104 protein-coding genes, 2 tRNA genes and 1 other RNA gene (2 of these 107 cut by a window edge) are annotated in these 113,985 nt (G+C 63.4%); 53 read left to right on the forward strand and 54 right to left on the reverse strand.

The window, feature by feature from the left end; all coding sequences use genetic code 11:
* The 6 genes from P3T43_RS14965 to P3T43_RS14990 form a co-directional block, all read left to right on the forward strand.
* On the forward strand, window positions 1-967 hold the 3' end of the coding sequence (locus tag P3T43_RS14965; protein WP_429281811.1) for an Rne/Rng family ribonuclease. 2,363 nt of this gene lie to the left of the window's left edge; only the last 967 of its 3,330 coding nucleotides appear in the window; its start codon lies off the left edge, out of view; its stop codon occupies window positions 965-967.
* A gap of 155 nt (window positions 968-1,122) precedes the next feature.
* Entirely contained in the window at window positions 1,123-2,232 is a 1,110-nt protein-coding gene (gene moaA / locus P3T43_RS14970; protein ID WP_429281812.1) for a GTP 3',8-cyclase MoaA, read from the forward strand.
* A gap of 18 nt (window positions 2,233-2,250) precedes the next feature.
* Window positions 2,251-2,865, forward strand: coding sequence for a molybdenum cofactor guanylyltransferase MobA (gene mobA / locus P3T43_RS14975; protein WP_429281813.1), 615 nt, complete (start codon window positions 2,251-2,253; stop codon window positions 2,863-2,865).
* 85 nt (window positions 2,866-2,950) lie between these two features.
* Window positions 2,951-4,246: a molybdopterin molybdotransferase MoeA gene (moeA, locus tag P3T43_RS14980; protein WP_429281814.1), complete on the forward strand. Its 1,296-nt coding sequence runs from the start codon at window positions 2,951-2,953 to the stop codon at window positions 4,244-4,246.
* A 69-nt stretch (window positions 4,247-4,315) separates the two neighbouring features.
* Window positions 4,316-4,591, forward strand: coding sequence for a hypothetical protein (locus tag P3T43_RS14985; RefSeq protein ID WP_429281815.1), 276 nt, complete (start codon window positions 4,316-4,318; stop codon window positions 4,589-4,591).
* Window positions 4,591-5,091, forward strand: coding sequence for an N-acetyltransferase family protein (locus P3T43_RS14990; RefSeq protein ID WP_429281816.1), 501 nt, complete (start codon window positions 4,591-4,593; stop codon window positions 5,089-5,091). The genes P3T43_RS14985 and P3T43_RS14990 overlap by 1 nt, the downstream gene beginning before the upstream one ends.
* Window positions 5,092-5,159: 68 nt before the next feature.
* Here P3T43_RS14990 and P3T43_RS14995 read toward each other — a convergent pair whose 3' ends face one another.
* The 5 genes from P3T43_RS14995 to pncB form a co-directional block, all read right to left on the reverse strand.
* Window positions 5,160-6,638, reverse strand: coding sequence for a DNA recombination protein RmuC (locus P3T43_RS14995; RefSeq protein ID WP_429281817.1), 1,479 nt, complete (start codon window positions 6,636-6,638; stop codon window positions 5,160-5,162).
* A complete protein-coding gene (locus P3T43_RS15000) occupies window positions 6,635-7,624 on the reverse strand; it encodes a 2-hydroxyacid dehydrogenase (protein WP_429281818.1) in 990 nt (329 codons plus the stop codon). Before P3T43_RS15000 ends, P3T43_RS14995 begins: the two co-directional genes overlap by 4 nt.
* Before the next feature lie 55 nt (window positions 7,625-7,679).
* Window positions 7,680-9,104, reverse strand: coding sequence for a sodium:proton antiporter (locus tag P3T43_RS15005; protein ID WP_429281819.1), 1,425 nt, complete (start codon window positions 9,102-9,104; stop codon window positions 7,680-7,682).
* Window positions 9,105-9,194: 90 nt separating this feature from the next.
* Entirely contained in the window at window positions 9,195-9,857 is a 663-nt protein-coding gene (locus P3T43_RS15010; protein ID WP_429281820.1) for a LutC/YkgG family protein, read from the reverse strand.
* Between the two features lie 129 nt (window positions 9,858-9,986).
* Complete coding sequence (pncB, locus tag P3T43_RS15015; RefSeq protein WP_429281821.1) at window positions 9,987-11,183, reverse strand: nicotinate phosphoribosyltransferase; 1,197 nt, start codon at window positions 11,181-11,183, stop codon at window positions 9,987-9,989.
* Window positions 11,184-11,449: 266 nt separating this feature from the next.
* On the opposite strand from pncB, the gene fdxA reads away from it, so the two are divergent.
* The 8 genes from fdxA (at window position 11,450) to P3T43_RS15055 (ending at window position 15,933) form a co-directional block, all read left to right on the forward strand.
* Window positions 11,450-11,773 carry a ferredoxin FdxA gene (gene fdxA / locus P3T43_RS15020; RefSeq protein ID WP_429281822.1) on the forward strand — a complete coding sequence of 108 codons (324 nt, stop codon included), beginning with the start codon at window positions 11,450-11,452 and terminating at the stop codon, window positions 11,771-11,773.
* Between the two features lie 189 nt (window positions 11,774-11,962).
* A tRNA-Asn gene (locus P3T43_RS15025) sits at window positions 11,963-12,038 on the forward strand.
* A 59-nt stretch (window positions 12,039-12,097) separates the two neighbouring features.
* A tRNA-Asn gene (locus P3T43_RS15030) sits at window positions 12,098-12,173 on the forward strand.
* A gap of 216 nt (window positions 12,174-12,389) precedes the next feature.
* Window positions 12,390-12,863: a CreA family protein gene (locus P3T43_RS15035; RefSeq protein WP_429281823.1), complete on the forward strand. Its 474-nt coding sequence runs from the start codon at window positions 12,390-12,392 to the stop codon at window positions 12,861-12,863.
* A gap of 62 nt (window positions 12,864-12,925) precedes the next feature.
* Window positions 12,926-13,753, forward strand: coding sequence for an AraC family transcriptional regulator (locus P3T43_RS15040; protein WP_429281824.1), 828 nt, complete (start codon window positions 12,926-12,928; stop codon window positions 13,751-13,753).
* Window positions 13,754-13,896: 143 nt separating this feature from the next.
* A complete protein-coding gene (locus tag P3T43_RS15045; protein ID WP_429281932.1) occupies window positions 13,897-14,565 on the forward strand; it encodes an AzlC family ABC transporter permease in 669 nt (222 codons plus the stop codon).
* Window positions 14,565-14,888 carry an AzlD domain-containing protein gene (locus P3T43_RS15050; protein WP_429281933.1) on the forward strand — a complete coding sequence of 108 codons (324 nt, stop codon included), beginning with the start codon at window positions 14,565-14,567 and terminating at the stop codon, window positions 14,886-14,888. The genes P3T43_RS15045 and P3T43_RS15050 overlap by 1 nt, the downstream gene beginning before the upstream one ends.
* A 274-nt stretch (window positions 14,889-15,162) precedes the next feature.
* Complete coding sequence (locus P3T43_RS15055) at window positions 15,163-15,933, forward strand: DUF4088 family protein (protein ID WP_429281825.1); 771 nt, start codon at window positions 15,163-15,165, stop codon at window positions 15,931-15,933.
* A 77-nt stretch (window positions 15,934-16,010) separates the two neighbouring features.
* Here P3T43_RS15055 and P3T43_RS15060 read toward each other — a convergent pair whose 3' ends face one another.
* On the reverse strand, window positions 16,011-18,233 hold the full coding sequence (locus P3T43_RS15060) for an ATP-dependent helicase (RefSeq protein ID WP_429281826.1): 2,223 nt from the start codon (window positions 18,231-18,233) through the stop codon (window positions 16,011-16,013).
* A gap of 83 nt (window positions 18,234-18,316) precedes the next feature.
* Window positions 18,317-18,766: a hypothetical protein gene (locus P3T43_RS15065; RefSeq protein ID WP_429281827.1), complete on the reverse strand. Its 450-nt coding sequence runs from the start codon at window positions 18,764-18,766 to the stop codon at window positions 18,317-18,319.
* 263 nt (window positions 18,767-19,029) lie between these two features.
* Between P3T43_RS15065 and P3T43_RS15070 the strand changes: the two genes are divergently transcribed.
* From P3T43_RS15070 to fumC, 5 genes are all read left to right on the forward strand, one after another.
* A complete protein-coding gene (locus P3T43_RS15070; protein WP_429281828.1) occupies window positions 19,030-19,248 on the forward strand; it encodes an RNA-binding S4 domain-containing protein in 219 nt (72 codons plus the stop codon).
* 150 nt (window positions 19,249-19,398) lie between these two features.
* Complete coding sequence (locus tag P3T43_RS15075) at window positions 19,399-20,799, forward strand: MATE family efflux transporter (protein WP_429281829.1); 1,401 nt, start codon at window positions 19,399-19,401, stop codon at window positions 20,797-20,799.
* Between the two features lie 57 nt (window positions 20,800-20,856).
* Window positions 20,857-21,816: a ketopantoate/pantoate/pantothenate transporter PanS gene (gene panS, locus P3T43_RS15080; protein WP_429281830.1), complete on the forward strand. Its 960-nt coding sequence runs from the start codon at window positions 20,857-20,859 to the stop codon at window positions 21,814-21,816.
* 470 nt (window positions 21,817-22,286) lie between these two features.
* Window positions 22,287-23,864 (forward strand): phospholipase D family protein, encoded by a 1,578-nt coding sequence (locus tag P3T43_RS15085; RefSeq protein ID WP_429281934.1) that lies wholly within the window; start codon window positions 22,287-22,289, stop codon window positions 23,862-23,864.
* Between the two features lie 70 nt (window positions 23,865-23,934).
* Complete coding sequence (gene fumC, locus P3T43_RS15090; RefSeq protein ID WP_429281831.1) at window positions 23,935-25,335, forward strand: class II fumarate hydratase; 1,401 nt, start codon at window positions 23,935-23,937, stop codon at window positions 25,333-25,335.
* A 168-nt stretch (window positions 25,336-25,503) separates the two neighbouring features.
* Here fumC and P3T43_RS15095 read toward each other — a convergent pair whose 3' ends face one another.
* Window positions 25,504-26,010, reverse strand: a complete 507-nt coding sequence (locus P3T43_RS15095) for an acyl-CoA thioesterase (protein WP_429281832.1) — start codon at window positions 26,008-26,010, stop codon at window positions 25,504-25,506.
* 142 nt (window positions 26,011-26,152) lie between these two features.
* Window positions 26,153-26,296: a hypothetical protein gene (locus P3T43_RS15100; protein ID WP_429281833.1), complete on the reverse strand. Its 144-nt coding sequence runs from the start codon at window positions 26,294-26,296 to the stop codon at window positions 26,153-26,155.
* Between the two features lie 181 nt (window positions 26,297-26,477).
* Here P3T43_RS15100 and P3T43_RS15105 point away from each other — a divergent pair, with 181 nt between their 5' ends.
* Both P3T43_RS15105 and P3T43_RS15110 read left to right on the forward strand, forming a co-directional pair.
* Entirely contained in the window at window positions 26,478-27,191 is a 714-nt protein-coding gene (locus P3T43_RS15105; RefSeq protein ID WP_429281834.1) for an ArsR/SmtB family transcription factor, read from the forward strand.
* Window positions 27,192-27,362: 171 nt separating this feature from the next.
* Complete coding sequence (locus P3T43_RS15110) at window positions 27,363-30,134, forward strand: DUF6600 domain-containing protein (protein WP_429281835.1); 2,772 nt, start codon at window positions 27,363-27,365, stop codon at window positions 30,132-30,134.
* A gap of 143 nt (window positions 30,135-30,277) precedes the next feature.
* Here P3T43_RS15110 and P3T43_RS15115 read toward each other — a convergent pair whose 3' ends face one another.
* Window positions 30,278-31,249, reverse strand: coding sequence for a thymidylate synthase (locus P3T43_RS15115; RefSeq protein WP_429281836.1), 972 nt, complete (start codon window positions 31,247-31,249; stop codon window positions 30,278-30,280).
* A 92-nt stretch (window positions 31,250-31,341) separates the two neighbouring features.
* Window positions 31,342-32,733 (reverse strand): sigma 54-interacting transcriptional regulator, encoded by a 1,392-nt coding sequence (locus tag P3T43_RS15120; protein WP_429281837.1) that lies wholly within the window; start codon window positions 32,731-32,733, stop codon window positions 31,342-31,344.
* Window positions 32,734-33,270: 537 nt separating this feature from the next.
* Here P3T43_RS15120 and P3T43_RS15125 point away from each other — a divergent pair.
* From P3T43_RS15125 to P3T43_RS15165, 9 genes are all read left to right on the forward strand, one after another.
* Window positions 33,271-33,771, forward strand: a complete 501-nt coding sequence (locus tag P3T43_RS15125; protein WP_429281838.1) for a hypothetical protein — start codon at window positions 33,271-33,273, stop codon at window positions 33,769-33,771.
* A gap of 62 nt (window positions 33,772-33,833) precedes the next feature.
* Complete coding sequence (locus tag P3T43_RS15130) at window positions 33,834-34,331, forward strand: hypothetical protein (protein WP_429281839.1); 498 nt, start codon at window positions 33,834-33,836, stop codon at window positions 34,329-34,331.
* A 20-nt stretch (window positions 34,332-34,351) separates the two neighbouring features.
* Window positions 34,352-34,978, forward strand: coding sequence for a hypothetical protein (locus P3T43_RS15135; protein ID WP_429281935.1), 627 nt, complete (start codon window positions 34,352-34,354; stop codon window positions 34,976-34,978).
* 33 nt (window positions 34,979-35,011) lie between these two features.
* Window positions 35,012-36,397, forward strand: a complete 1,386-nt coding sequence (locus P3T43_RS15140) for a hypothetical protein (RefSeq protein WP_429281840.1) — start codon at window positions 35,012-35,014, stop codon at window positions 36,395-36,397.
* A gap of 167 nt (window positions 36,398-36,564) precedes the next feature.
* Window positions 36,565-37,179: a C39 family peptidase gene (locus P3T43_RS15145; RefSeq protein ID WP_429281936.1), complete on the forward strand. Its 615-nt coding sequence runs from the start codon at window positions 36,565-36,567 to the stop codon at window positions 37,177-37,179.
* Between the two features lie 6 nt (window positions 37,180-37,185).
* Entirely contained in the window at window positions 37,186-38,001 is an 816-nt protein-coding gene (locus tag P3T43_RS15150) for a peptidase C39 (RefSeq protein WP_429281841.1), read from the forward strand.
* Window positions 38,002-38,145: 144 nt separating this feature from the next.
* Complete coding sequence (locus P3T43_RS15155) at window positions 38,146-39,555, forward strand: hypothetical protein (RefSeq protein ID WP_429281842.1); 1,410 nt, start codon at window positions 38,146-38,148, stop codon at window positions 39,553-39,555.
* A gap of 24 nt (window positions 39,556-39,579) precedes the next feature.
* Window positions 39,580-41,151: a sigma 54-interacting transcriptional regulator gene (locus P3T43_RS15160; RefSeq protein ID WP_429281843.1), complete on the forward strand. Its 1,572-nt coding sequence runs from the start codon at window positions 39,580-39,582 to the stop codon at window positions 41,149-41,151.
* Window positions 41,152-41,250: 99 nt separating this feature from the next.
* On the forward strand, window positions 41,251-41,778 hold the full coding sequence (locus tag P3T43_RS15165; protein WP_429281844.1) for a dihydrofolate reductase: 528 nt from the start codon (window positions 41,251-41,253) through the stop codon (window positions 41,776-41,778).
* A 166-nt stretch (window positions 41,779-41,944) separates the two neighbouring features.
* On the opposite strand, the gene pmbA is transcribed toward P3T43_RS15165, so the two are convergent.
* Window positions 41,945-43,315 (reverse strand): metalloprotease PmbA, encoded by a 1,371-nt coding sequence (gene pmbA / locus P3T43_RS15170; RefSeq protein ID WP_429281845.1) that lies wholly within the window; start codon window positions 43,313-43,315, stop codon window positions 41,945-41,947.
* Between the two features lie 204 nt (window positions 43,316-43,519).
* On the opposite strand from pmbA, the gene yjgA reads away from it, so the two are divergent.
* Window positions 43,520-44,131: a ribosome biogenesis factor YjgA gene (gene yjgA / locus P3T43_RS15175; RefSeq protein WP_429281846.1), complete on the forward strand. Its 612-nt coding sequence runs from the start codon at window positions 43,520-43,522 to the stop codon at window positions 44,129-44,131.
* The gene (gene mog / locus P3T43_RS15180) at window positions 44,112-44,738 is read left to right on the forward strand and encodes a molybdopterin adenylyltransferase (RefSeq protein ID WP_429281847.1); all 627 of its coding nucleotides are present in this window, start codon (window positions 44,112-44,114) and stop codon (window positions 44,736-44,738) included. Before yjgA ends, mog begins: the two co-directional genes overlap by 20 nt.
* 68 nt (window positions 44,739-44,806) lie before the next feature.
* Here the strand turns inward: mog and orn are convergent, their stop codons facing one another.
* Window positions 44,807-45,415: an oligoribonuclease gene (gene orn, locus P3T43_RS15185; protein ID WP_429281848.1), complete on the reverse strand. Its 609-nt coding sequence runs from the start codon at window positions 45,413-45,415 to the stop codon at window positions 44,807-44,809.
* Window positions 45,416-45,555: 140 nt separating this feature from the next.
* Between orn and P3T43_RS15190 the strand changes: the two genes are divergently transcribed.
* The 3 genes from P3T43_RS15190 (at window position 45,556) to P3T43_RS15200 (ending at window position 48,186) form a co-directional block, all read left to right on the forward strand.
* The gene (locus tag P3T43_RS15190) at window positions 45,556-46,815 is read left to right on the forward strand and encodes a M48 family metallopeptidase (RefSeq protein ID WP_429281849.1); all 1,260 of its coding nucleotides are present in this window, start codon (window positions 45,556-45,558) and stop codon (window positions 46,813-46,815) included.
* A complete protein-coding gene (gene rsgA / locus P3T43_RS15195; protein WP_429281850.1) occupies window positions 46,812-47,747 on the forward strand; it encodes a ribosome small subunit-dependent GTPase A in 936 nt (311 codons plus the stop codon). The genes P3T43_RS15190 and rsgA overlap by 4 nt, the downstream gene beginning before the upstream one ends.
* A 118-nt stretch (window positions 47,748-47,865) precedes the next feature.
* A complete protein-coding gene (locus P3T43_RS15200; RefSeq protein ID WP_429281937.1) occupies window positions 47,866-48,186 on the forward strand; it encodes a putative signal transducing protein in 321 nt (106 codons plus the stop codon).
* 20 nt (window positions 48,187-48,206) lie between these two features.
* Here the strand turns inward: P3T43_RS15200 and P3T43_RS15205 are convergent, their stop codons facing one another.
* The 6 genes from P3T43_RS15205 to rpsP form a co-directional block, all read right to left on the reverse strand.
* A complete protein-coding gene (locus tag P3T43_RS15205) occupies window positions 48,207-49,145 on the reverse strand; it encodes a CobD/CbiB family protein (protein WP_429281851.1) in 939 nt (312 codons plus the stop codon).
* Window positions 49,146-49,272: 127 nt separating this feature from the next.
* Window positions 49,273-49,953 (reverse strand): CoA pyrophosphatase, encoded by a 681-nt coding sequence (locus P3T43_RS15210; RefSeq protein ID WP_429281852.1) that lies wholly within the window; start codon window positions 49,951-49,953, stop codon window positions 49,273-49,275.
* Between the two features lie 101 nt (window positions 49,954-50,054).
* Window positions 50,055-50,441, reverse strand: coding sequence for a 50S ribosomal protein L19 (rplS, locus tag P3T43_RS15215; RefSeq protein ID WP_429281853.1), 387 nt, complete (start codon window positions 50,439-50,441; stop codon window positions 50,055-50,057).
* A 143-nt stretch (window positions 50,442-50,584) separates the two neighbouring features.
* Entirely contained in the window at window positions 50,585-51,352 is a 768-nt protein-coding gene (gene trmD / locus P3T43_RS15220) for a tRNA (guanosine(37)-N1)-methyltransferase TrmD (RefSeq protein WP_429281854.1), read from the reverse strand.
* A gap of 25 nt (window positions 51,353-51,377) precedes the next feature.
* Window positions 51,378-52,100: a ribosome maturation factor RimM gene (gene rimM / locus P3T43_RS15225; protein ID WP_429281855.1), complete on the reverse strand. Its 723-nt coding sequence runs from the start codon at window positions 52,098-52,100 to the stop codon at window positions 51,378-51,380.
* A 132-nt stretch (window positions 52,101-52,232) separates the two neighbouring features.
* Entirely contained in the window at window positions 52,233-52,487 is a 255-nt protein-coding gene (gene rpsP / locus P3T43_RS15230) for a 30S ribosomal protein S16 (RefSeq protein WP_006050280.1), read from the reverse strand.
* 264 nt (window positions 52,488-52,751) lie between these two features.
* Here rpsP and P3T43_RS15235 point away from each other — a divergent pair, with 264 nt between their 5' ends.
* Window positions 52,752-53,219 (forward strand): NINE protein, encoded by a 468-nt coding sequence (locus P3T43_RS15235; RefSeq protein WP_429281856.1) that lies wholly within the window; start codon window positions 52,752-52,754, stop codon window positions 53,217-53,219.
* 33 nt (window positions 53,220-53,252) lie between these two features.
* On the opposite strand, the gene P3T43_RS15240 is transcribed toward P3T43_RS15235, so the two are convergent.
* Window positions 53,253-54,377, reverse strand: coding sequence for a PA0069 family radical SAM protein (locus P3T43_RS15240; RefSeq protein ID WP_429281857.1), 1,125 nt, complete (start codon window positions 54,375-54,377; stop codon window positions 53,253-53,255).
* Window positions 54,378-54,500: 123 nt separating this feature from the next.
* Window positions 54,501-54,989, reverse strand: a complete 489-nt coding sequence (locus tag P3T43_RS15245) for an Lrp/AsnC ligand binding domain-containing protein (RefSeq protein WP_429281858.1) — start codon at window positions 54,987-54,989, stop codon at window positions 54,501-54,503.
* 169 nt (window positions 54,990-55,158) lie between these two features.
* On the opposite strand from P3T43_RS15245, the gene P3T43_RS15250 reads away from it, so the two are divergent.
* Entirely contained in the window at window positions 55,159-56,445 is a 1,287-nt protein-coding gene (locus tag P3T43_RS15250; protein WP_429281859.1) for a D-amino acid dehydrogenase, read from the forward strand.
* A 139-nt stretch (window positions 56,446-56,584) separates the two neighbouring features.
* Here the strand turns inward: P3T43_RS15250 and P3T43_RS15255 are convergent, their stop codons facing one another.
* From P3T43_RS15255 to P3T43_RS15280, 6 genes are all read right to left on the reverse strand, one after another.
* Window positions 56,585-58,375: an acyl-CoA dehydrogenase gene (locus P3T43_RS15255; protein WP_429281860.1), complete on the reverse strand. Its 1,791-nt coding sequence runs from the start codon at window positions 58,373-58,375 to the stop codon at window positions 56,585-56,587.
* Window positions 58,376-58,475: 100 nt separating this feature from the next.
* Window positions 58,476-59,411: an electron transfer flavoprotein subunit alpha/FixB family protein gene (locus tag P3T43_RS15260; RefSeq protein ID WP_429281861.1), complete on the reverse strand. Its 936-nt coding sequence runs from the start codon at window positions 59,409-59,411 to the stop codon at window positions 58,476-58,478.
* Between the two features lie 13 nt (window positions 59,412-59,424).
* Window positions 59,425-60,174, reverse strand: a complete 750-nt coding sequence (locus P3T43_RS15265; RefSeq protein WP_429281862.1) for an electron transfer flavoprotein subunit beta/FixA family protein — start codon at window positions 60,172-60,174, stop codon at window positions 59,425-59,427.
* Window positions 60,175-60,462: 288 nt separating this feature from the next.
* Window positions 60,463-61,263 carry a MetQ/NlpA family ABC transporter substrate-binding protein gene (locus P3T43_RS15270; RefSeq protein ID WP_429281863.1) on the reverse strand — a complete coding sequence of 267 codons (801 nt, stop codon included), beginning with the start codon at window positions 61,261-61,263 and terminating at the stop codon, window positions 60,463-60,465.
* An 89-nt stretch (window positions 61,264-61,352) separates the two neighbouring features.
* Window positions 61,353-62,006: a methionine ABC transporter permease gene (locus P3T43_RS15275; protein WP_429281864.1), complete on the reverse strand. Its 654-nt coding sequence runs from the start codon at window positions 62,004-62,006 to the stop codon at window positions 61,353-61,355.
* A complete protein-coding gene (locus P3T43_RS15280) occupies window positions 61,996-63,030 on the reverse strand; it encodes a methionine ABC transporter ATP-binding protein (RefSeq protein WP_429281865.1) in 1,035 nt (344 codons plus the stop codon). Before P3T43_RS15280 ends, P3T43_RS15275 begins: the two co-directional genes overlap by 11 nt.
* A gap of 238 nt (window positions 63,031-63,268) precedes the next feature.
* Between P3T43_RS15280 and P3T43_RS15285 the strand changes: the two genes are divergently transcribed.
* Window positions 63,269-64,180 carry a lysophospholipase gene (locus P3T43_RS15285; RefSeq protein WP_429281866.1) on the forward strand — a complete coding sequence of 304 codons (912 nt, stop codon included), beginning with the start codon at window positions 63,269-63,271 and terminating at the stop codon, window positions 64,178-64,180.
* 41 nt (window positions 64,181-64,221) lie between these two features.
* Here the strand turns inward: P3T43_RS15285 and P3T43_RS15290 are convergent, their stop codons facing one another.
* Window positions 64,222-65,145 carry a histone deacetylase family protein gene (locus P3T43_RS15290; RefSeq protein WP_429281867.1) on the reverse strand — a complete coding sequence of 308 codons (924 nt, stop codon included), beginning with the start codon at window positions 65,143-65,145 and terminating at the stop codon, window positions 64,222-64,224.
* 213 nt (window positions 65,146-65,358) lie between these two features.
* On the opposite strand from P3T43_RS15290, the gene mltB reads away from it, so the two are divergent.
* Window positions 65,359-66,639 carry a lytic murein transglycosylase B gene (gene mltB, locus P3T43_RS15295; protein WP_429281868.1) on the forward strand — a complete coding sequence of 427 codons (1,281 nt, stop codon included), beginning with the start codon at window positions 65,359-65,361 and terminating at the stop codon, window positions 66,637-66,639.
* Window positions 66,640-66,767: 128 nt separating this feature from the next.
* Here mltB and cysM read toward each other — a convergent pair whose 3' ends face one another.
* The 17 genes from cysM to gyrA form a co-directional block, all read right to left on the reverse strand.
* A complete protein-coding gene (gene cysM / locus P3T43_RS15300; protein WP_429281869.1) occupies window positions 66,768-67,670 on the reverse strand; it encodes a cysteine synthase CysM in 903 nt (300 codons plus the stop codon).
* Window positions 67,671-67,956: 286 nt separating this feature from the next.
* Window positions 67,957-68,340 carry a ComEA family DNA-binding protein gene (locus tag P3T43_RS15305; RefSeq protein WP_429281870.1) on the reverse strand — a complete coding sequence of 128 codons (384 nt, stop codon included), beginning with the start codon at window positions 68,338-68,340 and terminating at the stop codon, window positions 67,957-67,959.
* A gap of 78 nt (window positions 68,341-68,418) precedes the next feature.
* Window positions 68,419-69,411 (reverse strand): ADP-glyceromanno-heptose 6-epimerase, encoded by a 993-nt coding sequence (gene rfaD / locus P3T43_RS15310; RefSeq protein WP_429281871.1) that lies wholly within the window; start codon window positions 69,409-69,411, stop codon window positions 68,419-68,421.
* A gap of 123 nt (window positions 69,412-69,534) precedes the next feature.
* Window positions 69,535-70,536 carry a D-glycero-beta-D-manno-heptose-7-phosphate kinase gene (gene rfaE1, locus P3T43_RS15315; protein ID WP_429281872.1) on the reverse strand — a complete coding sequence of 334 codons (1,002 nt, stop codon included), beginning with the start codon at window positions 70,534-70,536 and terminating at the stop codon, window positions 69,535-69,537.
* Complete coding sequence (locus P3T43_RS15320) at window positions 70,502-71,905, reverse strand: UDP-glucose dehydrogenase family protein (protein ID WP_429281873.1); 1,404 nt, start codon at window positions 71,903-71,905, stop codon at window positions 70,502-70,504. The genes rfaE1 and P3T43_RS15320 overlap by 35 nt, the downstream gene beginning before the upstream one ends.
* Window positions 71,906-72,049: 144 nt before the next feature.
* Window positions 72,050-73,225: a lipopolysaccharide assembly protein LapB gene (gene lapB / locus P3T43_RS15325; RefSeq protein WP_429281874.1), complete on the reverse strand. Its 1,176-nt coding sequence runs from the start codon at window positions 73,223-73,225 to the stop codon at window positions 72,050-72,052.
* Between the two features lie 61 nt (window positions 73,226-73,286).
* The gene (locus P3T43_RS15330; protein WP_429270310.1) at window positions 73,287-73,580 is read right to left on the reverse strand and encodes a LapA family protein; all 294 of its coding nucleotides are present in this window, start codon (window positions 73,578-73,580) and stop codon (window positions 73,287-73,289) included.
* Window positions 73,581-73,956: 376 nt separating this feature from the next.
* On the reverse strand, window positions 73,957-74,283 hold the full coding sequence (locus P3T43_RS15335) for an integration host factor subunit beta (RefSeq protein ID WP_074300394.1): 327 nt from the start codon (window positions 74,281-74,283) through the stop codon (window positions 73,957-73,959).
* A gap of 22 nt (window positions 74,284-74,305) precedes the next feature.
* The gene (rpsA, locus tag P3T43_RS15340) at window positions 74,306-76,039 is read right to left on the reverse strand and encodes a 30S ribosomal protein S1 (RefSeq protein WP_429281875.1); all 1,734 of its coding nucleotides are present in this window, start codon (window positions 76,037-76,039) and stop codon (window positions 74,306-74,308) included.
* A 182-nt stretch (window positions 76,040-76,221) separates the two neighbouring features.
* Window positions 76,222-76,908: a (d)CMP kinase gene (cmk, locus tag P3T43_RS15345; RefSeq protein WP_429281876.1), complete on the reverse strand. Its 687-nt coding sequence runs from the start codon at window positions 76,906-76,908 to the stop codon at window positions 76,222-76,224.
* A gap of 35 nt (window positions 76,909-76,943) precedes the next feature.
* Window positions 76,944-78,248 (reverse strand): 3-phosphoshikimate 1-carboxyvinyltransferase, encoded by a 1,305-nt coding sequence (gene aroA / locus P3T43_RS15350; protein ID WP_429281877.1) that lies wholly within the window; start codon window positions 78,246-78,248, stop codon window positions 76,944-76,946.
* 19 nt (window positions 78,249-78,267) lie between these two features.
* Window positions 78,268-79,209: a prephenate dehydrogenase gene (locus tag P3T43_RS15355; RefSeq protein WP_429281878.1), complete on the reverse strand. Its 942-nt coding sequence runs from the start codon at window positions 79,207-79,209 to the stop codon at window positions 78,268-78,270.
* A gap of 81 nt (window positions 79,210-79,290) precedes the next feature.
* The gene (gene hisC, locus P3T43_RS15360; protein WP_429281879.1) at window positions 79,291-80,403 is read right to left on the reverse strand and encodes a histidinol-phosphate transaminase; all 1,113 of its coding nucleotides are present in this window, start codon (window positions 80,401-80,403) and stop codon (window positions 79,291-79,293) included.
* 76 nt (window positions 80,404-80,479) lie between these two features.
* On the reverse strand, window positions 80,480-81,562 hold the full coding sequence (gene pheA, locus P3T43_RS15365; protein ID WP_429281880.1) for a prephenate dehydratase: 1,083 nt from the start codon (window positions 81,560-81,562) through the stop codon (window positions 80,480-80,482).
* A 53-nt stretch (window positions 81,563-81,615) separates the two neighbouring features.
* A complete protein-coding gene (gene serC / locus P3T43_RS15370; RefSeq protein ID WP_429281881.1) occupies window positions 81,616-82,698 on the reverse strand; it encodes a 3-phosphoserine/phosphohydroxythreonine transaminase in 1,083 nt (360 codons plus the stop codon).
* 191 nt (window positions 82,699-82,889) lie between these two features.
* Complete coding sequence (locus P3T43_RS15375; RefSeq protein ID WP_429281882.1) at window positions 82,890-83,507, reverse strand: DUF2059 domain-containing protein; 618 nt, start codon at window positions 83,505-83,507, stop codon at window positions 82,890-82,892.
* Window positions 83,508-83,621: 114 nt separating this feature from the next.
* On the reverse strand, window positions 83,622-86,252 hold the full coding sequence (gene gyrA / locus P3T43_RS15380; RefSeq protein WP_429281883.1) for a DNA gyrase subunit A: 2,631 nt from the start codon (window positions 86,250-86,252) through the stop codon (window positions 83,622-83,624).
* Window positions 86,253-86,737: 485 nt separating this feature from the next.
* Between gyrA and ompA the strand changes: the two genes are divergently transcribed.
* The 4 genes from ompA to ssrA all read left to right on the forward strand — a co-directional run bounded on the left by ompA (window position 86,738) and on the right by ssrA (window position 89,554).
* Window positions 86,738-87,388 carry an outer membrane protein OmpA gene (gene ompA / locus P3T43_RS15385; RefSeq protein ID WP_429281884.1) on the forward strand — a complete coding sequence of 217 codons (651 nt, stop codon included), beginning with the start codon at window positions 86,738-86,740 and terminating at the stop codon, window positions 87,386-87,388.
* Window positions 87,389-87,612: 224 nt separating this feature from the next.
* Window positions 87,613-88,311, forward strand: coding sequence for a bifunctional 2-polyprenyl-6-hydroxyphenol methylase/3-demethylubiquinol 3-O-methyltransferase UbiG (ubiG, locus tag P3T43_RS15390; RefSeq protein ID WP_429281885.1), 699 nt, complete (start codon window positions 87,613-87,615; stop codon window positions 88,309-88,311).
* A 25-nt stretch (window positions 88,312-88,336) separates the two neighbouring features.
* Complete coding sequence (locus P3T43_RS15395) at window positions 88,337-89,050, forward strand: HAD family hydrolase (RefSeq protein WP_429281886.1); 714 nt, start codon at window positions 88,337-88,339, stop codon at window positions 89,048-89,050.
* 134 nt (window positions 89,051-89,184) lie between these two features.
* Window positions 89,185-89,554: a transfer-messenger RNA gene (gene ssrA / locus P3T43_RS15400) on the forward strand.
* A 240-nt stretch (window positions 89,555-89,794) separates the two neighbouring features.
* Here ssrA and P3T43_RS15405 read toward each other — a convergent pair.
* Together P3T43_RS15405 and P3T43_RS15410 are read right to left on the reverse strand one after the other, a co-directional pair.
* Complete coding sequence (locus P3T43_RS15405) at window positions 89,795-90,058, reverse strand: hypothetical protein (RefSeq protein WP_429281887.1); 264 nt, start codon at window positions 90,056-90,058, stop codon at window positions 89,795-89,797.
* Window positions 90,059-90,170: 112 nt separating this feature from the next.
* A complete protein-coding gene (locus P3T43_RS15410) occupies window positions 90,171-91,250 on the reverse strand; it encodes a substrate-binding domain-containing protein (protein ID WP_429281888.1) in 1,080 nt (359 codons plus the stop codon).
* Between the two features lie 134 nt (window positions 91,251-91,384).
* Between P3T43_RS15410 and P3T43_RS15415 the strand changes: the two genes are divergently transcribed.
* From P3T43_RS15415 to P3T43_RS15430, 4 genes are read left to right on the forward strand one after another with little or no spacing between them, the layout of a single operon-like run.
* Entirely contained in the window at window positions 91,385-91,876 is a 492-nt protein-coding gene (locus P3T43_RS15415) for an NAD(P)H-dependent oxidoreductase subunit E (protein ID WP_429281889.1), read from the forward strand.
* Window positions 91,873-93,432, forward strand: coding sequence for a formate dehydrogenase beta subunit (locus P3T43_RS15420; RefSeq protein WP_429281890.1), 1,560 nt, complete (start codon window positions 91,873-91,875; stop codon window positions 93,430-93,432). The genes P3T43_RS15415 and P3T43_RS15420 overlap by 4 nt, the downstream gene beginning before the upstream one ends.
* A 14-nt stretch (window positions 93,433-93,446) precedes the next feature.
* Window positions 93,447-96,401 carry a formate dehydrogenase subunit alpha gene (gene fdhF, locus P3T43_RS15425; RefSeq protein WP_429281891.1) on the forward strand — a complete coding sequence of 985 codons (2,955 nt, stop codon included), beginning with the start codon at window positions 93,447-93,449 and terminating at the stop codon, window positions 96,399-96,401.
* A 9-nt stretch (window positions 96,402-96,410) separates the two neighbouring features.
* Entirely contained in the window at window positions 96,411-96,662 is a 252-nt protein-coding gene (locus P3T43_RS15430) for a formate dehydrogenase subunit delta (protein ID WP_429281892.1), read from the forward strand.
* A 31-nt stretch (window positions 96,663-96,693) separates the two neighbouring features.
* On the opposite strand, the gene P3T43_RS15435 is transcribed toward P3T43_RS15430, so the two are convergent.
* From P3T43_RS15435 to P3T43_RS15445, 3 genes are all read right to left on the reverse strand, one after another.
* On the reverse strand, window positions 96,694-98,466 hold the full coding sequence (locus P3T43_RS15435) for an FAD-dependent monooxygenase (protein ID WP_429281893.1): 1,773 nt from the start codon (window positions 98,464-98,466) through the stop codon (window positions 96,694-96,696).
* A gap of 79 nt (window positions 98,467-98,545) precedes the next feature.
* Window positions 98,546-99,631, reverse strand: a complete 1,086-nt coding sequence (locus P3T43_RS15440) for a cation diffusion facilitator family transporter (RefSeq protein ID WP_429281894.1) — start codon at window positions 99,629-99,631, stop codon at window positions 98,546-98,548.
* A complete protein-coding gene (locus P3T43_RS15445) occupies window positions 99,628-99,951 on the reverse strand; it encodes an ArsR/SmtB family transcription factor (protein WP_429281895.1) in 324 nt (107 codons plus the stop codon). The genes P3T43_RS15440 and P3T43_RS15445 overlap by 4 nt, the downstream gene beginning before the upstream one ends.
* Window positions 99,952-100,077: 126 nt before the next feature.
* Here P3T43_RS15445 and P3T43_RS15450 point away from each other — a divergent pair, with 126 nt between their 5' ends.
* Window positions 100,078-101,925, forward strand: a complete 1,848-nt coding sequence (locus P3T43_RS15450; RefSeq protein ID WP_429281896.1) for a tetratricopeptide repeat protein — start codon at window positions 100,078-100,080, stop codon at window positions 101,923-101,925.
* A 98-nt stretch (window positions 101,926-102,023) separates the two neighbouring features.
* On the opposite strand, the gene P3T43_RS15455 is transcribed toward P3T43_RS15450, so the two are convergent.
* Window positions 102,024-103,319 carry an MFS transporter gene (locus P3T43_RS15455; RefSeq protein WP_429281897.1) on the reverse strand — a complete coding sequence of 432 codons (1,296 nt, stop codon included), beginning with the start codon at window positions 103,317-103,319 and terminating at the stop codon, window positions 102,024-102,026.
* Window positions 103,320-103,641: 322 nt separating this feature from the next.
* On the opposite strand from P3T43_RS15455, the gene P3T43_RS15460 reads away from it, so the two are divergent.
* Window positions 103,642-104,181, forward strand: coding sequence for an N-acetyltransferase family protein (locus tag P3T43_RS15460; RefSeq protein WP_429281898.1), 540 nt, complete (start codon window positions 103,642-103,644; stop codon window positions 104,179-104,181).
* Between the two features lie 138 nt (window positions 104,182-104,319).
* Window positions 104,320-105,474 carry a hypothetical protein gene (locus P3T43_RS15465; RefSeq protein WP_429281899.1) on the forward strand — a complete coding sequence of 385 codons (1,155 nt, stop codon included), beginning with the start codon at window positions 104,320-104,322 and terminating at the stop codon, window positions 105,472-105,474.
* 105 nt (window positions 105,475-105,579) lie between these two features.
* On the opposite strand, the gene P3T43_RS15470 is transcribed toward P3T43_RS15465, so the two are convergent.
* The 3 genes from P3T43_RS15470 to P3T43_RS15480 form a co-directional block, all read right to left on the reverse strand.
* Window positions 105,580-106,329 (reverse strand): DUF2968 domain-containing protein, encoded by a 750-nt coding sequence (locus P3T43_RS15470; protein WP_429281900.1) that lies wholly within the window; start codon window positions 106,327-106,329, stop codon window positions 105,580-105,582.
* A gap of 466 nt (window positions 106,330-106,795) precedes the next feature.
* On the reverse strand, window positions 106,796-108,271 hold the full coding sequence (locus tag P3T43_RS15475; RefSeq protein WP_429281901.1) for a gamma-glutamyl-gamma-aminobutyrate hydrolase family protein: 1,476 nt from the start codon (window positions 108,269-108,271) through the stop codon (window positions 106,796-106,798).
* A gap of 139 nt (window positions 108,272-108,410) precedes the next feature.
* Window positions 108,411-110,168 carry a cation:proton antiporter gene (locus tag P3T43_RS15480; RefSeq protein WP_429281902.1) on the reverse strand — a complete coding sequence of 586 codons (1,758 nt, stop codon included), beginning with the start codon at window positions 110,166-110,168 and terminating at the stop codon, window positions 108,411-108,413.
* Between the two features lie 210 nt (window positions 110,169-110,378).
* On the opposite strand from P3T43_RS15480, the gene P3T43_RS15485 reads away from it, so the two are divergent.
* The 3 genes from P3T43_RS15485 to xdhA form a co-directional block, all read left to right on the forward strand.
* Complete coding sequence (locus tag P3T43_RS15485; RefSeq protein WP_429281903.1) at window positions 110,379-111,755, forward strand: amidase; 1,377 nt, start codon at window positions 110,379-110,381, stop codon at window positions 111,753-111,755.
* Between the two features lie 95 nt (window positions 111,756-111,850).
* Entirely contained in the window at window positions 111,851-112,360 is a 510-nt protein-coding gene (locus tag P3T43_RS15490) for a disulfide bond formation protein B (RefSeq protein ID WP_429281904.1), read from the forward strand.
* Between the two features lie 453 nt (window positions 112,361-112,813).
* On the forward strand, window positions 112,814-113,985 hold the 5' portion of the coding sequence (xdhA, locus tag P3T43_RS15495) for a xanthine dehydrogenase small subunit (protein ID WP_429281905.1). Its footprint extends 382 nt past the window's final position; the window shows 1,172 of its 1,554 coding nt (coding positions 1-1,172); its start codon is at window positions 112,814-112,816; its stop codon lies off the right edge, out of view.

The raw sequence follows: 113,985 nt of genomic DNA on the forward strand, positions 1-113,985 counted from the left end.
GGCTCGTGAAGGTGAAGAACGGCGCCGCCGCCGTCGCGGTCGCCGTGGCGGTCGTCGCGAGCGTGAAGAAGAAGGCGTGAACGGTAATGCTGGCGCCGAAGGTGCCGACGAAGGCGCCGAAGCGGAAACCGAAACGGTAAGCGAGGCTTCGGCCCAGCAGCCGCGTCACGAAACACCGGCTGTTGCACCGGTCGAAGTGGTCGTCGCCGCAGTCGCCACAGAAACCGCAGTCGTCGCCGAACTGCACGCCACCGCCGAAACACCGGTTCTGGCGGCAGAACAGGCCGCGAAGGCGGAAGCCTTTGTGCCGACGCCGGCCGCCGAACCTGCTGCTTTTGAAGCGCCGGTGGTTGCACAAGCTGAACCGACACCGGTTCCGGCTGCACCGGTTGCCGAAGTTGCTCCTGCAGCGCCGGTCGTGACCGAAGCCGCGCCCGTCCAGCCCGTTGAAACGGCGCACGTCGCCGTTGCAGCACCGGCGGTCGAAGCGCCTGTGCAGGTGCCGGCAGCGTTTGAACCGGCGGTTGCAACGGAGCCGGTCGTCGCACAGGCGCCCGCCAGCGATATCGCATCGGTGGCGCCGGCCGTCCAGGTCGCCGCGCCGGTCGAAGCCCAACCTGTGGTCGAAGCAGCGCCTCAGGTCCACGCCGAAGCCGCCGCTCCGGTCACAACGCAACCGGCGTTCGTTGCCGAGCAGGCACCTATGCAAGCCGCCGCGCCGGTACCGGCGCCAGTCGTCGCCGCGCAACCGGCAGCCCGCACCGGTCTGTCGCCGGAAGCCCTGAAGCCAGTGCTGGAAAGCGCCGGCCTCGTGTGGGTCAATACCGACACGACCAAGCTGCACGCCGCGCAGGAGGCTGCTGCACAGGCGGTCAAGCCGGCCCGCGTGCCGCGCGAGCGCAAGCCGCTGGCGCCGCTGGACAGCGCGCCGATGCAACAGGTCGAAACGGGCAAGCACCCGCAGTAAACCATCACCGCGGAGCTTTAGCCGCGGTTCAGAAAGCCCGCCCTCACCGGCGGGCTTTTTTGTTATGGCGGGGCGCGCGTTCGCCCCACTATGCCCGGGCGCGCCATCCGCTAGAATGAAAGTCTGCGCCCCTTAAAAGCACCATTCAGCTCTCCATGTCCCGACGCATCATCCCTCTTGCCGATGTCAGCGCGGTGCCGGTCATCTCCGGTCCCCTGCAGACACCCAGCGGCGTGCTGCGCGATACCCTGTCGCGCCCGCTGCGGGATTTGCGCATTTCGGTGACGGATCGCTGCAACTTCCGCTGCGTGTACTGCATGCCGCGCGCGGTGTTCGACAAGGACTACGGCTTCCTGCCGCACAGCGCGCTGCTGAGCTTTGAAGAGATCGAACGGCTGGCGCGGCTGTTCGTCGCGCATGGCGTGGAGAAAATCCGCCTGACCGGCGGCGAACCGCTGCTGCGTAAAAATCTGGAATTCCTGATCGAGCGGCTCGCGCGGCTCACCACGCCGGACGGCCGGCCGCTCGATCTCACGCTCACCACCAATGGCTCGCTACTGGCCCGTAAGGCGCGCAGCCTCAAGGACGCCGGACTCACCCGCGTGACGGTGAGCCTCGACGCCATCGACGACACGCTGTTTCGCCAGATGAACGACGCCGACTTCGCGGTCGGCGACGTCCTTGAAGGCATTGCCGAGGCCCATGCGGTTGGCCTCACGCCGGTCAAGGTCAACATGGTCGTCAAGCGCGGCACCAACGACACCGAAATCGTGCCGATGGCGCGCCACTTCAAAGGCTCGGGCAGCATCCTGCGCTTTATTGAATACATGGATGTCGGCATGTCGAACGGCTGGAACATGGCCGAAGTGCTGCCTTCGGCCGAAGTCGTGGCACGGATCGCCGAGCACTTCCCGCTCGCGCCGCTCGAAGCCCACAGCGCCGCCGAGACCGCGCAGCGTTGGGGCTATTCGGACGGCAGCGGTGAAATCGGGGTGATTTCGAGCGTCACGCGGGCCTTCTGCGGAACCTGCACGCGCGCCCGGCTTTCGACAGAAGGCAAGCTCTACCTTTGCCTGTTCGCCTCTGCAGGGCACGACCTGCGCGCGCTCCTGCGCAGCGGCGCGAGCGACACCGCGATTGCCTCGACCGTCGCGCACATCTGGCAGGTCCGCAACGACCGCTACTCGGAGTTGCGCGGCAGCGCCGCGGCCGAATTCCATACACCGGAAGAGCGCCGGATCGAAATGTCGTACATCGGCGGTTGAGCTGTCCGGCCCATGCCCATGACTGTTCCGACCGCGAACCTCACCGGCCTCGTCCTCGCCGGCGGGCGCGGCATGCGCATGGGCGGCGTCGACAAAGGACTGCAATTGCTGCAAGGCGAGCCGCTCGCAGGACATGTCCTGAAGCGGCTGGCCCCGCAAACCGGCTCGCTCCTCATCAGCGCCAACCGTAACGCCGATATCTACGCCGCGCTTGGCGCGCCGTTCGGCGCAGTTGTCGTGGCCGACACGCTGGCGGGTTTTCCAGGCCCGCTGGCGGGCCTGCTCGCGGGTTTGCGCGCCGCCGGCACGGAGTTCGTGCTGAGCGCACCGTGCGACTCGCCCGGGTTGCCAGCCGATCTGGCCATCCGGCTCGCGCAGGCACTCGACACGCACGAGACCGACATCGCCACCGTCACCACCCTCGACGCGCAGGGACAACCTTCGATTCACCCCGTTTTCGCGTTGTTGCGCACGAGTCTGGCCGACGACCTCGCGGCCTTTCTGGACGCGGGTGAGCGCAAGGTACGCGCGTGGTACGCGCGCCACAGGACGGTGGAAGTCGCCTTTGCCGATGAGCGCGCGTTTTACAATATCAATTCTTTGCAAGAACTCGCCGACCTCGAGCGTCATTGAGACGTCCCGGAGGTCATAGCAGTTGTCCTGCTCGGGCCGCACGGCGGCCACCGGCACCCGCTCCGGTCGCGACGCGCCTCCATTCATGACCACGCTTAACAATATTTCCAGTTGCGTCGCCCAGTATGATCCCCGTGCGTTGCCGGTAACGGCTGCGCAGGCGATCGTGCGGCAGTGGGCCACGCCGGTCACCGCCATTGAACGCGTGCCGCTGCACGATGCGCTCGACCGGGTGCTGGCCGAAGACATCGTCTCGCCGAGCGACGTGCCGGCGCACGACAATTCCGCCATGGACGGTTACGCCTTCCACAGCGCCGCTCTCGCGAATCCGTCCGCCACCGTCGAACTTGCAGTCGCCGGCCGCGCGTTGGCCGGTCATCCGTTCGGCGGCGCCGTCGCGGTGACGCAGTGCGTCCGGGTCATGACGGGCGCCTCGATGCCGGCCGGCTGCGATACGGTCGTGTTGCAGGAGCGCGTTACACGCACAGGCGACACGATCCAGTTCGCCGCCTCCACCGTGATTGCCGGCGCCAACCGGCGCCTCGCCGGTGAAGATCTGGTGCGCGGCAGTGCAGCGTTGCGCGCCGGCCGGACCCTGCGCGCCTCGGACCTCGGTCTGATCGCTTCGCTCGGCATCGCGGAGGTGCCGGTGCGGCGGCGTCTGCGGGTGGCGTTCTTTTCGACCGGCGACGAACTGCGTTCGCTCGGCGAGCCGCTCGAACCCGGCTGCGTGTACGACAGCAACCGCCATACGCTGTTCGCCATGCTACGGCGCATGAATATCGACGCCCTCGACCTCGGCGTCGTGCGCGATCAGCCCGCCGCGCTCGAAGCCGCGCTGCGCAGCGCCGCAGCCAGCGCGGACGTGGTCTTGACCTCGGGCGGCGTCTCGGTGGGCGAAGCGGATTTCACCCAGCAGTTGCTGCAGACATTTGGCGACGTCGCGTTCTGGAGTCTCGCCATGCGTCCGGGGCGCCCGCTCGCGTTCGGCCGCGTCTGGTCGGGTGACCGGCCGGGTCTCGGACGGCCGGCGCTGTTCTTCGGCCTGCCGGGCAATCCGGTCGCCGTGATGGTGACGTTCTACCAGATCGTGCGCGAAGCGCTGCTGGTCATGTCCGGCGCCACACGGCAACCGGTTGCGCTGCTGCGGGCCGCCAGCCGCGAGATGATCCGCAAGCGCGCGGGCCGTACCGAGTATCAACGCGGCGTCGCCGAGCGTGACGCCCGCGGCCAATGGCATGTCACGCCAACCGGTTCGCAAAGCTCCGGTGTGCTCAGTTCGATGAGCGAGGCCAATTGCTTTATCGTGCTCGAGCATGAGCGCGCCGACGTCGCACCCGGCGAGGACGTCGATATCATGCTGTTCGACGGTCTGATCTGACGCCGCCACCAGCTTCCCGCTCCCAATTCTGACTCTTTACCCTCACACCGACCAACGGCTTTGACCTACATGAAAAAACAGATCTCTTTTATCGCGCCGGGACAGACCGCCAAGGCGCTGATCCTGGTGTATCTGACCTTCAGCGTCCCTATCGTGCTGCTCGGCGTGCTGGTCGCGTTTATCCGCTATGGTTCAGTCGAGTTGAGCACCGTGTTCAGCGCGCTGCTGCTGAATGCGATCCTCGGCTTCGTGCTGCTGTGGATTGCCTGCCATGCCTATAACTGGGTGGCCTCGCGCTTCGGCGGCATCGAAATCCAGCTGAGCGACGCACCCGAGGAAGCGTAATGACCACGACGATCCGTGCCGCCACACCCGCCGATGTCAGCGCCATGTTTTCGCTGATGTACGAGCTGGCCGAGTTCGAAAAACTCACCCATCTGTTCGTCGCCACGGAAGTCGGCGTGCATGACGCGCTGTTCGGCGCGCGGCCGTCGTCGGAAGCCATGGTTGCGCAGCAGGCAGACGGCAGCATCGTCGGCTATGCGTTGTTCTTCCACAATTTTTCGACCTTCCTGGGGCGGCGCGGGCTATATCTCGAAGATCTGTACGTGCAGCCGTCGCAACGCGGCAGCGGTCTCGGCACGCGGATGCTGAAGGAACTGGCCGCTCTGGCCGTCGAGCGGCAATGCGGCCGGTTTGAATGGACGGTGCTCGACTGGAACCGGCCCGCCATCGACTTCTACGAGAAAATGGGCGCCACCGTGCTATCGGAGTGGCGCTTCGTGCGCGTTACGGGCGAAGCACTCGAGAAGCTGGCAGCCCCCGCGACACCCAACGCTGCGTAGCCGATACCCGCTGAAAGGGTCGCCGCACCGCGCGCCTCTATGGGCACGCGCGGGCCGCGCCCTTCTCCCTATTCATCCGCATCCGCGCCCAGTAGCGCATCTCCCAGCAAACCGTTCGCTTCTTCGCCCGGCAGCGCTTCGACATCGCGCAGCTTGCGGTTCATCATGCGCGTGCGTGTTTCTGCCGCTTCAATCGAACGCGTCACCGTTTCGAGCTGCGACTTCGTCTTCGCCAGCACGTCGCCGAACTTGCCGAACTCGGTCTTCACCGCCCCAAGCACCTGCCAGACCTCGCTCGAACGTTTTTCGATGGCGAGCGTGCGAAAGCCCATCTGCAAGCTGTTGAGCAGCGCCGTGAGCGTGGTCGGCCCGGCAATGGTCACGCGGTAATCACGTTGCAGCATATCCGTGAGACCCGGCCGGCGCAGGATCTCGGCATAGAGTCCTTCCGTAGGCAGGAACAGCAACGCGAAGTCCGTGGTATGCGGCGGCGCGACGTATTTCTCCGCAATCGTGCGGGCCTCGGCGCGAATCCGCGCTTCGAGCGCGCGTGACGCGTCTTCGACCGCCACCGGATCGGCACGCTCCTGCGCATCGATCAGACGTTCGTAGTCCTCGCGCGGAAATTTGGCATCGATCGGCAGCCATACCGGTACCGCGGGACCATCCGGATCCTGGCGCCCCGGCAGCTTGATGGCGAATTCGACCCGGTCGGCACTCTTCGGAATGGTCGCGACGTTCTTCGCATACTGATCGGGCGTCAACAGCTGTTCGAGCAAGGCCTCCAGTTGCACCTCGCCCCACGTGCCGCGTGTCTTGACGTTGGTCAACACCTTCTTCAGATCGCCCACACCCGCGGCCAGCGTCTGCATTTCGCCCAGCCCGCGATGCACCTGTTCCAGACGATCCGACACCTGCTTGAACGATTCACCGAGCCGCTGTTCAAGCGTGGCATGCAGCTTCTCGTCGACCGTGCGACGCATTTCTTCGAGCTTGGTCGAGTTGTTCGCCTCGATGTCCTTCAAGCGCTGTTCGATCGTCGCGCGCACTTCGGCAAAGCGGCGGTCGTTCGCTTCCATCAGTTGTCCGAGCTGCAACGTCAGCGTCTCGCCAAAACGCCCCAGCGCGACGCCCTGCTCGTCGCGCGCCTGCTGGGCCTGCTGTTGCAGGCTATGGCGCGTGGTCTCAAGCTGCAGCGCATTCGTTTCGGTCAGTTTGACAAGCTGCTGGGCGAAGCTATCGATCTTGCCGTTCTGTAGCGTCGTCATACTGGTGAACTGCGTGGCGAGCGTCTGTTGAAACTGCGCGAATCCGCCGTTCAGTTCGCCGCGCGAGACACGCGCGGTTTGCTCGATCTCGCTGCGCAACTCGCGTTCGAGCCGCTCGAACGCGCGTGTCTGTGCTTGCGCAGCCGAGCCGATGTGGTCGCCCAGGTCGTCGAGCTGCGCCTCCAGCTCGCCATGGCGGCCGCCACGCATCAATATCAGCAAGGCGATCACCAAAGCCACCGCCAGCACGACGACCGCCGCGAGCAAAATCATCGTCATGCGCGTGCCTTGCCGATCACGTCCGGATTGACCGGATTGGCGGGACGTCCGGCATTCGGCCCCTCGCCAAGCCCCGCGATCAGATTGTCCGCGGCGAGATTGGCCATCGCGCGCCGGGTCGATTCGGTGGCGCTCGCGATATGCGGTGTCAGCACGACATTCGACACCGTGAGCAACGCCGGATTCAGGTTCGGTTCGCCTTCGTAGACATCGAGCCCCGCCGCGGCGATCCGTTTGGCGCGCAAGGCCTCGGCCAGTGCCGCGTCGTTGACGATGCCGCCGCGCGCAATGTTGGTGAGCGTCGCGGTCGGCTTCATCTGCGCGAGTTCCGCCGCGCCGATCGTGTGATGGTTCTCCTTGGTATACGGCAACACGAGCACGACGTGATCAGCCCGTTTCAACAACTCCGCTTTCGATACATATTGCGCGTTCAGTTCGGCCTCGATCTCCGGCGCGACCTGCGAGCGGTTGTGATAGATCACCTGCATATTGAAGCCGCGGGCGCGGCGCGCCAGCGCCTGGCCGATCCGCCCCATGCCGATCACACCAAGGGTCGAGCCATACACGTCCGAGCCGAGAAAACCGTCATACGCCCATTTTTGCCACTGCCCGGCGCGCAGCCAGTGTTCGGACTCGGTGACGCGGCGGGCCGCTGCCATCATCAGCGCCCAGCCGAAGTCGGCGGTCGATTCGTTGAGCACATCCGGCGTATTGGTGCCGAGGACATGCGCCGCGTTGAACGCAGCCATGTCGAAATTGTTGTAGCCCACGGCCATATTCGACACCACCCGCAGACGCGGCGCCGCCGCCAGCGCAGCCGCGCCGACCGGATCGCCGGCGGTCAGCGCGCCGTCCTTGTCGGCCAGCCGGCGCGTCAGTTCTTCGGCGGAGAGAACTTCGCCGTTGTTCCAGTCAACCTCGAAATACTGTTTGAGGCGTTCGATTACATCCGGGAAAATCGGACGGGCAACAAGGATCTTCTGCATTGCAACTCTCCAGATAGCGCGGCGTAACCGTCAACGGTCCCGCCGTCGTCAACCGCTAAAAGAACAACCAGGTCGTGACGAGAAATACCGGCACCAGTATCGCGCCCGACCATCCCAGATAGACAAAAAAACTCGGCATACGCACGCCGCGCGATTCCGCAATGGCCTTCACCATGAAGTTTGGCGCATTGCCGATATAGCTGTTCGCGCCCATGAATACCGCGCCCGCCGAGATCGCGGCCAATGTGCTCGCGCCGTGGGTCATCAGGGCCGACGCATCGCCGCCGGCCAGATTGAAAAACACCAGATAGGTGGGCGCATTGTCGAGGAACGACGACAGCAAACCGGTGGCCCAGAAATACATTGCGTCATGCGGCTGACCGGATGCGTCGTTGACCCCATGCGCGATGCCCGCGAAGGCGCCGGCGTCACCGGCGCGCAAAATCGTGATGACCGGTGCAATCGTCACGAAGATGCCGGCAAACAGCTTCGCCACCTCTTCGATCGGTGCCCAGTTGAAGGCATTGCCAACCCGCGCTGCGCGCGGCGTCACCGCCAGCGACAGCCACGCGATACCGATCAGCGCCACGTCGCGCAGCGCGTTTTGCAGCGCGACGGGCGTGCCGAACACGTCGAACGCAATGCCCGGCTTCCACAACCCGCTCATCAGCACGAGCGCGATCACCATGCCCAGCAGCACGAAATTGATTTTGCCGTCGATACCCAGGTACGGCGTGTCGGGCGTGGGATCGAGAAACGGCGCACGCGCCTCTTCGCGACGATGGTAGTAGTACGAATCGAGCGCGTAAAACAACACCAGCAGCACGCCGCAGACGAACAGCATCGGCAACGCCAGATGCGTGCTGGTCCAGAAGAAACTCACGCCGTTGAGAAAACCCAGAAAGAGCGGCGGGTCGCCGAGCGGCGAGAGCGAGCCGCCCGCATTGGCGACCAGAAAGATAAAGAACACGACGACGTGTACGACATGCTGGCGGTTGTCGTTGGCGCGCAAGAGCGGCCGGATCAGCAGCATGGCCGCGCCGGTCGTGCCCATGATGCTTGCGAGCACCGTACCCAGCGCGATGATCGCCGTATTCGTGCGCGGCGTGCCGTGCAGGTTGCCGCGCACGCAGATACCACCCGCCACGGTATAGAGCGCAGTCAACAATACGATGAACGGCACGTACTCTTCGAGCATCGCGTGCACGAAAGCAGCGAACGCGACGCCCACGCCGAACGCGACGGCGAATGGCACGAGAAACACGATCGCCCACGCCGCCGCGATTTTGCCGAAATGGTGATGCCAGAAGGTTGGCGCGATGAGCGGCAACACCGCGATCGACAACAGCACGCCGGCAAACGGCACGCCCCACCATGCCGACAGCGTCGCGCCGTCAAGCGTAGCGGCCGATGCCTCTTGCGACCCCAGTGCGAGTGCGCCGGCGAGCACCATGCCCGTCCATCCAGCATGTCGCGTCATAGCTGAAGCATCCTTTTTTTCAGGCTGCGCGAGGCGCGGATCAGAAGCGCGCTGGGCCCGCGGCGCACAGACACCCGCCACGCATTCCGCTCACACGCCACGCACGACAATCGCATGCACACGATACGGCCCATGTGCGCCGAGCACGATGGTTTGCTCGATATCGCCGGTGCGCGACGGGCCCGACACGAAGTTCACCGCGCGCGGCAACTCGCCGCGTTCAGCGCGGATCAGCTCGAATGCCTCTTCATGACCGGCGACGATCCGCGACGCCGGCACGATGGCAATGTGCGTTTCGGGCAGCAGCCCGGCGGATGCATAGGTTTCGGGTCCGGACAGCAGCACCAGTGTGCCGGTCTCCGCTGTCGCACAGAAGCAACCCGTGATGCCGACCACGTCGAGATCTACGGGCTTGCGAAATTCGACCGCGAGACCGGCGTCAGCCCAGCCGAGATCCTGAAGCGTTTGCCAGGCAATCGCCTGAACGGGCAAGCCGTGCTGCATGAGATAGCGGTATGCCGCGGCCGGCACCTCGCTCAATGCTCTGACGGTCTCGACGGTGGTCGCCATCTTCTGCGCTTCGTCGATAAAGCGTGCAACGAGATCGTCCGGCATGGGAGGCCGCGGGCCTTGCGGATGACGCGCCAGATAATCCGCGGCGGCCTCGTGCTCGGCGGCGGCAGGTTCGGCTTCGCGCCCCTGCGCTGCGCGAATGCGCGCGAGAATGTTGCGGCGGGCGATCGATGTATCCATGGGCGAAGTCCTCGCGAGGTTCTCGTTGCGATAGCCGTGCGGCGTCGCGAGGATTATACCGGCCACCCCGTGCGCGAACACTCGTCCAGATGGCCAAAGCGGGCGCCGCAAAGGCGCCTGCCGCAAACCTTACTTCGACGCGTCCTCGTCCGGCTGCTTGATGCCGAACACCTGCCGCAGGTAGGCCAGATAGGCCTTGTCTTCACACATGTTCTTGCCCGGCGAATCGGACAGCTTGGCGACCGGCTGGCCGTTGCAGCGAACCATCTTGATGACGATCTGCAGCGGGTTATAGCCGAGGTCGTTGGTCAGATTGGTGCCGACGCCGAACGCCAGCTTGCAGCGGTCGCGGAAGCGTTCGTACAGTTGCAGGACCTTCGGAATATCCAGCGCGTCCGAGAACACCAGCACCTTGGTGCGCGGATCGCAGCGGTTCGCCTCGTAGTGCTTGAGCAGGCGCTCGCCCCAGTCGAACGGATCGCCGGAGTCGTGGCGCGCGCCGTCGAACAGCTTGCAGAAGTACATATCGAAATCGCGCAGGAACGCTTCCATGCCATAGACATCCGAGAGCGCAATGCCGAGGTCGCCGCGATATTCCTTCGCCCACATCTCGAAGCCGTAGATCTGCGAATCGCGCAGCCGCGGACCCAGCGCCTGACAGGCCTGCAGATACTCATGGGCCATCGTGCCGAGCGGCGTCAGGCCATGTTTCATGGCGTAAAAGACATTGCTCGTGCCGGTGAACTGCTCACCCAGGTCGTCTTTCAGCGTCAGGATCACCTCTTCGTGCCAGCGCTTCGAGAAGCGCCGCCGCGTGCCGTAATCGGCGATCTTGCAGTCCGCGTATTCGGGGCGCGCGCCGAGCAGCTTGATTTTCTCGGACAGACGCTCGCGGCCTTCGCCATACGCCGGCTCGCGCTGCGTGTTGCGAAAGTAGACTTCATTGACGATCGACAGCACCGGAATCTCGAACAGGATCGTATGCAGCCATGGACCCTTGATCTCGATGTCGATTTCGCCGTTGCCCTTCGGCGAAGGCGTGATCGAAATGTACTTGTCGTTCAGATGGAAGAGCGCGAGGAACTCGATGAAATCGCCCTTGATGAAGCGCATGCGCCGCAGATAGTCGAGTTCGTCGTCGCTGAAGCGCAGTTCGCACAGCTTGCGCACTTCGCCGCGTATCTCGTCGATATACGGCACGAGGTCGACGTTCGGCGTCCGGCAGCGGAAGCGGTATTCCACGCTCGCGGCAGGAAAATGATGCAAGACCACCTGCATCATCGTGAACTTGTACAGATCGGTATCGAGCAGCGAAGTAATGATCATGATGGTACAAACCGGACTGCTGAAGAAACGGAAGGCCTCGACTGGCCCATGCGCCAGCGGCACGCCCCGGCGCGCCGACCTGACGCATGTTACCCGAATGCGCTCGCCCCGATGGCGCCGCCGGCCGGTACGCCCGCGGCGCCATAAACTAATCACGAAAACGTCTAAACCGGTTGGGCGCCTGCGACATGCGCCACTTGACGTTACGTTACAATAGCGCTTTTGGCGTTTCGCCTCCCCAGATACCGCATGCAGGAGCTGCCTGAATGACTCACGTTGTGACCGAAAGCTGCATCAAATGCCGCTATACCGACTGCGTTGATGTGTGCCCGGTGGACTGCTTTCGCGAAGGTCCCAACTTTCTCGCGATCGACCCCGATGAGTGCATCGACTGCGCTGTGTGCGTCGCCGAATGTCCGGTGAATGCCATCTACGCGGAAGAAGACGTGCCGGGTGACCAGCAGGACTTCATCGCGCTGAACGCCGATCTCGCCAAGAACTGGCCCAGCATCACGAAAACCAAGGCTCCGCTGCCCGAGGCAGACGAGTTCAAGGACGTGAAGGAAAAGCTGACGCTGCTCGCCCGCTGAGCGGCCACGGGCGCTGCGCTCGCCACCCGCGAGACAGCGCTGCACCGCTCGTGTCGACCCGCGTTCGCGCGTGGGCGCGCGACTTCGGTCCATCCAGGATGCCTGCGGTTCGAATGAAATAGAGATGAACTCGGGGTCTTGACAGGCCTTGGAGCACCCCCTACAATTTCGCTTCTCTGCTGTTGTTGTTCCCCGATAGCTCAGTCGGTAGAGCGCCGGACTGTTAATCCGTAGGTCCCTGGTTCGAGCCCAGGTCGGGGAGCCAAAAATTGCAAAGGCCCGTTAACCAAGACGGGCTTTTTTATGTAAAGGTTGTACTGCTGTTCCTCGATAGCTCAGTCGGTAGAGCGCCGGACTGTTAATCCGTAGGTCCCTGGTTCGAGCCCAGGTCGAGGAGCCAAAATTTCGAAGGCCCGCATTCGTGCGGGCCTTTTTGTTTTTGCGGCGTGCACTGCTCTGCCTTGTGCGATTACGCTCCTTCTTACGCGCACAGGACGCGAGTCATCGCGGACTTCCCGCGCTCAACCGTCCCCAACTCAGCCGCCGTCGCACAACCCTCCGCCGTGCTCGCCGTTATACGATGGTGCTTTCCCTGCGCGATCATTCCAGTCTCCCGATGAAATCCACCTTGTTCTGCGTCGCACTCGCCGCTGCCGCCCTCCTCGCTCCGCTTGTCCATAGCGAGGAAGTCGCCAGCGTGAATACCAACTTCCATCTCACCGGCTCCGACCGCGTGGTGGTCGAGGCCTACGACGATCCACTCGTCACCGGCGTCACCTGCTATGTGTCGCGGGCACGCACGGGCGGCATCAAAGGAACGCTGGGCATCGCCGAAGATCCGACCGAGGCCTCGATTGCCTGCCGGCAAGTCGCGGCAATCAAGTTCACCGGCCCGCTCAAGCAGCAAGCCGATGTGTTTTCCGTGAGCATGTCGCTGATCTTCAAGACACTGCACGTCGTGCGCGTGGTCGATGCGAAGCGCAACACACTGGTGTATCTGACCTACAGCGACCGCGTCGCGAGCGGTAGCGCGAAAAACAGCGTGACGGCCGTGCCGATGCCTGCCGGCACCAGCATCCCGTTGAAATGAAAGCGGCGGCTACGGAACGCTTCGGCCCGCGCTAAACTGGCAGGCCGAGCCGGATTTTTGTCATGACCGTCACCCGTTTCCGCAATTCCGCCCGCTACTGGCGCACGCCGCTTTTGCCCGGCGCGGACCTGCTCACGGCCGAATATCACGATCACACGTTCGCGCCGCATTGGCACGACGCGTACACCATCCCCGTGATCGTCGCCGGCGCGGAAGGGTACCGCTACCTGGGCACGGACTACGTCGCGGAAGCGGGCAGCGTGCCCATCATCAATCCGGGTGAACTGCACACGGGCGCGCGAGCCATCGAGGAAGGCTGGCGCTACCGCGTGCTGTACGCGCCGGTGGACTTCATCCAGCAACTCGCCACCGACGTCGCTGGCCAGCAACAGGCATTGCCGTGGTTCGAACCTGGCGTGATCCGCGATCCGGAACTCGCCCAACGGCTCGCATGCGCACACCGTCTGCTCGAGGCGCAGGCCGATCCGCTCATGGCGGAAGCGGCGATGCTCGACGCCCTGTCGACGTTGCTGGTCCGCTATTCGGGCAGCCAGACCAAGCCGGCGCGGCTCGCCGCCGACGACGCCCGCGTCGCCACCATGAAAGAACACCTGACTGGCGACCTCGCCATGCCGCTCCAGCTAGCCGAACTGGCGGGCGCCGTGGGATTGTCGCCGTTCCACGCCGCGCGCCTGTTCGCTCAGGGCACCGGTTTGCCGCCGCATGCCTGGCGCAACCAGGTCCGGTTGCAGCGAGCGCTGGCGCCCTTGCGCGCAGGCGTCCCGGTCACCGAGGTCGCCGCGGCCAGTGGCTTTACCGATCAGAGCCACTTCACCCGGCATTTCCGCCGCATGTTCGGCGTGCCGCCGGGGCGCTGGCAGGCGGCCTGAAGGCGGCGATACGGCCGCTTTACCGCAAGAACGTACAAGTCTGCGCGCTCCTGCTCGGCTATGCTCGCCAGACCAAGGAGGCCAGCTTGACCCATCCCAACCGCTCCACCGAATTCACCGCCGGCGCGCGCGACATCATCCCCATGATGGTCGGTGCAGCACCGTTTGGCGTGATCTTCGGCACGCTCGTCACGTCCGGCCCGCTGCACCTGTGGCACGGGCAATTGATGTCGCTGGTCGTCTTCGCCGGTTCGGCCCAGTTCATTGCGCTGGGCCTCATTGCAGGCCACACGAGCTTCGCCGTGGTGTGGGCCACTACCCTCGTCGTCAACCTGCGCCATGTGCTGTACAGCGCCACGCTCGCCCCTTACGTCTCGCATCTGCCGTTGCGCTGGCGGCTCGCGCTCGGCGGCGTGCTCACCGACGAAGTCTTCGCCGTCGCCTGGTCGCATTACCGGCATCATCCGCCCGGATCGGTGAGTCCGTACTACTTCCTCGGCGCAGGCCTCGCGATGTATATCAACTGGCAGATATGGACGCTGGCCGGCCTGCTGTTCGGCGCGGCGTTCCCTGGTCTGCAGTCGCTTGGCCTCGATTTCGCCATGGTCGCCACCTTTATCGCGATCGTGGTGCCGCAACTCGTTGCGCTGCGCTATCTTGCCGCCGCCGTCACTTCGGGCGCGCTGGCGTTCTTCTGGCAGGCATGGCCCTACAAGCTGGGCCTGCTCGGCGCCGTATTCGCGGGAGTCGTGGTCGGCGTGCTGTTGTCGCGTCCGCGCGGCCGTACGCGCACCGTGGAGATGATCCGATGATGAATTACGTCGTCCTGATTCTCGGCATGGCCGCCATCACGTGGACGATCCGCGCCGCGGTTTTCGTGCTCGGCGACCGCCTGGTGTTCCCGCCGCTCGTCCGCACCGCCCTCGGCTTCGTGCCGGTGACGGTGCTGACGGCCATCATCGTGCCAATGGCCGTCTCGCCGCACGGCGGCGGCGCCGAGCTGACCTGGCGCAATCCGCAACTGGTTGGCGCGCTCGCCGCCGTGGCGGTCAGCGCGTTGACGCGCCGCCCTCTGCTGACCATTGCCGTCGGCCTCGCGGTATTTTTCGTCTGGCAAGGCGTCGTGCTGAAATAGAGCCGGCCACCTGGGTCGCGCAGATCGACTGCGCGCCTTGTGCAGCGCCGCATCCGGCCCCGGCCCCGGCCGCCACATCCGGGCTCATCCTCAAGTTTTGCCCTGATCCGCCGTTATGCAGTCGAGGTCCGCTCGTCGGGAAGATACCCCCGCTGGTTACGCGGCAACAAGCAGGATCAACCGCGTCGAGCATCGACGTCGCCCTCCCACGAGGGCAGTTCGCAAATGGCGGCACTTTTGCGATGCCACGCGGGAGGACCAAACGGGATAAGACATGGGTCAGATCACCCTTTCACTCAAAGACGAAACCGTCGCGAATCTGCGCAAGGATTTCGACGCTTTTTTGCGCGTTTCGCTCAAGCTCGACCCGCAATTCGCGACGCCGTCGTTCGAGGATTTTCTACGCGCCAAGCTGCTCGACAACATGCTGCCGCTCACCGAACACGCGGTGAAGCGGATGTTGCAGGGCGGCCAGTACGCGTGGGCCAAACGCACGCTCGACAAGGAATTTCCGGACGTCGTCGCGATTCTGATGCAGCAGGCCTCCGAGTTCGGTTTCGGCTTCGCCTCGCGCTCGGAATGGACCCCTGAGGAACTGGCCAAGCAGTGCCACGACTGGGCGGCGGCCATCGTCAAGGAATCGGAAGGCGATGCGTCGCTGGTGGATCCGCTCGCCGCACAGATCAAGGGCGCCGCGCAGGACATCCAGGCGCTGGAAGAAGCCATGCAGACGCCCGCGTGGCGGCTCGTCGAGTCGCTGCGGCAGCGGGTGTACGAAGCGAAAGTGGCGTGTGAGACGAGTATTGGCAGCACCGCGCGCGAGAAGCTCGGCGAGCTACGCGGCCTGCTGCGCCTCGGCATTTCCCACGGCTCGTTCCAGAAGCAGGAAGCGCAACAGATCATGGAGTATCTGCGTCTCCTGAAGCCGGACATTTTTGTTGAAGAGCCGTACGACGTTTTCTCGCGCCTCGCGGCGTGGCTGCGCGCGTTCTTTACGCCGCCCCCGCGGCCAGCGCAGACACGGCAGCAACAGCAGACCCGCTAGACCGCATTCTGGCGTCGGATATTACGCGCCCCGCGTGCCTTCGGTCCCAGCCGGGCCGTCGGGCCGTCGGGCCGGACTCAACTCCACATGCTCTTGAGCTTCGCCGCAATGTCGAGCTTCGCCTGCGCCGCGGCTGCGAGTCCGGCCGCGCTCGGCGCCGCGGGCTCAGCCACGCGCGGCCACGCATAGGCATCGAAGAGCGGCAGCAGATGCGCCGGGATGAAGCGTGTGCGCGACGCCCACACGTGCCGGTCGCCCAGATGCGTCTGGTTATGCACATAAAAGCGCTGCGGCACGACAAGGTGCAGGTCCTCTTTGGCGCGTGTCATCGCCACATACAGCAGGCGCCGCTCCTCGTCGATCTCCGCTTCGCTGCCGGTGCCGAGATCCGAAGGGATGCAGCCGTCGACCCCGTTCAGCACGAACACATTGCGCCACTCCTGACCTTTCGCCGAATGAATCGTGGAAAGGATCAGATAGTCCTCGTCGAGCAAGGGCACGCCGGCTTCGCCGCTGGTGGCGTCGGGCGGATCGAGCGTCAGTTCCGTGAGGAAGCGCTCGCGCGATGCATACGTAGCGGCGATGCTTTCCATTTGCAGCAGATCCGCGTGACGCATGGCGGCGTCCTCGTGGTTGCGCTCGAGGTGCGGCTCGTACCAGCGGCGAATCAACTCGAACTCCGCCGGCCAGGGCGAATTCAGGCTGCACACGCTCGACATCAGCGCAACAAAGGGCTGCCAGTCTTCGAAGGCGCGCGGCGGCGGCGCGAACTCGCCCAACGCGCTGACGGTGCCGCGGCCCGGTCCGCTCTCGCTATCCAGGGCACCATGCACGGCGACGGCATCGAGCAGCCGCCCGGCCGTCGCCGGACCCACGCCGGGCAGCAATTGCATGACGCGGAACCCGGCGACCCGGTCGCGCGGATTTTCCGTCCAGCGCAGCACGGCCAGCACGTCTTTCACGTGCACTGAATCGAGAAATTTGAGGCCGCCGAACTTGACGAACGGGATGTTGCGCCGCGTCAGTTCGACTTCCAGCGCGGCGCTGTGGTGCGCGGCCCGGAACAGCACCGCTTGCGCTTTCAGCTTCATGCCCGCTTCGCGCGCTTCGAGCACCTGCTCGACCACGTAGCGCGCCTGGTCGGCTTCATCCGCCACGCTCACGAGACGCGGGCGCTGTGCCGAGGCCTTGTCGGTCCACAGGTTCTTCGTGAAACGCTCGGTGGCGAGCCCGATCACCGCGTTCGAAGCGGCCAGAATCGGTTGGGTGGAGCGGTAGTTACGTTCGAGCGTGACCTGCTTTGCCGGCGGATTGAAGTGCGCCGGGAAATCGAGGATGTTGCGCACCGTCGCGCCACGAAACGAATAAATCGACTGGGCGTCGTCGCCCACCACCGTCAGGCCGCGTCCATCCGGCTTCAAGGCCAGCAGGATCGACGCCTGCAGGCGGTTGGTATCCTGATACTCGTCTACCAGCACGTGGTCGAAGCGGCCTGCGAGGTCGGCTGCAATGGCCGGTTGTACGGCCATCAGCGACCAGTAGAGCAGCAGATCGTCGTAGTCGAGCACGCTCTGTTTCTGCTTGGCCTCGACATAGGTGGCAAACAGCATGCGCAGATCCGCCTCCCATTCGCGGCACCACGGAAAGGCGTTGTCGAGCACGTCCGCCAACGCCGCGCCCGTGTTGACCACGCGCGAGTAAATGGCGAAACAGGTGCTTTTGGCCGGAAAGCGCCGCTCTTTCGCAGACAGCCCGAGTTCGTGCCGCACCAGGTTCATCAGGTCGGCGGAATCCTCCCGGTCGTTGATCGTGAAAGTGGGAGCGAGGCCGATCGAGTCGGCATATTCGCGCAACAACCGCGCGCCGATGCCGTGAAACGTGCCCGACCACGTCAGCCCCTGCGCCACCGCTGCCCGCGCGCCCAGCGCCTCGCTGGCGATGCGCGTTACCCGCCGGGTCATTTCCACTGCGGCCCGGCGCGAAAAAGTCAGCAACAGGATGCGGCGCGGATCGACGCCCTTGACGACCAGGTGCGCCACGCGATGCGCCAGCGTATTGGTCTTGCCTGACCCCGCGCCGGCGATCACCAGCAAAGGACCGCACAGTTCGGTGGGATGCGCGGTGCCATATTCGACGGCTTCACGCTGCGCCTCGTTGAGCTTCGCCAGCCAGGCGGAGGCAGCGGAGGCGGCGGAGGCGGCCGTATCGGACGGCGCGGATTCGGCAGCGGGAAGCACGGTGGTCGGGATCGGGAAGTAAGGGTCGCAGGATAGGATCAACGCCGCATACTGTATATCCATACAACCGGCGTCGACAAGCGCCCTTTTTTGCCAGTCAAACCAGCCAAGGCGGTTGCACCGCCTCACCGCCCTGGCCTCGCCGCTTAGTGCTTGACGTCCGAAGCGTCATCCTGGCTCGGCGTCTGACCTTGCATGTCCATCTTCATTTCGTTGTTGGCGGTCTGTTTGTCCGCCTTCTTGTTGATCTTGGCGTCCTGAACCTGCTGCTTGTACTTCTGCTTGGCCGCGGCTTGCTGCTCCTTCATCTCGGCCTTCGAGGCCTTCTTCGACGCGCTGTATTCGGCGTTGGCCTTGGCGTCCGCATCACGCTTTTGCACCAGCGGATCGGTCGAACCCGTGGCGGTCAGGCGCTGCGGTGCCGGCGTCACGCCTTGTGCGGCAGGAGCGGCCGGCATGGCGTTGTCGGCGGGTGGCGCCATCATCGGCTGGCCGGCCGTGCCGGCATCCGGCTGCGCGTTGGTTTGCGCAAACGCGCCAGTGGCGGCAAAAGCGCTCAGGGCGGTACCGATCAGGAGCGAACGAATCTGGGTCATGGCTATCCTCTCTAAAATTGTTGTCAGAACTCGGGCATCGACACATGCATCGTCCGGTCAGACCACGCCGGAAACGCCGAGTTCTTCTACAGACCGGCCGTTTGCGAGTGAAGTTCGCGATAAACGCTCCATGTTACGGAACGTTTCATTTTCTAACAAACACCCAACAGCCGGATTTCATTTATCCGGTTTCCGCATCGTCCAGGCCTCTTAGCCGGCTTCTGGCTTATGATGCGAACCCCGTTACCCGAGCCGCAATCGCCATGCCCAATCTCGATTTCACCCTCACCGGCGAGTACGTCGAACTGCACAATCTCCTGAAGATAATGGGCCTCGCGGACAGCGGCGGCTCCGCCAAACTGATGGTGGCCTCGGGCGCGGTGACGGTCGACGGCAAGGTTGAGCTACGTAAAACGTGCAAGATCCGCGCGGGACAAGTCGTGTTGCTCGGCGACACCCGCATTGCCGTGCACGAGGCGTAGCGCCACTGCGCGACCGTTCTCAGCTGCCCCGCGCCGCCTCCCGGCATCCGCACCAAAAATGTGCTTACAGATCGACAACAGCCCGCCTACCCAATAAGCTGTCACTTTTGACAGAACGGCGCGGGCACTGCGCGCCGCCGTGCATTCCTGATGACCCAATCCGGCCTCTCCCGGGTGGCCGCCCCGCCGCCGACCTTATCGCGTCACGCCGCCGACACCGCCCGCCTCGCCGCCCCACTCGCCATTGCCCAGCTGTCGCAGATGGCCATGGGCGTCACCGACACGATCCTGCTCGGCTCGCTCGGTCCTGACGCGCTCGCCGCCGGCGGTCTCGGCGCGAACCTGTTCTTCGTGGTGGTGACGCTGCTGCAGGGCGTACTCACTTCGGTGAGCGTGAGCGTCTCGCATGCGCGCGGCGCCCAGGCCGAACATCGCGTGCCGCATATTTACTGGACCGGGCTCGTCATGTCGGTGCTGCTGTCGATCCCCGCCTTCATGCTGTTGTCGTTCGCCACGCCTGTCCTGCTGGCATTCGGCGAACCGGCCCTGCTCGCGCATAACGTCGGCGCATACACGGCCGTTCTGCGCTGGGGCGCGCTCGGCAGCCTGATCGGGATCGGCCTGATGCGCTCGTTCCTGCCGGCCATCGGCGCGGCGAAGCGTCTGCTTTGGGTCTCACTGGCTGGCGTGTTCGTGAACGGCTTTCTGAACTACGGCCTGATCCACGGTGTACACGGTCTGCCGCGACTCGGCTTTCTGGGTTCGGCCACGGGCACCACGATCACCGTCTGGCTGACGGCGCTCGTGCTGATGGCGTGGCTGCATCTGCGGCCCCGCTATCGTCATTTCGTCACGGCGACGCGGCCCAGATTGCCGATGATGGGCGAATTGTTCGGTATCGGCTGGCCGGTGGCGATCACCTATGGCGTCGAATCCACGCTCTTTCTGGCCACCGGCCTGATGGTCGGGCTGCTCGGCGAATCGCAACTCGCGGCGCACCAGATCGCGCTGAACGTCGCATCCGTGGCGTTCATGGTGCCGCTCGCGATCGGCCAGGCGGCCAACGTGCGGGTGGGCTACTGGTCGGGCGCGGGGCAGCCGCTCGCCGCCCGTCATGCCGGCTTTGTCGCCATCGCGCTCGGGGTCGCCTTCATGTCGTTGTCGGGGCTGGTGCTGATTCTCGCGCCGCACTGGATCGTCGGCCTGTATCTGCATCTGGACGACCCCGCCAACGCGGCCACCGTCAAGCTCGCCAGTTCGCTGCTCGGCGTCGCCGCCATCTTCCAGATCGTCGACGGCATGCAGACGGTCGGCTCGGGCTGTCTGCGTGGCCTGAAAGACACGCGCGTGCCGATGATGGCCGCGGCCTTCGGCTACTGGGCGATCGGTTTTCCAACCGGCTACACGCTGGCGTTTCACTTCGGACTTGGCGCGCGCGGACTGTGGTGGGGACTCGCCGCCGGCCTCGCGAGCGTCGCACTGCTGATGACGCTGCGTTTTCACCGGCTGAGCCTGCGGCGCGTTCCGGCAGCTTCGAAGCCGGCGGCATGAAGTCCAGCCCGTCTCAAACCCAACCCTTCGCCAAAACAGAATCAAGGACCTCCTGACATGCTTGCCCGGGTAACCCGTCTCTTTCCGCTGTGGGCCGTGCTGATTTCGCTCACCGCCTACTTTTCGCCGGCCTCCTTCAGCCCCATCGCACCGCACGTCACCACGCTTCTGACCATCATCATGCTGGCGATGGGCGTGACCCTCTCCGTCGCCGATTTCAAACGTGTCTTTACGCGCCCCGCACCGGTCGTCGCCGGTATCGTGCTGCACTATCTGGTGATGCCGCTCGCGGCCTGGGGAATTGCCAAGGCGCTGCGCATGCCGCCGGATCTCACCGCCGGAATGGTGCTGGTGGGCAGCGTCGCAAGCGGGACTGCCTCGAACGTGATGATCTACCTGGCGCGCGGCGACGTGGCGCTGTCGGTGACGATCAGCGCGCTGTCGACGCTGGTCGGCGTGTTCGCCACGCCGTTGCTCACGCGCCTCTATGTCGACGCATCGATCGCCGTCGACGTGCACGGCATGCTGATGAGCATCCTGGAGATCGTCGCCTTGCCGATTGTCGCCGGTCTCATCATCAATCATCTGTGCGGCAAGCTGGTGCGCAAGGTCGAACCGGTTCTGCCGCTCGTGTCGATGATCGCGATCCTGCTGATCATCTCGGCAGTGGTGGGCGGCACGCAGAAGAGCATTGCGTCGGTCGGGTTGCTGGTGATGGTCGGCGTGGTGCTGCACAACGGCATCGGCCTGCTCGGCGGTTATTGGGGCGGCCGGCTGCTCGGCTTCAACGAAGCCGTGTGCCGCACGCTCGCCATTGAGGTCGGCATGCAGAATTCCGGGCTTGCCGCCACGCTCGGCAAGCTGTATTTCTCGCCGCTCGCGGCATTGCCGGGCGCCTTGTTCTCGGTATGGCACAACCTGTCGGGATCGCTGCTTGCCGGTTACTGGGCGGCCCGTCCCGCAAAGGGATCCACGCAGCCTGACGGCGCATCGGCCTTCGAAGCCGAACGCGGATAGAGCAGTTCGCGGGAGCCGCGCGAGCGCTCCCGCCAGATGCATGCATGGCGAGCCCCGTGCAAGCGCACTGGGTTCCAGTATTCAGCTGTCGAACCTACTTCATCAGTATGACTAACAGACTCGCCTGTCGTGGTTGAAGCGATGCGCCTGTCATAGCTGAAACGACACGCCAGGTCGTCACACCGAAACAGCGACACGCCCCTTCAGTGCCAACGTCACCTGCGCGCTACGGCCACTGATCCGGCCGATTCCCCTTAGAATGCTTTCTCAACCGAGTCCAGATGCATCCGGTGCGCGTCTTCATCCATGAAGCGTGCGCGCACCGAATCAAGCGGAGGCATAGCGTGCCGGCGTACGACAGCAACAACATCGCGTCGCAATCTCATCGGCACCCCGAACGGATCGCGCCGTTCGTGCTTAACGCAACGCGCACTGCGATCCGCACGGCAACGCGCATCGGCAAGCGTTGCCTGCTGTTGTGGGTCGCCGCGGCACTTTTGACCGCCTGCGCGAGCCGCCCACCCGCTGCCGCGTTCGACCGCCCCGTCAGCCACGCGCTGCCGCCGACTACCGCCACCGCACTCGGCACGGCCCTCGCCCCCATCGAAACGGCCCATCCTGGCGAGTCGGGTTTTCGCGTCCTCTCGAACGGCACCGAAGCGCTGCAGATGCGTATCGCGCTCGCCCGCGCCGCGACGAAGACGCTCGATATGCAGTACTACATTGCCAACGAAGACACCACCGGCAAACTGCTGCTCGGCGCCGCGCTCTACGCCGCCGATCACGGCGTGCGCGTGCGCATGCTGGTCGACGACCTGAATTTCAAGGACATCGACGACGTAATGGCAAGCCTGAACTCGCATCCCAACATCGAGGTTCGCGTCTTCAATCCGTACGGCAGCACGCATCAAAGCATGTTCGAGCGCACCACGAACCTGCTGACCAAAATCGATCAGTTCACGCGCCGCATGCACAACAAGGCGATGATTGCGGACAACCAGCTGGCGATCGTCGGCGGCCGCAATCTCGGCGATGAATATTTCAGCGCGAGCCCGACGCTGCAGTTCCGCGACCTCGACGTGCTGGCAGCCGGCCCGATCACGGCCGATGTCTCCGCCAGCTTCGACGAGTACTGGAACAGTTCGGGCGCTTATCCGTTGAAGGCGCTGAACCATCAAACCTTCTCGCAGGAGGAGCTGGATGCGACGCGCGATGCGTTGCGCGCGCACTGGCGCAGCAACGCCGATCCGTATAACGCGAAGCCGCTGAATGCCACGCCGCTTGCCACGCAGATCGCCGAGGATCAGCTCGACCTCACCTGGGCCGCGGCGGAATTCAAGGCCGACACGCCCGGCAAGATCGATCAGCCCTCGCCCGATTACGTCAGTCCGCCACTGCAACGGCTCGTCGAACTGATGAAGGACGCGCAGACGGAATTTCTGGTGGTGTCGCCGTATTTCGTGCCGCACGATGCCGGCGTGAAAGCACTCGCGCAACTCACGCAGCGCGGTGTGCGGGTCGCCGTGCTGACCAATTCGCTCGCCGCCACCGACGCGGTCGCGGTTCAGGCCGGCTACAGCCCGTACCGTGTGCCGCTGTTGCAAAACGGTGTCGAACTGTATGAGTTCAAGCCGGAGCAACGCAGTCCGCAGTTGTCGGTCGCGGGCTCGCATTCGCGCGCGAGTCTGCATGCGAAGACTTACGTGATCGATCGCAAGATCCTCGTCATCGGTTCGATGAATCTCGATCCGCGCTCGGCCAATCTGAACACCGAAATGGCGCTCGTGATCCATAGCCCGGACCTGGCCGGCCAGGTGGCGGCCATCTTCGACCGCGCCACGGCACCCGAGATCAGCTACCGCGTGACGTTAGCGACACCGGCACAACTTGCCGGACTCGGCTACATTGGAGCGCCGCAGTCGAAACTCGAATGGACCGATGTCGAGAACGGCACGCAGCGCACCTATATCTTCGACCCGCAGGCGGGTTTCTACCGGAATCTGCTGACGGGTCTATTCTTGCTATTGCCCGTCCAGGGACAGCTTTGATGGCGCCATGCGGCTGCGGCGCACAGGCCATCCGAACCACGCAGTTATTCAGCAAAAGCGGAGTTGAACCATGAACGAAGACGTACGATTGGAGCGCGACACGTTCGGCGAGATAGCCGTGCCGAACGCTCGTCTGTGGGGCGCGCAAACCCAGCGTTCCCTGCAGAATTTCAAGATCTCCACGGAGAAGCAATCGCCCGAACTGATTACGGCGCTGGCTGTCATCAAACGCGCCGCCGCCGAAGTCAATCTGGGCCTCGGCGTGCTCGACGAGAGCAAGGCGAAGGCCATCATGCAGGCCGCCGACGAGATCATCGAAGGCAAGCATGCCGGCGAATTTCCGCTGGCGGTGTGGCAAACGGGTTCCGGCACGCAGACCAACATGAACCTCAACGAGGTGATTGCCAACCGGGCGAGCGAATTGATGGGCGGCGAGCGCGGCGAAGCGCGCAAGGTGCATCCGAACGACGACGTGAATCGCGGCCAGTCGTCCAACGACGTGTTCCCGACCGCCATGCACGTGGCCGCGGCCGTGGGCATCGTCAAGCATCTGGTGCCTGCGCTGAAGACGCTGCGCGCGACGCTCGACGGCAAGGCAAAGGCGTTTGCCGGGATCGTCAAGATTGGCCGCACGCATTTGCAGGACGCGACGCCGCTGACGCTCGGCCAGGAATTCTCCGGCTATGTCGCGCAACTCGACCACGGCATTCGCCACGTCGAAACGGCGCTGCCGCATTTGTATGAACTGGCGCAAGGCGGCACGGCGGTCGGCACCGGTTTGAACGCACATCCGCAGTTCGCCGACAAGGTCGCGGCGGCGATCGGCAAGCTGACCGGCGTGCCGTTCGTCTCGGCGCCGAACAAATTCGAAGTGATGGCCGCCGCCGATGCGCTGGTGTTCGCACACGGCGCGCTCAAGACCGTGGCCGCCAGCCTGATGAAGATCGCCAACGACGTGCGCTGGCTCTCGAGCGGTCCGCGTTGCGGGCTGGGCGAGCTATCGATTCCAGAGAACGAGCCGGGCAGCTCGATCATGCCGGGCAAGGTCAATCCGACCCAGTCCGAAGCCATGACCATGCTGTGCTGCCAGGTATTCGGCAACGATGTCGCCGTGAACATGGGCGGCGCAAGCGGCAACTTCGAACTGAACGTTTTCCGCCCGATGATCGCGCATAACGTGCTGCAATCGATTCGTCTGATCGCCGACGGCGCACACAGCTTCAACGACAACTGCGCGGTGGGCATCGAGCCGAATCGCGATCGCATCGACACCTTGCTCAACGAGTCGCTGATGCTGGTGACCGCGCTCAATCCGCACATCGGCTACGACAAGGCCGCCAAGATCGCGAAGAAGGCGCACAAGGAAGGCACCACGCTCAAGGCCTCGGCGCTGGCACTCGGTTTTGTCACCGAGCAGCAGTTCGACGAATGGGTACGGCCGCACGACATGGTCGGCCATACGCCGGGTTGAACTCAGGTCACGTCGAGGCGTGATCGTGAAGCCGGGTTTCGCGTGCAGCGAAACCCGGCGAAGCGGTGTCGAAACTGGGGCGAATTTGCGGCGAAACTGCGGCACGACTCCGGCGGAAACCCTGCGCCGGAACCGGCGAGAAGATGCCGCGCTGTGCTCGCTACCGGTTCAGACCTTGCCCTTGGCCACTTCTTCCGGCTTCAGTTCGACGATCGCGTCGAGCGCTTCCTTCACGTCCAGCGCGTATTTGGCGAGGCGCTTCTGTTCATCGGTCTCGGGTAGGTATGCGGGCACCGGCACCGGGTGGCCGTTCTCATTGACCGCCACCATCACGACCAGACAATCGGTGGTCTGCATCAGCTCGCCGCCCTTCGGATCGCCCGCCTGCACCGACACATGAATGTGCATGCTGGTGCGCCCCGTGTTGACCACGCGCGCGCGCAGTTCGACGAGATTGCCCACGAGGATTGGCCGGCGAAAGCGGATATTGCCGACGCTGACCGTCACGCAATAGCGCCCGGACCAGACGGCGGCGCACGCGTAAGCGGTCTCGTCGATCCACTTCATCAAGGCGCCCCCGTGGACCTTGCCGCCGAAGTTGACCGAGGTCGGCTCGGCGAGAAAACGGAAGGTGGTTTCCGAACGGTCCAGCGGCGCAGCGGCAGGGGTGCTCATCTTGACTCCGGGCAAACAGATGTGTCGAAAGGAGCCGATTATACGAGTGCAATTTTGACTGCGGCGCGCGAAGCAGCCCGGCAACGATGCCAGGGTCCACGCAAAAGAGCCGGAATGGAGCCGCGCGGGGCGGCCCGGCGCCTCATTTGCTGTGGTACGAGATACCTTCGTCGATCGTGCCGTACATCGTGATGCCGCTCGAATCCGCACTCGACGGAGCCGAGCCGCCCTGTGCACAGGCGGCGCACAGCAGTACGGTGACGGCAATGGCTAGCAGGCGTTTCATGAGCGCGTGGTTCTCCGAAAGACACATTTTGATTCTAGCCTGGTGGCTTGCGGGTGCGCAGAATGGCCTCCGTCGGGTTCGCATTCGATACTTCACGCGAACCTGAAACGTCGAATGTCTCACTTCGATATAGTGAAGCTGCTGGCGAGCGCTGATGCGCGCCGCGCCTCAGGAGTCCTCCATGCCCGCCTCACTCTCCGATGAACAGAACCACTTCCCCGGCCTGAGCCGGATCGGCGCGCTGCTCGCCGATCCGGGCCGGGCCGCTATGCTGTGGGCGCTGATGGACGGCAGCGCGCGCCCGGCTGGCGAGCTGACTATGGTGGCCGGACTGTCGCCTTCCGCCGCCAGCGCCCACCTGGCGCGCCTCACCGAAGGCGGTTTGCTGGCCGTCGAGGTGCGCGGCCGGCATCGCTACTTCCGGATCGCATCGCCGGAAATCGCGGCGTCCATCGAAGCACTCGCCAGCGTGGCACAAGCGAGCGCGCCCCTGCGCGCGGCACCCCTTCCGGCGCGCACCGTGCCGGTCGACATGCGTTACGCGCGCACCTGCTACGACCACATGGCCGGCGAACTGTCGGTGCAACTGTTCGAGCGGATGTTGAACCACCAGCTGCTCAGCTTGCAGGGCGACACGCTCGAAGCCACCGCGGAGGGCGTGGCGCAACTGGCCCGCTGGGGTATCGACGCAACAGACCAGCGCAGCCGCCGGCGCCGTTTCGCCTGCACCTGCCCCGACTGGAGCGTGCGGCGTCCCCATCTGGGCGGCGCGCTGGGTGCGGCGCTGCTCGATGCCTGGTCGACGCACGGCTGGGTGGAACGCACCGAACGGCCGCGCATCCTCCGAATCACGCCTGCCGGTCACCAGCATTTCAAGGATTTTCTGACGAACTGATCGCATCCCGGCTACGCCGACGCGTCAATTTCATCGCCAATCAGCCACGCAACACTTTTTGTTACACGGCAGGTAGGGAGGCTTACAAATGCCGACGCCTTGAAACAGGCGCCGACGGTAGAGTGCTTTCACGGACGCAGAACAACCAGACGTCCGTTAGAGAGACCCAACATGAAAACACTCGCCGCACCCCGACCCGTTCTACGCCGCGTGACCGGCACTACCCTCATCGCCGCCGCGGTGTTCACGCTCGCAGCCCAGACGAGCGTCGCTCAGGAAGCGCCGCCGCCGGACAATGCGCCTGGCGCCGCCCAGAACAGCGGCAATATCGATCCCCCGGGACGTGTTGCACGCCTGAACTACACGTCAGGCGCCGTGACCACCGAACCCGCCGGCGCGACCGACTGGTCGTACGCACAGATCAACCGGCCGCTCACCACCGGCGACCAGCTCTGGGACGACCAGAACGCCCGCGCGGAACTGCACATTGGTGCGACGGCGGTACGGCTGGGCGACTCGACCAGCCTCGACATCCTCAATCTCGACGACACCAGCGCGCAGCTCAAAGTCGCGCAAGGCACCTTATCGACCCGCGTGCGCGACCTCGCGCCCGGCTCGACCTATGAAATCGACACGCCGAATCTCGCACTGGGCGTGACCGGCCCGGGCGATTACCGCGTCGATGTGGCGCCCGACGGCAGCAGCACGACCGTCACGGTGCGCAGCGGCAGCGCGACCGCGTATGGCGACAACGGCCAGGTGCCGCTCGCCGCCGGCCAGCAGGTCCGCTTTGCAGGCACAGCCCTGCAGCAGGTCGCCGACAACGGCGCGCCGGGCCTCGACGGTTTCGATCAATGGGCGGCCGGCCGCGATGCAGCCGAAGACCGCTCGGTGTCGGCTCGCTATGTGTCGCGGGACGTGCCGGGTTACCAGGACCTCGACGCGAACGGTAGCTGGCACAGCAGCCAGCAATACGGTGAAGTGTGGCAGCCGAACGCCGTGCCGGCAGGCTGGGCGCCTTATCACGACGGCCACTGGGTCTGGCAGGCGCCGTGGGGCTGGACGTGGGTCGACGACGCGCCGTGGGGCTTCGCGCCCTACCACTACGGCCGCTGGGCCTATGTCGACGATTCGTGGGCGTGGGTGCCGGGCCCCGTCGCCGTCGACGAACCGCCCGTGTATGCGCCTGCGCTGGTTGCCTTCGTGGGTGGCGGGGACGGAGGCGGTTCGCTCGACTGGGGTGTGAGTCTGGGCGTCGGCGCCGCGGCCGCGGTCGGCGTGGCCTGGTTCCCGCTCGGTCCGGGCGAAGCCTGGCATCCGCGCGACGGCGGCTGGAGCCCTCGTTACTACAACCGCGTCAACAACACGGTGGTGGTCAACAACTACAATCGTCAGGTGAATGTGACGAACATCCACAACACCTATGTCAACTACCGGGCGCCGGGCGGCGTCACCGCCGTGCCGGCCACGGCCTTCGTGCATGGCCAGCCGGTCGGCCGCTTCGCGCAGAAGGTCGACCCGCAGCAATGGCGCAACGCGAAGATCAACCCGGGCGGCCCTGGCATTGCGCCCGTGCGCCAGAGTTTCGATCCCGGCCTGCGCAACGCGAACTACCGCCCGCCCGCGGCTGTCATGAGCCGCTCCGTCGTAGCGACGCGTAGTCCGGCCGTGCCGCCGGCCTATCGCGATACGCTGGCGCAACGTTTTGCGCAAGGCGGCGGCCGTGTGCCGGGTGCCGGCGAACCGATCGTGCGTACCTCGGTGCCCGCGCATTTCACGGCTGCCCAGACGCACGGTGGACCGGCACCGGCCGCGCAGAACGTGCGGGTGGTTCAGGCCAACTCGCCGCGTATGGCACCCGGTGCCGAGCCGCGCGTCGCGCAGGGTGCGCCGCGTCCAGGCGAGCCGGCAGCGAATGGCGCACGTCCGTTTGCGGGTGGCCCGAATGCCCCGCAAGCGCCCCGTGGCGTGACTGAACAGGCGCGGCCCGGCACGCCTGCCGCGCCGGGTGCAGCCGGCCAGTTGGCTAACGAGCGGCCGCAGCCCAATAACGGCGTGCCGCGTCCGCCGCAAGCAGCGGGTGGAAATCCGAATGCCTTCGCGCAGCACGGCGCAGGCGCGCTCGCAGCGGGTCAGCAGGCGGCCGAGGCACATCACGAGCCCGCATGGACCCAGCCGCACACGCCGATGGCCGTGCAGCAGGGGCAGCAGGGGCAGCAGGGGCAGCAGGGGCAGCAGGGGCAGCAGCGTGGCGCACCCCAGCAAGCCGCCGGACATGAGCCGTCTGTGCCGCAATCTGGCGAACCGCAGAATCGTCAGCAGCAAGGCGGGTTCGCTGCGCAGCAGGCGCAGGAGCACGGTGTGCCGCATCCGGGCGAGAATCCGTCGATGGCAGCACGGCCGCCTCAACAGGCCGAACGCGACGTCAACGCACAGCCGCGCGCGGCCGCGCCTGGCGCGGAGCAGCAACAGCAGGCGCGCGCCGCGGAAAATCGCCAGCAGGAGGCGCAGCAGGCCGCACGTGAAGAAGCGCGGCCGCAGGCGCAGGTTCAGGCTCAAGCTCAACCGCGTCAGGAATATCACCCGCAGCAAGTCCAGCAGGCGCCTCGTGAGGAGGCTCACCCGCAGCCGCAAGCCCAGGCGCGTCCGGAATATCACCCGCAGCAGGCCCTGCAGGCGCCTCGTGAGGAGCCTCGTCCGCAGCCGCAAGCCCAGCCGCGTCCGGAATATCATCCGCAGCAGGCCCAACAGGCACCGCGTGAGGAGCCTCGTCCGCAGCCGCAAGCCCAGCCGCGTCCGGAATATCATCCGCAGCAGGTCCAGCAGCCGCACCCTGAACCGCGTCCCGCGCAACAGGCGCAACAACCGCAACAGCCGCGTCCTCAGCCGCATCAGGAGCAGCATTCCAACAATGGCGGTCACGACGAGCATCACAAGAGTTAATCGCGCTCATCCTCGACGACGGCAGCGGCGGCGGATCACCCCGCTGCCGGCAAACAAAAAGCCCACGCAAAGCAGCTTTGCGTGGGCTTTTTATCGTGCTTGTAGCGTGTCGTGGACGGCGCGCGAACACCGTCCGCTACGAATCAAACCGCCATTGGCGCGGTCAACGGCTCGTGATGCCGGTAACCCACCAGCGAGAAATCCGCCGGCTCGATCTTTTCGAGCCACTCGGGCTCGTACACGCCCGTCTTCGCGTACTCGGGCACGCGCTCGGCAATCACCAGTTGCGGGCTTTCATACGGTTCGCGCTCCAATTGCCGCTGCAGCATGTCGAGCTGGTTTTCGTAGATATGCGCGTCGCCGATGAAGTACGTGAACCAGCGCGGCGTATAGCCCGTCAGCCGTCCGACCAGATGCAGCAGGGCCGCGCCTTCGGTCAGATTGAACGGTGTGCCGAGCCCGACATCGTTGCTGCGGATGTACAGACACAGCGAAATCTCGCGGCGCGCCGCATTCGGTAGAAATTGATACAAGAGGTGGCAAGCCGGCAAAGCGATCTCTTCGAGCACCGCAGGGTTCCACGCATGAAACAAAATGCGCCGGTCGCCGGGGTTCTGCATGATCGTGTCGAGACACTGCCGCAACTGGTCGATCGCCTTGTACAGCAGCACCTTGCGGCTGCCGTCTTCGTCGAATTCAGTGATAACCCGATAGCCGCGCGCGCTCGCATCCGCGATCTGCGCGCCGGCTGAGGCGTCCAGCACCTTGTAGCCCGGCCACTTGCGCCATTGCACGCCGTACACGTCGCCCAGGTCGTCAGGACCTTCGCGATACGGATTGGCGAGCCATTGCGGATTCTCATTAGCGTTCGCGTCCCATACCTTGCAGCCGAGATCGCGAAAGTCCGCCGCACTGCGCGACGCGCGCAGGAAGCCCACCAGTTCGCCAAGCGCCGATTTGAACGCGAGCTTTTTCGTCGTGACGGCGGGGAAACCCTGCTGGAGATCGAAGCGCAGCATCGCGCCGGGCATGCTGATGGTGCGGATGCCGGTGCGGTTTTCCTGCCACGTGCCGGTATCGAGAATCGAGCGGACGAGGTCGAGGTATTGTTTCATTCGGGTTCCTTCGGCCCGGCGCGGCGCGCCCGGGACTTTTTTGCGACAAAACCCGATTCTAGCAAGTGCGGGCGCCAGGCGCCCAACCGCCCTCAGATATGCGGCATGGAAGCCGGCTCCGCGTGCGGCAGGATAGGTTCACCTTCCATATGACGCATGCCGTGCGCGCACAACAGGCGGTAAAGGGTCACACGTGAGATGCCGAGTTCCTGCGCGGCGTCGCCGAGGCGCCCGCGATGACGCAACAGCGCCAGTTCGATGGCCTGCCGCTCCGCCGCTTCGCGCGCCTGTGCGAGCGATACCGGCACGATCTCCACGTATTCCGCCAGTTCGAGGTCGCGCGCCGTAATCGCGCGCCCTTCCGACATCACAATGGCACGGCGCACCCGGTTGATCAGTTCGCGCACATTGCCCGGCCAGCTGTAGTTATGCAGCGCGGCGATGGCGTCAGGCGCGAAACCGCGCAAACGGCGGCTTGCATCTTTTTTGAAACGTTCCAGCATGTGGCGCGCAAGTAGTTCGATATCCTTACCACGCGCACGCAACGGCGGTTCGTCGATCTGCAGCACGCACAAACGGTGATACAGGTCTGAACGGAAACGCCCTTCGATCATGGCGGCGTTCATGTCGACGTGAGTTGCCGAGATGATGCGCACATCCACGTCGATTGCGCCGTGGCCGCCCAGCCGCTCGACCTTGCGTTCCTGCAGGAAACGCAGCAGGCTCGCCTGGCTTTCGAGCGGCAGATCGCCGATTTCATCCAGAAACAGCGTGCCGCCATTCGCAGCTTCGACCCGGCCGATCTTGCGCTGATTGGCGCCGGTAAACGCGCCACGCTCATAGCCGAACAATTCGGACTGCAACAGGTGCGGCGGAATCGCGCCGCAATTGATGGGTACAAAGGGGGCGCTGCGACGCGACGAACGTTCGTGGATCGCCACCGCCGTGAGTTCCTTGCCGGTTCCCGATTCGCCTGAGATAAACACCGGCGCGTCGGTCATCGCCACCTTGCGGATCGAGCGGAACAACGCCAGCATGGCGTCGCACGAGCCGACCATTTCGCCTTCGGTGCCGCCCGGCGAACCGTCGTTCGAAGCGGGCTCGCCCAGCGAGATCATGCCGTAGGCGTGCCCCACCGAGTCGACGATCCTGTCGCCCGAATAAGGCACCGTTACGTAATCGAAACAGTAGTCGCGCACGAGCCGGCGCAACGCGGCGTCCTGCAACTGGCCGGGCATGGTTGCCGCGACCCAGCCGACGTTCGGCATGGTCAGGCACGATTCGAACGCAGCGATTTCGTGCTGCTGGAAATGGCTCGACAGATCGAGCAAACCGCCCGCGGCCATACCGGCGCGAACGGCACGGCGGACATCGCGCGCCGAACCCACGACTTCGACGTGCCAGCCGCGCTGGTGAAACCGGGTATTCAATTCCGCGCTAGGGTCACGCGAAACGTAAATCAGTTGCCGCGTTGCGGGTTCCATTATTCAGATCCTTTCGTCAACGAACGTTAAGGATGACGGCACGCACCTGATAAATGTTTCAGACACGTTCACTCAATCCGGGATTCGCGCATAGCAAATACCGAACGGTCATTCCATTCCGTGCGGACAGCTGATCCCCGAAAAGCGGCGTGTGTGATTGAGACGGCCCAGCTTCAGGCTTTTTTTAAATGCGACTGTGTTTTCGAGAGCTTACTATACGCGCGCCGCTTCGAAAACAAATATGCAAATTTAGTCAGTCCCTTCGCCGCACAGCAAGGCTGGGCGGGCGTCTCGCAAGTCTGCGCCTTCTGAATAAAAGGTTTCCAGGGTGCCCCGCTACGTATCAACCCTGACCCTGGGCGTACCGGCGCTAATTGCGATTTTTCGGTATTTCATGCCACCCGTTTCAGCCCTGAAACATTTTTGCCGCATTTTCGCCGATTCGCTTCCTACCGCTAACCTCGCACCTAGATGCATCAACGGATTGCGACTCATGGCACACGTTTCGCTAAATGTCTCGCACCAAGGAGACACACCATGCGACCCGCTTTCCGCATCGACCTGCACCACTTCCAGCCTTGCGCCGCACTTTGCGCCGCACTGCTGATGGTTGCACTGCCCCCTGAAGTCAGCGCACAGCAATCCGTCACAGCCAGTTCCCCCGATACCGGGTCCGTCACCCTCGCGAGCCCGGCGCCCGCAGCGGCGACGGCCCCGGATACCGCGGTCAGCGATGCAGCAGATACCGCGAATACCGCTGCCTCGGCCAGCGATCTCGCCGGTGACGCGCTGAGCATCCCGGCCGACGCGGCAGCGGCGAAGGACCTGGCGCTCGACGATCAGGCGTTGTCGCAGCAGCGCGGCGGCTTCAGCGGCATGTTGATGGTCGCCGCGACGCCGCAAATGATGCGCACCGCCGGCAACGGCGGCAATGGCGTGACGCTGTGGGACGAAATCGCCCCGCCCTCGCCGCTGCCGATTCCGGTCGACGTGGCGCGTTCGGCACAGGGCAACGTGACGACGTATCAGCGCAATTAGTCAGACGACGCCCGAGATCAAATAAAGCCGCACCGACCGGTCGCCGCCAGCAAGGAACCGACATGAACGCCTCAATCCAGATGCCACGCCTGCGCAGCGGCCACACCGCCCTGCTCTGCGCGCTGTGCAGCGTACTCGCCGCCGGCGCCGCAGTCCCGGCCGCCGCGCAGGTCGCGTCGCAGCCCGGCAACCTGATCATCGAGCGCGAAGTGACGCCCCGCGACGCGTTCGTGCCGGTACCGAAGAGCACCGATCCGATCGCTGTGCAAGTCCAGACGTTCCCGACTGCCGCCTTCGACGGCGCAATCGGCTCGATGGCCAGCGACCTCGACCTCAACAGCGCGCACGGTACGGCGGGCATTACAGGCAACGGCTTCATGCCGGCGCTGGTCGGCACCAACGGCGTCACGCATCTGCTCGCGGGCAATGGCAACGGCACCGGCCTCTCCGCGGGTGCGGCAGCCGGTCTCGGCACCGGCGGCGGCCTCGGCAGTTCGATTACCCAAACCATCACCGGCGCCCTGGCACCGCTTGGCGCAGCGATGGGAGCCGTCAAATGAAAACGACCCGGACCCAGTCCATGAAAACCTTGTCGCAACGCCAGCCTCTGCGCTCGCTCGTCGCGCTCGCGCTGCTCGGTTGTGCGGGCTTCGCCGCCCAGGCCCAGACGCTGCCCGCCGCCCTCGTGGACGCGCAGTCTGTGATCGGCGCGGGCGTGGCGAACGGCGCCAACGGCGTGGTGGCGATCAACGAGACGTCCGGGCTCGACAACGTGCAAGCCAATCAGGGCGTCCTCATGAACGGCCTCGCGCCGCTCAACCTGACCGGCAGCGTGCAAGGCGCGTCGGCCAATGCGAAGACGACGGCTGCAAAAAGCGACATCGGTAATAACGCATTCTCAAACACCTCTGGCCTTATCGAAGTGAATCAGTCGGCGGGTGTAGCGAATCTTCAGCGGAACAGTGCCGTTATCGGTTCTGCTCCGGTTGAGGGGGAGATCGTAGCGGATGGGGTCCTATCCGCTACGACCGCCAAAAACGGCAGTACAGGTAGATCCGGCGAAAACCACGACGCACGCGAGGTGTCCATCGGTGCGGACGCGCTCAAGAACGTCAGTGGGATTGTCCAGATCAACCAGGCTGCCGGCACAGGCAATGTCAGTTCAAATAGTTTTGTGCTCCGTCCCCCGGCGGGCACCTTTTTCTAACGAGCCACACTCTTTATTTATCGGAGCGTCATCATGAAGCGCACTCTCATCGCAGCAGCTGTTCTTTCGACGATGGCAGCAAGTTCGGCATATGCCGAATGCACGGCAGGTTGCGACCCGGCTGAGCTCTTTACGGCCACGAACATCTACACCGACATCGGCGAATTCGGCTTCATCACCCTGCGCGGCAAGGTCAACGTGTCGAGCAGCAACGGCGCCACGGTCAACAACACGCAGAACGTCAGCGTCAGCGGTGTCGACATGAAGACGCCTCCGCAAAGCTACGTCTCCGGCAACGTGACGACTGGCGTCCACACCGACGATTCGTGGAACAACGCGAGCGGCAGCAGCAGCAAGGCCGGCTACAGCCAGTCGTACAGCACCAGTGGCTACAACTACAACAACACCAACACCCGGACGACGACCAGCACAGCCAGCGGCGGCTTCGTGGCCGGTGGCGGCTTTGCGGCAGGCATCGCGGCGGCCGATCAGAGCTACAGCTATTCGAACACCCATGCGTCGGCAAACGGCTTCCTCGCCGCTGGCCTGATCGCCGGTATCGGTGGTGGCCCCGGTGTCGTCGTCGCGGGTCTGGCAGCGGGCTTTGCCGGTGCGCTGAACACGCATGAATCGGAAAACGCCGGCGCGGGCTTCGAAGCAGCCGCGGCAGGCTACGGCGAAGCATGGGGCGGCTATGCGGCCGGCAGCACGGCATCGACCACCAACGCGAACAACGGCAACGGCAGCAAGACGAAGTGGTCGTTCTCGGAAGGCAGCAGCGCCAACGCCTGGACGCGTGACTATGCTGACAACAGGGGTTCGGTGACGGTGAACGGCAGCGTCACGCAGCACATCAACACGCAAGTGGCCACGGATATGTCGGCGGGCATCGGCGCCAACGCTCTGACCGGCACGAGCGGCAACATCGGCGTCAACATCGCCACGGGTGTCAACAACGCGCAGTCCAACGACGCCGCACTGTCGAACATGGATGTGGGCCCGGTCTTCGGCAGCTCGCAGATCTATTCGACCCAGGCATCGGGCGGTTCGGCCAAGATTGGTGACTTCAACTTCATCTCCTCGGTCGGAACCGGCGCGCTGGCAGGCGCAACCGGCAACGTCGGCGTGAACGTGGCGTCGGGCGCAGGCAACGTGCAGAACAACAGCCTCTCTGCATCTGCCACGACCGACAGCGGCAGCACGGGTCGTCGTGGCTCGTCGGCCGCCGGCGGTGAAGTGATCGCCAGCGATCAGAACTGCCAGACCGCAGCGGCAAGCGTGAACGGCGAATTCACCGGTTCGGCGATGCTCGGCGGCGGTGCACTTGCCAACGCAACGGGCAACATCGGCGTGAACATCGCGTCGGGGGTAGGCAACCTGCAACACAACGGCCTCGCAGTCGCCAGCGTATCGCACTAGTCGGAATAGCATTAACGCAGGAAGACTCCGGTCAGCCCACGGGCTGGCCGGCTGTCTCCGCAGGGGGTTAGACCATGTTCGGGGTGAGCAGGGGAATGCGTTGTCTTCTGGCGCTTGGCATCGGCTTTTTGCTGTCCCAGCCGGGTCATGCGCAGAGCGCGCTCAACATGTATGCCGCAGCGGGCGTGCCGTTCGAAATGAACGTGCATACGGTCCGCGATTTGCGCTACAACCACATCGTTTCCCAGCGATACGACTATAGCTGCGGGTCCGCAGCGCTCGCCACGTTGCTCAAGTACGGCTACGGCATCGATATTCCGGAAACCGAAATGATCCGCCGCATGATGGTGTTCTCGACACCGGACGTGGTGGTGAAAAACGGTTTCTCGATGCTTGACATGAAGAAGTTCGTCGAGACGCTCGGCCTGCGTGGCCGCGGCTTCCGGGTCACGTCAGAAGCGCTCTACCACCTGCAGATCCCCGTGATCGTGTTGATGAACAGTGACGGTTATGAACACTTCATCATCGTCAAGCACGCCGAAAACGGGCTCATCTTCGTCGCCGATCCTGCGTTGGGCAATCGCATCATCTCCGAAGACGATTTCGTCAAGAAGTGGAACGGCCTCGTGTTCGCGGTCGTGGGCAAGCCATTTATGGAGGATTCTCCGCTCTTGCAAGGTAATGAATCGCTCGCGGTAAAGCTGCGTGAACGTGCGCTGGAAAACGGTACGGCGACGATTCCCTTTGTTGAATATGGTCTGATCAAGGCAGAGTTGTTCTGACTCATCATGGATCAAAAACTCATCACTGCCGGCTGTATGTTGTGTTTTGCAACGTGTGGCCTTGCCTCCGTCGCGCGCGCTGCCGAGCCGACGATAGCCCCTGTTTTTGAAGACGTCGCCGCCGTCAAACTGCAACCGGTCGACGACACGGTTCTCGCCTCACAAAGCGGTAAAGGTCTCGCCGGTGAAATCATTTCCGGTGTCGTGGTAAACCTGCTGTCGCAATGGAACCAGCCCAACGGCACCACCGCCGTCGCCCAGGGCGCGCTCGCCATCGTGACCAACACGCTCAACCAGGTCTCGGTTCGGCTCAGTTCGTCGGCCGCCGTCAACGGCCCGAACAACGGCGCAGACAACGGCGCAAGCAGCGGCGCCAATCCGAATGCCAGCGCGACAGGCGGACAGAACGCGAGCGTCAACGGCGTCTCGCAGATCACCCAGGTAGCCGGTAACGGCAACTCCGGCAACAACCAGGCGGTGATCGATTTCAACACCCCGTTGAGCAACGTCTCTACCGGCTCATTCAATAACGCAAGCTCGGCTTCTGCGAGCAATGCGAGCGGCTCCGTCAAAGCCGGCGTGAGCTTCGGTAACGGCGGTATTTCGATCGCGCTGCAAACACCGGCCGGTCTCGCCACACAAACGATCGCCCCGGGGAATTCACAACAAGCCGGCCAGATCGCCCAGCTACTTCAGATTGCAGGCAATAACCAGCAAGTCGCCAACGCGTTGCAACTGCATTTGCAGACGCAACAGATGTCGGCCTCGATGCTTCGCCAACTCGGCGTATTACAGGCCCTGCAAAACACGGCGAGGAGATAACACGGACCGCAAGCCGATGATAACGAGGATGACGAGTATTGAAGTATCAAAGTGACCGCGCAATGCACAAGGAGACATGTGACGCGCGGTCCGAATACCGGGGGAACAAAAATGACCAGCCTTTCAAGGACCGGGGCGCCGCGCATGAGCTTGGCGGCCATCCCTGCTGCAGTCTTGCTGTTTGCACTTTCACAAGGGGCCAACGCGCAGGCGCTCGCGGATCAATCGGTCGAGGACCGGCTGAACACGCTGATGCGCGTGGTCAACCAGCAGCAGAAGCAGATCAATTCGCTCGAGCAGCAGGTCACCACTCTCGAGATGTCGCAGCGCGGCCGGGGGATGCCGGGCGTCGGCGCACCGACCGACAGCGCCGCGGTGGCCGAACAGCCCGGTGCCGACGGGTTGCCGGTGCCGCTGCCGCCGCTCGCCCAGGTCAACCCCGGCGTGCCTGCGCCCGACTCCGGCACGGGTACCGCGACCGGCGTGCCGGTCACGCCGCCCGCCCCGGAAAACAACGCCAGCGGCGGCGGACTGCCGGCTGCCTCCGATGGCACCGGCGCGGTCGGCCAGACCCAGAAAGAAGCGCAGCCGGTGCGGACGCAATCGGAAGACGCCGTGGTGCAGAGCCAGCAGCACACGCCGCTGTTCGACCACAAGCTGACCTTCGACTGGGGTATCAGCGATACCTACTACGATCGCCGCCAGTTGCAACTGTCCGGCTTCCTCGCGCTCGATGCGATTTTCCTCGGCAACATCAACCTGGGCGAAACCAAGTCCCACCAGGTGATGGCGGACCTCGACACGCGCTATGGTGTCAGCGACCGGCTGAGCTTCGATATCGACGTGCCGTATATCTACCGGCACAGCAACTTCATCGTCGGCGGTGCGGGCGGAGCGGCCAGCACGCTGTCGGATGCGTCGGCGAATTCGAGCGATATCGGTGACGTCAACTTCGGGGTGTACTACGAATTCCTGAAGGAAACCAACAACCTGCCGGACCTGGTCGGCAGTCTGCGGGTCAAGACGCCGAGCGGCTCGTCGCCGTTCGGTATCAAGCTCCAGCAGGTCGATGCGGACAACACCAACCTCGTCGCACCCGACAAGCTACCTACCGGCACGGGCTTCTGGAACATCACGGCAGGCCTCTCGGCCTTGAAGACCTACGATCCGGTCGTGCTGTTCGGCAGCGTGTCGTACACCTACAACATCGCCCGCTCGTTCTCGGACATCTCGTCGGTCATCGGCCAGACCGAGCCGGCGACCGTCAAGCTCGGCGACGTCATCCAGTTCGGCGGCGGCGCCGCACTTGCCTTCTCCGACAAGGACTCGGCGAGCGTGTCCTACACCATGGCACTGGAGCCGGAGTCGCAGACCAAAGCGCCAGGCGGCACTTATTCGAAGGTACCGGGCAGCGAAACGACCGCCTCTGCCATCACCTTCGGATTGAATCACGTAGTGAACAAGCACCTGACGATCAACGGTTCGGTTTCGGTCGGGCTGACGCCTGATACACCGAACTTCGTGGTCGGCGTGCGTTTTCCCTACACCTTCTGACGTGCCAACGATACGAGGTTGATCGTGCGCGAATCACCCCATCTGACCAGTGTTACACCGCCCTCAGGCACGCATCTCTCCCTGGCGCGCCCGCAGGAATCGCCTGCGGTGCGTCCCAAGGAAGCTCGTACCGGCATGCCCCAGGAGGTGTCGGCGGCACGACCGCAGAACGCCTGCGCGGGACCGAACGAAGCACCGAAGCGCCCTCATGCGCAGACTGAACGCGCGCTGCTCTATGTCGCCCGCACGCCGGACGAAACGCTGACCGCTCATCTGAAGAGCCGCGGCTGGAACGTGCAGGTGGCGCGCTCGGCGCACGAGGCCGGACGCCTCATCAAGGCCGACGTGGTGTACGCCGGGATCGTCGATCTGGCGAGCTTTGCGCCGCGCGACCTGGCAGGCCTCGAGGCGGCATTGCGTCAACAACAGATCGGCTGGATCGCGCTGTCCAGTCCCGAGCGTCTCACCGATCCGGAAGCGCGCCGCCTGATCCGTCACTACTGTTTCGACTACGTGAAGACACCGGTTGCCAACGCAACGATCGATTACCTCGTCAGTCACGCATTCGGCATGGTGACGCTGTGCGATCCCGACGACATCGCCAGCGCTGCTCCCAGCGACGAAGACGAAATGGTCGGCACCTGCGAGGCGATGCAACACCTGTTTCGCACCATCCGCAAGGTCGCCAATACCGACGCGAGCGTGTTCATCTCGGGCGAATCGGGCACCGGCAAGGAGCTCACCGCGCTGGCGATCCACGAACGTTCGCGGCGCCGCAAGGCGCCCTTTATCGCCATCAACTGCGGCGCGATTCCGCACCATCTGCTGCAGTCCGAACTATTCGGCTATGAACGTGGCGCCTTTACCGGGGCCAACCAGCGCAAGATCGGCCGGGTCGAAGAAGCGGACGGCGGCACGCTGCTGCTGGACGAAATTGGCGACCTGCCGCTGGAAAGCCAGGCGAGCCTGCTGCGCTTCCTGCAGGAAGGCAAGATCGAGCGTCTGGGCGGCCGCGAATCGATTCCGATCGACGTGCGCATCATTTCGGCCACCCATGTGGACCTCGAAGGCGCGATGCGCGACGGGCGCTTCCGCGCCGACCTGTTCCACCGTCTGTGCGTGCTGCGGGTCGACGAACCGCCGCTGCGCGCCCGCGGCAAGGACATCGAGATCCTCGCGCATCACATCATGGGCAAGTTCAAGACCGACAGCGCGCGCAAGATCCGCGGTTTCGCGCCCTCGGCGATCGAAGCCATGTACAACTACAACTGGCCTGGCAACGTGCGCGAGATGATCAACCGCGTGCGCCGGGCTATCGTGATGGCGGAAAACAAGCTGATCACGGCTGAGGATCTCGATCTCGCCCACTACACCGCGCAGGAGACCTTGAGCCTCGCGCAGGCCCGCGAAGCGGCTGAGAAGCGCGCGATCGAAGCTGCGCTGCTGCGCCACCGGCATCGCCTGGGCGAGGCGGCGATCGATCTGGGCATCTCGCGGGTGACGCTGGCCCGCCTGATGAACGCGTACGGTCTGCGGGAAGCAATCGGCCCAGACGAGGAAGAATCCCTCGTCGAGCATGCCGAAGCCCACAAGTGACCGCGGGGGCGGCTTGCCGTGCCCCCGCACGCACCGATGTGGCCGGGCGGCGCCGGGCGTCAGGTAGAATCGGAGCGATTACGTTCCCGTGTTCACTCGATGACGACGCTGACCCTGATCGTCGCTCGCGCCCGCAACGGCGTGATCGGCCGCGACAACCAGTTACCCTGGCGCCTGCCGGAGGATCTTGCGTTCTTCAAGCGCACGACCATGGGCGCCCCCATCATCATGGGCCGCAAGACCCATGAGTCGATTGGCCGGCCGTTGCCGGGACGCCGCAATATCGTCGTCACCCGCGACGCCACGCGCCGCTTCAACGGCTGCGACACCGCCACCAACCTCGACGAGGCGCTCACGCTGGCAGCCCAGGATCAGGCGCCGGAAGCCTTCCTGATCGGCGGCGCCGAGCTCTATACAGAGGGCTTGCGGCACGCCGACAAGCTCATCATCACGGAAATCTCGATCGACTTCGACGGCGACGCTCACTTTGCGACGCTCGATCCGCAAGAATGGGAAGAAGTGGCACATGAAACGCATCGCGCCCACTCGCCCAACGAGTTCGACTATGCGTTCGTGACGTACCGGCGCAAGGACGCCGTCGCGGGCGCGGACGAAGCGTCGGCATAGGGCCATCTGTAGCGTAACGCGGCCTGCAGCGTGCGCCCGGCACAGATAGCCGTGCGGCGCACACAAACAAAAACGCCACGGGAACTGCTTTCCGTGGCGTTTCTGTTTCTATTGCTGTTGCCGGCTGGCGCGGCGGGCGCGCTGCCGCGCCGCGGGCCGCCGGAGCTTACTGTCCGGCAATCGTCATGCGCTCGATCAGCACCGAGCCAGTCCGCTTGGTGCCGCGCACCAGCGTGTCCGCGCCGATCGCGACGATATGGTGGAACATCTCCTGCAACGTGCTCGCCACCGTGATCTCTTCCACCGGGTACTGGATCTTGCCGTTCTCGACCCAGAAGCCCGACGCGCCGCGCGAATAGTCGCCTGTCACATAGTTGACCCCCTGCCCCATCAACTCGGTCAGGAGCAGGCCCGTGCCGAGTTTCTTCAGCATCGCCTCGAAATCGTCCTCCGGGCGCGTCTTCGAACTGAGCAGCGACAGGTTGTGCGAGCCGCCGGCGTTACCCGTGGTCTGCATGCCGAGCTTGCGGGCCGAGTAAGTGGACAGGAAGTAGCCCTCCACGACGCCGTCCTTCACCACCGAGCGCTGCTTCGTGCGTACGCCTTCTTCGTCGAACGGAGCACTGCCCATGGCGCGCGCCACGTGCGGATCTTCGACCACCTGCACGTGCGGCGCGAATACCGGCTTGCCCAGGCTGTCGACGAGGAACGAGGTCTTGCGGTACAGCGCACCGCCGCTCACTGCCTGCACGAACGCGCCCAGCAGGCCCGCCGCGAGCGGGGCCTCGAACAGCACCGGCACCTTGCGCGTATCGAGACCGCGCGCGCCGATGCGCGCCAGCGCCCGTTGCGCCGCGTAGCGGCCAATCGCTTCGGGCTCAGCGAGGTCTGCGGCGTTGCGCTGCGAGGTGTACCAGTCGTCGCGCTGCATATTGCGTCCGCTGCCGGCGATCGGCGCGCACGCCACGTAGTGACGCGAATACGGGTAGCCGGAGAGGAAGCCGCGCGAGGTGGCCAGCACGAATTGCGAGTGCTGCGCCGAGACGCTCGCGCCTTCCGAATTGCGGATCTGCGGATCGGTGGCGAACGCCGCGTCTTCAGAGCGGCGCGCGATCTCCACCGCTTCGTCGGCCGTGAGGTTCCACGGATGATACAGATCGAGGTCGCGCGGCGCGGTTTCCAGCAGCTCGGCCTCGGCGAGACCTGCGCAGTCGTCTTCCGCCGTGAAGCGCGCGATGTTGTAGGCGGCCGCGACCGTGTCCTTCAACGCCTGCGACGAAAAATCCGAGGTGCTCGCATTGCCGCGCTTGTTGCCGATAAAAACCGTGACGCCGACCATCTTGTCGCGGTTATGTTCGATCGTCTCGACCTCGCCACGCCGCACGGAGACGGACAGGCCGTCGCCTTCGGAGATTTCAGTCGCCGCGTCGGTACCGCCGAGCGACTTTGCGTGACGCAGGATGTCCGAGGCGATTTCCTTCAATTCATCCTGGGTATGCGGGAAAAAGCGCTGTCTGACGTCCATGTCTGCTGCCATATTCGTTGCCGTCCTTCGTTGCGTCCTGGTCGAGGCCGCAAGCGGCCCTCCGGTGTGTTCTCAAGTACGTCGCTACGTATCCCGCGATCATAGCAAGGTCCGCGCGGACGCACCTGGCATTCCACCTGGCATTGGCTGGGCCGGTGCGACAGGAAGGCCGCAAGACGGCTGGGTTGAGGGGCGCGGCACGCTACAATATGGGCTATGACACGCAAAACCCGCATTCAACCCATGGAACCCGCCGCCGACCCTGTCGTCGACGAAAACGGGTACGACCGTCCCAGTAAATCCCAGCTCAAGCGCGACATGCACGCGCTGCAGGAGTTGGGCGAGGCGCTGATCGCGCTGCCGAAAGATGCGCTCAAACGCATGCCGATGCCCGAAAAGCTCGACGACGCCGTGCGCGAAGCGCGCCGCATCACCGACCACGAAGGCAAGCGCCGCCAGGTCCAGTACGTGGGCCGCGTCATGCGCTCGCTGCTCGATGATGAAACCGCCGCGCTGCGCACCGCGCTCGATTCGTACAACGGCATCAACAAGGCCGAAACGGCGCGCATGCACTGGATCGAACGCACCCGCGAAAAGCTGCTTGCCGACGACGCCGCGCTGACCGAATTCATCCGCCAGCACCCGGCCGTCGACCCGCAGGAAGGCCGCACGCTGATCCGCAATGCCCGCAAGGAAGCGCAGCAGAGCAAGCCGCCGCGCTATTTCCGCGAGTTGTTCCAGTGGATCAAGCACGCGGACGGGCCAGCAGCCGCTCAGGACGGCGAGAACGACGCCCCGGAAGACGACGATGACGAAGATCGCGCGTAGCCATCCCGACGAAATCGTCATCGGGCTCGTGTCGGTCAGCGACCGGGCCAGCACCGGCGTCTATGAAGACAAGGGCATTCCGTCGCTGCAGGAATGGCTCGGCGCCGCGTTGAGTTCGCCGTGGCAGGCCGTGACCCGGCTGATTCAGGACGACGCGGCGACGATCTCCGCCACGCTCACCGAACTCGTCGACGAGGTGGGTTGCAATCTGGTGCTGACCACGGGCGGCACCGGGCCGTCACGGCGCGACGTCACGCCCGAGGCGACGCTGGCGGTCGCGACGAAGGAAATGCCGGGTTTTGGCGAGCAGATGCGGCAGATCAGCCTGAATTTCGTGCCGACGGCGATTTTGTCGCGTCAGGTGGCGGTGATCCGTGAGACGACTGATCATGCCGCGCTGATTGTGAATCTGCCGGGTCAGCCGAAATCGATCCGGCAAACGCTGGAAGGCTTGCGCGATGACACGGGCGCAGTGAAGGTACCGGGTATTTTTGCCGCGGTGCCTTATTGCGTGGACCTGATCGGCGGACCGTACGTGGAAACGAATGCCGCGATCGTGAAGGCCTTCCGGCCGAAGAACGCCATTCGCGCACCGCGCCAGGACTGAGGCGCGGACTTGCGCGGGGCGGCCCTCCGGCGGGGAGCACCTGTGACCGGAGAGCTCGCGCGGCGTGCCTACGCCTCGGTAACCGGCGCGCTTGCCGCCGGGATCAGGAAGTGCTCACGGTAGTACTTGAGTTCGTCGATCGACTCGTGAATGTCGGCCAGTGCCGTATGCATGGCGCGCTTCTGGAAACCCTTGTAGATGGCGGGCTGCCAGCGGCGGCACAGCTCCTTCAAGGTACTCACGTCGAGATTGCGGTAATGGAAGAAGCGCTCCAGATCCGGCATCCAGCGCGCCATGAAGCGGCGATCCTGGCAGATCGAATTGCCGCACATCGGCGACTTGCCGGGCGGCACGTATTGCCCGAGGAATTCGCGGATCTGCTCCGTGGCGTCCGCTTCGCTCACGCTCGAGGCGCGGACCCGGTCGATCAGCCCCGAACGGCCGTGGGTGTTCTGGTTCCACTGATCCATTTTGGCGAGCGTTTCGTTGCTCTGATGAATGGCAAGCACCGGCCCTTCGACCACTTTGTCGAGCGTGGAATTCGTCACGACGACGGCGATCTCGATGATGCGGTCGGTGTCGGGTTCGAGCCCGGTCATTTCCATGTCCAGCCAGATCAGGTTCATGTCGCTGCGCACGAGCGACGGCTGGTCAGCGGATTCGAGGATGTCAGTCATGAAGGGCAACCTTGGTGGAGAGCGCCACGCGTGCTGAACGACACGCGTTTTGGCGGTTGAAACGGTTCGTTTTGAGCGTGACCCCGCCAGCCGGCGGGAACAAACATATAATTCTCGCATAGATACCACGGATTCCCCGGATGCCTACTCTGTACTTCACCGTTCTGTTTGCGATCGCCGTCGTGGCTATGGTCTGCACCAAGCTCTGGCTCGCGTCGCGGCAAATCCGCTTCGTCGCGGCGCATCGCGAGCAGGTGCCAGGCCAGTTCGCGGCCACGATCGCACTGACCGCGCACCAGCGCGCTGCCGACTACACGGTCGAACGCACGCGTCTGACCATGGTGGAAATCGTCGTCAGCGCCGCCGTGCTGATCGGGCTCACGCTGCTGGGCGGCGTGCAAGTGCTGGATCTGGCTATCTCCGACTGGGTTGGGCGCGGCTACCTCGGCCAGATCGCGCTGATTGCAGCCGTGATCGCCATCACCAGCGTGATCGATCTGCCGTTCGACTATTACCGTCAGTTCGGCATCGAAGAGCGCTTCGGCTTTAACCGCATGAGCAAGGGTATTTTCTTCGCCGACCGCATCAAGGGCGCGCTGCTCGGCACGGCTTTCGGCCTGCCGCTGCTGTTCGTGGTGCTGTGGCTGATGAATCAGGCCGGCAGCCTGTGGTGGGTGTGGACGTGGGTCGTCTGGGTCGTGTTCCAGTTGCTGGTGCTGGTGCTGTATCCGTCGTTCATCGCGCCACTTTTCAACAAGTTCGAACCGCTCAAGGACGAGGCGCTGAAAAGCCGTATCGAAGCGCTCATGAAGCGCTGCGGCTTCGCGGCCAAGGGCCTCTTCGTGATGGACGGCAGCCGCCGTTCCGCACATGGCAATGCCTACTTCACGGGCTTCGGCGCTGCCAAGCGCATCGTGTTCTTCGACACGCTCCTCGCGCGTCTGTCGGGCAGCGAGATCGAAGCGGTACTCGCGCATGAACTCGGCCACTTCAAGCGCCGCCACGTGATCAAGCGGATGGTCGTCATTTTTGCCGTCAGCCTCGTGATGCTCGGACTGCTCGGCTGGCTCATGCAATGCGTGTGGTTCTATGAAGGGCTTGGCGTCCGGCCGTCTCTGCTAGGCGGCAATAGCGGACTCGCGCTCGTGCTGTTTTTTCTCGCGCTGCCGGTGTTCCTGTTCTTCGTGACGCCGCTTAGCAGTCTCAGTTCGCGCAAGCATGAATTCGAAGCCGACGCGTTTGCCGCCACCCAGACCGACGCGCAGGATCTCGTCAACGCCCTCGTCAAGCTGTACGAGGACAACGCGTCCACCCTCACGCCCGACCCGTTGTATACCGCGTTCTATTATTCGCACCCACCAGCGTCGCAGCGGATTGACCGCCTGATGCGGCACGCATGAGCGCCCGCTCCCCGAAAGCGCCGCGCGCCCTGTCCACGAAGCGCGTGGGCGGCATTGTGATTGCAGCCCACGGGCGCCACTACCTGGTCGCACCGGAAGACGGCGCCGCGATGCTGCAATGCTTTCCGCGCGGCAAGCGTAGTGAAGTGGCGGTCGGCGATCGCGTGATTTACGAGCCTACTTCGGCCGACCAGGGTGTGATTGTCGAGATTGGCGAGCGGCGCAACCTGCTCTACCGCTCGGACCAGTACAAATCGAAGCTCTTCGCGGCGAACCTCGACCAGTTGCTGATCGTGCTCGCCACCGAGCCGCATTTCAGCGAGGACCTGCTCGGCCGCGCTCTCGTGGCCGCCGAGGCGAACGAGCTGAAGCCGCTGATCGTCCTGAACAAGACCGACGTGGCCGTCGAATTGCCCGGCGCCCGCGCGAGACTCGCGCACTATCAGGCGCTCGGCTATACGGTGGTGGAACTGTCGATCAAGACCCAGCCCGAGGCGGCACGCGCCGCCCTCGGCGAACATCTGCGCGGTCATGCGACGCTGCTGCTCGGCCAGTCGGGAATGGGCAAGTCGACGCTGGTCAACCTCGTGGTGCCCAACGCCGAAGTGGCGACTCGCGAGATCTCTACGGCGTTGAATAGCGGCCGCCATACGACCACCTTCACGCGGTTGTACCCGCTGCCGGATGGCGGTGCGCTGATCGACTCGCCTGGCTTCCAGGAGTTCGGGCTGCATCACCTGACCGAAGGCAAGCTCGAACGCGCCTTTCCCGAGTTCAGACCACTGCTGCCGAATTGCCGCTTCTACAACTGCCATCATCTGCAGGAACCGGGGTGTGCCATTCTCGAAGCGGTTGCCGATGGACGGATCGCACCGGCGCGCCACGCGCTGTATGCACAACTCGTTCACGAGGCCAGCCAGATCGTACGTTGACTACGACGCGGGGTCCTGGCACCGCTCGCGACAAGCGGGTCGACCGCCTTGGCCGCCGCGAATTCGAGACCCACTCTACTCTCCACCCTCACTCACTCGCTACGGATTCCCCCTCATGATGAAACTGATGCGCGCGCCGAATCTGCTGATCGGACAGCATTGGATCAACGTGCTGGCGACAGCGGGGATTGAGTGTGAGTTGCACAACCGCTACCTGAACGGTGCGCTGGGAGAGATTCCGGCGGATCAGTGCGCGCCGGAACTGTGGCTCGTCGACGAACGCGACGAAGCGATCGCGCGCAAGCTGATCGATGTCGCTGCGCGCGGCCCGAGCGCGGGTTCGCCGTCATGGCAGTGTGCCGAGTGCGGCGAGACGCTGGAAGCGCAGTTTACGGTGTGCTGGCAGTGCGGGACGGCACGCAATCCGCTAGACGGTTGAAGCGCGCATCGGCCTGGCGCTTAAGCCAGCCACACGGCGATCGTCAGCATCAGCAGCAGGATCATCCACAGGATCACGGCGCGCCAAACCAGGCCCACAGCCGACTGCAGCGTGCGGGGCGTACAGTCGTCGCCGACCTGCAGCGGGCCGCCGTCGCCAGTTGCCAGCGCGTCGAGACTCGACGGCTCCGCGAGCGGTCCGCTCAGGCGCGCGCCCAACGCGCCGCTACCCGCAGCCAGTAACACGCCGTCGTTGGCGTCGGGCCATTGGCGCGCATGATTGCGCCAAGCATAAATGGCGTCCTCGAAATTTCCGACAATCGCAAAGCCTAGCGAGGTCAACCGCGCCGGGACCCAGTCGATCACAAAGAAGGCCCGCTGAGCAAAACTGGAAAACGCCACGGTGCGGTCGTCCGCCGGGCGCGACCAGGTGCGCGCCAGATACTCGGCGATCCGGTACAGCACGGCGCCGGCCGGTCCCACCGGCACGAGGAACCAGAAGAACACGCCGAACACATGGCGATGCGACGCGACCACCGCGTGGATCAGCGTATGACGGACGATCTCGCTGACCGGCATGTCGACCGTATCGAGTCCCGTCCATTCATTGAGGATTTCCCGCGCGCGCGGCACGTCGTCATTGTTCAACGCGAGGTGAATATCCGTGAAGTAGTGGCTGAACTGGCGAAAGCCGAGCGTGAAATAGACGATGACGACGTTCCACAGGAACGCCAGCACGAAGTTGATGTGATAGAGCGCGTAGTAAACGAGTGCCACAGCGAGCGTCCATGGCACCACCACCACCAGCCACGCGAGCAGGCCATGCTTGGGCTTGCCGGCATCGAACCCGTGCGCCGCCGACTCCGCATGATATTGAAGCAGCGCGGACACCGGATTGTTCGGCGACAGCGCGCGTATCTGTTCAACGATCAAAGCCAGCAATACGGAGAAAAATGTCATGCGGTGCGCCGTGCCATTCGGGTTTTTACGATTGTTTTATAACGATAGCACAGGGTCGGATGCCACTGAGCGCAGCTATAGTTGCAAGGCCGCGACACTCGGACCGGTTCGGGCCCGCTGGCGCCAGTCATGCGGCGAGAAAGCGATAGAAGTTGCGTAACATGCCCGCCGTTGCGCCCCAGATGAAGTAGTGTCCGGCCGCATCGCCGCGCGGATAAGGCATCGAAAAAAAGCGCCGCTCGCCACCCTCGCCGCGAAACACGCGCACCTCGTGGTGGGCCGGGTCCATTAAAAAGCGCAGCGGTACTTCGAAGACTTCGGCTACTTCGAGTGAGTCGGCCTCGACGGTAAATGGCGGATGCACCAGCCCTACTACCGGCGTGACGCGAAAACCCGTGCCCGTCAGATAGTCGGGCAACGAGCCGAGCACCTCGACGCGCTGAGGGTCCAGTCCGACCTCTTCCTGCGCCTCGCGCAGCGCGGTGGCCGTTGAGTTTGCATCGAAGGGCTCATGACGCCCGCCAGGAAAACTCACCTGACCCGCATGATCGTTAAGATGATCGGCACGCTGCGTGAGCAACACCGTGAGCCCCTCTTCACGTACCACGAGCGGCACGAGCACAGCCGCGACACGTGGATCGCCGAACTCTTTCCAACGCGCATCCACCGCTTCCGGCGTCCATGACAGAAGCTGCTCGAAGCGCGCGCGCAGGCTATCGGGTGTCAGACGTGCGGAGACAACCGGAGGTAACTCGTGGCCCGTCGATTCGACAGGCAAGGTTTCGGGTTCGAAGACAGGACGGATCAACGGGATCTCAGAGCGAGCTTGAATAGGACATAGCGCTATTTTGACCTAACAAAGAAAAAAGCACCCGCGAAGGGTGCTTTTTCTTACAGCTCTTACAGCTTTTACGCCTGGGAAGCAGAGCGGTCTTTCGAGACCAGCTTTTCCTTGATCCGAGCCGACTTGCCCGAACGGTCGCGCAGGTAGTACAGCTTTGCACGACGCACATCGCCACGACGCTTCACGACGATGCTTGCCAGCAGCGGCGAGTACGTCTGGAACGTACGCTCGACGCCTTCGCCCGACGAAATCTTGCGGACGATGAACGACGAATTCAGACCACGGTTACGCTTGGCGATCACGACGCCTTCGTAAGCCTGCACACGCTTACGCGTACCTTCAACCACGTTCACGCTGACAATCACCGTATCGCCGGGGGCGAATTCGGGGATGGTCTTCTCGCCGAGGGCGCGCGCGATTTCTTCCTGCTCGAGTTTTGCAATCAGATTCATCACTGACTCCTAATGCCATCTTGTCGACGTTCGTACCTGCCTCACAGAAAACTGCTTGGCTACGGCCCCGATAGAGGATGGGTTCACATCAGGCACCGTACACGCATGTGCGGCGCCGCCAATTCGCTAGTGACACCGGGGCATTACGCCTTCGATGCTTCCTTCGCGAGACTTGCGAGCCATGCCTCATCGGCACGACTCAACATCTTGTTCTGTCTGGCCTTTCCGATCAGGTCGGGCCGCTTGTTGAGCGTGTTGCGCAGCGCTTCGCGCCGGCGCCACAACTCGATCTCCGCGTGATGGCCGCCGAGCAGCACATCGGGTACACGCACGCCCTCGTATTCCTCGGGCCGCGTGTAATGCGGACAATCCAGCAACACGTCGACGAAACTGTCCTGCACCGCCGATTGCGAGTCGTTCAGCACACCGGGCAACTGACGCACCACCGCATCCATCAACGCCATGGCCGGTAATTCGCCGCCCGACAGGACGAAGTCGCCAAGACTGACTTCTTCGTCGACACACCGATCGATCAGGCGCTGGTCGATCGCTTCATAGCGACCGCACAACATGATCAGACCGGGTTCCGCCGCAAACGCCATCACCCGTTCGTGATTGAGTGTCGCACCTTGCGGGGACATCATCACGACGCGCGAACCTGTAATGCCTTGCTGCGCCTGCGCTTCTTTCGCCGCGCCGATCGCTTCTTCCAGCGGCCTGCCCAGCATCACCATGCCTGGGCCACCGCCATACGGGCGATCGTCGATAGTACGGTAGTTGTCCGTTGTGAAATCGCGCGGATTCCACGTACGCAAACCGTAGCGCTCCTGCTTCGACGCGCGACTGGTGATACCCCAGTCGGTCAGCGCACGAAACATCTCAGGAAAGAGCGTGACGACATCGAACTGCATCGCTCCCTCCAGTCATCGAGCTCGTTTAATAGTCGGCTTCCCAATCGACGACAATCTGCTTCGCCTTCTGGTCCACCGTTTTGACGTAGACACCGACGAACGGGATCAACCGCTCGCCAGTCACCGGCTTGCCGTCTTTACCGGTTGCCGGGTATTCGATGCGCAACACCGAATGCGCACCGTTGTCGATCATGTCGGCCACCTTGCCGAGGGCGACCCCGGTCAGGTTCACGACATCCAGGCCGAGCAGGTCGACCCAGTAAAATTCGTCGGCTTCCAGTGCCGGGAAATCGCTGCGGCAGATGGACACTCGCGTGCCACGCAGCGCAAGCGCCGCGTCGCGGTCAGCCGTGCCGCCCAGATGGGCGACAATGCTGTCGCTGTGGATCTTTGCCTGCAACGCCGGCACCGAAGTGCGCTCCTGGCCTTTCATCAGCCACCAGCGCTTCGCGCTCAGTAACGCGTCGCCACCACGCCCGGCGTCCGCATGCGCGGCCACCTTGACCCAGCCTTTAAGACCGTAGGCATCAACGATCGCGCCCACTTCAACCGCGTCGTCCGGCCAGCTTTCAGCCGTTTCGATACGCGTGGCTGCAGCGCTCGAATCGACCACCGCATCGGACTTAACCTTGGCCTCGGCGCGCTCGACCGGCTTACGGACGAATGAACCGAACGGCGCCTCGCCTGATGCCCGAGCACGCGGGGCCGCCTTGGCGCGACCTGAACTTCCCGAATCACGCCCAGACATGAAAACACCTCAAGGCTAAGCTTGCTGCTACCTTCAACGCCTGCTGCTTCAGTAAACCGCGCAGCAAAACTCGCGCATCGGACACCTCGCGCAAGCTGCGCGAGCCGCCAGCGATGCACATGCTAGCTACCATTAAGCAGCCGGCTGCGCCTTTTGCGCTTCCTTCACGAGACGCTCGACTGTCGGCGACAGTTGTGCGCCAACGCCTTGCCAGTACGTCAGGCGGTCTTGAGCGATACGCAGCGACTCACCCTTCGTAGCGACCGGGTTGTAGAAACCAACGCGCTCGATGAAGCGGCCGTCACGACGGTTACGCGAATCGGTTGCGACGATGTTGTAGAACGGGCGCTTCTTGGAGCCGCCACGAGCCAAGCGGATGATGACCATACTAGAATCCTTGAAAACCGGGGTTCGGAACCACTGAAACAGGCGATTATAGCGGGAAACCGAAGCCATAACAAACACTTACCGGGATAATCTGACATTCGCGGTTGCGCCGGTCATACAGTCCAGCCGGCCGACGCGTATCAGATCGCCCGAATAAGCGGATGGAAGGCCCGTGATGGCGGCCGTGGGGCGTAGAATGCGCCTCGGTCCGCGCACGGTTGCGCGCCACTCCTTGCGCTCGCCAGATACCGAACTCTCGCCCTCATGTCCACCCGCGTTTCGAACTCCCCACGCTTCAGGTCCAAGACGATTACCGCGGCGCTCGCCTTTTGCTTTGGCAGCCTCGGCGCGCATCGCTTCTATCTATATGGACGCCGTGACGTGTACGGCTGGCTCCATCTGATCTGCACCCTAGCCGGCATTCCAGGCGTTTTGCTGCTGATCGCCAGCGAGCGCACCTCCACGCCTGGTTGGCTGATGGCGGTTCCGGGCGCCATCTCCCTGTTTGCCGCCTTCCTCGCGGCGATCGTCTACGGCCTGCGTCCCGATCAAAAATGGGACGCGCAGTTCAACCCTCAGAACCAGCAACAAAGCCGCTCCGGGTGGGCCGTGATTTTCGTGGTGATTTTTTCGCTGTTCATCGGCGCGATGCTACTCATGACCGCCTTGGCCGTATCGTTCCAGACCTATTTTGAATCGCAGGTTCAGACCGCAAAAACGCTGTCTCAATAGCGCACGGCGCCGCCGCGCGGACACAGATCACGCCTAGAACAGATTCATTTGCGGGTCGTCGCGCGCGGGTTCGAGCGGCGCCCCGCGTATGAACTGCGACATATCGAGGATGCCGTGCCGGCGCTCGTTCAAACCCAGCCGACGCGCAGCCTGGCGAAAACGCTGCCTCAGCAGATCAGCCCACAAGCCCTCGCCCTTCATGCGGGTCGAAAAATTGGCGTCATAGTCTTTGCCGCCGCGCATGTCGCGCACGCGGCTCATTACCCGCTCCGCACGATCCGGAAAATGCGCCGCGAGCCAGCCCTTGAAGAGCGGCGCAACTTCCCACGGCAAGCGCAGCACGATATAGCTCGCGCTGCTCGCCCCCGCTTCTGCACATGCTTCCAGGACCCGCTCCATATCCGGCTCGGTGACGAATGGAACCACCGGCGCGATACTGACCCCAACCGGGATGCCGGCTTCGCTCAGCGTGCGAATCGCGCGCAGCCTGCGCGACGGCGTCGCGGCGCGAGGTTCGAGCGTGCGGGCGATGTCAGCATCCAGCGTAGTAATGGTGATGGCCGCCATGAATTGCCCGCGCGCCGCCATGGGCGCCAGCAGATCCAGATCGCGTTCGATCAACGACGATTTCGTAATAGCCGCGAACGGATGACCGCGCGCACTCAGCACCTCGATGATTCGCCGCGTGAGGCGTAGCTCGCGCTCGACGGGCTGCCAGGCATCCGTATTGACGCCCAACGCAATCGGCTCGGGCACGTACGACTTTTTCGATAGTTCGCGCTCCAGCAGTTCCGGCGCGTTGACCTTGGCATAGATGCGACTCTCGAAATCGAGCCCCGGCGACAAACCCAGATAACTATGCGTGGGTCGCGCGAAACAGTAGATACAGCCGTGCTCGCACCCGCGATACGGATTGAGCGACACGCTAAACGGAATATCCGGCGACGCATTGCGGGTCAGAATGGTTTTCGCCTGCTCGTTGAAGACTTGCGTGCGTAGGGCGGGCGATTCGCCCTCTTCCTCCTCGTGCAGCGCCCAGCCGTCGTCCACCACTTCGCGTTGGTCCACCTCATAGCGACCCTGCAGGTTCGTCACGGCGCCGCGCCCCTTGCGCGGGCGGGGTGGGGCAATCGGATATTCGGGGACGGAATCGGTCACAGTGAGGTCCAACGAAAACGAGCAGAACAAACGAGAAGACTCAAAACAATACTGTATAAATATACAGTATTTAAGCCGTTTGTCGAGTCCTGTCTCTCGCCCTATTCGCGCCGCTCGCTGGACTTATTCGCTGACTGCAATCATCAAGGTTTCCTTGATTTCTTCCATCACTACATAGCTCTTCGACTGCACCGCGCCCGGCAGTTGCAGCAGGATGTCGCCGAGCAGTTTCCGGTAATCGGCCATCTCGCCGATGCGCGCCTTGATCAGATAGTCGAAATCGCCCGAGACCAGATGGCATTCGAGCACCTCGGGAATCTTCTGCACCTCGCGGCGGAACTGGTCGAACATGTTGCCGCTCTTGTGGTCCAGCGTAATCTCGACGAACACCAGCAGCGCCGCCCCCAACTCCGCCGGATTCACCCGCGCGTGATAGCCGGTGATGACGCCATCGCGCTCCATCCGCTTGACCCGTTCGATACACGGCGTGACCGACAGCCCGACCTGCTCCGCGAGGTCTTTCATGGCCATCCGGCCGTCCTGTTGCAGCAGCTTGAGGATCTTGCGATCGAGCTTGTCGAGCGCGCGAATCGGTTGACGCTGTGTTCGCATGGTCTTTTTACTGAAAATCAGAAAAATACAATAACAAAACCTACCTGACTCTAAATAGTATAGCGGTTAACACTGGGCTGAAAGCGTTTCACCTCGTTAATCGAACGATCCACCAACGAGCTGAACCATTCACGGACGCGCAAGCCCCAAAGAACCTTCTGGAGCAGCTATGCGAATCGTCGTTTTGGGTAGTGGTGTCGTCGGGGTGACAAGCGCTTATTACCTCGCACGCGCGGGTCACGAAGTAACCGTGATCGACCGTGAAGCCGGTCCTGCGCTCGAAACGAGCTTTGCCAACGCCGGCCAGATTTCGCCGGGCTACGCGTCGCCGTGGGCGGCACCGGGCGTGCCCCTGAAGGCCGTCAAATGGATGTTCCAGAAACACGCGCCGCTCGCCATCCGGCTCGACGGCACGCCATTCCAGTTGCAGTGGATGTGGCAGATGCTGCAAAACTGCACGTCCGCGCGTTACGCGGTGAACAAGGGCCGCATGGTGCGCCTCGCCGAATACAGCCGCGATTGCATGCAGGCACTGCGCGCCGACACCGGCATCCAGTACGAAGGCCGCACCGGCGGCACGTTGCAGGTGTTCCGCACGCAACAGCAATTCGACGGCGCGGCAAAAGACATCGCCGTGCTGAAAGACGCCAACGTGCCTTATGAATTGCTGACGTCGGACGAACTGGCGCGCGCCGAACCCGCGCTCGCCGCGACCGCGCACAAATTGACCGGCGGCCTGCGCCTGCCGGGCGATGAAACCGGCGATTGCCAGCTCTTCACCACGCGCCTCGCGGCCATGGCCGAGGAACTGGGCGTGGCGTTCCGCTACAACACGCCCATCGACGCGCTCACGATGGCTGGCGGCCGCATCTCCGGCGTGCAATGCGGCAGCGAACTGATCCGCGCGGATTCATTCGTCGTGGCGCTCGGTTCGTATTCGACCAGGTTCCTCGCGGACGTCGTCAAGATTCCGGTCTACCCGCTGAAGGGCTATTCGATCACGGCGCCTATCGTCAACGCGGCTGCCGCGCCGGTGTCGACCGTGCTCGATGAAACCTACAAGATTGCGATCACGCGTTTCGATGACCGCATCCGCGTCGGCGGCATGGCGGAGATCGTCGGCTTCGACAAGTCGCTGCGCGAAGCGCGCCGCGAAACGCTTGAAATGTGCGTGAACGATCTGTTCCCCGGCGGCGGCGACACGGCCAAGGCCAGCTTCTGGACCGGTCTGCGTCCGATGACGCCGGACGGCACGCCGATCGTCGGCCGCACGCCTGTCTCCAACCTGTTCCTCAACACGGGGCACGGCACGCTCGGCTGGACGATGTCGTGCGGCTCGGGCCAACTGATCGCGGACCTGATGTCGGGCAAGCAGCCCGCCATCCAGTCGGATGACCTCTCGGTGCATCGCTATCTGGGCGAAACCGGCGGCACGACGCGTCCTGCGTACGCCTGAGCAGTATCAGCGGTCGTGGCCGGCGCTTTGACGCCGCGCCCGAGTCCAGCAAAAAACGGCACCTCTGAACTGCAGGTGCCGTTTTTCTTTTGCAGGTCGCTGATAGACGGGGCAGCGCCGCAATCGGCGCGAAGCAGCGTCAGAACTGATCTTCTGACAACGCCAGCACGCCTTCATCGCCCTTCGCGCTGACGATCGCCGCTTCCAGCGCCGACGCCTGCGGCAGCACGTGCTCCGCGTAGAACTGCGCGGTGGCGATCTTCGCGCCGTAGAACGACGGATCCTCGGCGCGCTTATCCTGCGCCACCAGCAATGCACGCGCCATCTGCCAGCCGCCGAGCACGATGCCCGCGAGCTTCAGATACGGCACGCTGCCCGCAAACACCGCATTCGGATCGCGCTTCGTATTGGCGACGACGAACTCCACCGCCGCGGCCAATGCACGATGTCCCTGCTGGAGTTGCTGCCGCATCGATTTGCAAGCCGCACTTTGTTGCGAGCCGAGCGCCTCGACCGTCTGCGCGATACCGTCGAGCAGCGACTTCGCCACCGCGCCGCCATCGCGCAAGGTCTTGCGTCCGATCAGGTCGTTCGCCTGGATCGCCGTCGTGCCTTCGTAGATGGGCAGAATGCGCGCGTCGCGATAGTACTGGGCCGCCCCCGTTTCCTCGATGAAACCCATGCCGCCGTGCACCTGTACGCCGAGGCTCGTCACATCGACCGAGAGTTCCGTGCTCCAGCCCTTCACGATCGGCACGAGGAACTCGTAGATTGCCTGATGTTCGTTGCGTTTGGCTTCGTCAGGGTGACGATGCGCGATATCGCAATGCGCCGCGGCCACATAAGCGAGCGCGCGCGAACTTTCGGTCAAGGCACGCATGGTCGCGAGCATGCGGCGCACGTCCGGGTGATGAATGATCGAAACCGGTTGCTTTGCAGAACCATCGACCGGGCGGCTTTGCACGCGGTCTTTCGCATACGCAACCGCTTTCTGGTAGGCCCGATCCGAGATGCCCACCCCTTGCATGCCCACGGCGAAGCGCGCCGCGTTCATCATGATGAACATGTACTCGAGACCGCGGTTTTCCTCACCGATCAGATGCCCGATCGCGCCGCCGTGATCGCCAAATTGCAGCACCGCCGTCGGGCTCGCCTTGATGCCGAGCTTGTGTTCGATCGACACGCAATGCACATCGTTGCGCTCACCCAGCGACCCGTCTTCATTGACGAGGAACTTCGGCACGATGAACAGCGAAATGCCTTTCACGCCTTCCGGCGCGCCCGGCGTGCGTGCCAGCACGAGATGGGCGATATTTTTCGCCATATCGTGCTCGCCCCACGTGATGAAAATCTTGGTGCCGAACAGCTTGAATGAACCGTCGCCCTGGGGCTCGGCGCGCGTGCGCACGAGCGCGAGATCGGAGCCGGCCTGCGGCTCGGTGAGGTTCATCGTGCCGGTCCACTCGCCGGAAATCAGCCTGGGCACGTAGGTCTGTTTCTGCGCTTCGGTGCCGGCCGTCAGCAGCGCTTCGATCGCGCCATCGGTCAGCAACGGGCACAGTGCGAACGACAGGTTCGACGCATTGAGCATTTCAACACACGGCGTCGCGATCAGCTTCGGCAATCCCTGACCTTCGTAGTCCAAAGGATGCTGCACGCCCTGCCAGCCGCCTTCGGAGAATTGCCTGAACGCGTCGGCAAAACCCGGCGTCGCCGTGACCTTGCCGTCTTTCCAGCTACTCGGATTGCGATCGCCTTCGACGTTCAACGGCGCCAGCACCTCGCCGCAGAGTTTGGCCGACTCTTCGAGTACGGCCTGCGCCGTGTCGAGATTGGCATCCTCGAAGCCAGGCAGCGTCGCGATCTCATCGAGTGCGGCCAGTTCTTTCATCACGAACAGCATGTCCTTGACGGGCGCCGTGTAGCTCATTTCAGTCTCCTCCTGTCTGCGATATAAAAAGGGACGCCGGACTATGGGTCCCTGCGTCCCTTCGTTTGCTGCCAGACGCCTGTTGACGGCGCTATTCAGTTCAGCCCAGCTCGCTCACCAGCTCCGGCACCACTGTGAACAGATCGCCCACCAGACCGTAATCGGCGACGCTGAAAATCGGCGCTTCGGGGTCCTTGTTGATTGCCACGATGACCTTCGAGTCCTTCATGCCGGCCAGATGCTGGATCGCACCCGAAATGCCGACCGCCACGTAAAGTTGCGGCGCGACGATCTTGCCCGTCTGGCCCACCTGATAATCGTTCGGGACAAAGCCGGCGTCCACTGCTGCACGCGAGGCGCCGAGTGCCGCATTCAGCTTGTCAGCCAGCGGCTCGAGAACCTTCGTATAGTTCTCACCGCTGCCCAGACCACGACCGCCCGAGACGATGATCGACGCCGAGGTCAGCTCCGGACGGTCCAGCTTCGTCACTTCACGGCTGACGAACTGCGACAGCCCGCTATCGGCTGCGGCTTCGATCTTCTCGACCGCTGCGCTGCCGCCTTCGGCTGCCACCGGATCGAAGCCGGTCGAGCGCACGGTGATGACCTTGATCGGATCAGCCGATTGCACCGTGGCGATCGCGTTGCCCGCGTAGATCGGACGCTCGAACGTATCGGCGCTGTCCACTGCAGTGATGTCGCTGATCTGCGCGACATCCAGCTTCGCGGCGATACGCGGGGCGATGTTCTTGCCGTATGCCGTAGCCGGAGCCAGGATATGCGAGTAGTCCTTCGCGATGTTCAGTACGGTGGCTTCGACGTTTTCCGCGAGGCCCGCTTCGAGTTGCGGCGCGTCGGCCAGCAGTACCTTGGCGACGCCCGCCACCTTCGCTGCCGCATCAGCCGCAGCTTGCGCGTTATGGCCCGCGATCAGCACGTGCACGTCACCGCCGATCTTCGAGGCCGCCGCAACCGTATTCAGCGTCGCCGCTTTCAGCGACGCATTGTCGTGTTCCGCAATTACCAGAATCGTCATTTCGTCCGTCTCCTCACAGCACCTTGGCTTCGGTCTTGAGCTTCTCGACCAGCGTCTTCACGTCCGCGACCTTCACGCCCGCGCTGCGCCTGGCAGGCTCGACGACTTTCAGCGTCTTCAGGCGCGGCGTCACGTCCACGCCGAGATCGGCAGGCTTGAGCGTTTCCAGCGGCTTTTTCTTCGCCTTCATGATGTTCGGCAGCGTCACGTAACGCGGCTCGTTCAGGCGCAGATCGGTGGTGATGACAGCCGGCAGCGTCAGCGACAGCGTTTCCGCGCCGCCATCCACTTCGCGCGACACCGTAGCCTTGCCATCCGCCACCACGACCTTCGAGGCGAACGTCGCTTGCGGCAGGTTAGCCAGCGCGGCCAGCATCTGACCGGTCTGGTTCGAATCGTCGTCGATGGCCTGCTTGCCGAGAATGACCAGCGAAGGCTGTTCCTTGTCGACCAGCGCCTTCAGCAGCTTCGCCACCGCCAAGGGCTGCAATTCTTCGCCCGACTCGATCAGGATTGCGCGATCCGCGCCGATCGCCAGCGCCGTGCGCAGCGTTTCCTGCGCCTGCGTCACGCCCGCCGACACGGCGATCACTTCCGTCGCCACACCCGCTTCGCGCAGACGCACCGCTTCTTCCATGGCGATCTCATCGAACGGGTTCATCGACATCTTCACATTCGCGATGTCGACGCCCGTGCCGTCCGATTTCACCCGGACCTTCACGTTGTAATCGACCACTCTCTTGACTGGCACCAGGATTTTCATGCACACGCTCCTAAGTTACGAATACGTCAACCCAACGCACATTATAGCGACTGCCCCTTTGCGGCAGCCGTGTCGCAGGCTGGTTTTACATCGAGGATAGCGCTCCTCAGCGGCGTGACGGCAATAACGAACGATCGTTCTATTTTAATCCCGAAAAAACCCGGGCGGCAACCCCGGGTTAAGACTAACGACTCTAATTCATCATTTGCCATCGAAGACGGCTGCGATGTCGAGATGATCGCCTGATGCCGCGGCCGCTTGCATCACCCGTTTGGGTGATCCGCCACGCTACCATGCAGCAATCACCGCACCGCCATATTTCGTGTCGATGTACTGCTTCACTTCCGGCGAGTGATACGCCGCGACCAGCTTCGCCACCCACGGCTTGTTACGATCCGCTTCGCGAATCGCGAGGATGTTCACATACGGGCCTTTGGGATCCTCGATCGCAATCGCGTCCTGTTTCGGCTTGAGGCCCGCCTGCATCGCATAGTTGGTGTTGATCGCGACGGCATCCACGTCGTCGAGCGAGCGCGGAATCTGCGCGGCGTCGAGTTCGACGATTTTCAGCTTCTTCGGATTGTCGACGATGTCGAGCGGCGTCGCCTTCAAACCGGCGTCGGCGCGCAGCTTCACCAAACCCAGCTTCTGCAGCAGCAACAAGGCCCGGCCGCCGTTGGTCGGATCGTTCGGCACGGCGATCTTCGCGCCAGGCTGCAACTGCGCGAGCGACCTGATCTTCTTCGAGTAGATGCCCATCGGGAACGTCACCGTGTCCGCCACCCGGATCAGCTTGTAGCCGCGATCCTTCACCTGCGCCTCGAGGTAAGGGTCGTGCTGATAGCTGTTGGCGTCCAGATCGCCACTGGCGAGCGCCGCATTCGGCTGCACGTAGTCCGCAAATTCGACGATCGTAATGTTCAAACCGTTTTTCGCAGCGACACCCTTCACGACTTCCATCAACTCCGCATGCGGACCGCCGGTGACACCCACCTTGATCGTCTCGTCCGCGTAAGCGGCCGTATTCGCGGCGAACCACGCTGCGGCGCCAAAAACGGCGGCCAATTTCAGAATGAAACGACGTTGCATGACTGACCTTCTCCCATTCTCATCTGACGGGTTCCGATAACCCTTGTTTTTGTCGCGGCGCCCGATTCGCCGCCTGTTTGCGCCTTACCCTACTTATGGCTCAGGCGGCGCACCAGCCAATCGCCGAACGACTGCACCAGTTGCACGAACACGATCAGGATCGCCACGACCGTCCACATCACGTCCGGTTCATAGCGCTGATACCCGTAACGGATGCCCAGATCGCCAAGGCCGCCACCGCCGATCGCGCCGGCCATCGCCGAATAGCCGACCAGCGAAACGAACGTGATGGTCAGACCCGCCACCACGCCCGGCCACGATTCGGGCAACAGTACCTTGAAGACGATCTGGCTGGTGGTGGCGCCCATGGCCTGAGCGGCTTCGATCAGGCCGCGGTCCACTTCACGCAGCGCCGTTTCCACCAGACGCGCGATGAACGGCGCAGCGGCAATCGTCAACGGCACCACGGCCGCAGCAGTGCCAATGGAGGAACCGACCACCAGCCGCGTGAACGGAATCACCGCGACCAGCAGGATGATGAACGGTGTCGAACGCACCGCGTTGATGACGACGCCCATCGTGCGATTGAACCCCACGCTCTGCAAGACGCCCTGGCGATCCGTCAGATACATCAGCACACCGAGCGGCAAACCGACCAGCGCGCCCACGAGGCCCGAGATGCCCACCATGACGAGCGTCTCCCAGAACGACTGGACGAACATATCGAACATTTCATTCAACATAGGACATCTCCTCTACCACCACACCTTGCTCGCGCAGATACGTCAGCGCCTGCGCCACCTTCAGCGGTTCGCCGCCCGCGAGCACCGCGAGCGAGCCGAACGCCTGCCCCTGAATCTCGTCGATCTGGCCGTGCAGGATATTGAAGTCGAGTTCGTAACGGCGAATCGTTTCCGAGAGGATAGGCTGATCCACACCCGTGCCGGTGAACGCCAGACGCAGCAGATGGCCATGGCCGGTCTTCAGGCGCTCGGCGACGCGCGCCTTCAGCGCCGGCGGCAACTCCTGGGCGATCACGTCGCCGATCAGCGCGCGCGTCACTTCATGATGCGGCTGCAGGAACACGTCGATGACCCTGCCGTGTTCGACGACCCGGCCCGCATCCAGCACCGCGACGCGGTCGCACACCTGCTTGATGACGTCCATCTGGTGCGTGATCAGCACGATGGTCAGGCCGAGCTCGCGATTGATGCGCTTGAGCAGTTCGAGAATCGAACGCGTGGTTTCCGGGTCGAGCGCGGAAGTGGCTTCGTCGGACAGCAATACCTTCGGCTTGCTCGCCAGCGCCCGGGCAATCCCCACACGCTGCTTCTGGCCGCCGCTGATCTGCGCCGGATAGCGGTCTTTCTGCGCGGTGAGCCCGACCAGGTCGAGCAGCGGCAGCACGTTCGCTTCGATTTCGGCGCGCTTCAAGCCCGCCAGTTCGAGCGGCAGCGCGACGTTCTCGTACACCGTGCGCGAAGACAGCAGGTTGAAATGCTGGAAGATCATACCGATCTCCCGCCGCGCCTCGCGCAGCTGCGCGGCGGACAGCGTGGTGAGATCGCGGCCGTTGACGACGATATTGCCTTCGGTCGGGCGCGTGAGCAGGTTGATGGTGCGCACGAGCGTGCTCTTGCCCGCGCCGCTGCGGCCGATGATGCCGAACACCTCACCCGCCGGAATCGACAGGTTGACGTTGTGCAGTGCCTCGACCCAGCCCCGCGGTCCGGCAAATCGCTGGGAGATATTGCGTATTTCGATCATGAAAAAACGAAACGGCGGGACTGCCAGCGAGCGTGAACACGCTCCCGACATGCGGCCGCCGTTACTTTTATTGGGATTTGATGCGGGATTCTACCCCGTCGTCGACATTCCCTTTAATAATCAATTCCGATTTTTTCATAACCTAGAGGAATTAGAGGCGAATGCCGCGCATCGCGCTCACGCGCGCTGCATGGGTACGACTATGATCGGGCCAATCAAAACCACAACGGCGGCGGACATGGAGACCACCCAAACCAACGACGCGCGCCCTGATCCGACGCCTGCGGCAAACGCCTCGCAGCGGGACGGCGGCGCGGCACGCTCGCTCGTCATGACCCGCGACGGCATCGAACTGCCGCTGCACCGATGGCGGGCTACAGGCACGCGACGGGCGACCGTCGCACTGCTGCACGGTCTCGCGGAACATGCCGGCCGCTATGCGGCGCTCGCCGGTCGGCTGAACGCGGCGGGCATCGAACTGCTCGCCATCGATCTGCGCGGTCACGGACGAGCGCCCGGCAAACGCGCCCGGATCGATCGCTTCGACGACTATCTGCTCGACGCCGAGGCCTTGATCAGCGTCGCGGCGCAGGACAGCGCGCCGCTGTTCCTGATGGGACACAGCATGGGCGGTGCGATCGCCGCGCTGTATGCGATCGAGCGTCTGCCCGCCAGTGGCCATCGGCTTGCGGGACTGATCCTGTCGAGTCCCGCGCTCGCACCGGGCCGTGACGTGCCACGCTGGATGCTGACGATGAGCCAGTTCATCAGCCGTGTCTGGCCTGGCTTTCCGGCCATGAAGATCGACGCGGCGCTGCTGTCGCGCAACCCCGCGATCGTCGAGGCAAACCGCAACGATCCGCTGGTGCATCACGGCGCGATTCCGGCGCGCACCGGCGCGGAGATTTTGCTGGCCATGATGCGCATCGAGCGCGGCCGCGCCGATTTGCGCGTGCCCTTGCTGGTGTATCACGGCACCGCCGACAAACTCACGGAACCCGACGGCAGCCGCGCGTTCGGCCAGCATGCCGGCTCGCCGGACAAGACACTGACGCTTCACGAAGCGAGCTATCACGAAACGATGAACGACCTCGATCGCGATCGGGTGATCGGCGATCTGGTGGCGTGGATCGAAGCACGGGCAGGTTGAACGGCCGACGCGCAGCACAAGTGCTGCGCAATCGCCGGCGCTCAGATTCCGGCCAGCGCCCGCACGTGAGCGACTACGCTGCGTCCAAGCGCCGACAGGTTGTAGCCGCCCTCGAGACAGCTCACGATCCGCCCACGCGCATAGCGGTCGGCGATATCGCGCACCTGATCGGTCAGCCACGCGTAGTCGTCTTCGACGAGCCCGAGGTTGCCAAGGTCGTCCTCGCGATGCGCGTCGAAGCCCGCCGAGACGAACAGCATCTCCGGCTTGAATGCGTGCAGACGCGGCAACCACATCATGTCCACCGCCTCGCGCACATCCATGCCCTTCGAGCGCGCCGGCATCGGTACGTTGACCATATTGGCCGCCTGGTTGTCCGCACCGCTGAACGGATAGAACGGGTGCTGGAAGATGCTGCACATCAGCACCCGCGCGTCGCCCGCAAAGGCGGCTTCGGTGCCGTTGCCGTGATGAACGTCGAAATCGACAATCGCGACCCGTTGCAAGCCATGCACTTCCAGCGCGTGGCGCGCGGCAATCGCGACGTTGTTGAAAAAGCAGAAGCCCATGGCGCGGGCCGGTTCCGCATGGTGACCAGGCGGGCGCACGCTGCAAAAGGCGTTGTCGTAGCGGCCTTCGATCACCGCGTCGGTGGCGGCCACCGCAGCGCCGGCGGCGCGCAACGCGGCTTCCCAGGTGTGCGGATTCATCGACGTGTCCGGGTCGATCTCCGCATAGCCTTCATCTGGCGAGCGGCTGCGGATGTAATCGACATGCGCCTGGGTATGCACGCGCAGCAGCGCGGACTCATCGGCAAGCGGTGGCGACTCGCGCTCGATCAGAGCGTCGATGCGGCTAGCGATCAGTTGATCTTCGATTGCCTGCAGACGCGCGGGACATTCAGGATGCCATTGGCCCATCTCGTGAAGCAGACAATCTGCGTGGGAATAAAAGGCTGTAGCCATGACTCTCTTCTGCGGCGCGTGGCGCAAGCACGCGGCGTGTCTCCGATCCAGGGCGTGCCCGCCCGGCGCACCCAACACCATCAAGTTACCACACCCTTTGTCGGCACCGCGCCGCTGCAACGGTTCTGCACGGTTCTGCAATGGCCCTCGGGTATACTGCCCCGTATTCTTCTGCCACCGTCTGTTTCCTTCGCACTGCGCTCCCAGTTCACTATGACCGTCAAGCTTGCCCTGTCCGTACGAAACCGGCTTCGCACCCAGAAAGTGGCCACCGCGCTCTCCGTCGCATGGTGCGTGTTCGCGGCAGGCAGCCCGGCCGAGGCACAGACCAGCGCGCCCAAACGGCCCCTGCAGGTCGCGCAGGCGCAACCGCAACAGGCGGTGCCGCAAGGCCAGACTTTCGAAGAAGAAATCATTCCGCAGCGCTACGCAAACAATCCGGATGTCGACGGTTTCATCAATGACATGGCGGCGCGCTACGACTTCGATCCGGCCGCTCTGCATACGCTATTCGCCGGTGTGAGCTATTCGACCACGGCCGTCAAACTCGTCACGCCGTCGCCCACGCCGTCTGTGAAGAACTGGCGCGTGTATCAGTCGCGCTTTCTCGATCCCGTCCGCATCAATGCGGGTGTGCGCTTCTGGCGTAACAACCAGGCTACGCTGCAGCGCGCCTATGACGAATTCGGCGTGCCGCCCGAGGTGATCGTCGGCATTCTCGGCGTCGAAACGATCTACGGGCGCTTCATGGGCAACTTCCGTGTGCTCGATGCACTGACCACGCTCGCCTTCGATTATCCGAACACGCCGAACCGTGCCGATCGCGAGCAAACCTTCCGCAAGAATCTCGAAGACTATCTGGTGTGGACCCGCGACTCGCAAATCGATCCCACCACGGTCCTCGGCTCGTACACCGGTGCAATCGGCATTCCGCAGTTTCTGCCGAGCAGTATCGTGCAGTACGCCATCTCGTACGACGGCAACAAGCGGATCGACTTGCGCACGAGCCAGGCGGACGCGATCGGCAGCGTGGCGAATTATCTGAAGCAGAATGGCTGGGAGAATGGCCGCCCGGTGATTTGGAACATAGCCCCGGATGCCGGCAGCCAGGGCATCGCTCAGGCCGGCGCCGACGGACAGCCCGAGCCGCATTGGCCGCTTCAACAACTGCTGCGTGCGGGGCTACTGCTGAATCAACCGGGTGTCGATACGGCAGCGGAGGCCGGCACGCCTGTCACGATCGTCGATTTGCCGTCGCCCGGACTGCCCACCGAATACAAACTGGGGCTAAAGAATTTTTACGTATTGACGCGCTATAACCGCAGCTTCTTCTATGCGCTCGCGGTGTATCAGCTCGGCCAGAAGATCAAGGAGCAACTGGAGGCGTCCGGCGATCTGGACAGCAACGGTGCGCCGACTTCTACACGACCACCTGCGTTACCGCAAGGTACGGCGCCTGCGCCGATGGCTGCCCCGGCGCCAGACGCACAATGAGCGTCCAACAAATGGATCGAGTAGTTTGGCGAGTCAGATCCGTTAGAACTGCATGAAAAATAAAGCGCCGGTCGAGACCGGCGCTTTTTGTTTGAACCTCGCATCAGGCGCTTAAGGCCGGTTCCGCATCACGCGGGAAATACGCCCGTGGACAAATAGCGGTCGCCGCGATCACACACCACGAACACGATGGTCGCGTTCTCGACTTGCCGCGCGATCCGCAAGGCCACTTCACACGCGCCCGCAGCCGAAATGCCGCAGAAGATCCCTTCGATCGCCGCCATCTTGCGCGCCATCGCTTCGGCGGCCGCCTGGCTCACGTTCTCCACGCGATCGATCCTGCTGCGATCGAAGATCTTCGGCAGATACGCTTCGGGCCACTTGCGGATGCCAGGAATACGCGAGCCCTCTTCCGGCTGCGCACCAATAATTTCCACCGCCTGATTCTGTTCCTTCAGATACTGCGACACGCCCATGATGGTGCCCGTCGTCCCCATGGCGGAAACGAAGTGCGTGATACGGCCTTCGGTGTCCTGCCAGATTTCGGGGCCGGTGGTTTCGTAGTGGGCCAGCGGGTTATCCGGGTTACCAAACTGGTCGAGGATGATGCCCTTGCCTTCGCGCTGCATCTGCTCGGCGAGATCGCGCGCGTATTCCATACCACCCGTGACCGGCGTCAGCACGATCTGCGCGCCATAAGCCGCCATGCTCTGACGGCGCTCCATGGAAAGGTCTTCGGGCATGACCAGCACCATCTTGTAGCCGCGGACCGCGGCCGCCATGGCGAGCGCGATGCCGGTGTTGCCGCTGGTGGATTCGATCAGCGTATCGCCCGGTTTGATGCGGCCGCGCAGTTCGGCCTTCTTGATCATCGACAACGCCGGGCGGTCTTTCACCGAGCCCGCCGGATTGTTGCCTTCGAGCTTGCCGAGGATGACGTTATTGCGGCTGCGAATCTCGTCGTCGGGGAGGCGCACGAGTTGTACGAGCGGCGTATTGCCGATCGTGTCTTCAATCGTTTTGTAAGCCATATTGGGGGTGCGGTGCAGTCGCTGCGCGGAGTCTTCAACCCAACGATTCTAAACTACCGTGCGCCGGCCTGCCGTGCGGCCCTCCTTGCGACATGGATGCACGCTCAAACCAGCATGCCCATATAACGTCAAGATATAAGCCCGCACGCAACGCAAAAAGCCCGCGGCTGAGAACCGCGGGAGCCAGTCACCCAAATGACGGCTGAAGGAGTGTGCTGTACCGACTCCAACCAGAATGGACGTCACCATACGGCGACGCGGGCCGGGCACGCGCCGCCGCAAAAGTCTATTTCTTCACCACCACCGCCGCGCCGTTCTTCTGCGTGCCGGCCGCGGTAGCGGCAGCAGTCGCAGAAGTGGCCGCCTTGCCTTGCGCCGGCACCGCAGCCTGTGCGCCAGCAGCAGCGCCAGCCGGACCGACAGCGAGACCTTCCGCCTGCAGGCGCTCGACGGTATGCCCGCCCATGCCCTTGACGCGTTTGCTGAGATCCGTGGGATCCTTGAACGGACCGTGGGCGTCGCGCTCTTCGAGGATTGCTTTCGCTTTAGCCGGACCAATGCCCTTGATGCCACGCAGTCCCGCTTCGTTGGCGGTGTTGATGTCGACCGCCGCATAGGCGTGACCGAACGCGGCGAGCATCGCCGCAGTAACCATGATTTTTCGCAACATATGGAATCTCCCTCGTACAACCTGGCCGGTGACGACCACCGGCCAGGAGATTCCAGTTTAGAGAGGTCTGCGAACGATTTATAGCTGGCCGAATAGCCAACGTACGTAGCGGTCGACACCTTCCTGAACGCTCAGAAATGGCGCGTCATAACCGGCGGCACGCAGCTTCGTGAGGTCGGCTTGCGTGAAGCACTGATACTTGCCGCGCAGTGCGTCCGGGAACGGAATGTACTCAATCAGGCCGCGCTGCACCTGTTCCGCGAGCGACAATGGAGCTTCGTTGTCCAACGCGCGCAGTGTATTCACGACGGTGCTCGCAATATCATTGAACGGCTGTGCACGACCGCTGCCGAGGTTGAAGATGCCCGACTGTTCCGGGTGATCGAAGAAGTGCAGATTGACCTTCGTCACGTCTTCAACGGAAACGAAATCGCGGGTCTGTTCGCCCGCGGCGTAACCGTTGTATTCGCCGAACAGCTTGACCTTGCCCTCGGCGCGGAACTGGTTGAAGTTGTGGAACGCGACCGAGGCCATGCGGCCCTTGTGCGTTTCGCGCTGACCGTACACGTTGAAATAGCGAAAGCCCGCAATCTGGCTCTTTGCCGTGGGCAGCACGCGGCGGATCACCTGATCGAACAGGAACTTCGAATAGCCGTAGACGTTGAGCGGCTGCTCCACTTCGCGCTCTTCGACAAAGCGGCTCGAACCGCCGTACGTCGCCGCCGAGGACGCATACAGAAACTGCGTGCCCTGGGCGAGACACGCGTCGAGCACCGCACGGCTATAGCGGAAGTTGTTATCCATCATGTAGCGGCCGTCGGTTTCCATCGTGTCCGAACAGGCGCCTTCGTGGAACACTGCGCGCACCTTGCCGAAATCGCCGCGCGTAAAGCGGTCGACGAACTCGGTCTTGTCGAGATAGTCGTCGATCTCGCAATCGACGAGGTTCTTGAATTTGTCGGCACGCGTGAGGTTGTCGACGGCGATGATACGTTGTTCACCGCGCTCGTTGAGCGCCTTCACGAGATTGCTGCCAATAAAGCCGGCCGCGCCGGTGACGATGAGTGTCATGATCGTCCTGCGGAAATGAGCTTGGTATGGGATTGAAGTCAGGCCTCTAGCCCAGACTCCAATCGACAGTTTTCAGCCGGCACCAGGCGCGCTGCTTTGAGCAGGCACGACTGGCACGCAGCATTAAAGGAAGAGTTCGTCGTAGTCGACAGTAGCCGTGCCGAGTTTGCCGACCACGATGCCGGCCGCGCGATTCGCCAGCGCCACGGCATCCACGAGCGACAGACCCGCGCCGAGCATGACGGCCAGCGTGGCGATCACGGTGTCGCCCGCACCCGAGACATCATACACTTCGCGTGCCACGGCCGAAGCGTGCAGGATGCCCTCATCCGAGAAGAGCGTCATGCCCTCTTCCGAGCGCGTCAACAGCAGCGCCTTGAATTCGAGTTCGGTGCGCAACTTCGTCACGCGCGCAAGCAGGTCGTCTTCCGACTTCCATTGCCCGATCACCTCGCGCAACTCCGCGCGATTGGGCGTAATCAGGGTTGCGCCACGGTAACGTTCCCAATCGTCGCCCTTCGGATCCACCAGCACCGGCTTACCCGCCGCGTGCGCTTTCGCGATCATTTTCGTGACGTGCGTCAGGCCACCTTTGGCGTAATCGGACATCAGGATCACGTCGTGCGCGGGCAGCAGTTCGTCAAAGCGCGCGAGACTGGCGAGCAGCACTTCGTGCGCCGGCGAGTTCTCGAAATCGACCCGCAGCAACTGTTGCTGGCGCGACAGCACGCGCAGCTTGATCGTGGTCAGCAAGGCCGGATCACGCTCCAGATGCGGTACCACGCCGCTATCGCCCAGCAACTGGATGATGCGTTCACCCGGCTCGTCATGTCCGACCACGCACAGCAGCCCAGCCTGCGCACCGAGAGCGACCGCGTTACGCGCCACGTTCGCGGCGCCGCCAAGGCGGTCTTCCTGCTTCTGCACGTGCACCACCGGCACCGGCGCTTCCGGCGAAATGCGATTGACGTCGCCGAACCAGTAACGGTCGAGCATCACGTCGCCGACCACCAGCACCCGAGCCCCGGCGAGCCGCTCGCGCGGCACCGCGCCGGCCGTGGGAGCGGACACAGCGGTTTCGTTGATAGTTTCAGGCATCGGCTGGGAGTTCGAGGGGTTGGGCATAGGGACGTCCAATCGAGTGGTAATCGATGCCCAGTTCGGTCATCGTTTCCGGTTCGTAGAGGTTGCGGCCGTCGAAGATCAGAGGCGTCTTCAGCACCGATTTCAGATGCATGAAGTCCGGACTCTTGAACTCTTTCCATTCGGTGACGACCACCAGCGCGTCGGCGCCGGTGAGGGTGTCGTTCTGGGTGCGGGTGAACTGCAGACGCGACATGTGTTCGGGCACATCGTGCAGATCGATCGCGAAAACGCGGCGCGCTTCGGTGATGGCGACCGGGTCGTAGGCACGCACATTGGCGCCCCGCGCCAGCAGCTCGGCGATGATGCGCCGACTCGGCGCTTCGCGCATATCGTCGGTATTCGGCTTGAACGCGAGGCCCCACACGGCAAAAGTGCGACCGCTCAAATCCTCGCCTAGCGTGCCGGTGATTTTGCGCACGAGGACATCCTTCTGCTCGTGGTTCACCGCTTCGACCGCTTCGAGGATACGCAGATTGTGACCGCTCTCGGCAGCGGTACGCACCAGCGCCTGCACGTCCTTCGGGAAACACGAGCCGCCGTAGCCACAGCCGGCATACAGGAAGTGATAACCGATGCGCGGGTCCGAACCGATGCCGCGGCGCACCGCTTCGATATCCGCGCCGACGCGATCCGCCAGATTCGCCATCTCATTCATGAACGAGATGCGCGTGGCGAGCATCGCGTTCGCCGCGTACTTGGTGAATTCCGCCGAGCGCACGTCCATGTAGAGCGTGCGTTCGTGATTGCGGTTGAACGGCGCGTACAGGCGTTTCATCAGCTCGCGCGCGCGCAGGCCGGCATCGTCCTCGTCATGGCCGAGCACGATGCGATCGGGGCGCATGAAGTCGTCGACCGCCGCGCCTTCTTTCAGGAACTCAGGATTCGAGACGACCGAGAAACGATGCGATTCGCTCGCGGCAAGCCCGCGCTTCGCGAGTTCCTCTTCGACGACCGCACGCACACGCTGCGCGGTGCCGACCGGAACCGTGGACTTGTCGACGATGACCTTGAAGCTGTTCATCGTGCGGCCGATGTTGCGGGCCGCTTCGAGAACGTACTGGAGGTCTGCCGAGCCGTCTTCATCGGGCGGCGTGCCGACGGCAATGAACTGCACTTCGCCGTGCGCTACGCCGGCCTCGACGTCGGTCGAAAACGTGATGCGCCGCGCCGCCCGGGTGCGCGCGATGATTTCCTGCAAACCCGGCTCGTGAATCGGCACACCGCCATTGTTGAGGATCTCGATCTTGCGCGGATCGACATCCAGACAGAAAACGTCGTGGCCGATTTCGGCAAGACACGCGCCAGTGACAAGGCCAACGTAGCCCGTGCCGATGATGGTGATTTTCATACGCGTTCCGCTTATGGGTTCCGGTGATGGTTTCCGGTATTGATTCCGGCGCTGACTGTCGTACACGTTCGGCCCATGCCGGGTCCGCCTGCGCGCATCAGCAGGCCGGCGTGCCGGGCCACGGCGTGAGCCACGGCCGCCCGCTCAGCTCGACGCCGTGATCGGCTCGACGCGGCGCGGTGCATAGGTTTCCCACCCACTGCAACCCGGACACTGCCAGTAGAAAAGACGTGCCCGGAAACCGCAATTCTGGCACGTATACCGTGGCAGATTTTTGGTGCGCTGCTTGATTAGCGTGCGCATCAGTTCGAGTTCGCTGCGTCGCGGCTCTTCCGCGCTGGCCTGCTGCGCTTCGAGCAAGCGCGTCATGCCGGCCAGGTTGGGCGACTTCTGCATCTGCGAGCGCGCGAGGGCGTGCGCAGCGTCCAGCCCACGCAATGCCGCGACGTGCTGGTAAGCCACGTCCAGCAAGTCGTTCGAAGGATAGCGGTCGACCCAGCTGGTCAGCAGGTTCGCACCTTCCTCGGGACGCCCGAGCGCTTCGTAGGCCTTCATCAGCTTCTCGGCCACGAGCGGTAAATACGAGGAATTCTGCTCTTCGACTTTCAGCCAATGCGCGACCGCCGCCTCCGGCGCACCGCCCACCATATCGACATCGCCGAACAGGATGGTCGCGCGCACGCTTTGCGAATTGGCCTTCAACGCCAGATGTAACTGGTGGCGCGCCTCATCGGGCTTCTTTTGTTGCAGCGCTTCCTGCGCCAGTTCGCAGTGGAACTGGGCAATTTCCTTATCGAGCGATTCGGCGCCCATCGTTTCGAGATGACGCGCGGTGTCGATCGACTTGTGCCAGTCCTTTTCAATTTCGTAAATGGTGAGAAGCGCGCGCTGGGCACCCAACGCGTGCTCGCCCGCCTCGAGCGAGCGGAAGGTTTCTTCGGCGCGGTCGAGCAGACCCGCCTTCAGGAAGTCCTGGCCCAACTCGTAGGCCGCATGGTCGCGTTCCTTGACCGGCAGGTCGGCGCGGCTCAGCAGGTTCTGATGCACCCGAATTGCACGATCCGTCTCACCGCGGCGACGGAACAGATTGCCGAGGGCAAAGTGCAATTCGATGGTTTCCGGGTCCAGCTTGGCCACCTCGATAAACGCGTCGATAGCCTGATCCGGCTGCTCGTTGAGCAGGAAATTGAGGCCGCGAAAATACGAACGCGGCAGATTGGCGCTCTCGGACAGCAGCGTCTTGAGGTCGTAACGCGCGGCCATCCAGCCGAACGCGAAAGCGACGGGTATGACAAGCAGCCACCAGAAGTCTAGATCCATGCGAATGATCGGGAGTGCAGAAACGAAAGCCGCGCGCACGAGGCACACGGCATGGGAAAACCTAGATTAACGGCGGCAACGGCGGTTGCTCGACCACCACCGGAGTTTCACGCGCCACCCGCAACTCACGCTTCAGGCGACCGTTTTCGAGCCGCAACCGGAACACGGCCGGCACCGCCGACACCAGCCCCGCCAGCAGCCCGACCACAAAAAACGCCAGACCGATGAGGATCAGCGGGGCGGACCACGCGTAGCCAGCGAGGAAATTCAACGTAGCGGTTTGCGTGTTGGAGAGTGCGAGCACGAGCAGCAGCACGAACACCAGAACCCGGATCAACCAGACGATAAATTTCATGAATAAGGTCTCTTGACGGCAGTTGCGGGTATGACGCCGGCTTGATGACGCGCGTCACGCCACCGTGTCGCCCGCGCCGAAGTGACCCGTATTGTAATGGAAGGCCCCGCACGTGGGCAGTAACAAGCCGTTTGCATGCACTTACATGGGGTTTACCGCCCGGTTTGCGTGGCATCACCCGTGACACACCGACCGCCCAGCGCCTGGATGGCGAACGCGGAGCCACTTCAGACAGCATGCCGCGCGCGGCGAGCGGAGGACACCCGCAAGCACAGGCGAAAAAAAAGCGCCCTAAGGCGCTTTTCTGATCTTTTGCCGTCTGGCTTTGGCCGCTGACGCTACCAATGCCACGCTGCCAACCCGCACAGCGGAGCATTTACAGGTCGTCGTCATCCGGCTCTTCGGCCTTCAGCGGTTCTCCCGAACGTCGATCTACCCGTTCGCGCAATTCCTTGCCAGGCTTGAAGTGCGGTACGTACTTCTCAGGTACCAGCACCTTTTCGCCCGATTTCGGATTACGTCCGACGCGGGAGGGGCGACGATTGAGGCCGAAGCTGCCGAAGCCGCGAATTTCGATGCGATGACCGTTGGCAAGCGCCTCCGACATCGCATCAAGCATCGTCTTCACCGCAAAATCCGCATCTTTAAGTACAAGTTGCGGAAATCGCGTGGCCAGCTGGGCGACCAATTCCGATTTGGTCATACTGCAGCAGACCTCTCAGGCGTTACTGGTTCTGGCCGTCAAGCTTGGCCTTCAGCAGCGCGCCAAGGTTCGTCGTGCCGGTGGCAGCCGAGTTGGAGTCCGACGAAGCCAAGCCGCGAATCGCTTCCTGTTGCTCAGCCGAGTCCTTGGCCTTGACCGACAGGTTGATGCCACGCGACTTGCGATCGATGTTGATGATCATCGCGTTGACCTTGTCGCCTTCCTTCAGCACGTTGCGAGCATCTTCCACGCGGTCCTGGGCGATCTCCGAAGCGCGCAGGTAGCCTTCGACTTCCGCCGACAGCTGAACCACTGCACCCTTCGCGTCCACCGTCTTGACCACGCCGTCGACGATCGAACCCTTGTCGTTCATTGCAACGAAGTTGCTGAACGGGTCGCCTTCGAGCTGCTTGATACCCAGCGAAATACGTTCCTTCTCGACGTCGATGCCGAGAACGATCGCTTCCACTTCGTCGCCCTTCTTGTACTTGCGAACCGCTTCTTCGCCCGTTTCCGACCACGACAGGTCCGACAGGTGAACCAGACCGTCGATGCCGCCCGGCAGACCGATGAAGACGCCGAAGTCGGTGATCGACTTGATTGCGCCTTGCAGCTTGTCGCCCTTCTTGAAGTTGCGGCTGAAGTCGTCCCATGGGTTCGGCTTGCATTGCTTCATGCCGAGGCTGATACGGCGGCGGTCTTCGTCGATTTCGAGAACCATGACTTCGACTTCGTCGCCCAGCTGAACAACCTTCGACGGTGCAACGTTCTTGTTCGTCCAGTCCATTTCCGACACGTGAACCAGGCCTTCGATGCCCGATTCGACTTCGACGAATGCGCCGTAGTCGGTGATGTTGGTGACCTTACCGAACAGGCGCGTGCCCGACGGGTAACGGCGGGAAATGCCCTCCCACGGATCGTCGCCCAGTTGCTTGATACCCAGCGAAACGCGGTTCTTTTCTTGGTCGAACTTGAGGATCTTCGCGGTGACTTCCTGGCCGACCGACAGCACTTCGCTCGGATGACGCACACGACGCCATGCGATGTCGGTGATGTGCAGCAGGCCGTCGATACCGCCGAGGTCCACGAATGCGCCGTAATCCGTGATGTTCTTCACCACGCCTTCCACGATCGCGCCTTCCTTCAGCGTTTCGAGCAGCTTTGCGCGCTCTTCGCCTTGGGTCGCTTCGATCACAGCACGGCGCGACAGCACGACGTTGTTACGCTTGCGGTCGAGCTTGATGACGCGGAATTCCAGCGTCTTGCCTTCGTACGGGGTCGTGTCCTTGACCGGACGCGTATCAACCAGCGAACCCGGCAGGAATGCGCGGATGCCGTTGACCATGACGGTCATGCCGCCCTTGACCTTGCCCGTGATCGTGCCGGTCACGAGTTCGTTGTTGTCGAGGGCCTTTTCCAGCGACAGCCACGAAGCGAGGCGCTTCGCCTTGTCGCGCGACAGGATGGTGTCGCCATAGCCGTTTTCCAGCGCGTCGATCGCGACGGAAACGAAGTCGCCCGCCTGCACTTCTACCTCGCCCGCGTCGTTCAGGAACTCTTCGAGCGGGATGTAGGCTTCGGACTTGAGACCAGCGTTGACAACCACAAAATTGTGGTCAACACGCACGACTTCGGCGGAGATCACTTCGCCAGCGCGCATGTCTTGCTTGGTCAGCGACTCTTCGAACAGAGCCGCAAAAGATTCGGTATTCGGGGTAGAGGTTTGCAGGTCGGACATAAAAATCAAAAGTTGCATGGTTCTCGCGGTGCCCGGCTGACCGGATGGTCAGCAATGACGGCTAGAGTGCGAATGCCAAGCGGGGTTAAGGGGTTGAAACACGCTCCTCGATATCGCGGAGCACCTACACGACAACAGACTGCTCTTTACTGCTTGCTACTCATCCGGTTGATGCCCGAACGCACATTCATGCGGCTTTTTCACACGTTCGGAAGAAGCGCCTGATACCACTGCACCACCTGATCGACCGCCTGGTCGACCGACAACGTGGAGGTGTCGAGCAGCTTCGCATCCGCTGCAGGCTTGAGTGGCGCGGCCGCGCGCTGACTGTCGCGCTCGTCACGTTCACGCAAATCCCGGAGCAAGTCATCTATATTAGCAGAAAATCCTTTTTGGATCAATTGCTTATGTCGCCGGGCGGCGCGAGCCTCGGCACTGGCCGTCAGAAACACCTTCAGCGCCGCGTCCTGGAAGATCACGGTGCCCATGTCGCGGCCGTCCGCGACCAGCCCCGGCTCCTTGCGAAAAGCCCGCTGACGGGCCACCAGAGCGGCTCGCACAGGACCGTGAACGGCGATCGCCGAGGCCCGTTTGCCGATTTCCTCGGCGCGAATGTCACTTGACACATCCACGCCGTCGAGCTGCGCGAGCCCCTCGCGGAAGGTGATATGCAGATCGTCGATCAGCTTTGCAAGCGCGCCGGAATCGTCCGCGGCGATGTCATAGCGCAAGCTCGCCAGCGCCGCGAGCCGGTACAACGCGCCACTATCCAGCAGATGGAAGCCGAGGTTGGCAGCAACCAGTGCCGCCACGGTGCCTTTGCCGGAGGCAGTCGGGCCGTCGATCGTAATGACGGGCGTCTGGTGAAAGGGACGGGTCGGTTTCATCTAAAAAGTCGCACGTCAGGTCGGTTCAGATCGAATCAGGGTTGAGCCAGCGCCGTAAAGCGCTCGAAATAATCAGGGAAAGTCTTGCCGACGCACTTCGGATCGTTGATCCGCACGGGCACGCCGCCGAGACTCACCAACGAAAAACACATCGCCATCCGGTGGTCATCATAGGTGTCGATTGCCGCGTTCGGCGTCAGTTTCTCCGGCGGCGTCACGGCAAGGTAGTCCTCGCCTTCCACCACCTTGGCGCCGACCTTGCGCAGTTCCGTGGCCATGGCCGCCAGCCGGTCGGTTTCCTTGACCCGCCAGCTGGCGATATTGCGCAACGTGGTCGTGCCGTCGGCGAACAGCGCGGCCACGGCAATCGTCATCGCCGCGTCCGGAATCAGGTTGCAGTCCATGTCGACCGGTTCCAGCTTGCCGTGATCGTGGCCCACCCCGCGCACTTCGATCCAGTCTTCGCCCATCGACACATTCGCGCCCATCCGGATCAGCGCGTCGGCAAAGCCGACATCGCCCTGGATACTGGCGCGCCCGACCCCTTCCACACGCAACGGACCGCCGCCCAGCGCGCCCGCAGCCAGGAAATACGAGGCCGACGACGCATCGCCTTCCACCATGATCTTGCCCGGCGACTGGTAACGCTGGCCGGACGGCACGGTGAACTGGTGCCAGCCGTGGCGCTCGACCTGGATGCCGAAACGCTCCATCAGCTTGATCGTGATCTCGATGTAGGGCTTCGAGATCAGCTCGCCGTCCACCTGAACGACCGTCACGCCGCTGTCCGTGCGCAACAGCGGCAGCGTCATCAGCAACGCGGTCAAAAACTGGCTCGACACGTCGCCACGCACCCGGATAGGCGCCTCGACGGCGATCTTTGCCGGACGAATCCGCAGCGGCGGAAAGCCTTCGTTTTCCTCGTAATCGATGCGCGCACCGATTTGCCGCAGGCCGTCGACCAGATCCCCGATCGGCCGCTCATGCATGCGCGGCACGCCGTGAACGCGGTAATCCCCGCCGTTGACCGCGAGCGCCGCCGTCAGCGGCCGCACGGCCGTGCCGGCGTTGCCGAGAAACAGATCCGCGGTTCTCGCAGTAAACGCGCCGCGCGTACCGGAGACGACACACTCGTCGCCCTCGCGCCTGAGCTTCACGCCGAGCTTTTCGAGCGCTTCGAGCATCACGCGCGTGTCGTCGGAGTCGAGCAGATTGGTGATCGTGGTTTCGCCCTCGGCCAGCGCCGCGAGCAGCAACACGCGGTTCGAAATGCTCTTCGAGCCAGGCAGGCGAACCGTGCCGGATGCACGGGAAAACGGTCCGAGATCGAGGTGTTCCATGATTGAGTCCAGTTTCCGGTTATTTCGCGGGGTCAGCGCCCGCGACGATCGTCGCGCGCTGCTCCTGCCATTCGGTGCGTGCCACGCGCGAGCGGGCAAACACAGCTTCGAGCGCCGCGCCGTCTCCTGCCTCGACGGCGGCGCGCAAGCGCGCAAGCACCGCCGTATAGGCATCCAGTTCATCCAGCAGCGCGGTGCGATTGGCGACGCAGATGTCACGCCACATTTCCGGACTCGACGCGGCGATCCGCGTGAAATCGCGGAAACCGCCGGCGGCAAAGGAAAATTTCAGCGCTGCGTCCGGCGAGTTGAGAATCTGCTCGACCAGCGCAAACGACAGCAAATGCGGCAAATGACTCACCGACGCCAGCACGCGGTCGTGTTGCTCCGCTGTCATCTCGTGCACCATCGCGCCGGTCGCGCGCCACATCGCCGCGACGCGCTCCACCGCTGCGGGTGGATTTTCGGGCAACGCACACAGCACGACGTTGCGCCCTTCGTAGAGATCGGGCAACGCGGCATCCGCGCCGCTCGATTCGCGCCCGGCAATCGGATGCCCCGGCACGAATTGACCGACCCGCCCACCCAACGCGGCACGCGCCGCGGCGACGACGTCGGACTTGGTGCTACCCGCGTCGGTCACGATGGTGGCGGCTTCGAGGAACGGTGCAAGGCGCTCGAGCAGCGGCTGCGTTTGCGCAACCGGCGCGGCCAGCAGGACATAGTCCGCGCCGGAGAGCGCTGCGCGCAGCGCGTCGTCGTCGCTCAATGTCACCGCAGCGTCGATCACGCCCAGTTCGAGCGCCCGCGCGATCGACGCGGGCGTGCGCCCCACTCCGATCACGCCACGTGCGCCTGCCACGTCGCCACGCTCGCGCAGCGCGCGCGCCAGCGAGCCGCCGATCAGGCCGACACCGAAAATCACCAGCTTGTTAAAAGAAAACCCGGCCACGTCAGTCACAGAAAGAAGCGCGCCATAAAAAGAAACGCTGGCGCGCGGGTGAAAATCTCACGCTCGCTTCAAGCGCTCGCCTGACGCCGTTCAGGCGGGCGCGAGCGTCTTTTCGAGCGCGGCGATAAAGGTTTCGTTTTCCTGCGGCAGACCGATCGTCACGCGCAACCACTGCGGCAAACCGTAGTTACCCACCGGACGCACGATCACGCCCTGCTTGAGCAACGCGAGATTGACGCGGTTGCCGGCGCCGTCGTCCCGCCCGACTCGCACCAGAACGAAGTTGCCGTACGACGGCACATACTCAAGGCCCAGCCGCTCGAACGCTTCGGTCAACAGACGATAGCCCTGCGAATTGAGCGCAGCAGTCTCCTCGAGGAAGGCCTTGTCGTGCAGCGCTGCGATCGCCGCGGCCTGAGCCAGCGTATTCACGTTGAACGGCTGGCGCAGACGGTTCAGCAGATCGGTCAACTCCGGTTGTGCAATCGCGAAACCGACGCGCAGGCCGGCGAGGCCGAACGCCTTCGAGAACGTGCGCGACACGAGCAGATTCGGATAGCGGCGCACCCAGGCAATCGAGTCGTAGCGCTTTTCCGGCGCCAGATATTCCGTATAGGCCTCGTCCAGCACCACTACGACGTTGCGCGGCACCTTGTCGAGAAACGCCTCGAGTGTTGGGCCTTCGATGAAGGTGCCGGTCGGATTGTTCGGGTTGGCCACGAACACGAGACGGGTGTCGTCGGTGATAGCCGCGAGCATCGCGTCGAGGTCGTGGCCATGCTTCACCGCCGGCACGACGATCGCGCGCGCGCCCAGACCTTGGGTTGCCAGCGCATACACCGCAAACGAATATTCGGAGTAGACGATCGACTGCCCCTTTTCGACCAACGCGTGCGCCGCGATTTCGAGGATGTCGTTGCTGCCGTTGCCGAGCGTGACCCAGTCAGCCGGGACGTCATAGCGTGCGCTCAACGCGGCCTTCAGCGCAAATGCGTTGGCGTCCGGATAGCGGCCCAGGTCGCTCGCGGCCTGCGCCAATGCGCGCTGTGCCGACTCCGGCATGCCCAGCGGATTTTCGTTCGAGGCGAGCTTGACGATGCTAGCCTCGTCGAGGCCAAATTCGCGGGCCACTTCGGCAATCGGCTTACCGGCGATGTAAGGCGCAATCGCACGCACGTAGGAAGGGCCGAATGGCGTTGTCATGAATCTCTCCGGATCGACTACTAATTGAATAGGGGTTGAGGTTCGGGGTTGGACGACACGGAACCAGGCGGGCGGATCAGCGCGCCCGCGGGTACGAGCCCAGAATCTTCAGGAATTCGGCCCGCTCGCCGAGTTCGGCCAACGCGGCCGCGACCGGCGCGTCGTCCCGGTGTCCTTCGACGTCGATATAAAAGTAGTACTCCCAAGTCCCGACACGGGCCGGACGCGACTCGAAACGCGTCATCGACACTCCATGGCGAGCCAGCGGCTCCAGCAGCTTGACCATCGCGCCCGGCTCATTCGCGACCGAGACGATCAGCGAGGTCAGATCGCTGCCGCTTGCACCCGTGGGCTCCTTGCCGATCATCACGAACCGCGTGCGGTTATGCGGGTCGTCCTGGATCAGCGCCTGCGCGACCTGCAGGCCGTAGTGAGTGGCCGCGCGATCACCGGCGATTGCCGCCACGCCCGGATCAGCGGCAGCAAGCCGCGCGCCTTCGGCATTGCTCGCCACCGCCTGCCGTTCGAGATGCGGCGCATTCGACGCGAGCCATCCCTGACATTGCGCGAGCGCCTGCGGATGCGCGCACACGCGTGTCACGCCGGTCAGGTCGCCATTGAGTGTCAGCAGGTTATGGTGGATCGGCAAAGCGAGTTCGCCGCCGATCAGCAACTGGGTTTGCAGCAGCAGGTCCAGCGTACGCGACACCGCGCCTTCGTTCGAATTCTCGACCGGCACGACGCCGAACTCGGCAGCGCCGGCTTCGACCGAGCGGAAAACCTCATCGATCGACGGACACGGCAGGCCTTCGATCGACTGACCGAAGTACTCGTGCATCGCCTGTTCGCTATAGGTGCCCACCGGGCCGAGATAAGCGGCCTTGATGGTCTTCTCGAGCGCGCGGCTCGCCGCCATGATTTCGCGCCAGATCGCGCTGATGTGCTCGCTGGCGAGCGGCCCGTCGCTCATATCCTGCAGACGGGCGATCACCTGCTGCTCACGTTCCGGGCGAAACACTGGCGCGTTGAAATGCTTCTTGACTTCGCCGACCTCGAGCGCAATCGCGGCGCGCTGGTTCAGCAGCGCGATCAGTTGCGCATCGAGCGCGTCAATGCGCTCGCGCAGTGGTTTCAGTCGTGTATTAAGTTCGTCGTCCATGCGTGAAACGGCTCTGCCGGGAAACTGCGGGAAGGGATGCCCGCGCCTGAAGCTCAGGCGCTGCGCTGTTCGAATTCCTTCATGTACTCGACAAGCGCTTTAACGCCTTCGAGCGGCACCGCGTTGTAAATTGACGCCCGCATGCCGCCGACGGACTTGTGGCCCTTCAACTGCACCAGTCCGCGTGCTTTCGCGCCGGCCAGGAAATCTTCGTTGCGCGCTGCGTCGGCGAGGAAGAACGGTACGTTCATCCGCGAGCGCGAAGCGCGTTCAATCTTGTTCTCGTAGAAGCTGCTGGCATCGATCGTGTCGTACAAAAGCTTCGACTTTTCGACGTTGCGTGCCTCCATGGCGGTCAGACCGCCCTGCTTCTTCAACCACTTGAACACGAGGCCCGCGATATAGATCGCGTACGTGGGCGGCGTGTTGAACATCGAATTGTTTGCCGCGACGGTCTTCCACTCGAACGCCGACGGGCAAACGGTCATTGCCCGGTCCAGCAAGTCCTCGCGCACGATCACCACGGTGACGCCTGCCATGCCGATGTTCTTCTGCGCGCCGCCGAACAGTACGCCATATTTGGCGATGTCCATGGGACGCGACAGGATATGCGACGACGCATCGGCCACCAGCGGAATGTTGCCGAGGTCGGGAATCTCGAACGTTTCGACGCCGTGAATCGTCTCATTTGTGCACAGATGCACGTAAGCCGGGTCGTCAGAAAGTTGCCATTCGGCGCGCGCAGGGGCACGCGTAAAACCGTCTGCGGTCTCGCCGCTCGCCGCCAGATGGACGCTGCCGTACTTTTGCGCTTCCTTGAACGACTTCTGCGACCAGGAACCCGTCACTACGAAGTCAGCGCGCGGCTTCGAACCGAACAGATTCATCGGCACGATGGCATTCTCACCCAGCCCGCCGCCCTGCAAAAACAGGATGCGATGGCTTGCCGGCACCTCGAGCAGATCGCGCAAGTCTGTCAGCGCCGCTTCGTGGATCGACATGAATTCTTTGCCGCGATGGCTCATTTCCATCACGCTCATGCCGCTGCCTTGCCAGTCGAGCATTTCGTCGGCCGCTTGACGCAGCACTTCTTCGGGCATGGCCGCAGGTCCGGCCGAGAAATTAAAGACGCGCATCGTGAAATCCCTGAAGCGGGCGCGCAATAAATGAAATCTTGCGATTTCGCGCCCGAAAAGAAAATGGCCGTCTGCGCGTGTGCGCAAACGGCCATTATCGCATTGACGCCGCTGGCCCGCCAAACCCGAGCGCCGCGAGGCGCCTGTGGCTGGACGGCTAATGCGGCATCAGCGCAGCCTGATCGACGCGCTTACTTGGCAGCCGGCGCCTTGACCGAAGCGACTTCCTGGTCAGCTTGAGCGCGCGTTGCCTTGATCGATTGAGGCATGTACTTTTGCATCAGACCGTTCACGACGTCGCGGCCAACCTGATCTTGAACCTGGATGAACTTGCGGCCCGTCGTGCTCTTGTAGAACGCCGTCAGATCCTTGATTTCCGACGTTGTGTAGTACTTCGCGTAAGCGTCGTACTGAGCTTGCATGGCGTCTTGACGGAACGAGTCCGTTGCGAAGACCTGACCGGCCGAGTCAACCAGCTTCGGCACAGCATTTTTTTGCAGCGTCGGAACGGAAGCTTGCTTCTGCTTGTCTGTCATCGTCTTGTTTTCGCTCAAAGCGTCCGACAGGATGGCCGGAACCAGTTGCTTGGCTTGCATTTGTGCGCTGTTACCAATTGCGCCGACGAGCTTTTGCGCGTCGATCGCGTCCAGCAGATCCTTGATGGCAGCCTGCTTGGCCGGATCAACCGGTGCTGCCGCAGCCGCGCCGTTGTCCGCCGGAGCCGGCGTTTGACTTTGAAGTGCCTGCGCCATTGCAAAGGTCGGCACGAAAGCAGCCAGCAACATCAACTGTTTGAATCCTTTTTGCATCATTACTCCCTAAGAGAAATTAGTCGAACTGCTTGCTGCGTGGACTGCGCATCGGCCCGATGCGCCTGTCTGTGTCCTCGCAGCGTTCACCCTGTACATGATTGCCGGCGCGAATCAGGCTGCTCCGCCTTCTTCACCGCTTTCGTCACCGTCAGCGGGACCCTCGGCGTCACCCTCCACGTCGGCTTCAGCCTCAGCAACCTGCTGCAAGCCAGAAAGCTTCGTCCCTTCATCAAGGCTGATGAGTGTAACACCTTGGGTTGCACGGCCCATTTCACGGATTTCCGACACGCGCGTGCGAATCAATACGCCCGTGTTCGTGATCAGCATGATCTGGGCTTCGGAATCCACCAGCGTCGCGGCAACCACACGACCGTTGCGCTCCGACGTCTGGATCGCGATCATGCCCTTCGTGCCGCGCCCGTGGCGCGTGTATTCCGTGATCGGCGTGCGTTTGCCGAAGCCGTTTTCCGTGGCAGTAAGCACTGACTGCTGCTCGTCGCCCGCAACCAGCAGCGCAATGACCTGCTGCCCATCGTCGAGCTGCATGCCGCGCACGCCGCGTGCTTCCCGGCCCATCGGACGCACGTCGTTCTCGTCGAAGCGTACCGCCTTGCCCGAATCCGAGAACAACATCACGTCGTGCTGGCCATCGGTGATAGCCGCGCCGATCAGGTAATCACCGTCATCCAGACCGACCGCAATAATACCCTTGCGCAGCGGCCGACTAAAGGCTTCTAGCGGCGTCTTTTTTACCGTTCCTAACGCGGTGGCCATGAACACGTATTTGTCGGCCGAGAATTCCTTGACCGGCAGGACCACCGTAATCTTTTCGCCGTCCAGCAGCGGGAACATATTGACGATCGGGCGGCCGCGCGAATTACGCGAGCCTTGCGGCACTTCATAGACCTTGACCCAGTACACACGACCGCGGTTCGAGAAGCACAGGATGTGATCGTGCGTGTTGGCGATGAAGAGCGTGTCGATCCAGTCGTCTTCCTTCATGGAAGTGGCCTGTTTGCCGCGACCTCCGCGCTTCTGGGCGCGATATTCCGACAACGGCTGCGATTTCACATAACCCGCATGCGACATGGTCACCACCATGTCCTGCGGCGTGATCAGGTCTTCGGTGTTCAGCTCGGTCGCGTTCAGTTCGATCTTGGAACGGCGAGCGTCGCCGAATTCGGCCTTGATCGAGGTGAGTTCGTCGACGATGATCGCCGTAATGCGTTCCGGGCGGGCGAGGATGTCGAGCAGGTCGGCAATCTGGGCCATCACTTCGCGGTACTCGCCAATGATCTTGTCCTGCTCCAGACCTGTCAGGCGTTGCAGACGCATCTGCAAGATTTCCTGAGCCTGAGTGTCCGACAGACGATAGAGACCGTCGGACTGCATGCCAAACGCCGGGTTCAGACCTTCCGGGCGATACGCTTCGCGACCGCCCGCCGAGGCGTTTTCCGTCTCGGCGCGCGACAACATTTCGCGCACCAGGGACGAATCCCACGGACGGTTCATCAACTCCTGCTTCGCAATAGGCGGCGTAGGCGCAGCCTTGATGATGGCGATGAACTCGTCGATATTGGCGAGCGCCACGGCCAGGCCTTCCAGCACGTGACCGCGTTCACGCGCCTTGCGCAGTTCGTATACAGTGCGGCGCGTCAGCACTTCCCGGCGATGCGACAGGAAGCAGGACAGCATTTCCTTCAGATTCAGCAGCTTCGGCTGGCCGTCGACCAGCGCGACCATGTTCATGCCGAACGTATCTTGAAGCTGGGTTGCCTTGTACAGATTGTTGAGGATGACCTCGGGCACTTCGCCGCGCTTCAGCTCGATCACGACCCGCATACCGCTCTTGTCGGACTCGTCGCGGATGTCGGAAATGCCTTCGAGCTTCTTCTCGTTGACGAGTTCGGCGATACGCTCGAGCAGCGAGCGTTTGTTCACCTGATACGGCAGCTCGTCGACGATGATCGACATGCGCTGGCCGCGGTCGATTTCCTCGAAGTGCGTGAGCGCGCGCATCACCACGCGGCCACGGCCAGTGTGATAACCATCGCGCACGCCGGCCACGCCGTAGATGATGCCGGCCGTCGGGAAGTCAGGCGCCGGAACGATTTCGATCAGTTCGTCGATCGTCGCTTCCGGGTTCTTCAGCAGATGCTGGCAGGCGTCGACGATTTCGTTCAGGTTGTGCGGCGGGATATTCGTTGCCATTCCCACCGCGATCCCGGACGAGCCATTGATCAGCAGATTGGGAATCCGCGCCGGGAGGATGGCCGGCTCGTTTTCACTGCCGTCGTAGTTCGGCGTGAAGTCGACCGTTTCCTTGTCGATATCGGCGAGCAGCTCATGGCCGATCTTCGACATGCGGATTTCGGTGTACCGCATTGCCGCGGCGTTGTCGCCGTCGACTGAACCGAAATTGCCTTGACCGTCCACCAGCATGTAGCGCAAGGAGAAATCCTGCGCCATCCGGACAATCGTGTCATAGACAGCCGTGTCGCCGTGCGGGTGATATTTACCGATCACGTCGCCGACAATACGCGCCGACTTCTTGTAAGCTCGGTTCCAGTCATTGTTCAGCTCGTGCATCGCGTACAGCACGCGCCGGTGAACCGGCTTCAGGCCATCGCGAACATCGGGAAGCGCACGCCCCACGATCACGCTCATCGCGTAATCGAGATACGAACGGCGCATTTCCTCCTCTAGGGAGATTGGCAGAGTCTCTTTGGCGAATTGATCCATTATCCGTATCTTTTACGTGCGAAGACGATGGCGGAACCCCGCCTCCGCGTAGGCGCTGCAGGCGCAACGCATCACGCGATTCTAACATGCCGGGCATCCACTCCCGGCGGGGGTACGTATACCTATTAGTGGGGCGCTCCCGAACGGCTCCAGGGACGCTTCTGCGACAGGCAGAAGCAGGCCCGATTTATGCTGGCCCCTATTCGGCTCTCAGCCATGACTGGCGGGCTGCACCGCACTCTTCCCGCGCTTCTGTTGCGGACGCACCACAATCAGACAAGGGTATGGAAAGGGGCTAGATTTTTTTACGTGGGAAGGGAACGATATGGCAAAATGCCAACGCACTAAGAAGTTAGACACTGCTCGAAGTCTACACAGCGCGTTTTTTGTTCTGCACCAATGTTATACTTCGAGCAATGTATGACTTGTCATCGTCAACAAGCTCGCAGTAAACCTGCGGTAATCTCAATTTCGAGAGGAGAAATATGAATAAACTTTCAAAGCTCGCGTTCATTGCAGCTACCGCAGTTATGGCTGCATCCGCAATGGCACAGTCGGTGCCGGCGTCGCGACAAGCTACGAACGACAACTGGGTGAACGGTACGGGCGAGTACGTGTGGATGAACGGCACGAACGAACTCTGCTGGCGCGATGCATTCTGGACGCCGGCAACCGCAAACGCGAAGTGCGATGGCGCTCTGGTTGCTCAGGCACCGACCCCGCCCGCACCGGCTCCGGCACCCGCTCCGGTTATCCAAAGCCAGAAGATTACGTATCAAGCTGACGCACTGTTCGACTTCGACAAGGCTGTCCTGAAGCCGGGCGGCAAGGAAAAGCTGGATGATCTCGCGTCGAAGATCGGCGGCCTGAACCTGGAAGTCGTGGTTGCAACGGGCTACACGGACCGTATCGGTTCGGACAAGTACAACGACCGCCTGTCGCTGCGTCGTGCTCAAGCTGTCAAGGCATACCTGGTCAGCAAGGGTATCGAAGCCAATCGTATCTATACGGAAGGCAAGGGCAAGCGCAACCCGGTCACGACTGGTTGCAACCAGAAGAACCGCAAGGCCCTCATCGCCTGCCTCGCACCGGATCGTCGCGTGGAAGTCGAAGTTGTGGGTACTTCGAAGCAGTAAGCTCCAGATTACCGCAGTATCAAAGCCCCGCTTCGGCGGGGCTTTTTTTATGCCCGAAGACTTTGCCGTGTCGGATTGGGGCGACCGCCGCACCTTCGCCTTTGACTGCAAAGCCTCAGGCGGGTGAGGTTTCTGCCGCATTTTGCCGCCTTGTCCCCCGGCCTATATACTCGGGGTCTACTGTCGACACCCGCTCACCCGCTCTCATCAAGGCCGCATCCGCCATGACCAACGCCGATCCCCACGAACTGCAGAAATTCAGCGATCTCGCCCATCGCTGGTGGGACCCGAACGCCGAATTCAAACCGCTACACGAACTGAATCCGGTCCGGCTCACCTGGATCGACGCTCACGCGCATCTGGCCGGCAAACGTGTACTGGATATTGGTTGCGGCGGCGGCATTCTGACGGAATCGATGGCCGGATTAGGTGCGCATGTGAAGGGAATCGACCTGTCGAGCCAAGCGCTCGGGGTCGCCGATCTTCACAGCCTTGAAAGTGGTGTAACCGTCGATTACGAAGAGATCGCTGCGGAGGCGCTCGCCGCCCGCGAACCCGGTACTTACGATGTCGTGACCTGCATGGAAATGCTGGAACACGTACCGGAACCCGCGGCCATCGTGGAGGCCTGCAAGACACTGGTAAAGCCTGGCGGCTGGGTCTTTTTCTCGACGCTCAACCGCAACGTGAAGTCTTATCTGTTCGCGGTGATCGGCGCGGAATACATTGCGAGGATGCTGCCCAAAGGCACCCACGATTACGCACGCTTTATTCGCCCGTCGGAGTTGGCCGGCTTCGTCCGCGCCGCCGAGTTGCGCACGGCGGATATCAAGGGCATCGTCTATCACCCGCTGAGCAAGCACTTCGCCCTGTCGCACGACACGAGCATCAATTACATGCTCGCCTGCCGCCGCGACGTCTGACGCGCACCGACTCCCATACGCATCCATGAGCGACCCCACCCCACTGCCGCAGCGCGAAGACGACGACGCCTCAATCGGCCTTTGCCAGGCGGTTCTGTTCGACCTCGACGGCACCCTCGCCGACACAGCGCCGGATCTGGCCGCCGCCGTCAACAAGATGCGGCACGAGCGCGGCCTCGAAATGGTGCCGCTAGACGACCTGCGACCGCTGGCGTCGGCCGGCGCGCGCGGACTGATTGGAGGCGCCTTCGGCATCGGCCCCGAACACCCCGAGTTTGCGGCGATGCGGGAGGAGTTTCTCGCCAATTACGAAGCCGACCTATGCATCGAAACCACGCTCTTCCAGGGCATCGATGCCGTGCTCGATGAACTGGATGCACGCGGTGTGCGCTGGGGCATCGTCACCAACAAGGTCGCGCGTCTGACCGATCCGCTCGTCGCACTGCTGGGTCTTGATGTGCGGGCTGGCTGCGTGGTCAGCGGCGATACGACCCCGCACTCGAAGCCCCATCCGGCGCCGCTCTTGCACGCGGCCCGGATGCTGGACCTTCCGCCAGAACGGATCGTCTACGTGGGTGACGACTTGCGAGACGTCCAGGCGGGCTTTGCCGCGGGCATGGTGACAGTGGCGGCTGCATATGGTTATTGTGGCAACGACATTCCGCCGACCCGCTGGCATGCGCAGTACGTCGTTCAGTCTCCGGCTGAACTGCACAATCTGCTGCGCGAGATCAGCTAAGCGGCGGTTTGCGTGGGGGATCGCATTTCGGCCCCCACATCGCCGCCAGTCTAATGAGAAGACAGCCAAGACAGGGCTGTCGATCTATTGTAAAATCTACTTTTGGTTCAGCATTTTCGGACCAAAAAAACCGCGGGGGCGACCTGGTTTCGACAGGGGTTGCGAAGCGGCCAGGGCATGTCGAGGCCCCGTCACCTCGTAAATCAGCGGGAAAAACGTAACTGCAAACGACGAAACGTTCGCACTGGCAGCCTAAGGGCCGCCGTCCTCTGCCTAGTTCACTGACGGGCTAGAGTCGCAAGACCGGTAGCAATACCGACAGAGGTCATATACGTCAGTTAAGCCTTGGTGGTGTCACGACATCCGGGTCGAAAACCTAGTGAATCGCCGTAACGCAGCGTGTTCGTCCGCGTCGTTATGGTTAAATCAAAAGACTGAACTACACATGTAGAACTGGTCGTAGAGTGCTTCTGGACGCGGGTTCGATTCCCGCCGCCTCCACCAGACACCCTGCAAATTGCAGCACTGTTTTGCAAAAAACCCCGACAGCCTCAGGCTCTCGGGGTTTTTTGTTGCGTCGATTGATCGTCAAACCATACTTTGCAGACCAGCAAATTTCACAGGCCGTGAACCCCGGTCATTGCTGCATTCGGACAGCGCGAACCACCTCTATAGCAGGCCCCGTAAATCGAAGCCCCTATTGGCTCTGGAAAGCGCAGAAAAGTAGCGCGCCAGTACCGCTTGCTAATCCTGCGGGCATTGCAGGTTGCAACCATCCGGATCACCCAGATCGCCCTTTTTGCGCATGGAGGATTTCTTGTCGGACTGGTACTTGTTGGACGGCGCCGACGCGGCGAACGGCAGTTGCGGATGCTCCTGCAGATGAAATCCATCGTCCAGGATGCCGCCAGGCACGCCCGGCGAATTCTGCGCAAATGCTATTGAAACGGTGGCAAACAGCGCGCCTGCCGTAACGGCCACGGCGCAGGCTTTAAGAAGAACGTTCATGTCGATCCGGCGCGGTGTGGGCCGCGCAATTGAGGCTAAATCTGAAGGCTACAGAGTATCGCATACCGCCCCGAAACGCAGCGGCATGTCCTGTCGGTGTTATTACGGCAGCTTACCCGAGCGCAGGACCGAGCCCGTCATCGAGCTCGAGCAGCATGCCGCAATCCGCCGGATTGTAGCCATCCAGCCGGGCTACGCCGCCCTTGAATGCGGCGCTACACAGCATGTCGATAACCGTGGCGAGCGGCGCACGCCCCAACGCCGCGCGATCGCACGCGAAGTAATAGTCTTCATCGACGATCGGCACGAAATCGAGCCCGAAATGATGCGCCGCCGGCTCGACGCCGAATCCCACATCGGCCATGCCACTGGCGACAAACGCGGCAATCGCCGAATGCGTCAGCTCCGTCGACGCATAGCCGTTGACCCGGTCCGGATCGACGCCCACCCGCCGCAGCGCCAGATCGAGCAGCATCCGCGTGCCGGAGCCCGGCTGCCGGTTCACGAAGCGGATGTCGTCGCGTGCGAGATCGCGTAGTCCGCCGATCCGCTTTGGGTTGCCCTTCGAGAGAAACAGACCCTGCTTGCGCTGCGTGAGATGGACCAGCACATGGCGCTCAGGGTCGAGCCAACGCCGGTAGGTGTTGGCGCAGACGGCGCGAAATTCGCCGCGTGGCAGGTGAAAGCCAGCCAGATCGCACTCCCCGCGCGCCAATGCGGTGACCGCGTCCGCGCTGTCGCGATACTTGATCTCGACGGGCACTTCATCGGCCACCAGCGCCGTTACCAGTGCAGCCACCGCGTAGCCGTGCGACGCGTGAATCCGCACATCGTCGGCGGGCGGCGCAAGCCAATGGTTCAGGTCGCTCGCTACCTCGCTCGCCAGCGCCCGCATGTTGCCATCGAGCCGTTCGCTGCACAGACGCTGCGCGCGCAACACTGCCTGCCCCAACTCCGACAGCACGGAGCCACGACCGCGCTCTTTGGCGATCAATGGACCGCCCAAACGCTCCTCGATACTGCGTAGCAGTCCCCATGCGTGGCGGTAGGACAAACCCTTAAGTGTCGCGGCCTGGGCAATGCTGCCCGACTCGTCGACGAGCGCCAAAAGCTGCACGACGTCCGTCAGGCTGGCTTCACGGCCGTCCGGGTCGCGGACAACCAGTTGTGCGTGGCATTCGATCCGGATCATATATGCTGAATCGTCTCCTATTGCGGAAGGGCCAACACCCGCCTATCGTTGGTCTACACAGACCAAACGAGTGAAGCATAGGTGCACACTTTATGAATGACAAGTGCATATTAGACTTCGGAGGAGCCCCCACTTTGGACGATTCCAAAGCGATCACGCCCGAGCAACTGGTGCAGCGCCATGCGCATCCCGGCCGCTCTTTGCTTGCCGTACTGCATGCCATCCAGGACGAACTGGGCTTCGTGCCGCCCGATACCGTGGCACCGCTTGCCGAGACGCTGAACCTGTCACGTGCGGAAGTCCACGGTGTGCTCACCTATTACCACCACTTCCGCACCCATCCCGCTGCGCCCGTCACCGTGCAACTGTGCCGCGCCGAAGCCTGCCGCAGCATGGGCACGGAGGCGCTCGCGCAGCATATCGAAGCACACACCGGGTGCCGCTTCGACAGCGCGCATCAAGGCGAACAGGGCGCAGCCGTCGGGCTCGAATCGGTGTATTGCCTCGGTCAATGCGCGCTCTCGCCGGCGCTGACGATCAACGGCACGCTGCATGCGAAGGTCACGCCCCAGAAGTTCGATGCGCTGCTCGCGGCTGCAACCACGCGCGTGGAGGCAACCGTATGACGCGCATCTATGTCCCTCGCGATTCCGCCGCGCTGGCACTCGGTGCTGACGCGTTAGCCGAAGCCATTGCCCATGAAGCCGCCCGGCGCGGCATCGACATCGAACTGGTGCGCAACGGCTCGCGCGGCTTGCTGTGGCTCGAGCCGCTCGTCGAAGTCGCCACGCCGCGCGGCCGGATCGGCTACGCGAATGTCGACGCAGCGGAGATCGGCTCGCTATTCGACGCCGGCTTCATCGAAGGCGGCACCCATTCGCGCCACGTGGGACTGGTCGACGACATTCCCTATCTGCGACGGCAGCAACGTCTGACCTTCGCTCGCATCGGCCTCACCGATCCCTTGTCGATCAAGGACTACGTCGCCCATGGCGGCCTGGAAGGCCTCGAACGGGCGCTCACCGCCGACGGCGACGCCGCCTGCGAAGCGCTGATCGAATCGGGCTTGCGTGGCCGTGGCGGCGCTGCGTTCCCCGCCGGCATCAAGTGGCGCACCGTACGTGGCGCCAAGGCTGCCCAGAAGTACATCGTCTGCAATGCCGACGAAGGCGATTCCGGCACTTTCTCCGATCGCCTGATCATGGAAAGCGATCCGTATGTGCTGATCGAAGGCATGATCATCGCGGGCATCGTGACGGGCGCGACGCAGGGCTTCATCTATGTGCGCAGCGAGTATCCGCATTCGATCGCGACGCTCGAAATCGCGCTCGAGCGCGCCCGCGCAGCGGGATGGCTCGGCGACAGCGTACTCGGCTCGGCGCACCGCTTCGAGCTGGCCGTCGCCAAAGGCGCGGGCGCCTACGTATGTGGAGAAGAAACCGCGCTGCTCGAATCGCTCGAAGGCAAGCGCGGTATCGTGCGGGCCAAGCCGCCCGTGCCGGCGCTCATCGGTTTGTTCGGACAGCCAACTGTCATCAATAATGTCATCACGCTCGCCACGGTGCCGATCATTTTCGCGCGCGGCGCGGCGTTTTATCAAAACTTCGGCATGGGCCGCTCGCGTGGCACGCTGCCGTTCCAGCTCGCCGGCAACGTCAAGCAAGGCGGCCTCGTCGAACTCGCGTTCGGTGTCACGCTGCGCGAACTGCTGAACGACTATGGTGGCGGCACCGCCAGCGGCCGTCCCGCGCGCGCCGTACAGGTGGGCGGCCCGCTCGGCACCTATCTGCCGGAGAGCCAATGGGACATTCCGCTCGACTACGAAGCCTATGCAGCGGTGGGCGCCGTGGTCGGTCACGGTGGCATCGTGGTGCATGACGACACCTCGAATCTCGCCGAGCTTGCGCAATACGCCATGCATTTCTGCGCGCTCGAATCGTGCGGCAAATGCACGCCCTGTCGCATCGGTTCGACGCGTGGCGTCGAGGTCATCGCACGCATCCGCAATGGCGATACTTCGACGCGCCAGGTGCAGTTGCTGCGCGACCTGTGCGACACCATGGTGTCCGGTTCGCTCTGCGCAATGGGCGGCATGACGCCCTTTCCGGTGCTGTCCGCACTCGACCACTTTCCCGAAGACTTCGGTCTCGACACCGTCCAGCCCAAAGTGGCGGCGGCCTGAAGATGGAGCCCACCATGTCCGACCTGCCTAAATCCTCCACCGGCGGCTGCGGCTCGGCAAACTGCGCGTGCAAATCGCAGGCACAGGTGCAACGCAGCACCCTAACCCGCTCGCCTTACGACGACACCGATTACGGCACGCCACTGCGCCACGCCGATGTCGACGTCACGCTAGAAATCGACGGCGAGGCGGTCACCGTCCCTGCCGGCACGTCCGTGATGCGCGCGGCCATCGAAGCCGGGGTCAACGTACCGAAGCTGTGCGCCACCGATTCGCTCGAACCGTTCGGTTCATGCCGTCTGTGTCTCGTCGAGATCGAAGGCAAGCGTGGTTATCCGGCCTCATGCACGACGCCCGTCGAAGCGGGCATGAAAGTCCGCACGCAGACCGATCGTCTGCAGTCGCTGCGCCGCAATGTGATGGAGCTGTACATCTCCGATCACCCGCTCGACTGCCTCACCTGCCCCGCCAACGGCGACTGCGAACTGCAGGACATGGCCGGCGTGACGGGACTGCGCGAAGTGCGCTACGGCTTCGAAGGCGCCAACCATCTGAAGGACAAAAAGGACGAATCGAATCCGTACTTCACCTACGACCCGTCCAAGTGCATCGTCTGCAACCGCTGCGTGCGTGCCTGTGAAGAAACCCAGGGCACCTTCGCACTGACGATCGCCGGACGCGGCTTCGAATCGCGCGTCGCGGCTAGCGCGAACCAGCCGTTCATGGAATCGGAATGCGTTTCGTGCGGTGCGTGCGTCGCTGCGTGCCCCACTGCGACACTGCAGGAAAAGACCGTCGTGATGCTCGGCCAGGCGGAGCACTCCGTCGTGACCACTTGCGCGTATTGCGGCGTTGGATGCTCGTTCAAGGCGGAGATGAAGGGCAGCCAGGTGGTGCGCATGGTGCCGAACAAGAATGGCCACGCCAATGAGGGCCACGCGTGCGTGAAGGGCCGCTTTGCGTGGGGCTATGCCACGCACAAGGACCGCATCACGAAGCCGATGATCCGCGCGAAGATCACGGACCCGTGGCGCGAAGTCAGCTGGGAAGAAGCACTCAGTTATGCCGCCTCGGAATTCCGCCGCATTCAGGCGAAACACGGCCGCGATTCGATCGGCGGGATCACCTCGTCGCGCTGCACGAACGAAGAAACCTACCTGGTGCAGAAGCTCGTGCGCGCCGCGTTCGGCAACAACAATGTCGACACCTGTGCGCGCGTGTGTCACTCGCCAACCGGCTACGGTCTGAAGACGACGCTCGGCGAATCGGCCGGCACACAGACGTTCGCCTCCGTCGACAAGGCCGATGTCATCATGGTGATCGGCGCCAATCCGACCGACGGTCATCCGGTGTTCGGCTCGCGTCTGAAGCGCCGCATTCGTGAAGGAGCGAAGCTGATCGTCGTCGATCCGCGCCGCATCGATATCGTCGACACGCCGCACGTGAAGGCCTCGCATCATCTGCAATTGCGACCGGGTACGAACGTCGCGGTCGTCAATGCGCTCGCCCATGTGATCGTCACTGAAGGTTTGCTCAACGAAGCGTTTATCGCCGAGCGCTGCGAAAGCCGCGCGTTCGATCAATGGCGTGCGTTCGTCGCGCTGCCGGAAAACGCGCCGGAAGCCACCGCGGATATCACCGGCGTGCCCGCCGAGCACGTGCGAGCCGCGGCTCGCATCTACGCAACGGGCGGCAACGCCGCGATTTACTACGGCCTCGGCGTCACCGAGCACGCGCAAGGTTCGACCATGGTGATGGGCATTGCGAACCTCGCGATGGCCACGGGCAACATCGGCCGCGAAGGGGTGGGTGTGAATCCGCTGCGCGGCCAGAACAACGTGCAGGGTTCCTGCGACATGGGCTCGTTCCCGCACGAACTGCCGGGCTACCGCCATATTAGCGATCCGGTCGTGCGTGGGGAGTTCGAAGAAGCCTGGCACGTCACGCTGCAACCGGAACCCGGTCTGCGCATTCCCAACATGTTCGACGCCGCGCTCGACGGCAGCTTCAAGGGACTCTACTGCCAGGGCGAAGACATCGTGCAGTCGGATCCAAATACGCATCACGTGTCGGCCGCGCTGTCGTCGATGGAATGCATCGTCGTGCAGGATATCTTCCTGAACGAAACCGCGAAGCATGCCCACGTGCTGCTGCCGGGTTCCACGTTCCTCGAAAAGGACGGCACCTTCACCAACGCGGAGCGCCGCATTTCGCGCGTCCGCAAGGTCATGCCGCCGCTTGCCGGCTACGCCGACTGGGAAGTCACGTTGCTGCTCTCGCGTGCGCTCGGCTACGAAATGGACTACGCGCATCCGTCCGACATCATGGACGAGATCGCGCGCCTCACGCCGACCTTCCACGGCGTGTCGTATGCGAAGCTCGATCAGGCCGGCAGCATCCAGTGGCCGTGCAATGAGAACGCACCGGACGGCACGCCCACCATGCACATCGATACCTTCGTGCGCGGCAAGGGTAAATTCGTCATCACGAAGTTCATTGCCTCGCCGGAAAAGGTCACGCGCAAATTCCCGCTGATCCTCACGACCGGACGCATCCTGTCGCAATACAACGTGGGGGCGCAAACGCGGCGCACTGAAAACTCGCGCTGGCACGACGAAGACCGGCTCGAAATTCATCCACACGATGCCGAAGAACGCGGCATCAAGGTGGACGACTGGGTCGGGATCGAATCGCGTGCCGGGCAAACCGTGTTGCGCGCCAAGGTGACCGAACGGATGCAACCGGGCGTCGTCTATACGACGTTCCACTTCCCCGAGTCCGGCGCCAACGTGATTACGACGGAGAGTTCCGACTGGGCCACCAATTGCCCGGAATACAAGGTGACGGCCGTGCAGGTGATGCCGGTCGAACAACCGTCGCAATGGCAAAAAGACTATTCGCGTTTCAATACCGAGCAGCTCGATTTGCTGCGGCAGCGCGAGTTGGCCAATGCAACGTCGGGCAAATAAGGGAACGCCATGGATGAACAGAACCTGATCGACATGGCGAACCGGATCGGCGAATTTTTCGATTCGATGCCGGACCGCGAAGAAGCGCTCGCCAGCATCGCCGATCATATTCGCCGCTTCTGGGAGCCGCGCATGCGGCGCGCGCTGCTGGCCACGCTCGACCGGCCCGATGCGGGCGGGATTCAGATGTCGGCCATCGTCAAGGAAGCGCTGCTGGCGAACCGCGACAAGCTGACACCGGCGGCGGCTCCGGTCGCATGAAGCGAGACACCGCGGCGCCGCGTATGCGACGCTAACTGGCTGCCGGCTCCGGTGTCACACTCCGCGCAAACCACGCCTCGCAGTGGCGCAGCAAGGCGTTCAGATCGGACGCTGGCCGGCCGCGGACGCTGATATACCCGTCCGGGCGCATCAGGTAGAACGCCGGCCGGGTACGTCCATACGACTCGGACAGCGACGGCGCGCCCTCGCCGGTCGTATCGCTGACACGCCAGATCCGCACCGCGCCCGGCAAAAGTCGATCGACGGCTTCACTCAGGCGGTCGAGATCCGCGTGGCGCGTCGCCTTGAGACTGGCGGCCGGGTCGAGCGGCGCTTCGTTGGCATCGGCCGGTGCAACCAGCAAAAACAGCGAGAAAAATGCCGGATCGTGCAGATCGAAAATGCAGCCAATACCGGGCGCGCGCCCAAGCGGCCCGTCCACGACATGCACCAGCGCATCCGGCGCCCGCTCCCCGGCGCGCGGGCCGCCGTCGAGCACCCGTTCGAGCGTGAGCGGACTGCGCCGATATTGAATCGCCAGCTCGCTTACCGTGAGACGCGCGGCATCGCGCAGCGGACCCAGCGCGGCAAGCGCCGGCATGACGCGCTCGCGCAGCAGTTTGAGCGGCCCGTGATCGGCTTCGGCCATGTGGGTGACAAAACTCGTCTGCCGCAACACGTCGCGCTCGATCGGATGCCGCTCCAGGTGATAGGAGTCGAGTAGCCGGTCCGGCGCGTGGCCCTTCATCACGCGGGCGAGCTTCCAGCCCAGGTTGAACGCTTCCTGAATCCCCGTGTTCATTCCCTGCGCACCGGCCGGGCTATGCACGTGCGCCGCGTCACCGGCAAGGAACACGCGCCCGACTCGCAATTGTTCGACCATCCGGCTGTTCAGATGAAAATGCGCCGACCACTTCAGGTCGTCGAACTTCACCGGATGATGCATGCGCCGTGCGGCGAGCGCGCGGCATTCGTCGATCGTAGGTGCGGGTACCGCGGCGGCAGGCGCAGAGGGAGAAGCGTCGCCGCCTGATGCGCCTTGCGCACTCGCGCCGTTCAATGAGCCCGGGTCGGATCGCGCCTCAGCGGTGCGCGCGGCGGCCGGCATCGCCGGATGATCCGCAATCAGACGATAGCGCCCCGCGCCCATCGGAAACAGCGCTGCGAGACCCTCGCCCGAGGCAAAAATTTGCAGTTCGTCGTCGGACCAGTTCGTCTCGGCATATAGATCGGCCAGCAGGAAGGTCTGCTCGAAGGTCTTGCCGGCGAAGCTCATGCCGAGGCGGTGGCGGATTGCGCTGTGCGCACCATCTGCCGCGATCAGGTAAGGCGGATGCACGGTTTCGCTGCGCCCGTCGGTGCGCTGCAGCGTCGCGCTGAGGCCGGCCGATCCCTGCACGAACTCCGTCAACTCGACGCCACGCTCGATGCTGACGCCAAGCGTCGTCAGATGCTCGGTCAGCAGGCGTTCGGTGACGGCCTGATCGAGGAACAGCACGTACGGATAGCGCGTCTGCAGCGGATCGAAGTCGAGGCGCGCAAGACGTTGGCCATTGGAATAGAGATTCGCCGCGCGAGTCCGATGGCCCAGTTCGAGAAACGGCTCGATCAGACGATGCTGTTCAAGCAGTTCCAGCGTACGCGCCTGAATGCCGATAGCCCGCGAATGAGGGTCCGGCTGCAACGCCTTGTCGATCAGACGCACGGGAATGTGCGCGCGCGCGAGACTCATTGCGGCAGCTAGCCCGGTTGGGCCCGCCCCAACGATCAGCACCGGCGACGCGTCGTATGAGGCGGCGGCCATGCAGAACTCCGGAGACCAACATGCCGCCTAGTGTACGCCGCTGCCCCACTGCCTGCGGGTGCACTGCGGCAAACGCGGGTCAACGTGCGCGCGGGTGTTCGAGGGAGCAATGATGATGGGTCGTCCCCAGATCGACCTGCAGCGTGGCGTGCTGCATCGAAAATTCTTCGCGCAGCGTGAACACGATCGCGTCAACCGCCGCGTCGCCGGGATGGCCACCTGGGATCACGAGATGCGCGCTCAGTGCGTTGCCGGTGGTGGATAGCGCCCACACGTGGAGGTCGTGGACATCGGTGACGCCCGGCTGGGCGGCAAGATACTCGCGAATGCGCTGCAAGTCGACGTCGGCAGGAACGGCATCGAGGGCGAGCCGCACCGAATCGCGCAGCAGGCCCCACGTACCGTACACGATCACAGCCACGACGATCAGACTCATCACCGGGTCGAGCCAGGTCCAGTTCGTGCCGAGAATGACGAGGCCGCTCACCGCGACCGCCGCTGAGATCAGCGCGTCGCCGGCCATGTGGAGAAAGGCGCCGCGAATGTTGAGGTCTTCCTTCTGGCCGCGCATGAAGAGCCACGCGGAGAACCCGTTGACCAGCATGCCGACGGTGGCGACGATGAACACGGTCAGCCCGGCAACGGGTCCAGGGTTCATCAGACGGCCAATCGCTTCCGTGACAATTACGCCGCACGCAAACAGCAGCAACCCGGCATTCACCAGCGAGGCGAGGATCGAGGTGCTACCGTAGCCGAAGGTGTAGCGCGCCGACGGGCGCCGTGTGGTGAGCCACGTGGCGCCCCAGGCGAGCAGCAGACCGAGCACATCGGACAGGTTGTGGCCGGCATCGGCGAGTAGCGCGGTCGAATGGGCGATCACGCCGTAAATGCCCTGAATCAGGACAATGACGAGGTTCAGTACGACAGCGATCGCGAACGCGCGCCCCTGACCCGCAACCGGCGCGTGATGGTGATGGTGGCCGCCATGGCTGTGCTTATGGCTGTGCTTATGGCTGTGCTTATGGCTGTGCTTATGGCTGTGCTTATGGCTGTGCTTATGGCCGTGGTCATGGTCATGGTCATGGTCATGGTCATGGTCATGGTCATGGTCATGGTCATGGTCATGGTCGTGACCGTGGTTATGGTTGTGGGTCTCTGTATTCATGACGGGTCCAGGGCAAGCTCGGTCACCGGCTCCGCCACATGTTCCAGCATGCCCGCGAGCATGCCGCTGATGTGGCGGTCCGCCGCGAGGTAGAACACCTGCTTGCCCTGGCGCGCGGCGCGCACGATCCGCGCCGCGCGCAACAGGCGCAGATGATGGCTCACGAGCGATGGCGAGAAGCCGAGCGACCCGGCAATCGCACCCACCGCGCGAGGTTCCTCCACGCACGCAAGCACGATACGCAGACGGCTCGGATCGCCGAGCAGGCGGAACAGCTCGGCAAGCGGCACGACACGGTCATCATTGAATTCGGGTAGCATCGTCGACAAACATATGAACAGTTGTTCACATGTTATAGATCAAGCGCCCAACCGTCAATCGATGGGTGGAACGCGGCGAGTGTGGGAAAATGCGGCGTTTGCCTTACAAGACTCGCCCTTCCCGTCATGGAACCCCTGTTTGAAAGCGCCTACGCGGCGCATCGTGACGGCCGCCTCGACGATGCCGAGCGCGGCTATCGCGCCGCACTCGATATCGATCCCGCGCATGTCGATGCGCTGCACCTGCTGGGCGTACTGCGCCACCAGCTCGGTCAGCATGCCGAAGCTGCCGACCTCGTCGGCCGCGCGGTGGATCTGCGCCCGCAGGACGCCGCGCTGCAGCTGAATCTCGGCAATGCGCTCAAGGCACTGGGACAACTCGACGGCGCGATCGAGCGCTTTCGCAACGCGCTCACGCTTGCGCCGGCGTTTCCACTGGCGCACTACAACCTCGGCAACGCTTACGCCGCGACAGGTCGCCACGAAGACGCGGCGGACGCGTTCCGCAAATCGTTGCGCCTGCAACCGGATAACGCGTCGACGCATAACAACCTGGGCAACGCACTGCATGCGCTCGGGCACCACGACGAAGCGATTGCCTCGTTCCGCCGCGCGCTCGAACTGCATCCGGGCCACGGCGGCGCGCACAACAATCTCGGCATGGCGTTCAATGCGCTCGGCCAGTCCGACGAAGCCGTCGCACAGTTTCGTGCCGCGATCTCCGCGCAGCCGCGCTTTGTCGCCGCGCACTTCAACCTCGCCAACACGCTCGACGCCACCGGTCAGTACGAACAGGCGCTCGGCGCATTCGAAGTCGTGCTGGCCTTGCAGCCGCAATTTCCGCCGGCGCTGTACGGCCTGGGGAATTCGCTTGCCGCATTGGGACGTCACAAGGAGGCGCTGCCGCGTTTCGAACTCGTGGTGGGTCTCGATCCGAAGTTCGCGCTGGCGTGGCTCAGCCTCGGCACCACGCACCATGCGCTCGGCGCGCACGCGGCAGCGGTGCGCGCATTCGATCAGGCCTTGCGGTTGCGGCCCGATCTGGCGTCCGCCCATATGAACCGGGCACTCGCGTGGCTTACCCTCGGCGACTTCGCGCGCGGACTGCCCGAATACGAATGGCGCCTCAAGACCATGGCACAGCGTGCGCCGCAGACGCTGCCGCGCTGGCAAGGCGAGCCGATCGAAAACCGCACCCTGTTCGTACATGCCGAACAGGGCTTCGGCGACACGCTGCAATTCGTGCGTTTCGTACCGATCGTGGCGCAGCGTGCAGCGCGCGTGGTGCTGGAAGTCCAACCGCAACTCGTGCCGATTCTCGTGCCTGCCGCGGCCGAGTGGCGCGTCACGCTGATCGCGCAGGGCACCCCGCGCCCGCCGGCTGATCTGCAATGCCCGTTGCTGAGCTTGCCGCTCGCACTCGACATGAACGCCGAAACCATTCCGGCCCGCACGCCGTACCTCAGCGTGCCGCCCGCCTATCGGCGCAAATGGCGCGGCTCGCTCGGCGGTCACGCCAAACGCAAGATCGGTCTCGCATGGTCCGGCCGCATCCAGCAGCACGAGAACCGCACCATGCCGCTCGCCGCGCTCGAACCGCTGTTCGCGCTCGAGGGTATCGACTGGATCATCCTGCAACCGAATCTCAGCGCGGCGGAGTGCGCGATCCTCGACGCGCATCCGCACGCTGGCGCCATTCACCGCTTCGACCAGCGCATCGGCGATTTCGCGGACACGGCGGCGATCATCGAACATCTCGACGCGGTCGTCTCGATCGACACGTCTATCGCCCACCTGAGCGGCGCAATGCGCAAGCCGCTCTGGCTGATGCTGCCGTTTGCCGCCGACTGGCGCTGGTCCGTCGACGAACCGCGCAGCGCGTGGTATCCCGCCACGCGTCTCGTGCGTCAGCCGCAACCGGGTGCGTGGGACGCCGTGGTCGCGACAGTCGCGCAGGAATTACGAAACGTCTAACAGATCGGGAAGCCCCACGGGCGTTGAGGCGCGCCAGGAACGAAGCCCCGACACTCGCAAAAGTGTGGGGGCTTTTTTGCGGAACAACCCCGCGGCGTTCAGGCCGTACGGTACTGGTTGCGCGATTCCGGCGTGCGGTACAGCACGAGCGTCGCAATCAGGCCGCAGATTGCCGCGAGACCGAGCCACAAGCCCGGTGCGGCCTTATTGCCGGTCATATGGATCAGCAGCGTGGAGATTGCCGGCGTGAAACCGCCGATCGTCGTCGCAAGACTGTAGGCGAGCGAAAAGCCCGCGGTACGGACTTCGACCGGCATCACCTCGGTCAATGCCACCACCATCGCCCCGTTATAGCTGGCGTACAGGAACGAGAGCCACAGTTCGACCACCAGCAGGCGCGCGAACGACGGTTCGCTCACCAGCCATTGCACCGCCGGATAGGCCGTGAGAATCGTCAGGATGGTGAACACCAGCAGCACCGGACGACGCCCGACCCGATCCGAGACCGCGCCGGAGAGCGGCAGCCAGACCAGATTCGACAATCCGATACAGACCGTCACGACCAGCGCGTCGAGCGACGACAGCTTCAGCACTTCCCTGCCGAAGGTCGGCGTGTAAGCCGTGATCATGTAGAAGCACACCGTGGTCATGATGACCATGCCCATGCCACCGAGCACGATGCTCCAGTTTTCGAGCATCGATTTCATGATCTCGCCCATGCTCGGACGATGCTTGCGCGCCGCAAACTCTTCGGTTTCCTGCAACGAACGGCGGATCAGGAACAGGAACGGCACGATCAGGCAACCGATCAGGAACGGCACGCGCCAACCCCACGCGCCCATCTGGTCAGCCGGCAGCAGCTGATTCAGGAACACGCCGATCAGCGCCGCGAACACCACGGCAACCTGCTGGCTGCCCGACTGCCACGAACAATAGAAGCCCTTGTTGCCTTTGGTCGCGATCTCCGACAGGTAGACCGACACGCCGCCCAGTTCCACGCCGGCCGAGAAGCCCTGCAGCAGGCGACCCAGCAACACAAGCGCTGGCGCCAGCATGCCGATGGTGGAGTAACCTGGAATAGCGGCGACCGTCAGGGTGCCGAGCGCCATCAACCCGAGCGTGAGCATCAGACCTTTGCGCCGGCCGTGATGGTCGATATAGGCGCCGAGGATGATGGCGCCGAGCGGCCGCATCAGGAAGCCTGCACCGAATACCGACAAGGACAGCATCAGCGAAGCGAAGTCGTTGCCGGTCGGGAAGTAGGTCTTGGCAATCGCCGAAGCGTAATAGCCATAGACCATGAAATCGTACATCTCCAGAAAGTTGCCGCTGACGACGCGGAACACCGTCCGGACCTTCGATTCTCTGGAAGAGGGGTGAGACGCAGTAGACATGACACTCTCGAATTGGCCCACCGCCGGATGGACTCCGGCATGATTGGGCAGTTGACCACACTTCACCGCGTCCGCGAGCAGATGCCACTGGCGAGGGAAAACCTGGAACGTAGGCGCCGGCGGCGTGCTTTTTGCTGCCCCACCGATTGCCGCGGTATCCGCGGATACCTAAGCGTACCGACGCGACGCCTGCGAGACGGAATGTTACCTGTCCTGCCGCAAGCCTGCAGGTTATAGACACACTGATCGCGCCCCTTGGCGGCGCTCGCAGTACACTCGCTGTACGCCCTTCTGAGACGCTCTTTCCGTGACTGTTGAACAGATGTCCACTACCCGCGCTTTATCTTTGCGCCCCGGCACAGCGGCGGACGCCGATCTGATCGCATCGATCCACTCCGCCAGCTGGCAAGCCACCTATCGCGGCCTGCTGCCCGACGCCTTCCTCGACGGCGAGGTGGCGCGCGAACGCGCCGCGTACTGGCAGGCGCGTCTCAACGCGCCGGGTTCGGAACGGCGCAAGGTGATGATCGTCGAAATCGCTTGTGAGCCAATCGGATTTGCGTGCTTCGAACGGCAGCCTGACTCCGCATGGGGCGTCTTGCTCGATAACCTGCACGCGCTGCCGGGCCATCAGGGAATGGGTGTCGGCACGCTGCTGATGGCGGCGGCCGTCGACTGGGCACGCGAGCAAGGCGAAAGCCAGCTGTATCTGTACGTGCTGGAAGGCAATACCCCCGCCATCCGTTTTTACGAACGTCAGGGCTGGCAGTTTGCGGGCGCGGAGCCCGATTTCATGGGCGGCGTGGATATCACCGCGTTGCGCTACGTGTATCGACTGGATCACGCTTCCAGCAAGGATTGAGATCGACGCAGCCGATGTAGCCGTCGGCCCGCGGTCTTTTCCGGCGTGTATGACGCACTGCCGGTGAACCGTCCAGGCTATCCGGTCCGCGCATTTTCTTTCGGATTAGTCCGATCGACGCCATCTCTCTTGAACCCCATGATCGACCGCACCTCGGCGGTTGCGCAGCGAAACGTCGCACGATGCCGGGGCGCCGACATGGGCGCCCCGGTTGATGCGCATTTCGTCAACATCGCTCCGAGGCTACATTCCATCAAGAGGCGTTGCGAGAGACCGATGTCGACAACTATCCCCCTCACCCTGATCGAAGGCGCGACGGCCATGCCACGGCTGCGGCCTCTCGACCATTTACCGGCACCGTTCGGTCGCGACTGGGCGTTGCTCCCACCCCATGCCAGTGTGCGCACGGAACTGAAGGCACTCTACGCGGCCATCCTGCGCACGTTTTGCCTCAATGCCGCGGCCATTCTTTCGGTGTGCCGCTGGGACCCTCGGCGCACGCCGGTGGCCGCTGTCAGTCGTGATAGACCCGAAACCCAGGATACGCCCGCACGCGTTCACGCCGAGATCGCGGTAGACGCAAACATCGCGCGGCACGGCTCGGCCTATCGCTGGACGGCATTGGCGGGCGGTGCGTGCGCGCTGGGCGGCGCCGCCGTGCTTGCCTGGTTGGCAAGCCATCATCTGTCGCAGCATCGCGGCACGCATTACGCGACCCAACAAGGTCCGGTGGTGGGGCGTGGGCGTGGTGCGTCTGCAAGGGACACGCGAACGCCGAGCCCAATACCTCTTGCACCGAATCGCAACGGCGCGGCTCGCCTTGCAGGGCCAACTGTTGATCCCACCGACACCGCAGAATCAACCCGCACATCCGCCACACGGCGCCTGCTTATGACGGATGCCGGCAACCTAGATCACACGCTGCGGTCACAAGTAAGCACTGCGCGCCGCAAACCGCGCAATGTCGTCCCAGAGTCTGCCCGGGTCAAACAACAACAAGAGCCAAGCGTAACGGCTTCGTCCAACGCTGCGCCACGACAAGCAACCGGCGAGGTCCGCGCAAGGCGGTGGGCCAAACCCTCGGCTGCAGGCGGATTTTCGCCAGTCGTTCCGGCCGCGCTCGGCATCGACGAGTACGCTTCCATCACGATGTCGGCGGGCACGCATTTACGCGACATTGCCCAGCCACGTTCCGCGCCCCACAGTGCCGCCGTTGGCACAGACAATTCCGAATGGCTAAAACACCTGACGCATCGCCGCGTCACCGAAGTCCCCGAGCAGTTCGCGGAATGACGCCAGCGACAATGCTCGCCCTCCGACAAAACCGTCGCGCATAAGCAAACAGCCCGGGAAATTGCCGGGCTGTTTGCATGAAGCAGAAAGCGAACGCCAGCCAACTCAACGCGGCGCCGGCAACCCCGACTCGTTCTGACGCTGCAGTTGCTGCACCTGATTCTGCACCTCGCGCAACTGGGTCTGAGCCCTCTCCTTCTCGGCCCGCAATGCAACCGCCTCGCTTTGCGCCTGGCGTTGATAATCGTTGACCTTGGCCTGCTGCGTGCGCGCCACTTCGAGATCGGCCTGCAGGCGCTGCGCGCGCTTTTCGGACAACGCGATTACATCCTGAATAAACGCCTTTTGCGCCTGCAACTGAGTACGACGGATCTCCACCTCGGCCAGTTGCGAGGTCTGCTGCACGAAGCCTGCGTAGACAGCCTCGGCGCGAACGTCGTCCTGCGACTTGATCACTCGCCAGAAATGCTTATCTTGAAACAACGCTATGTAGTACGTCATTTCCTGCGGATAGAAGAACAGACTTGCACCATAGCTGCCGTTGTACGTGGTGCGTAACTCGGTGAGTTGCGAGTCGTGGATCATTTGCATCAGTTCGGCGACGTTGCCTTGCGCATCCCCGCCCATATCGCCGACACCACCGGAACCACTGGCACCGTTGATACCTGAAGCCACCTGCAATGCCGCAGCAACCGGCTGCGGCGTCAGCGCATTCATGGCCGGACGCGTCCCGACGACCGGCACCGGATCCGATGCTCCCGCGCTCCCTCCTGCCAGCACGGGACCACCATGCTGCAGCAGCGCACACGTGGTCGCGAGCAACATTGCGCGCCGCACAGTTAAGAGGTACTTCATACTTGCATGCTCCATGCGAATTCCAGACAGCCGGGGATTATCGCGCGGAATGGCGGTCAAGCGAAGCGTTACTGTGTCGCGTCACAACACTTTAAATCGAGATAGATAGTCATCTTAAGGTTCTATCAAACGGATCGATGCATCGCGAAAAAGTATCCCGCTTGATGCACTAAAAAAGAAACAATAAACCGCATGAAGTCACGAAAAATTGCCCGGAAAATCCAATCGGATCCGCGTTAAACCTGCCTGCCAAATAGAGATGGATGCTGCGTGAAATTTCATCGCTCACAAGTGCCACATCTTATATTGCACAACTGATTATCTGATTAAAGCAACGCACAGCGACAGCCCCTTCAAGCCATGATCGAAGCGGTATCCACATAAAACAAAACGGCCCCGTACGAAAACGGAGCCGCCTTTATGCCACTGCTTCGAGCGCGACGAGAGGGTTGCTGCGAACGCTTTTCTAGAACCGCGTTTCGCGCGCCACGCGCAAAAACGTATCGAGCAGTGGCGTGCAGTCCAGCAACTCCGGACCACCCGCACGGTGAAACTCAGGGTGCCACTGCACGCCCATCACGAACGGCGCGCGTCGATAGCGAACCGCTTCGATGATGCCGTCCGCTGCCGACACGGCTTCAATATTGAGATCGCGACCGAGCGTCTTGACCGCCTGATGGTGGATCGAATTGACGATCGCGTCACGACGGCCCGGAAACATGTTGACCAGTGTCGAGCCGTCCGGAAAATGAATGCCGTGGCGATGTTGATCGTAGTGTTCGTTGACGTGCGCGCCGGCGGTCGGTACGTCCGTGGCGATGTCCTGGTAAAGCGTCCCGCCAAACGCCACGTTGATCAGTTGACAGCCCCGGCACACGCCCAGCACCGGCTTGCCGGATTCGATGAATTCGTGCAGCAGTTCCAGTTCGTACATGTCCCGCACCCGATCGCCGGGCCATTCGGGGCTCGTCGCCTGTTCCGCATAGGACTGCGGTGACACATCCGCGCCGCCCTGCAACAACAGGCCGTCGAGATTCTTCGCGTAGTCGCGCAGCCGGATGTTGCTCGGATGCAGCATGCCCTGGTGGCCGACGGTCGGGATCATGAAAACCAGCACGTCGCGCGACATGACCCAGTGCGCAATCGATTCTTCGAGATATTGCAGCGTCTTGCCGCGCAAGCCTTTGGCACCCGGCTCCGGGTGGAAGATCCGCGCCGATACACCGATCCGCAACGTCCGCTGGGTGATCCGTCGCCCTGCCCGGTCGAAGATCTGCCGAGCCCGCGCCGCGATGATGCGGCCGAACACGGACCAGGCCGAGTCGGTCTGCTTCAGATAGCGCGGCGGGGACGGCGGCAACGCGTTCGGCGGCGGCGGGTTCGTGGCCGTGAAATCGGGAGCCGCGCCAAAGCCGGGCGGCACCGTACTGCCAGCCCGCGCGCCGGAGGCAGGCGGCGACACGCTCGCACCGTTCGCGTTCGCAGCTTCAGACGCCGGTGCCGATACCGCTGCAGCAGCTGGCGTCCCCGCGCGCGCAGCATCGCGCATCTGCTTTGTTTGAGCTTCCTGCTGCGCGTAGCCCTCCTGTTGCGCCGTCGACTCAGCCGCAGACGCCCGCGCTTCGGCGGCATCGCGTTGCTGGGCCTCAGCGGTATCCACGGGAGTGACGCTCGACGCGCTGGCGGGATCGTCGGTCGACGAGCGCACGGCCGCTTCTTCAGCCGCCTTCGAAGGCGCGCCAGCTTGGGCAGGCAGATCTTTCAGAGGCGACTGGATGGCGTCCTCATGCGAGACGGGCAAGGAGACCTGCGCAGAGGCGGGCGTTGTCTCGGGCGCTGAACCCGCGGGCAGTGAGACGTCGGGCTTCGAAACCTCAGCCGGCGTGCCGGACGGGGACGGGGTGCCGGGCGTACCGGCATTCTCTGGCTTGTTTTCGCTCATGACTGTCGGACTGGCGCCTTCCACGCGAACGGATGGATATGGACCGATTATCCGCTACCGGGCGAGGCGCGGCAAACCGGCACACAATTGCTCACATTGTTGTCTCACCCTCGTCGGCCGGTGCGATCAACCGGTTGATTCAGGGATCGGGTTGCTCGTCGAAGGTTTCGCGTAGTGCGATCTGCAAGCTCGCGTGGATTTTGACGCACCAGCGCCACAGCAGCGTCATCAGGAGCGCGGCGCACACCAGCACCGCGACGAGCAGCCCGGTCGGCGGCAGAATGCCGCCCGAGAGCGCCGCCACCAGCAGGAACACGCCCACCATCGAGACCACCGGCACCAGATCGGAAATCACCGAGCGGATCGCGCGGTTGAAACGTCCCGCCTTGGCCGGCTGCACGCTGAGCTCCGCGAGTAGCAAGGCGAGTGATTGGGTCTTGCGATACACCGCGACCAGAAACGGCATCGACACCAGCAACGCCACGCTCCATAAGACGACGCGCTGCATCGGCTCGGAGGGCAATCCATGCGCGAGCAGCGTGCTCGCATGCGGCGCGCCGTACGTGACGGCGAGGAAGATCGCCACCACCAGCGCGAGGTTGACCGCGATCTGCAGGACGATCCGGCGCGTGATGCCGAACAGCGTCGGGCCGTCGCTGGCAGGCCGCAGACTGCCGAGCCACTGCGAATACATGCCGAACACGTTGACCACGGCACGTGGCATCGCGCGGCCGAGCCGCTGTGTGAGCGGATCGGCCGCACGGATCAGGTACGGCGTGAAGAGCGTCGTCAAGGCCGACACCGCGACGGCGATCGGGTACAGAAACGCGCTCGTCACCTTCAGTGTGAGACCGAGCGAAGCGATGATGAACGAGAACTCGCCGATCTGCGATACCGTCATGCCGACCCGCATCGCCGTGCGCCCGTCCTTGCCGGCGAGGAACGTGCCGAGGCCGCACGAGACGATCTTGCCGGCGATCACCGCCACCGTGATGACCGCGATCGGCCACGCGTAGTCGACCAGCACATGCGGATTGAGCATCAGGCCGATCGTGACGAAGAAGATCGCCGAAAAGGCGTCGCGCAGCGGCGCAATCAGATGTTCGATGCGATGCAGATGGCGCGACTCGGCCATGATCGCGCCGATCAGGAACGCGCCGAGCGCGATGCTGTAGTCGAGCTTGACCACCAGCAGACAGAAGCCGAAGCAAAAGCCGAGCACGGACACGAGCAGCATCTCGTCGCTGCCCGAGCGGGCCACGTAATTGAGCGCGCGCGGCACGACGAGGATGCCCACCACCAGCGACACGGTCATGAACAGCAATAGCTTGCCGAGCGTGATCAGCGCGATACCCGCGCTCAACTGACCGGTCTGCGCGATGCCGGACAGCAGCACCAGCATGGCAATGGCCAGAATGTCCTCGACGATCAGAATGCCGAACACCAGTTGCGCGAAGCTTTCGCGCTTGAGACCCAACTCGGACAATGCCTTGACGATGATCGTGGTCGAGGAGATCGCCAGGATCGCGCCGAGAAACAGCGAGTCCATCGAATTCCAGCCAAACGCGCTGCCGATCTCATAACCGAGCCACAACATCAGCACGATCTCGGACAGCGCCGCGACGATCGCCGTCGCGCCGACCTGAAACAGCTTGCGCAGGCTGAATTCGAGCCCCAGCGAAAACATCAGGAACACGACGCCGAGTTCGCCCAGGGTCTGGATGGTCTGCTCGTCGTGGATCAACTGAAACGGCGGCGTGTAGGGGCCGATGATGACGCCCGCAGCAATGTAGCCGAGCACCACCGGCTGTTTCAGGCGATGAAACAGTACCGTGACGACGCCCGCGAGCGCCATGACCACCGCCAGGTCCTGAATGAAGCCGATACCGTGGTGCATACGCCGAGTTTCCTTACAAAAAGTAATATTGAAAAGCGATAGTAACTCACCCGGGTAACAAGCCGGTCGGGTCGTGTCGTGACTTCCGCAGCACGCGTTGCCGAACGCAGCCGCACGATCGCTGCGGCGCGTGGGAAGCCTTGTTCTACAATTCTTGCGACCTTCACCCGGATTTAATCGTCAACCGCATCTAACCGGACCTGAACGACCATGGCCACTGAATTCACGCCCTTTCCGCCGCTCGCCCAGCTCGCTGCCGAGCTGGCCGCGGGCCGCACCACCAGCCGCAAGCTCGTTGAAACCGCGCTCGAACGCATCGCCGATCCGGCCGGCCAGGGCTCGACCGTCTTCATGCATGTCGATGCCGACAGCGCCCGCGCCGCCGCCGACGGCCACGACCGGCTGCGTGCCGCCGGCACGGTGCTGTCGCCGCTTGCCGGCATTCCGGTGTCGGTCAAGGACCTGTTCGACATCGAAGGCCAGGTGACGCGCGCCGGTTCGCTGGCGCTAACCGACGCGCCGCCCGCCGCCGCCGACGCGGTCGCGGTGGCGCGCCTGAAACGGGCTGGCGCGGTGATCGTCGGGCGCACGAACATGAGCGAGTTCGCCTTCTCAGGACTCGGCCTGAATCCGCACTACGGCCATCCGCTGTCGCCCTACCAGCGTGACGTGAAGGGCGATGAGCGGGTGTCCGGCGGCTCGTCTTCGGGGGCGGCGGCGTCGGTGGCCGACGGCATGGCGGCTATCGCGCTCGCCACCGACACGGGCGGTTCGATCCGCATCCCGGCGGCGCTGTGCGGCCTGACCGGCTTCAAGCCCACTGCCGATCGCATCCCGAAGCAAGGCGGCGTGCCGCTCTCCACCACGCTCGATTCGTTCGGACCGATTGGCGTGTCGGTCGCCTGCTGCGCGCTGCTCGACCGGATGCTCGCCGGGCTCGAACCGCGTATTCCGGCGCTTCGTCCGCTCGAAGGCGTACGGCTCGGCGTGTTGACCAACTATGTGACGGACGGCGTCGACCCGGCTGTGGCAGCCGCGCTCGACGTCGCGCTCAAGCATCTGGAAGCGGCCGGCGCGATCGTCAGCGAAGTGCGTTTTGCACCGCTCGAGCGCTTGCCGGAGATCAACCGTTTCGGTTTTCCGTCGATTGAAGCGTATGCGTGGCATCGCCCGTTGCTGGAAAAGCACCGCGAGCAGTACGACCCGCGCGTGCTGACACGCATCCTCAAGGGGCAGCCGGCCAGCGCCGCCGACTACCTCGACCTGGTGGCCGAGCGCACCGCGCTGCTGGAGGCCGCCCGCGGGCTGTGGCAACGCTTCGACGCGATCGTCGCGCCCACGGTGCCGGTCGTGCCGCCGCGCGTAGCCGATCTCGTACATGACGACGATGTCTTCAGCCGCACCAACGCGTTGATCCTGCGCAATCCGAGCGCCTTCAACTTTCTCGATACCTGTGCGCTCTCGCTGCCCTGCCATCGCCGTGGCGACGCGCCGGTCGGACTGATGCTGGCGGGCGCGCCACACGGTGACGATGCGTTGCTGGCGATCGGCCGGGCCGCCGAAGCGGTGCTCAACACGATCCGCTAGCAAACCATCAGACGAAAAACAGGGCCGCAGTGTTCGCGCTAGAATCGCGGACACCCACCCCTTTGGGTTTTCGACTTTCGACAGCCACACGATCCATGAATAACGACAATGCGATGCTGCGCCGCGAGCGCTCCCTGCTGGTTCTGCTTGGTCTGATCTGCGTTGCGCTGGTTGGCGGCGCGCTGTACATGCAGTACGCCCTGCACGAAGACCCATGCCCGCTGTGCATTCTGCAGCGCTACTTCTTTCTGCTGATCGCGATCTTCGCGTTCCTCGGCGCGCGTTTCAACAGCTGGCGCGGCGTGCGGCTACTCGAAGTGCTAGCCGCGATTTCGGCGTTGGCGGGCATCGTGACGGCGGCACGCCACGTCTACGTGCTGGCGAATCCGGGTTTCAGCTGCGGTTTCGATGCGCTGCAACCGCTGGTCGACAGCCTGCCGCCGGCTCACTGGCTGCCGGGCGTGTTCAAGGTCGCGGGATTGTGCGAAACAGCCTATCCGCCGATTTTTGGCCTTTCCCTGCCGGAATGGTCGCTGCTCGCCTTTTTCGTCGCGTATGTGCCCCTCGCGTTGAGCCTCATCCGCAATCGTCGCCGGATTGCCTGAGCCGTCAGGCGGCCTGCGCCCCAATGCGCTTTCCCGCCGCAGAGGTTCACATGGTCCAGTTTCCCAGCCATGGGCCCGGTTCTCCGCCGGGCCGGACCGCGCTGGGACGCGCCGCCAAGGTCTGCGTCGTCGTAAACACCTAGGGCCCTTCCTGGCCCTTTTTTGACCGCTGCCGGTCCCCATTTCCGCTTCCTCGCGCACCACGCGCCAGCCGCTGCGCCCTGCTCCGCCTGCCTTTGCGGCAACCGCGCCGGCTTCGCCCCCGTCCCGCTGCCCGCTACGTCCCTGTGGCTCATGACCCCGCGCGAATAACCCGCATCACCCTCGCGAAATATTTTCGGGACGAGGGAGTGCTATCTTCAAATATGGATGGCGATCTACGTGCGCGAGGCCGGCTACGGTGCGACCCCCTGCGTAACGCGCGCCCGGTCCGCAATGTCTTTCGGATTCGCCATGACAACGCAAACCATCCGCTTCTATTACCGTGGGGCCGTCCATGAGGTTCAGGGCGTGCCGGCGACGCGCACTGTGCTGCAGCACCTGCGCGAAGACCTGCATTGCACGGGCACCAAGGAAGGTTGCGCGGAAGGCGACTGCGGCGCCTGCACCGTCGTGCTCGGCGAACTGACCGGCGCAGGCCGGCTGACGCTCAAAGCCGTCAATGCCTGCATCCAGTTTCTGCCCACGCTCGACGGCCGGGCGCTTTTCACCGTCGAAGACCTGCGCGCGGCCGACGGCGCGCTGCATCCCGTGCAACAGGCCATGGTCGACTGTCACGGCTCGCAATGCGGCTTCTGTACGCCCGGTTTCGTGATGTCGATGTGGGCTCTGTACGAGAACCAGCCGGCCGCCGCCGGGCTCCCGACCCGCGACGAAATCAACACCGCCCTGTCCGGCAATCTGTGCCGCTGCACCGGTTACCGGCCGATCGTCGACGCGGCGCAGAAGATGTTCGACTACGCCCGCTATCCGCGCATCGCGTTCGATCGCCCCGCCGTCGCCGAGGCGTTAGAGCCGCTGCAACGCAAGGACACCTTCGAATACCGCGCGCCCGACGTGCGCGGCGCGGCCTTCGGCACGCCCGCGTTCTACGCGCCGGTCACGCTGAATGCCTTCGCGGCCTTGCGTGTGCAGCATCCGCAAGCGCGCCTGCTCGCCGGCAGCACGGATGTGGGCCTGTGGGTCACCAAGCAGTTTCGCGACCTGGGCGACATCCTGTACCTCGGCAACGTAGCCGAACTCAAAACCATAGGACGCGACGCGCAAATCCTGACCATCGGCGCGGCGGTCACGCTGGAAGAAGCGTACGCCGCGCTCGCCGCCGACTATCCCGAGCTCGCCGAACTCTGGACCCGCTTCGCCTCGTTGCCGATCCGCAATGCCGGCACGCTCGGCGGCAATGTCGCGAACGGTTCGCCGATCGGCGATTCGATGCCGGCGCTGCTCGCACTCGGCGCTGAAGTCGTGCTAAGGCACGGCGCCAAAACGCGCACGCTGCCTCTGGATGCGTTCTACCTCGGCTATCAGAAGACGGCGCTCGCTGCCGGTGAATTCGTCGCGGCGATCCGGGTGCCGCGTCCAGCGCCTAACCTGCGCTTTCGCACCTATAAGGTTTCGAAGCGCTA

This window comes from Paraburkholderia sp. GAS41 (assembly GCF_050436545.1).
Lineage (GTDB): Bacteria > Pseudomonadota > Gammaproteobacteria > Burkholderiales > Burkholderiaceae > Paraburkholderia.

Excerpts from the sequence above, each read along its gene's own strand:
- P3T43_RS15270 (WP_429281863.1), bottom strand. The coding sequence starts at position 61,263 with ATGCAACGTCGTTTCATTCTGAAATTGGCCGCCGTTTTTGGCGCCGCA.
- P3T43_RS15260 (WP_429281861.1), bottom strand. The coding sequence starts at position 59,411 with ATGACGATTCTGGTAATTGCGGAACACGACAATGCGTCGCTGAAAGCG.
- P3T43_RS15140 (WP_429281840.1), top strand. The coding sequence starts at position 35,012 with ATGAAGCGCACTCTCATCGCAGCAGCTGTTCTTTCGACGATGGCAGCA.
- P3T43_RS15460 (WP_429281898.1), top strand. The coding sequence starts at position 103,642 with ATGTCCACTACCCGCGCTTTATCTTTGCGCCCCGGCACAGCGGCGGAC.
- P3T43_RS15445 (WP_429281895.1), bottom strand. The coding sequence starts at position 99,951 with ATGCTACCCGAATTCAATGATGACCGTGTCGTGCCGCTTGCCGAGCTG.
- fdhF (WP_429281891.1), top strand. The coding sequence starts at position 93,447 with ATGTCCGACCTGCCTAAATCCTCCACCGGCGGCTGCGGCTCGGCAAAC.
- mog (WP_429281847.1), top strand. The coding sequence starts at position 44,112 with ATGACGAAGATCGCGCGTAGCCATCCCGACGAAATCGTCATCGGGCTC.
- P3T43_RS15335 (WP_074300394.1), bottom strand. The coding sequence starts at position 74,283 with ATGACCAAATCGGAATTGGTCGCCCAGCTGGCCACGCGATTTCCGCAA.
- P3T43_RS15125 (WP_429281838.1), top strand. The coding sequence starts at position 33,271 with ATGCGACCCGCTTTCCGCATCGACCTGCACCACTTCCAGCCTTGCGCC.
- yjgA (WP_429281846.1), top strand. The coding sequence starts at position 43,520 with ATGACACGCAAAACCCGCATTCAACCCATGGAACCCGCCGCCGACCCT.
- rfaE1 (WP_429281872.1), bottom strand. The coding sequence starts at position 70,536 with ATGCCCAACCCCTCGAACTCCCAGCCGATGCCTGAAACTATCAACGAA.
- aroA (WP_429281877.1), bottom strand. The coding sequence starts at position 78,248 with ATGGAACACCTCGATCTCGGACCGTTTTCCCGTGCATCCGGCACGGTT.
- P3T43_RS14995 (WP_429281817.1), bottom strand. The coding sequence starts at position 6,638 with ATGACGATGATTTTGCTCGCGGCGGTCGTCGTGCTGGCGGTGGCTTTG.
- P3T43_RS15245 (WP_429281858.1), bottom strand. The coding sequence starts at position 54,989 with ATGCGAACACAGCGTCAACCGATTCGCGCGCTCGACAAGCTCGATCGC.
- P3T43_RS15075 (WP_429281829.1), top strand. The coding sequence starts at position 19,399 with ATGACCCAATCCGGCCTCTCCCGGGTGGCCGCCCCGCCGCCGACCTTA.
- P3T43_RS15410 (WP_429281888.1), bottom strand. The coding sequence starts at position 91,250 with ATGATCCGGATCGAATGCCACGCACAACTGGTTGTCCGCGACCCGGAC.
- P3T43_RS15035 (WP_429281823.1), top strand. The coding sequence starts at position 12,390 with ATGAAATCCACCTTGTTCTGCGTCGCACTCGCCGCTGCCGCCCTCCTC.
- gyrA (WP_429281883.1), bottom strand. The coding sequence starts at position 86,252 with ATGGATCAATTCGCCAAAGAGACTCTGCCAATCTCCCTAGAGGAGGAA.
- P3T43_RS15165 (WP_429281844.1), top strand. The coding sequence starts at position 41,251 with ATGACGACGCTGACCCTGATCGTCGCTCGCGCCCGCAACGGCGTGATC.
- P3T43_RS14985 (WP_429281815.1), top strand. The coding sequence starts at position 4,316 with ATGAAAAAACAGATCTCTTTTATCGCGCCGGGACAGACCGCCAAGGCG.
- P3T43_RS15435 (WP_429281893.1), bottom strand. The coding sequence starts at position 98,466 with ATGGCCGCCGCCTCATACGACGCGTCGCCGGTGCTGATCGTTGGGGCG.
- lapB (WP_429281874.1), bottom strand. The coding sequence starts at position 73,225 with ATGGATCTAGACTTCTGGTGGCTGCTTGTCATACCCGTCGCTTTCGCG.
- P3T43_RS15155 (WP_429281842.1), top strand. The coding sequence starts at position 38,146 with ATGAGCTTGGCGGCCATCCCTGCTGCAGTCTTGCTGTTTGCACTTTCA.
- P3T43_RS15235 (WP_429281856.1), top strand. The coding sequence starts at position 52,752 with ATGTCCACCCGCGTTTCGAACTCCCCACGCTTCAGGTCCAAGACGATT.
- P3T43_RS15070 (WP_429281828.1), top strand. The coding sequence starts at position 19,030 with ATGCCCAATCTCGATTTCACCCTCACCGGCGAGTACGTCGAACTGCAC.
- rimM (WP_429281855.1), bottom strand. The coding sequence starts at position 52,100 with ATGTCTGGGCGTGATTCGGGAAGTTCAGGTCGCGCCAAGGCGGCCCCG.
- pncB (WP_429281821.1), bottom strand. The coding sequence starts at position 11,183 with ATGATCATTACTTCGCTGCTCGATACCGATCTGTACAAGTTCACGATG.
- cysM (WP_429281869.1), bottom strand. The coding sequence starts at position 67,670 with ATGGCTTACAAAACGATTGAAGACACGATCGGCAATACGCCGCTCGTA.
- P3T43_RS15430 (WP_429281892.1), top strand. The coding sequence starts at position 96,411 with ATGGATGAACAGAACCTGATCGACATGGCGAACCGGATCGGCGAATTT.
- P3T43_RS15250 (WP_429281859.1), top strand. The coding sequence starts at position 55,159 with ATGCGAATCGTCGTTTTGGGTAGTGGTGTCGTCGGGGTGACAAGCGCT.
- P3T43_RS15465 (WP_429281899.1), top strand. The coding sequence starts at position 104,320 with ATGATCGACCGCACCTCGGCGGTTGCGCAGCGAAACGTCGCACGATGC.
- mltB (WP_429281868.1), top strand. The coding sequence starts at position 65,359 with ATGACCGTCAAGCTTGCCCTGTCCGTACGAAACCGGCTTCGCACCCAG.
- P3T43_RS15105 (WP_429281834.1), top strand. The coding sequence starts at position 26,478 with ATGCCCGCCTCACTCTCCGATGAACAGAACCACTTCCCCGGCCTGAGC.
- P3T43_RS15320 (WP_429281873.1), bottom strand. The coding sequence starts at position 71,905 with ATGAAAATCACCATCATCGGCACGGGCTACGTTGGCCTTGTCACTGGC.
- P3T43_RS15065 (WP_429281827.1), bottom strand. The coding sequence starts at position 18,766 with ATGACCCAGATTCGTTCGCTCCTGATCGGTACCGCCCTGAGCGCTTTT.
- ompA (WP_429281884.1), top strand. The coding sequence starts at position 86,738 with ATGAATAAACTTTCAAAGCTCGCGTTCATTGCAGCTACCGCAGTTATG.
- P3T43_RS15395 (WP_429281886.1), top strand. The coding sequence starts at position 88,337 with ATGAGCGACCCCACCCCACTGCCGCAGCGCGAAGACGACGACGCCTCA.
- P3T43_RS15305 (WP_429281870.1), bottom strand. The coding sequence starts at position 68,340 with ATGTTGCGAAAAATCATGGTTACTGCGGCGATGCTCGCCGCGTTCGGT.
- P3T43_RS15330 (WP_429270310.1), bottom strand. The coding sequence starts at position 73,580 with ATGAAATTTATCGTCTGGTTGATCCGGGTTCTGGTGTTCGTGCTGCTG.
- rpsA (WP_429281875.1), bottom strand. The coding sequence starts at position 76,039 with ATGCAACTTTTGATTTTTATGTCCGACCTGCAAACCTCTACCCCGAAT.
- P3T43_RS15045 (WP_429281932.1), top strand. The coding sequence starts at position 13,897 with ATGATGGTCGGTGCAGCACCGTTTGGCGTGATCTTCGGCACGCTCGTC.
- P3T43_RS15205 (WP_429281851.1), bottom strand. The coding sequence starts at position 49,145 with ATGACATTTTTCTCCGTATTGCTGGCTTTGATCGTTGAACAGATACGC.
- P3T43_RS15145 (WP_429281936.1), top strand. The coding sequence starts at position 36,565 with ATGTATGCCGCAGCGGGCGTGCCGTTCGAAATGAACGTGCATACGGTC.
- P3T43_RS15480 (WP_429281902.1), bottom strand. The coding sequence starts at position 110,168 with ATGCACCACGGTATCGGCTTCATTCAGGACCTGGCGGTGGTCATGGCG.
- P3T43_RS15455 (WP_429281897.1), bottom strand. The coding sequence starts at position 103,319 with ATGTCTACTGCGTCTCACCCCTCTTCCAGAGAATCGAAGGTCCGGACG.
- hisC (WP_429281879.1), bottom strand. The coding sequence starts at position 80,403 with ATGACAACGCCATTCGGCCCTTCCTACGTGCGTGCGATTGCGCCTTAC.
- P3T43_RS15255 (WP_429281860.1), bottom strand. The coding sequence starts at position 58,375 with ATGAGCTACACGGCGCCCGTCAAGGACATGCTGTTCGTGATGAAAGAA.
- serC (WP_429281881.1), bottom strand. The coding sequence starts at position 82,698 with ATGCGCGTCTTTAATTTCTCGGCCGGACCTGCGGCCATGCCCGAAGAA.
- P3T43_RS15110 (WP_429281835.1), top strand. The coding sequence starts at position 27,363 with ATGAAAACACTCGCCGCACCCCGACCCGTTCTACGCCGCGTGACCGGC.
- fdxA (WP_429281822.1), top strand. The coding sequence starts at position 11,450 with ATGACTCACGTTGTGACCGAAAGCTGCATCAAATGCCGCTATACCGAC.
- rsgA (WP_429281850.1), top strand. The coding sequence starts at position 46,812 with ATGAGCGCCCGCTCCCCGAAAGCGCCGCGCGCCCTGTCCACGAAGCGC.
- P3T43_RS15040 (WP_429281824.1), top strand. The coding sequence starts at position 12,926 with ATGACCGTCACCCGTTTCCGCAATTCCGCCCGCTACTGGCGCACGCCG.
- P3T43_RS15100 (WP_429281833.1), bottom strand. The coding sequence starts at position 26,296 with ATGAAACGCCTGCTAGCCATTGCCGTCACCGTACTGCTGTGCGCCGCC.
- P3T43_RS15280 (WP_429281865.1), bottom strand. The coding sequence starts at position 63,030 with ATGATCGAAATACGCAATATCTCCCAGCGATTTGCCGGACCGCGGGGC.
- rplS (WP_429281853.1), bottom strand. The coding sequence starts at position 50,441 with ATGAATCTGATTGCAAAACTCGAGCAGGAAGAAATCGCGCGCGCCCTC.
- P3T43_RS15275 (WP_429281864.1), bottom strand. The coding sequence starts at position 62,006 with ATGTTGAATGAAATGTTCGATATGTTCGTCCAGTCGTTCTGGGAGACG.
- cmk (WP_429281876.1), bottom strand. The coding sequence starts at position 76,908 with ATGAAACCGACCCGTCCCTTTCACCAGACGCCCGTCATTACGATCGAC.
- ubiG (WP_429281885.1), top strand. The coding sequence starts at position 87,613 with ATGACCAACGCCGATCCCCACGAACTGCAGAAATTCAGCGATCTCGCC.
- P3T43_RS15135 (WP_429281935.1), top strand. The coding sequence starts at position 34,352 with ATGAAAACCTTGTCGCAACGCCAGCCTCTGCGCTCGCTCGTCGCGCTC.
- rfaD (WP_429281871.1), bottom strand. The coding sequence starts at position 69,411 with ATGACACTCATCGTCACCGGCGCGGCCGGCTTTATTGGCAGCAATCTC.
- mobA (WP_429281813.1), top strand. The coding sequence starts at position 2,251 with ATGACTGTTCCGACCGCGAACCTCACCGGCCTCGTCCTCGCCGGCGGG.
- trmD (WP_429281854.1), bottom strand. The coding sequence starts at position 51,352 with ATGCAGTTCGATGTCGTCACGCTCTTTCCTGAGATGTTTCGTGCGCTG.
- P3T43_RS15200 (WP_429281937.1), top strand. The coding sequence starts at position 47,866 with ATGAAACTGATGCGCGCGCCGAATCTGCTGATCGGACAGCATTGGATC.
- moeA (WP_429281814.1), top strand. The coding sequence starts at position 2,951 with ATGACCACGCTTAACAATATTTCCAGTTGCGTCGCCCAGTATGATCCC.
- P3T43_RS15120 (WP_429281837.1), bottom strand. The coding sequence starts at position 32,733 with ATGGAACCCGCAACGCGGCAACTGATTTACGTTTCGCGTGACCCTAGC.
- rpsP (WP_006050280.1), bottom strand. The coding sequence starts at position 52,487 with ATGGTCATCATCCGCTTGGCTCGTGGCGGCTCCAAGAAGCGCCCGTTC.
- P3T43_RS15450 (WP_429281896.1), top strand. The coding sequence starts at position 100,078 with ATGGAACCCCTGTTTGAAAGCGCCTACGCGGCGCATCGTGACGGCCGC.
- P3T43_RS15490 (WP_429281904.1), top strand. The coding sequence starts at position 111,851 with ATGAATAACGACAATGCGATGCTGCGCCGCGAGCGCTCCCTGCTGGTT.
- P3T43_RS15150 (WP_429281841.1), top strand. The coding sequence starts at position 37,186 with ATGGATCAAAAACTCATCACTGCCGGCTGTATGTTGTGTTTTGCAACG.
- P3T43_RS15000 (WP_429281818.1), bottom strand. The coding sequence starts at position 7,624 with ATGCAGAAGATCCTTGTTGCCCGTCCGATTTTCCCGGATGTAATCGAA.
- P3T43_RS15420 (WP_429281890.1), top strand. The coding sequence starts at position 91,873 with ATGACGCGCATCTATGTCCCTCGCGATTCCGCCGCGCTGGCACTCGGT.
- P3T43_RS15130 (WP_429281839.1), top strand. The coding sequence starts at position 33,834 with ATGAACGCCTCAATCCAGATGCCACGCCTGCGCAGCGGCCACACCGCC.
- P3T43_RS15005 (WP_429281819.1), bottom strand. The coding sequence starts at position 9,104 with ATGACGCGACATGCTGGATGGACGGGCATGGTGCTCGCCGGCGCACTC.
- P3T43_RS14990 (WP_429281816.1), top strand. The coding sequence starts at position 4,591 with ATGACCACGACGATCCGTGCCGCCACACCCGCCGATGTCAGCGCCATG.
- pheA (WP_429281880.1), bottom strand. The coding sequence starts at position 81,562 with ATGGACGACGAACTTAATACACGACTGAAACCACTGCGCGAGCGCATT.
- P3T43_RS15290 (WP_429281867.1), bottom strand. The coding sequence starts at position 65,145 with ATGGCTACAGCCTTTTATTCCCACGCAGATTGTCTGCTTCACGAGATG.
- P3T43_RS15470 (WP_429281900.1), bottom strand. The coding sequence starts at position 106,329 with ATGAAGTACCTCTTAACTGTGCGGCGCGCAATGTTGCTCGCGACCACG.
- P3T43_RS15010 (WP_429281820.1), bottom strand. The coding sequence starts at position 9,857 with ATGGATACATCGATCGCCCGCCGCAACATTCTCGCGCGCATTCGCGCA.
- P3T43_RS15095 (WP_429281832.1), bottom strand. The coding sequence starts at position 26,010 with ATGAGCACCCCTGCCGCTGCGCCGCTGGACCGTTCGGAAACCACCTTC.
- P3T43_RS15285 (WP_429281866.1), top strand. The coding sequence starts at position 63,269 with ATGGAGACCACCCAAACCAACGACGCGCGCCCTGATCCGACGCCTGCG.
- P3T43_RS15190 (WP_429281849.1), top strand. The coding sequence starts at position 45,556 with ATGCCTACTCTGTACTTCACCGTTCTGTTTGCGATCGCCGTCGTGGCT.
- moaA (WP_429281812.1), top strand. The coding sequence starts at position 1,123 with ATGTCCCGACGCATCATCCCTCTTGCCGATGTCAGCGCGGTGCCGGTC.
- P3T43_RS15440 (WP_429281894.1), bottom strand. The coding sequence starts at position 99,631 with ATGAATACAGAGACCCACAACCATAACCACGGTCACGACCATGACCAT.
- fumC (WP_429281831.1), top strand. The coding sequence starts at position 23,935 with ATGAACGAAGACGTACGATTGGAGCGCGACACGTTCGGCGAGATAGCC.
- P3T43_RS15375 (WP_429281882.1), bottom strand. The coding sequence starts at position 83,507 with ATGCAAAAAGGATTCAAACAGTTGATGTTGCTGGCTGCTTTCGTGCCG.
- pmbA (WP_429281845.1), bottom strand. The coding sequence starts at position 43,315 with ATGGCAGCAGACATGGACGTCAGACAGCGCTTTTTCCCGCATACCCAG.
- panS (WP_429281830.1), top strand. The coding sequence starts at position 20,857 with ATGCTTGCCCGGGTAACCCGTCTCTTTCCGCTGTGGGCCGTGCTGATT.
- P3T43_RS15475 (WP_429281901.1), bottom strand. The coding sequence starts at position 108,271 with ATGAGCGAAAACAAGCCAGAGAATGCCGGTACGCCCGGCACCCCGTCC.
- P3T43_RS15265 (WP_429281862.1), bottom strand. The coding sequence starts at position 60,174 with ATGAAAATCCTGGTGCCAGTCAAGAGAGTGGTCGATTACAACGTGAAG.
- P3T43_RS15060 (WP_429281826.1), bottom strand. The coding sequence starts at position 18,233 with ATGGATATACAGTATGCGGCGTTGATCCTATCCTGCGACCCTTACTTC.
- P3T43_RS15115 (WP_429281836.1), bottom strand. The coding sequence starts at position 31,249 with ATGAAACAATACCTCGACCTCGTCCGCTCGATTCTCGATACCGGCACG.
- orn (WP_429281848.1), bottom strand. The coding sequence starts at position 45,415 with ATGACTGACATCCTCGAATCCGCTGACCAGCCGTCGCTCGTGCGCAGC.
- P3T43_RS15485 (WP_429281903.1), top strand. The coding sequence starts at position 110,379 with ATGGCCACTGAATTCACGCCCTTTCCGCCGCTCGCCCAGCTCGCTGCC.
- P3T43_RS15050 (WP_429281933.1), top strand. The coding sequence starts at position 14,565 with ATGAATTACGTCGTCCTGATTCTCGGCATGGCCGCCATCACGTGGACG.
- P3T43_RS15055 (WP_429281825.1), top strand. The coding sequence starts at position 15,163 with ATGGGTCAGATCACCCTTTCACTCAAAGACGAAACCGTCGCGAATCTG.
- P3T43_RS15405 (WP_429281887.1), bottom strand. The coding sequence starts at position 90,058 with ATGAACGTTCTTCTTAAAGCCTGCGCCGTGGCCGTTACGGCAGGCGCG.